A 115343-nucleotide genomic window follows, 5' to 3' on the forward strand; every position below is an offset into this window, starting at 1 on the left:
GGTGCAGACGTAATTAAAGTTGAGCGGCCGCATATTGGTGACGAAACTCGTCACTGGGCGCCTCCTGCATTTAGTGATGAAACCTCAGCATACTATGCGACCATCAACCGTAATAAAAAATCATTAACTGTCGATATTACTACTACAGAAGGCCAAGCTATCATCAAGCAGCTTGCTGCTGATAGTGACATTGTGGTTGAAAATTTTAAAGTCGGTGGCCTCAAAAAATATGGCTTAGATTATGACAGTCTAAAACAAGATAATCCCCGTCTGATTTATGCGTCTTTAACGGGCTTTGGTCAGACAGGGCCTGATGCTGAGCGTCCAGGTTATGATTATATTATTCAAGGCTTATCGGGGCTAATGAGCATCACTGGCCCTAGTGATGGTGAACCGCACAAAGTAGGCGTGGCGGTGGTCGATTTGTTCGCAGGGTTGCAGCTTACCATAGGTATTCAAGCAGCATTACTGGCACGCCAACAGTCGGGACGTGGACAGCAAGTGGATGTGGCGTTATTTGATAGCGCGCTTGCACTGCTGGCGAATGTTGGAATGAATCATCTGGCATCAGGCAACGTGCCGCCAAGATTGGGTAATCAACATCCAAACATTGTTCCTTATCAAGTATTTGAAGCTGAAGGTGAGCAGCACTTTATTTTAGCCTGCGGTAACGATCAGCAGTTTACTAAGCTTTGCCAAGTATTAGCAGTTGATTGGCAGCAGGACAGCCGCTTTGCAACCAATCCTGCACGTGTTGAAAATCGTGAACTATTATCAACATGGCTGTCAGAAAAGTTTGTACAGCAACCGCGTGCTCATTGGCTTACAGCCTTGCATAATGTTGGGGTACCCTGCGGTGCCATTCATGATATTGCCGAGGCGCTTGCCATGCCGCAAACACAGGCACGCGCGATGATTGTCGACTTTGCCGCGCAAGGTAGCCCTGTGCGAGCATTGGGTAATCCAATCAAGCTATCTGCCTCACCGGTTACTTATCGCTCGCCACCGCCACGCCTAAGCGAGCATACTGACGCCACTCTAGCAACGTTAGGCTATGATAGTGACATGATTACCAAATTAAAAGCTGACGGTATTGTCTAACTGGCTATTGTTGAAGCACTACTGTTTAAAACAGTAGTGCTCAAAGTACTTTATTTCCCATCGTTTGAACCACAAACTGCTAACTTAAGAATTGCCTAAACTTTACACTGAACGCGAGGTGTTAAAGCCCAAACATTTCTCCATTTGCTCAGCAAGCTCGATAAGTACGGCACTGACTTCTTCGCGCTTAGACTCGTATTCTGCTTGTAAAAAGCTGACTGCCATACCTGTGATGGCATTACCTGAGGCGTTACGAACATAGGTGCCCAAACAATACATACCATCACGTAGCTGTCCATCATCAAGCGAGATACGGCTACTATGAATAGTGGTAAGCTCATCGGACAAGGTGGCAAAGTTGTTTACACCATTAGGGGTTAGGGGTGTCGGAAATACCCCCTCATATAACGATTCGATAGTGTGCATAGATAAGGTAGATAGCATGGCCTTACCCGTTGCTGAAAATACCGCAGGTACACGGACACCAGCGCGGAAGGTAAAGCCAAGTGGAGCAGGAGCTTCATGACAGGCCAAAAATACTACTTCGCCTAAGTCCATTTTAGATAAGGTGACGGTATGTTGTAGTAGCACAGGGTATCGAACAATCAAATCTTTAAATAACTGAATAACCCCTTGCTGCTGCTCGTACTTACCTGCCCAATAAAGCAGATATGAGCCCAAATGAAAGCGGTTATCAGAATCTTTATAGATGACGTGTTTACTAAGTAGGCTTTGCAAAATATTATGGGTTGAGCTACGCGCGAGCTCTAGCTCCTTGGCAATATGAGCAGCGGTGAGGGGCTGCGAGCTATCCGTGATTAAGTCTAAAATCTGAAAGGTTTTGTCTAAGGCGGGAACAGCAGTAGTGCTCATAAATAACCTATAAGTAGGGAAGAAAGTGAATAATTGTGTGTAATAAAGCTAAAGATTACGATAAAAGGTGTAATAAGGGTTGCAATGTGACTCGTATCATTCTTATAATGGTGTCCCATATATAGAATCATTGTTCAGTATATTGAACAATTAGTTGGTTATCAATCATTATATAAGTTACATGACCTATTTTTTATAAAAATTAATCTTCTGATAGCCGTTTTATTCATAACTATAAATAAGCAATAAGCTTAACAACAAGGAGCGTTACTATGCTAAAAAATACGCTAAATCTAGCAAATCCAGATTTATTCAAACAGCAATGCCTTATTAAAGATGGCTGGCATGTCGCCAGTGATGCTGTCACCATTGAGGTGAGTAATCCGTTTAGCGGCGACGTCATCGGTACCATCCCAAGCTTGACCAAGCAAGATGTTAATGACGCTGTTGCTCACTCTCATGAAGTACAAGTATCTTGGGCTGCCAAAACTGCTCAAGAGCGCTCAGTGCTACTACAGAAATGGGCAGATCTTATTGATGCCAATAAAGAAGACTTAGCGATTATCATGACTGCTGAGCAAGGCAAGCCTTTAGGCGAGTCTCGCGGTGAGATTGGCTATGCTAATAGCTTTATCCGTTGGTTTGCAGAAGAGGGCAAACGCGTTTACGGTGATGTTATTCCTGCCACTCAGTCGCAGCTGCGTTATGTAATCTTAAAGCAACCGGTTGGCGTTTGCGCCGCGATTACTCCTTGGAACTTTCCTGCTGCAATGATCACTCGCAAAGCTGCGCCTGCGCTTGCGGCTGGTTGTACGATCATTATTAAGCCTGCCACTGAAACTCCTTTTTCTGCTCTGGCACTAGGTGCATTGGCTGAGCAAGCGGGTATTCCCCCTGGTGTCATCCAAGTGGTCACTGGTAAATCTTCGGTCATCGGCGATATCTTGACTGGCGATGCTCGTATCCAAAAACTATCATTCACTGGATCTACTGAGGTCGGACGTACCTTAATGGCGCAGTGTGCACCTACTATTAAGAAGCTGTCACTAGAGCTTGGTGGTAATGCCCCTTTTATCGTCTTTGATGATGCGGATTTAGAAAAAGCAGCTGAAGGCCTAATTGCCTCAAAATACCGTAATGCGGGCCAAACCTGTGTTTGTGCCAATCGTGTCTACGTTCAGGACAGCATTAAAGATGAATTCTTAGATATTTTCATCAAAAAAGTTGCTGAACTTAAGGTCGGTAATGGCATGGAAGAAGGGGTTAATGTCGGTCCTTTGATTAATGAAAAGGCTCTACAGAAAGTCCAAGCGTTACTAAAAGATGCCCTCGATAAAGGCGCCACCCTGATTACTGGTGGTAGTACTAATAATGCCTCTCCATTAGCTTATAACCCGACGGTTATTAGCGACATTAGTGATGACATGGACATTGCCAGTGAAGAGATATTTGGCCCTATTGCACCGATATTCACTTTTGAGAGCGAAGAAGAAGTGATTCATGCTGCTAATGACACCATTTATGGACTGGCAGCTTATTTTTATAGTGGTGATTTTGCGCGTGCATGGCGGGTTACCGAAGGACTTGAATACGGTATGGTTGGTCACAATACTGGCATGATTTCCACTGAGGTTGCGCCATTTGGCGGCGTGAAGCAGTCAGGCTTTGGTCGTGAAGGCTCAAAATATGGCATCGAAGAATATGTCGTAACCAAATACTGGTGCAGTGACATCAGCTAGTTCTACCCACTTAGCATGGTAATTAATTCAAATTAAATAGGCTAAATGATATAAGTTCCCTAGCATTTAGCATTCATTATGTAAACAGCGGCTCTCTAAATAGACATTTAATTGAGCCGCTGTTAAGTTGAAAATAAAAAAGAGGACATTCTTATGACTACTACTAATAAAGCTACCAATCAATCTTTACTTGAGCGCCGTAAAGCCGTCCTACCGACTGGACTTGGTGTGGCTTTTCCTGTTTTTGCTGCCAAAGCGAAAAACTCAGAGATTTGGGATGTTGAAGGCAAGCGTTACATTGATTTTGTCGGTGGTATTTCAGTACTGAACACTGGCCATAGCCATCCTAAAATTACTCAGCGCGTACATGAGCAACTGGATAAGTTCACCCATACTGCTGCACAAATGATTAATTATGAATGCTATGTTGAGCTCGCTGAAAAGCTATGTGACAAAGCACCGATTAGCGGTGCTAAAAAAGCTTTCTTTTTAACCACTGGTGCTGAAGCAGTAGAAAACTGTGTAAAAATTGCCCGTGCTAAAACTGGTCGTCCAGGTGTTATATCTTTCGTTGGTGGCTGGCATGGTCGCACTTTAATGTGCATGAGCCTAACTGGTAAAGTACTGCCGTATAAAAAGAACTTTGGCCCAATGCCAGGTCCTGTATTTCACGCCTTGTTCCCTGCTGAAGAGCTTAACGTCACTGAGGCACAAGCTTTGCATAGCCTTGAGATGATCTTTCAGGCTGATATTGATCCTAGTGAAGTGGCGGCAATGATTATTGAGCCGGTACAAGGTGAAGGCGGTTTCCATCAAGTTACGCCGTCATTTGCTAAAGCTTTGCGTGATATCTGTGATGAGCACGGTATCGTCTTGATTTTTGATGAAGTGCAATGTGGTTTTGCTAGAACTGGTACCTTGTTTGCCGCTGAGCAACTAGGTGTTGAGCCTGATCTTATGACTAGCGCTAAGAGCTTGGCTGGTGGTTATCCAATATCTGCTGTCATTGGTCGCGCTGATATCATGAATGCACCGCAGGTTGGTGGTTTAGGGGGTACTTATGCGGGTAACCCATTAGCTTGCGTCGCAGCCTTAGCCGTAATAGAGGTAATCGAAGAAGAAAATCTACTCGAGCGTAGCATTGAGATTGGCGATAAAATCGAGTCATTCTTAAAAGAATTAAATCTTAGCAGTATCGGTCACATTCGTCATAAAGGCGCAATGCTGGCTTTTGAATTGATCGATAGTGAGGGCAAGCCAGATAGCGATGCCACTGCTAATTTAAAACAGAAATGTTTTGAGCAAGGTCTACTGTTAGCTTCTTGTGGTATGCACGGCAACGCGATTCGCGTCATGGTGCCACTCACTGTTGAAGACGAAGTGCTGCAAGAGGGTCTAGATATTATTGGCGGCATTCTAACTGCTTAATTCATACTGTATGCTTATTTGCTGTACTCATGTATAGCTTTTAATTAACTATTTAATTTTAGTTAACAGCTTATATTGTTACTATAACAGCAAGGTTGCTCTTAGAGCACTCGCTCTGAGTACAGGCTTTACAACGGCGCCTTGCACGACAAGACGCCGTTTTTGTTCTCGCCATTTGGATTTTAGTGCTTAATTTTCCAGTGGTTAGAAACTCATGATCTAAAATATGAGTCAGTAAAACGCTGTAAACAAGCCTATAAGTTCGACCTATAAATTAAAAAGTACCGAAAAATCAAGTATGGACAATGAGATATGGAAAGATAATGATGATGGGCTATGCCCGGATAAATGAGTCCTAAGCTAACGTAAATAGTTAGCTAAATAAAAGCCAACTTAACCATAAAGGGTTAACACGGATGACACTTAGACAAGGAGTAAGTTATGTCTGGATTAAAAAAATCGCTGGGTACATTTGATATTATTGCCCTAGCGTTTGGCGCTATGGTTGGTTGGGGTTGGGTGGTTTTAGCAGGTGGCTGGATCGTCGCTGCCGGTACATGGGGGGCAATGTTAGCGTTCTTCATTGGTGGTTTGGCAGTCATTATGATCGGCGTCAATTATGCTGAGCTGGCCGCATCGATGCCGGTCACAGGTGGTGAGCACACTTATACCCACCGAGCGTTAGGAGTCAATGTCTCGTTTATCTGCTCGTGGAGTATCCTATTTGGTTACTTCTCGGTAGTTGCTTTTGAGGCGGTTGCACTACCAACGGTGGTTGAATACTTTATTCCCAATTATAACCAAGGTTACTTATGGACGATCGCTGGCTGGGATGTTTATGCCACTTGGGTTGGTGTGGGTATGCTGGGCTCGGTGATTGTGACGTGGCTCAATATTCGCGGTATGGAAGTTAGTGCTTGGTTCCAAAAGACCGCCGTATTAGGCGTTTTATTTGTTGGTATCTTACTGTTTATTGGTGCTGCATTATATAATCCTGCTACATCGACTGCCGTACAAGCGCCTGCATTTATTAATGGTACAGCCGGTATAATGGCAGTCATTGTCATGGTACCGTTTATGTTTGTAGGATTTGACGTGATTCCACAAGCAGCAGAAGAGATTGATTTAACCCGTCCTAATATTGGTAAGTTTTTGATTGTCTCAATTATTATTGCGGTGCTTTGGTATATTGCGGTTGCTTGGAGTGTAGGCACTACCTTACCACTAATACAAGCACAAGGTTCGACTTTGGCCACAGCCGATGCGATGACCAATGCATGGCATGGTAAATGGGCCGGTATTTTACTGGTTATTGGCGGGGTACTTGGTATCTTGTCTAGCTGGAATGCGTTCTTGATTGGTGGCAGTCGTTTACTATATGCTATGTCTAAAGCCCATATGTTACCGGCGTTTTTGGGTAAATTGCATCCAAAATACAACACACCTGCTAATGCCATTTTATTGATTGGTGGCCTGGCAACCCTAGCGCCATTATTTGGTCGTAAAATGCTAGTATGGATTGTTGATGCAGGTGGCTTTGGTATCGTCATTGCTTATACTTGTGTTGCTATTTCTTTCTTGGTATTGCGCTACCGCGAGCCTGATATGGTACGTCCATTTAGAGTACCAGCCGGTAAATTGGTTGGCGTACTAACCATTGCTTTAGGTTTGGGTCTACTTGCATTATATATGCCAGGTATGCCTTCAGCTCTTATCGCTATTGAATGGTGGATCTTTTTTGGCTGGACAGTACTGGGTCTTGCATTATATGGTTATGCAAGGGTTAAGTATCCTGGTATAAGTGAAGCTATTATGGCGGAAGAGCTACGCGAATTAAAAATTGTTAATCAGTTGTGGTTAAAAGACAATCCGCCTAAAAAGAAAAAATAGTAAATAAGTTTATAGTGTTGATTAAAAAAGCCTAGCGTTAAACGCTAGGCTTTTTCCTTTTTTAAAACTAATGTGATTTGTCTATCAATTAGATTTATTACGAATTAGCTTATAGTTTAGGAACTCAGTGATGCCAAGCGTACCCAACTCACGACCAAAGCCTGAACGTTTAACGCCGCCAAATGGGGTATTGGCTTCAGTACCAGAAGGGGCGTTAATAGTCACCATGCCCACTTCCAATTTGCTAGCAATATCTTCAGCCAATGCTGGATCTTGTGTTTGGACAGAAGCACCAAGACCAAATGGGACATCGTTGGCTATTTGAATGGCATGTTCGACATCACGGGCTTTGTATATGACAGCAACAGGACCGAATAACTCTTGACGATAGACATCCATTGAGTCATCGACATCAGTGAGTACTGCTGGCGCAAACCAAGCACCTGGCTTGTCTTTTAACATACCGCCTTCGACCAATACCGTAGCGCCAGCCTGTATTGCACCATCTAACTGCTTTTGCAGGTTAACGGCAGCGCTCTTTGATGACATCGGTCCAATAAAAGTATCTTTATCTAATGGATCAGATAAAGTCATAGCGCGGACCACATCGGTAAAGCCTTGTACAAACTTATCATAGACAGCTTCAACCACAATTAAGCGTTTAGCTGCGTTACAAGCTTGTCCTGTATTACCAAAGCGACCTGTGATGGCATCTGCTACTGCCTTCTCGATATCAGCATCTGCTGCGACAATAAAGGCATCTGAGCCGCCAAGTTCCAGTACAACTTTTTTGAGGGCGCTACCTGCTTCTTTGGCGACTGCTGCACCTGCCCGTTCAGAACCTGTTAATGAGATTCCCTGTACCCTATCATCTTGAATAATAGTAGCGGCTTGCTCATTAGTTGCAAAGATATTGTTGTATACACCATCAGGGATGCCGGCGTCTTTAAGAATATCGACAATAACTTCTGCGGTCTTAGGACACTGCGGGGCATGCTTTAAAATAATAGTATTGCCTGCCATAAAGTTTGGTGCCGCAAAGCGCGCGACTTGATAATGCGGATAATTCCACGGCATAATCCCTAGCAATGCGCCCACTGGAAGCTTCTCTACAGAGGCTGATCCTTCGTCCACGTTGATTTGGTTAGGTGCCAGTAGCTGCTCTGCATTGTCTGCATAGTAGCGATAGATCTCAGCAACCAAACCAAGCTCTCCTTTACCTTGGGCGACAGGTTTGCCCATTTCTATAGCGATCATATCTGCCAGCTCATCTTGACGCTCAGTATAAATATCGGCAATTTTATGTAGTAGTGCACTGCGCTCGCCGAGGGACACTTTACGCCAGTCTTGATACGCATCATCCGCTTTTTTTATCGCCTGCTGGATATCTTTTTCATTCGCAGTAGGGTAAGTGGCTTCAACTTCGCCAGTGGCTGGGTTGGTTACTTGATATTCGCTCATAAAAATTCCTTGGGTTCAAAATCCGTTTTTGGTTATGTTTGAAGAAGATAATTATAGAACACATAAATCTCGTTATTATGCGTTGACCGCAGGCTGCTGCTGGGTAATACAGTGAATATTGCCGCCGCCAAATACGATCTCTTTAGTACGTACGCCAACTACCTGATGCTTAGGAAAGATTTTTTCAAGTTGCTGAATGGCTAAGTCATCATTTATATCATCGTATTGCGGCACAATAATACCGTCGTTACAGATTAAAAAATTGGCATAAGAGGCGATACAAACATCACCCATATGACGGCTTTTGGCGTGGTCGGACTGCGTCACTTGGTAATTATAAGGCAAAGTCACAGGATGCTTGGTACAGCAAAGTTTATGAACTTTCAACGTTCTGCCCTTAGCATCGGTCATAGCAGAGAGCTGACGATAGGCTTTTTGAGTTGCCGCATAAAAAGGGTGGTCAAGGTCTTCTGTAAATAAGCAAACCACTTCTCCAGGACGGGCAAAGCAAGCAAGGTCATCAATGTGGCCGGTAGTTTCATCGGGATCAATACCATCATCAATCCATAGAACTTTTTTGGCATTTAGATACGTTTTGAGGGTGTTGGCAATTTGGTTTTCATTCAAATGAGGATTGCGGCCGTTGCTTAATAAACACATGCGCGTGGTCAGTACCGTACCCTCACCATCGACATGAAAAGCGCCGCCTTCCATAACGAAGCCCTCAGTACGGTAGCGTTTGATATCTAAATAATCGCACAGTCGTTCGGCAAGTTTATCATCATCATCCCAAGGCGAGTATAGTCCATCATAAGTTCCGCCCCATGCGTTAAAAGTCCAGTCACAGCCGCGCAGCTCTCCGTCATCATTAATCAAGAAAGTAGGAACGATATCGCGCGCCCATGCATCATTGCTTGGCATCGATATTACTTCAATGTCATCAGGAAGATAATCGCGGCACGTTTCAAAATCATTGGGATTGACCAGTACGGCCACATCACAAAAGCGCTTAATAGTGGTAGCAACTGCTGCGTAAGCGATTTTAGCGGGCTTGGCCTGTTGCCGCCAGTTATCCGCACGATACGGCCATATCATCCAGACTTTCTCGATGGGTGCAAATTCCGCCGGCATAAAAAAGCCATTCTGTTTTGGCGTTGAGCCTGTGAGTAGTCCTTTAGATAGTAATGACATAACAATTGCCTTATTTCACTATAATGCTTACGACGTTATATGTAGAGGTTATTCTGTATGAGCCTTACCCATGGGTGAGCAACGTGTCATACATAGAAGGACGTCTATCTCGGAAAACTCCCCATTGGTGGCGCTCACGGGCCAGTTGATCCAAATCAAAGGTGGCGCTAATTACTTCGCTATTATCTGCTGACGCTTCTTGTAAGATTTCGCCTCGACCGTCGGTAATAAAGGAAGATCCGTAGAACTGTAGCGTGCTTTCGTCTCCATCCTGTATTATGGTTTCCACCCCAATACGATTAGAAGCTACCACCGGCATAAGGTTGGCGGCTGAATGACCTTGCATACAGCGCTGCCAATGTAATTTTGAGTCAATATTCAATGTTGGCTCATTGCCAATGGCAGTAGGATATAAGAGAATCTCAGCACCCATGAGCGCCATACTGCGCGCACATTCAGGAAACCATTGATCCCAGCAGATTCCCACGCCGATTTTGGCATATTTAGTTTGCCAAACTTTAAATCCAGTATCTCCTGGGGTAAAGTAGAATTTTTCAGCGTAGGGGATACCATCTGGTATATGAGTTTTGCGATAAGTTCCCAATACTTCTCCATCAGCATCAATCACAGCAACACTATTAAAGAAGCTATTGCCTGATTTTTCATAAAAGCTAATTGGCAATACGACCTCAAGTGATTTTGCCAGTTGTTTGAAATGCTGAATGGTAGAATTGTTTGATACTTCAGTTGCAAGCTCAAAGTAATCAAAGTTATGAACTTGGCAAAAATAAGGGGTCTCGAACAATTCTTGCAGTAAGATAATATTGGCACCAGCCTTAGCCGCTTTGATTACTAGATCGGTTGCCAAATCGATATTTTTTTGCTTATCCCAGCTGCAAACCATTTGGGTAGTAGCGACGGTAACTGAGCGCATGGTTTAGCTCCTTATTTCAATATTTAAGTCATCATAGTGATGTGACATAGGATTAATCTACGGTCAAGCCATCATATAACCTAACCCTAAGAAAGTGACAACGGATAAGACTGCACCAAGTATCGCATAGGGAAACTGAGTGAAAGCATGTTGCATCGGTGAACAACCAGCGCCTTGTGCTGCTAGTAATGATGAGTCACTAAAGAAGCAAGCATGGCTACCGAATGAAGAGGCTGACAGCAATGCGCCGATCATTAAAGGAGTGCTAACGCCAAGCGCTAATGATATTGGAAACACAATCGGCATAGCAAGGACATATAGACCCCAGCTTGATGACGTCGCAAAGGTTAAGAAGGCCATGACTCCAAAGATGACTGCAGGAAAAGTCATGATAGTCATGTAAGGTGTGATGCTATCGATAACAAATGTAGTCATGCCCAGATCATCATTAATGGCTTTAAGAAAGAAGCCACCAATTACTGTTGAGAGTGGGTATAACATTACTTTGAAACCCTTAAAGATGGCTTCAACTTGAGTCTCAAAGCTTAATATACCCTGTGCCCAGTATAAAAAGACGGTGACAAAACAAGTTAGTAAAGCGCCTCTTAATAGATCAATTTCAAAGTAAACAGTTGAGATAATCAATAATATCATGGGGAAAGCAAAGTTAGCGATGTTGGCTTTAAATGATAACTTGCGTTTAGCTTGGACATTCGAAACTAGCTCTTCTTCTTTAAAAGCCTCTGGAACAGGGTTGCCAGCCTTTGCGCGTTGCTCCGCTTTTTTCATTGGTCCCCAGTCCCCTAATATGCCATAGGCAACCAAAAATACGATAATTAAGGCAAACCAAGCATAAGCCATAAATGGGATGGCACTAATATAAAGGGTAAGGCCACCACCGTCTTTTGCAACACCGTTCTCTTCTAAGAGTCCAGCGAAATATACGGCCCAGGTAGAGATAGGAACAATCACGCACATCGGTGCCGCTGTTGAATCGACAATATAGGCGAGCTTTTCACGCGATACATGGTAAACATCGGTTAGTTTTTTGACAGAAGTAGAGACAGCCAGACAGTTTAGATAGTCATCAATAAAGACCACCACTCCTAAAGCAAAAGTTGCCAGTAATGACTGACGACGCGATTTAATTACTTTTTGTAGCCACTCGCTAAAGCCGTCCAGACAGCCGCTGATCTCTAACAGCTGAATAAGACCGCCCATCAGCCCACAAACCAATATAATCCAGATAATAGTTTCATTACCCAGTACTGCCGAGATATTATTAGCAAAGGGAGATACGAGATTAAAAGGATTGAGCATTACTAGACCAGCTACACAGCCTGCAATCATTGACTCAAATGGACGTCTGGAAACAATAGCGGTTACTAACACTAATAGCGTGGGCAGTAGGGATAGTATGCCCCAAGATTCTGACGCATCGCGGCTGGTTGATAACCAGATAAAGGCAAGGTATATGACTATCGCCACGACTACCGTTAGAAAAACTCGCTTGTTGTGATACTGTCGCTCAACGGCATCATTGAGTTTCATGTTCATGTTTACGCTCCTTGTATAACATTATGGCTTATCTAGAAAAGATCCTGTTTTTAAGGTGATGATCGATAGGAAGTAGCGAATAGACTTCCTATCGAGATAGTAATAACAATCCGTTGCTGTGATGGCATCATTACAACGCGCATCCTCAAAGCCAAAATGCTTACTTACAAGCCAGTACTGTCTTTTAGGGCGTACCACCATGATCCCATTACCGAATAAGGGACTCTAAGTGCTCGGCCACCGGGGAAGGGTATCCACGGAATTTTTGCAAAGGCATCAAACTCGGCCGTTCTGCCATTAATGGCATTGGCTAATATCTGCCCAAATAGATGCGAGCCTGTGACACCGTGACCGCTATAACCATGTGCAAAATAAACCCGATCATGTAGCTTGCCCAACTGCGGCACGCGAGAGAAAGATAGTGCGAAGTTACCACTCCATGCATAATCGATTTTGACGTCTTTTAGTTGGGGAAATATTTTATTCATATTAGGTCTAATTTTGTCAGCAATATCAGCCGGATCCTGACCGCCATAGACAGTACCGCCGCCAAATAGCATACGTTTGTCAGCTGATAGCCGGTAATAATCAAGGATATAGCGCACATCCTCAACACAGACGTCTGATGGAATCAGCTCATCGGCCAAAGCACCCAAAGGCTCGGTGGCGATAATTTGAGTGGATACTGGCATGACACGATCGGTCAGTTTTGGAATGACTTTATTCAAGTAAGCGTTGCCACAAAGAACCGCTTGCTTACAAGTCACCGTACCAAATTCGGTAATAATCTTGATTGCATCGTCAGCATACTCAACATCGACGACCAGTGTGTTTTCATAGATGGTGCCGCCGCCTTGCTCAACAGCTGCGGCTTCACCCAATGCCAGATTTAGCGGATGAATATGACCACCAGAATGATCAATTACCCCGCCAACATAAGCCTCGGTATTGATATACTTTTGAATGCCTTGTTTATCTAACATCTCGCGATCATGCATGCCATGGCTTTCCCAAAGCGTATGCGTGTCTTGTAAGTCTTTTAACTGACTGTCATTCAAGGCTGCAAATATATTCTTCTCTTTTAGATCGCATTTAATATCATAGTCAGCGATAAAACGGCGCATGATTTTGCCACCGCGAGTGACCAGTTGACCGACAAAATCTGCATTTTGTTGACCATATGATTTTCTGATTTTTTGTAGACTGGCGTTAAGGCCATTAACAATTTGACCGCCGTTACGACCTGACGCGCCCCAGCCAATCTGTGCGCCTTCAAGGACGACGACTTCGTGGTCTGACTCAACAAGGTGTAGTGCTGTGGACAGTCCGCTGAAGCCGCCGCCAACCACACAAATCTCAACCTGAATATCATTTTTTAGCGTTGGTCTATCAGGCTTGGCATTACGACTGGCCGCATAATAGCTGTCTGGGTATTTTCCCTCTTCTGAGTAGTGAGGGATATTACGGCTGTTATTATTGGACAAGTTGTTATTTGACATATTAGACATCCTGTAAATAAGTGAGGTATTCAAGATTGGTCACTTGCTGAGCAAAACGCTTAGCTTCCTGTTTTTTTACTGCAATTAGCAGCTCAATCATCTCACTTGGAAATAGCGAACCGACCAAATCACTGTTCTCAAACTCACGAATTGCAGATAGCCAGTCTAAAGGTAAGGTTTTTAAATCAACGTCATCATAAGTAATACTATTGATCGGCTCTGGCGCTTCAAGCTTGTTCTCAATGCCATAGAGCATTCCTGCAAGTACCGCACTACAGACCAGATAAGGGTTAGCATCAGCACCAGATACTCGATGCTCTATGCGACGTGCTTTGGTATCGCCACCAGGAATTCGTACTGCCGCCGTTCGGTTTTCATAACCCCACGAGATATTATTGGGCGCAAGTGTTCCTGGGGTAAACCTGCGATAGGAATTGACATGGGGTGCAAATAGCAAAGTGCAGTCCGACATGGTAGCTAGTAGTCCCGCTACTGCATGGCGCAGTATGTCTGAGCCTTCTTCTGTATCATTGTCAAAAACATTATTACCGTCTTTATCAAGTAAGCTACAGTGCACATGGAAGCCGTTACCAGACTGCTTACCAAACGGCTTTGCCATAAATGTTGCGGTTAGTTTTCGGCGCGCTGCTACAGACTTGATGACCTGCTTGAATAAAATGGCATCATCTGCCGCCTTTAGAGGATCATCGACATGCAATAGATTAATCTCAAATTGGCCACAGCCATTTTCAGCTAAGGCAGCGTCTACAGGAATATCAAGTTTGCGGCACTGAGCATAAACTTCATCTAAAAACTCATCAAATTGTAGTAAATCATTGATGCTCAAAATAGAGGTTTTGTTCAGTCTGAGACCACTTTTTGGACGAATAGGCGGTTTTGGCGTTTCACCCTCGGTATAGTCAACCAAATAAAATTCAAGTTCGGTTGCCATGACTGGGGTGAGCCCAAGCGCTTTAAATTGTTGACTAATATGATTTAAAACGTGTCTGGCATCACCATAATAAGGCTCATTGCTCTCGTGATAGAGCCAAACTGGAAGTAACGACGATGGCGTACTAGTATTGATAAGCGAAGCTGGTGCGCGTCCTGTCGGTTTGGCAATAGCATCAATGTCGCCATTACACTGAGAGGACTCAATAACATCGGCACCCCAAATATCTACCCCTAAAATCGATAAAGGCAAGCGAATACCTTCATTTGTCACTTTATCCAATTGATTAGAAGGTATGCGCTTACCTCTAAGTAAGCCATTAATATCACTTGCTGCAATATATACATATTCGATATCGTTTGAAGGTTCGACCATTCCATTGGCTGTTGTCATGTCTTTCATTCCTATTGGCTTTCTGGGGTTTGTTTTACTACTCTTTTGAGATCTACTATTCAAAAATAATTGTAAAATCTATAAATAATTCTAAGTGAAACAGTCACTACAAATGAAATGGCCGATAAAAATTATTTGCGGTCTACAACGTCATCTAAGAGGCTATGTGACTGGTTTTTGGCCATAAAATAAAGTACTTAGAGTGGGTCAGTAACGGTTTTTATTCGTAAATCTAATGCCGCGCTCGTTTCTTTTGTCTTAACAGATGTCCTTCAATATATGGGTGAAACTTATATATGTCAATTATTATTTATAAGTATTAAAAAGAAACTTATAAAATTCATTATGATGAATTTATCATGATAATGAAATTTATAGTTTACATTCACTTGTTGAGTATGCTAAATTTTAGATCAATAAATACTTACATAGTCTGGACTTTCAGTTCAGATATCAAATTCAAGGAAGCATAATATGCATACTTTTAGACCCATTATTGCTATCGTTTCGTGTCATAAAATGGTGGACGGTCAGCCTGCACAAGCGGTATATGAAAAATACATTGATGCGATCCATCATTATGGGGGTAATCCTTTATTACTACCTTATACGGCCGCCGATAGCGTAAACTTTGAAGCACTCATGGCAGTCGTAGACGGTATCTTATTAACAGGAAGTTATAGCAACGTTGCACCAACGCGTTATGGCGCATCGCATGTTGAAGAACAACAGGATCTAAATCGTGATGAGCTTAGCTTTAAATTGTTGGCCCATGCAGATGAATGTGGCATCCCGTTATTAGCAGTTTGCCGAGGTTTACAAGAGATGAATGTTTATTTTGATGGGACATTGCACCGCGATTGGCGTGAAGTAGAAGGGTTTTATGAGCCACATTTAGAAGACAAAACTGCGCCTCTTGAAGTGCAATATCAGCCTGTACATGACGTTATTATTCAGTCGGGTGGGAGATTGGCGACATTCGGTACAAAGTGGCGGGTTAACTCTCTGCACAAACAAGCCATAAAAGAAATTGGCGAACAGTTGTTTGTCGAGGCGCGTGCGCCCGATGGATTAGTAGAAGCTATAAGCTTAGTAAAACATCCGTTTATGATTGGTGTACAATGGCATCCTGAGTTGAATTATGCGCAAGATGCCTTGTCCAAATTTTTGTTCACGGAATTTATTAACTATGCCAGCCAAAGACTTTCTTAATAACGATACTGATACTGATGATAACGATATCAGTATCGATAATAAACTGACATCTAGTGAGCCACAGACGCCGCTTGAAAAAGTTGAAAAAATAGAAGAAGATATCGGTCAAAAGATCAATCAATTGCGGCTTGCTAAAGGATTTTCGCAGCGTAAACTGGCGAGGTTAGCAGGGCTCACTAATACTTCAATCAGTGCTATTGAACGTAATAAAGTTAGCCCGGCAGTAAACACGCTGAAAGCTATTCTTCTGGTGTTAGATTCTGACCTAAATACTTTTTTTAGTGATGAGTGGAAGGAGCGTAAAGCAAGAGTTGTAGTCACACCGAAGGATCTGATAGAACTTAGCGAACCGAGCAGTCGAGTCTCTATCAAACAGGTTTATAACTACAGCCCAACAAAGAATTTAGGTTTTTTGATTGAGGTTTATCAGCCTAACAGTTCGACTGAAGACAGAATTTCTCATGAAGGTGAGGAGATTGGTACTGTCATTGAAGGTAAAATATTAATTCGTATTGATGATAATACATATTTATTAAATGAAGGCGACAGCTACGTTATTAATACCAATCGCCCCCATACTTTCATAAATCCTAATAACGCTATAACACGTATTGTTAGTGCGCACACACCAGCGACCTATTGAGTTAAAGTCAGATCAATAGCTATTATTATTTTAGATTGACAATCTCAAAATAGAAACCAGATAATTTTCGATATTATAACCTATCTTTATTAACTGGCTTTGAGGTACTGACTGACGTAGAGGTTTTCTTTTCAGAAGAAATAGAGACATCTATAGTTGTTTTATCCTTATCTTTATCCTTAGAAGGCTGATTTATCGCCGCACTATGAGAAGGCTTTGCTACAGGCTTAAGATGCTTTTTAATTCTCCGTACTGAGTAGGCATCTGACAGCGCCTGCTCTTCTGCAAGCGATTCAGTATGCAACCCTTTATAAACAGCCAAGGTTTCTTTAATCATCTCACGCATGGTAAATTTATCGGTCATCTCAGGTCGGGTAACACTTTCTAATTGGTTTCTTACTGCTTTACATAAGGCTTGGGCGTTGTATTTTTTGACCAAACCTTGTGGATACAGCGGCTGTAGAATCTCACTGAATGCTGCCTGATCCCAGCCAATCACTGGCGTACCCAAATGAATGGCTTGGAGCGCATTGATACCAATAGATTCGGGCTGATTAGCAAGTGCCATAACGATATTCGCTGCTGATAACCATTCGCGCATATCATTACGTCTACTGCCGACATAGGTAATGCGCTCATTAAGATTAAGAGCCGTGGTACGCTGGCGAAAGTCTTCGTGAGCCACGTCGCCATCTCTGTGGTCTTCATCCATAATAATGATATGAATATTAGGGAATTGCCCTTGTAAATTACCTAAGATATCAATCAGCCACTCTTGCCCATATTCGTTACCGATGATGGTTGGAAATACCAGCCATTTTTTATGTTCCAGCTCAGGATATTCAGCAAAGGTATGCATTAGCCAATACACTGATGGATTATGTCGATAAGGATAACGGCGCGTATCGATACCACGGTAGATACGCTTGATGACTTTTGGTCCAGCATTCTCGCGACGCAACCCTTTTTTTAGGTAATTGGTCACGCTATCAGATACGGTAATAATGGTATCGACATCGAGCAGCGCTTGTGAGTATTTATTAATCGGATAAAATCCGTACATGGTCGATACTAGTTTTGGTGGGCGTTTGACCCGTGCACGGCGCAGTGCTAAGTGCAATATCCATGATGGTGTTCGAGAATGCATATGAATGACATCAGGGTTATATTGTTCAATGAGGTGACGCAGCGGCGCGATTTGTAATAAAGATAGCCAAGACTTTTTATTCATATATAGTTGATGATATAGATTACCATCACGCTCTAGACGTTTGACCAGCTCGTTATCATCATCGGCACTGGAGATTATAATCGAAGTATGGCCATTTTTGACCAATGCGCGCCCCAAATGAAAGATACCGCGTTCGGATTCATCATGTTTTAAAGACGATAGTAAGCGCATAACTTTCATAATAGGGGTCAGTACTCGTTGGTAATATCAAGCTGCTATTGTCAGGTAAAAGCAGCTAAAACTCAACCTTGAAGGTTGATTGGGTGTTATAAATAAAGATTACTGATAAAGGAATTTAACGACGTTTTTGTAAGTGTTCAGCATTAGGTAGCCCTTGTTTTTCGCTTAAATACTTCCAATAGCGCTGCGGTAAATATTGCTTATGTAGCCGTAGGTTTTTACGCTCTTTAATATTGACGATGGTAAAGTAACCTTGCCAGAACTGCTGATAGCGCTGCTCGTCAGTACTATGAATACTGGCAGGATTGCGCAGCACGGTATCATCGAGATCGGTGATGGTTTGTAATTGGGCAGGGTGAGAGGAGGTACTCTTACTCTTATCATAATAAATACCATAGCTGCGGCTAATATCATAAATCGCCCAGTGTTGATCTTGATAACGTTGACGGAAGTGCTGACCAATCAGTGGCAGGACATTAAAGTCAGGTGCCACTCTGGCAAAATAAATATCGTCGGTGGTATGCTCAAAGCGTACAAAGGCTTCCATACGGTGTTTTTCGCGGCCCACAGACTTAACAGTTTGTGCCAGCTCAAGCACCTCTAAATGTCCTAAGTCTTCCATAATTGGCCGACCAGGATAATCAATCGCATATTTGACCACTCGAAATAAGATGGTGCCAATATTCTCCTTTTCGGACAAAAACCCCCATAAGAGTTGCCGCATACCTGAGCGCCCAATAAGGGTATTTATTTTGCTCAGCACCCGCTGGGCTTTATCTTTCTCAGTAGGAACCCTTATCGCCTGATCTATTAGTGATGGCACATAACAGTCGTATGACGTCAGCTTTAACGAGAAATTATGTTGTAGCTTATGCATATACACATAAAATACCGCACTGAGCCAACCCTCAAAGCTGGGCTCATAAAGCACGATACTGGGGGTTACCTGACTAACAGAGTAAGGCATGTTTTGTGGCTGTTGTAACATTGATTGTCCTACGTGGCATTATTCACTTAGACTGGATTCATTTAAAATAGCTGAAATTAAATGTAGCGTGTTATTTATTAACTGGTAATCAATAAAATAGATATAACGCCTAAACTCGTAAGGCTGGTAAAATTTTCTTGCTTGCTGTGCGGTTGCACCACCCTAGAGATTACGAAAATTTTCCTCAGCCATGCTTACTATAACGGTTTCAAGGTCGACTAACTGCAGTAACGTAGCCTATTGATTATTAATTGGTTAAGGATTAAAACAAGGCCAGTTGACCACTGCGTTGGTCTTTAAACTTGGTCTGCGTCTGTGCAAGTACATATTGGCGGAAGTTATCGCGGGTAAGATGGGCAAGATGTTCGTTTTTACCAGTAGTAGCAATGAAGTATTTGGCACGATTGACCGCAGCACCCATTTTTTTGAGATGGTATAAAGTCAGCTGATTAAACTGACGAGCTTTCAATATTTTTTTTGCGGTTTTAGTACCGATGCCTGGTATACGCACAATCATCTCATAAGAGGCAGTCTGAATATTGACTGGGAAATGCTCGCGATGACGTATCGCCCAAGCCAGCTTTGGGTCACAGTCTAAGTCCAAAAATGGCGACTCGGGCTCAACGATTTCATCGGCACCAAAGCCATAAAAGCGCATTAACCAGTCAGCTTGATAAAGGCGGTTCTCGCGCACCATCGGAACTGGTGTGCCAATAGCTGGCAGGCGGCTATCGGACAACATTGGCACATAGCCTGAATAATAAACTCGTTTGAGGGCATATTGTTTATAAAAGTGACTGGACAGCTGAATAACCTGTAAATCGGTTTCATTGCTTGCACCGACAATCATCTGACTGGTCTGGCCTGCTGGTACAAATTTGGGTGCTTTTTTATGATTTTTACGGCTGTCTTTGATGACAATGATTTGTTCTTTAATGGTTTCCATCGGTGCTTTTAATTGCGCATGTGATTTTTCTGGTGCAAGAAGTGCCAAACCAGACTTAGTGGGAATCTCAATATTAGCGCTCAGACGATCGGCGTATAGTCCGGCCTCTAACAATAACTCTTTTGAGGCACCTGGAATGGTCTTAAGATGAATATAGCCATTAAAACGCTCGCGAGTACGCAGGAGCTTGGCGACCTCGACCAGTCTTTCCATAGTATAATCGCCATTTTTAAAGATACCCGAGCTTAAAAACAGCCCTTCGATATAATTACGGCGGTAAAACTGCATGGTTAACTCGATTACTTCTTCTACGCTAAATGCAGCGCGCGGGGTATCGTTACTGCGTCGCGAAGTACAATAAGCGCAGTCATAAATACAGTGATTGGTTAGTAATATTTTAAGAAGACTCACACAGCGTCCGTCTTCGGTATAGCTGTGGCAAATGCCGGATTTTGCCGCATCGCCTAAGCTGCTGCCTTGATTTTTTCGGGTGCTGCCAGAGGATGAGCAAGAGACATCATACTTGGCTGCATCAGCTAAAATATTGAGCTTGCCTTGTAGTCTTTCATAATTGATGGTGGCCATGAATGGGAGTTTACCAATTAATTGATGAATAACCAGTTTAGCAAAAATACAGGTAAGTCACTGTAATGGTAGGAGAATTAAGAAAATAAAACGACAATCAGTGTCGTAGAGGTGGATACAAAAATGCCTTAGATAAGTTAAGTTGACACTTACTCTGTCTAAGGCATAATTATTTATGGTTTAACTGTTTAATCAAAAAATTCTAAGTTATACAACAAGTAGTTACCAAACAATCTTATCCGTAAATCACTTCCATAATCTCGTATTCGACTAAGCCTCTTGGGGTTTCAATGCGGGCTTCATCGCCTTTATATTTACCAATCAAACCACGAGCGATAGGCGAATTAACAGAGATTTTACCGCCTTTAAAGTCGGCCTCGTCATCACCTACGATTTGATAGCGCTTTTCTTCTTCAGTATCCATATTTTCAATGACCACCGTCACGCCAAATACTATCCGACCTTCTTTTGGTAAGGTGGCGATATCTATCACTTGGGCGCCGCCAAGTTTGGCTTCAATGTCGCGGATACGCGCTTCACAAAACCCTTGCTGCTCACGGGCGGCATGATATTCAGCATTTTCTTTGAGATCGCCGTGTTCACGCGCTTCAGCGATAGAGGCGGTGATACGAGGGCGGTCGATAGTTTTTAATTGTTTTAACTCGGCTTCTAAAGCCGCATGTCCTTGCGGAGTCATGGGATAACGTTGCATGTTTTTTCCTTAAACCAATAACATCACACCACCTCATGATGAGATGGTGTTGGTATTATTGCAATGGGTTGGAAATATAAAAAAGGTGGCATTAAGCGTACGTGCTAAAAAGCATAGTCGCAGGTAAGCCACTATGCTTTTTAAATTTATTGCTTTTTAAACTTATGACTACTATCTTAAAACGACTAACAAATCTTGGGTAAGTTTTTCAGCAAGCCTTACGGTTATGCTTAATTTACTGAATTTATTCAGCCACGTCAACTGTCTTTGCTTGCTCATGCAAATCTTGCAATTTATATACCTCAAAAGGCAAGTCGATAGCATAAGATTTACAAACGGCGTCTGCTGCCCCTAAAGTAGTGACATAGAACACTTTACCTTGCAGCGCGCTACGGCGGATAGAGAATGAATCCTCTTGCGCTTGCTTGCCTTCAGTGGTATTAATAATCAAATCAATTTTGCCATTTTTTAAGGCATCAACGATATGAGGACGCCCTTCGGTAACTTTATTGATTTTTTTACATTCAATGCCATTTTCAGCCAGTACTTTTTGGGTACCGGTAGTGGCAACAATGTTAAAACCAAAATCTATTAGCTGACGAGCGATAGGAGATATTTGCGCTTTATCACTGTCACGTACGGAGATAAAGACGGTTTTGATTTCACCTTTAGTCGGCAAACCAGGTAAGCGCTCATTACTACCGATAACGGCTTTATAGAACGCTTCGCCAAAGGTTTTGCCTACGCCCATCACTTCGCCGGTTGATTTCATCTCAGGGCTCAAGATAGGATCGACACCGGGGAACTTAGCAAAGGGAAATACTGCTTCTTTGACCGCAAAGAATGTTGGTTTAATCTCTTTAGTAAAGCCTTGGTCTTTTAGTGACGTGCCTGCCATACAGCGTGCGGCAACTTTTGCCAAAGAGGCGCCAATACATTTAGAGACGAAAGGCACTGTACGCGCGGCACGTGGATTCACTTCTAAGATATAAACGGTTTCACCTTTGACGGCAAACTGGACGTTCATCAAGCCAATCACGCCAAGCTCTTTCGCCATGGCAACGGTTTGCGCGCGCATCACATCACATAATTCATCTGATAATGAGTAGGGCGGTAATGAACACGCTGAGTCACCAGAATGGACGCCAGCCTGTTCGATATGCTGCATGATACCGCCAATCACCACATCGGTACCGTCGCAGATACAATCAACATCAACTTCGATAGCATCATCTAAGAAACGGTCAAGCAATACCGGTGCTTCGTTAGAAGCTTGTACTGCGGTACGTAGGTAATGTCTTAACTCGTCTTCGTTATAAACGATTTCCATGGCGCGACCACCGAGGACATATGACGGGCGAACAACCAATGGATAACCAACATCTTTGGCTTTCACTAAGCCATCCTCTAAACTAGTGGCGAGGGCATTGGTCGGCTGAATAAGATTCAACTGTTGAATCATATGTTGGAAGCGTTCACGGTCTTCAGCACGGTCAATCGCATCAGGACTAGTACCAATGATTTTGACGCCAGCAGCTTCAAGGGCGCGGGCAAGTTTTAGTGGTGTTTGTCCACCGAACTGCACGATAACGCCATCAGGTTGCTCAATCCGTACAATCTCTAGCACATCTTCAAGCGTAATTGGCTCAAAGTATAGACGGTCTGAAATATCATAATCAGTTGAAACCGTTTCAGGATTACAGTTGACCATGATGGTCTCATAGCCATCTTCACGCATTGCTAGCGCGGCATGGACACAGCAATAGTCAAACTCGATACCTTGGCCGATACGGTTCGGACCGCTACCGATAACCATAATTTTTTTCTTGTTAGTCGGATTGGCTTCACACTCACTGTCATAAGTAGAATACATATAAGCGGTACTGGTTTCAAATTCTGCCGCACAAGTATCGACGCGCTTATAGACCGGATGAACGCCCAAATCCCAACGCTTGGTACGCAGTTGCTTTTGTGAGATACCCAGCAGTTTGGCCAAACGCAAGTCTGATAAACCTTTACGCTTAAAGCCGCGCAAGTTTTTCTCAGTGAGACCGCCAAAACCTAGCGCTTTAACGGTCGCTTCAGTCTTAACAATGTCTTCAATTTGTACTAAGAACCAAGGGTCAATTTTGGTGAAGCTAAACACTTCATCGACCGTCATACCAATACGAAAAGCATCCGCTACATAATAGATACGCTCAGGTGTTGGAATGGTCAAACGATTGGTAATCTCAGAACGTGCCTTATCAGCGCTCAGCGTGCCTTCTTTTATAGCAGCAAAGTCAATTTGCTCATCAAAACCGTCTGAGCCGGTTTCCATACCACGTAAGGCTTTTTGCATAGATTCTTGGAAGTTACGGCCGATAGCCATCACTTCACCAACCGACTTCATTTGCGTCGATAACGTATTATCGGCTTGGGGGAATTTTTCAAAGTTAAAGCGTGGAATTTTGGTGACCACATAATCAAGCGCCGGCTCAAAGCTGGCTGGTGTTTTGCCACCGGTAATATCATTTTGCAATTCATCTAGCGTATAACCGACGGCTAATTTTGCTGCGATTTTGGCAATTGGAAAGCCTGTTGCTTTTGAGGCCAATGCTGATGAACGCGACACCCGTGGATTCATCTCGATGACGACCATACGACCAGTTTCAGGGTCAATACCGAACTGGACGTTGGAGCCGCCAGTCTCTACCCCAATCTCGCGCAGTACTGCCAACGAGGCATTACGCATGATTTGGTATTCTTTATCGGTCAAGGTTTGTGCTGGCGCGACGGTGATAGAATCGCCAGTATGCACGCCCATAGGGTCAAAGTTTTCAATCGCGCAGATGATGATACAGTTGTCGTTTTTGTCACGAACCACTTCCATCTCGTACTCTTTCCAACCAATCAACGACTCATCGATGAGCAACTGATGGTTCGGAGACAAGTCAAAGCCGCGCTCACAAATCTCGATAAATTCATCACGGTTATACGCAATACCGCCACCGGAGCCGCCCATGGTGAATGACGGACGAATGATACACGGATAGCCCATTTTTTCTTGGGTGATAAAGGCTTCTTCCATAGTTTCGGCGGTTTCAGCGCGTGGACATTCAAGGCCAATACGTTTCATGGCTTTATCAAATAAGTTGCGGTCTTCTGCCATCTCAATCGAATCTTTAGTCGCGCCAATTAGCTCGCAATTATACTTGGTCAATACGCCGTGCTTGTCCAATTCTAAGGCACAGTTCAGCGCGGTTTGTCCGCCCATGGTTGGCAAGATGGCATCAGGACGTTCTTTGGCAATGATTTGTTCAACGGTTTGCCATGTAATCGGCTCAATATAAGTAGCATCAGCCATCGCTGGATCAGTCATGATGGTCGCCGGGTTTGAGTTGACCAAGATGACGCGGTAGCCTTCTTCTTTCAGCGCTTTACACGCTTGTGCGCCTGAGTAGTCAAACTCGCACGCTTGACCGATGACGATAGGGCCTGCGCCAATGATAAGAATGCTTTTTATGTCGGTACGTTTTGGCATAATTAGGGCTACCTTCGTTTAAGTAATATTTTAATTGAGGGGTACTTTGAATTTTTATTTGTTGCGACTATAGGCGCACTGATTGCTCTGAGCGCCTTATGTGTTATTAATTGCTGTCATCGTTAATTATTGAGGATATTTGTTTTAATTTCTTAAGCCGACGCTGTTTTAGCTGCTTCCATCATATCAACAAACTTATCAAATAGTGGCGCGCAATCATGCGGCCCTGGACTGGCCTCAGGGTGGCCTTGGAAGCTAAATACGGGCTTGTTGGTCAGCTCTATACCTTGATTTGAGCCGTCAAATAATGAGCGATGGGTAACTTTTATATTAGCAGGTAAGGTGTCTTCGTCAACCGCAAAACCATGGTTTTGGCTGGTAATCATGACCGTACCGGACGCTAAATCTTGTACGGGATGGTTCGCACCGTGATGACCGAATTTCATCTTGATGGTATTAGCGCCGCTGGCAAGACCAATCAGCTGATGACCCAAGCAGATACCAAAGGTTGGAATGTCGGTTTGCTCAATAATATGACGGACGCTATCAATAGCGTAATCACAAGCAGCTGGATCACCAGGACCATTCGATAAGAAAATACCATCTGGATTCATTGCCAGTACGTCTGCAATAGGGGTTTGTGCTGGCACAACGGTGACGTGACAACCACGGTCAACGAGCATACGTAGGATGTTGGTTTTGCTACCAAAATCATAGGCGACTACGTTATATTTTGAATCAATATGAGTGCCAAGCTGTTTAAAGAAGCCGCCGGTGCCACTGTCATGACTGCCAGCTCTATCACGATTGAGTAAGGTGTCAGATAATTCCCAGGTGCCCGCTGTCCATTCAAAACCGTCAGGATTACAGCATTCTTTTGCCAAGTCCATGCCGACCAATCCAGCGAATTCTTGTGCCAATTTGATCGCTTGTTGCTCGTCATCCTTACTAATAGTGTCACCGTTGGATGCGGTCATGATACAGCCGTGCTGCGCGCCTTTTTCACGTAGTAAGCGCGTAAGCTGGCGAGTATCAATCTCAGCGATGGCGACCGTATCGTTACGCTGTAAATAATCGGTCAATGATTCAGAATTACGGAAGCTTGAAGTAACCATAGTAGAATCACGAATAATTAGGCCTTCTGCCCATATTTGGTGACTATTACCGGATTCAGTATCTTCAGAATTAGTGCCAGTATTACCGATATGCGGATAGGTTAGGGTGACCAGTTGACGTGCGTAGCTTGGGTCCGTGAGGATTTCTTGATACCCTGTCATGGCTGTGTTAAATACCACCTCACCGACACGATGACCTGCACTACCGATACTCACACCGCGAAAAATCGTACCGTCTGCTAGTGCCAAAATTGCTTGTATTTCTGCCGATGAATTCAAGGGTTGCCTCCACTGTGTTTGATGAGTGCCATGATGTTTTGCTGGTTAAAGTAGTCGCCTATAATTATTATTGATATCCTTATAACTGCTGTTAAATAACAATAAAAAAAGAGGTAGACGCAAAAATTTTCCACAAAAAAGCGAGAAGACATTATCAATGAGAACTACAAAACCCACTAGATAGTGAATAAGTAAATCGCATCATGTCCGCTCGCTTAGGCACAGATTTTGCGCATTATATACAATATACGCTAGGATAGCCAGCCGATTTTGTAGAGTAATGGCAACGCACTGAATAATAATGATAAGTATTTATCTAAATATTTAAAAGGATGAATTCAGTAAATAGCCTGAAGCAAAGCCTATTAGCTATAGTCAGCCCAAAATAAAACAGGGTTGTTTCTATCAACGTGCTACGGGTATAAATTTTTCTTGCTTGCTGTTCACACGTGTGACAGAGGCTGCAAAAAATTCAGTCCAGTAGCCCATTAGCATGGTATCGTTTTTAAATTGGATCGACTATATAATAAATATTAGTTAATAATCTAAGCAAGAATAATTTTTTAGAGAATATCTATGACTGATATAACTATAAATCTACTACCAAAACGGCTGGATTTTAGCCAGAAGCTTTGCCACAATAGACAGCATCATTCATTAAGTAACATTATTGGCTATTAATCCTGCTTTAAGTGACCCTTCAATTTATAATGATGATTAAGCAAAATAGCTATTATAACTATAATTAAGATGACAATTAATGTAATCAGGACTCGTTATGATTTATCAATATTTAGACAAAGTACCTGAGTTTGCGATGCCCTTTAATGGCTGGGTTGCAGATTCAGCGCGCGTTATAGGCGATGTTTATTTAGGTCATCAAGCCAATGTTTGGTTTGGCGCTGTGCTTCGCGGTGACAATGAGCGTATCCATATCGGCGACTACAGCAACGTACAAGAAAATAGCGTCATTCATACCGATGAAGGTATCGAGGTCAAAATTGGCAACTATGTCACCATTGGTCATTTAGCCATGCTGCATGGTTGCGTCGTCGGTGATAATAGCCTGATTGGTATCGGAGCGGTGATACTTAATAATGCCAAAATCGGCAAAAATTGTATCATCGGCGCTAAGGCCTTAGTTACGGAAGGCAAAGAGATTCCGGATAACTCTTTGGTTATGGGTGCGCCGGGCAAAGTAGTCAAAACCTTAACCGATGAGCAAGCTGCTATGCTCAAAGAATCTGCTTTGCATTATGCTGCGCGTTGCCAAAAGTTTAAAAATGGCTTAAAAGAAATTGAGCAGCCAAAATAAGCCTTTCTTAGCTATCACAAGTTTTATCATTCATTATTAACGAGATTTGCCATATGAGTACGTCTGTCCTCAATACCAATATTGACCCACAATCTGCGCCGCGTATCTTGGCACTATTTGACTTAGACCATACCTTACTCGACGTCGACAGTGATTATCTATGGGGCGAGTATATCGTCAACCACGGGCTGGTCGATGAAGCAGAGTATCGGACGGCCAACCAAGCGTTTTATGAGCAATATATCGAAGGGTCGCTTGATGCCACCGAATATAATGAATTTGTGGCGCAGTTTTTGACCACGCTGCCGTTAGATCGCTTGCATGAGTTGCGAGAAGATTACATTAAGATTGAGATTGAGCCGCATATGCGTCCAAAGGCCTTGACAGTGCTGCGTGAGCATTTAGACTTAGGTCATGATGTGGTAATTATTTCTGCGACCAACGACTTTGTCGTATCCGCCATTGCTGCGCGTTTCGGGGTAGAAGAAGCCAATGTATTGGCAACGCCGCTAGAGATTAAAGACCAGCGCTATACCGGTAAATTAACCGATAAGCCCAACTTTCAAGCTGGTAAAATTTATCATTTGGATAAGTGGCTTGATAAGCAGCAGGTAGCGGGTATTAGCTTTGAGAAAACTTATGCCTATTCGGATTCTAAGAATGATATTCCGCTACTTGAATGGGCGGATGTAGCGATTTGTGTGTCGCCCGATGATGCGCTGCATGCTCATGCGTTGGCGCATCGCTGGGCAGTAGAAGATTGGTCCATTTAGTGGCACATTTTGCTTTAATCTCACATAAATAATAACGTATTTATTTGATTTACTATTGATAGTAAGCAATACCTTTTATTAACCGAGGAAAATTTATGGAAATTAACCCGTACCAAGAAAAAATTAAAGACCTCGCTGAGCGTGGACAGGACCTGCGGAGGTATCTTTGACTTTGATGGCAAGCAAGAACGCTTAGAAGAAGTCAATCTAGAGCTCGAGAATCCTGAACTATGGAATGATCCAGAGCGCGCGACCAAAATCAATAAAGAAAAAAGCCATCTTGATAGTGTCATTGATGTGGTCGTGTCACTTGAGACCATATTAGAAGATGCGGCAGCTATGCTGGAGTTAGCGGTAGAGGCTGATGACGAGTCGTTACTTGCCGATGTGCAGGCTGATCTAGATAACGCTGAGAAGCGAGTGGCTGATTTAGAGTTTCGTCGGATGTTTAGCGGTGAGATGGACCCGAATAATTGCTACCTAGATGTGCAATCGGGTAGTGGTGGTACTGAAGCCCAAGACTGGGCTGAGATGCTGTTGCGTATGTATATGCGTTGGGCGGAAGCACACGACTTTAAGGTTGATGTGATTGAAATATCATCGGGTGGCGTGGCTGGTATTAAGTCCGCAACTATTGCCATTAAAGGGGATTACGCCTTTGGTTGGCTACGTACCGAAATTGGTGTGCATCGCTTAGTGCGTAAGTCACCGTTTGATAGTAATAATGGTCGTCATACCTCATTCGCCGCTATCTTTGTGTCGCCCGAGATTGATGATGATATCGATATCGATATCAACCCAGCAGACCTACGTATTGACACCTATCGCTCAAGTGGCGCAGGCGGTCAGCATGTGAATACGACGGACTCAGCTGTTCGTATTACCCATGAACCTACTGGCGTTGTGGTGACTTGTCAAAACGAGCGTAGCCAGCATGGCAACAAGGCAACGGCTATGAAAATGCTGCGTGCTAAGCTGTACGAGTTAGAGATGCAAAAGCGCATGGAAAAGCAGCAAGTGGTTGAGGATAGTAAGTCCGACGTGGGTTGGGGCAGTCAAATCCGTTCCTATGTGCTTGATGACTCACGCATTAAAGATTTGCGTACCGGCGTTGAGACCTTTAATACTGGGGCAGTGCTCGATGGTGACCTTGACCAGTTTATTGAAGCGAGCTTAAAAGCAGGACTATAAATATTCAATCATTTTAAAAATGATAGTATTAATCCCTTTTAAAACGAATACCGTGTGACTGGGAGAAATTTTTGAAGTCTCTAGAGTGACGTAGTCGCACAGCAAGCGAGAAAAATTTTTACTAGACGCGCGCAATTATGACTCTACTTTGGTCAGCATTGACCACATTCAATGAAATCTATTTAGGAAAAATTATGCTAAGTGTTAACAATTATTTTGATGATAAAGTAACGTCTATTGCCTTTCAAACGGCAACTAAGCCTGCAACTGTAGGCGTTATGTCAATTGGTGAGTATGAGTTTGGCACCAGTGAATTTGAAACTATGAGTGTGGTCAGTGGTGAATTGACGGTTAAGTTGCCAGAAAGTGAAGAGTGGCAAACTTTTGAAGCGGGTCAACAATTTACTGTTGAAGCCAATAAAAAATTCAACGTCAAAGTTACCGTCGAAACGGCTTATTTATGTGTTTATGGTAAATAGTTTTTACGATGAATAACATTTTAAGTTAAGATATCATCTTTTAAATTCAACTAACGTATTTAATATTAACGCCAAACGTTCTGCGCTTGGCGTTTTTTTATGGCTGCTATATATTTAATTCAGCATAGAATTATTTTAAATTATAAGTTCTTCCGGTATTGCACCATATCGGTCTTGGTTGCTAGTGTGTCATAAAGTATGCGAGCTGGTGCATTACTTTCTTGAGTCGTCCAATAGACACGATTGCACCCTTTTTTAGTGGCAAAGTCATACACATGCTCAATCAATGTCCGACCTATACCTTGGCCACGAACGCATTCATTAACGTACAAGTCCTCCAAGTAACAACACTCAGTAAAATTCCACGTATTAGGATGTAGCATCACATGGGTAATACCCACTAAAGTATCGTCTTTCCACGCGCCAAATCCATAGATAGGTACACTACTATCCAGTAAATTGCGCCACGTTTTTTCTGTAGTACTCGGTGGTAAGGAGGTCTCATAAAACGTCAAATAGCTTTTCCACAGACTCAACCAAGCTTCATAATCGGCGTTGGAGAGTGGGGCTATTTGCACAGCAGTATTATTAGTCATGTTTTATACAGTTTTATAATTAATAGACTCTAGATTATGCATTAAAAAGGTATGGCTTATAACCCCTTTATAAGTTCAATGTTATTAAGCTGGCTTTTACATAGGATTACATTTTATAAGTGGCAAACGAACAGTAAAAATAGCGTTGTTTATTTATGATAAGACAGAGATACCGTTTCCACGACAATTATTATATAAAGGCGCATTATTTTATGACTAAAATAACTGAACAAACAACCAAAGAAGATTTGCGCCATGATTATGAGTACTTAGCTCGCCGTGCCAATCTACGCTACGTTAGTGACGACGAGCCCGGTTATACGCGAAGTCGTTGGGGGCGCGGTTTTACTTATCGTGATGCCACTGGCAAGACAGTAAAAGACAAATTTTTGCGTCAGCGTTTTGATGCACTAGTCATTCCGCCTATGTGGTCAGAGGTGTGGATTTGCATCGATGATAACGGTCATTTGCAATCTACTGGCCGTGATGAGAAGGTGCGTAAGCAGTATTTATATCATCCGCAGTGGGATACGGTACGTGATCAAGCTAAGTTTGATGCCATGATAGGCTTTGCAGAGGCATTACCAGCGCTGCGCAGGCAGGTTGAGCAGGACTTAGATACTATCCCATTGTCACGCGCTAATGTACTTGCTGCAGTGGTTAAATTGCTTGAAACTACTTTAATTCGCGTCGGTAATAGTCGCTATGCTAAGCTTAACAAAAGCTATGGTTTGAGTACGTTGCGTAGTAAGCATGTTAGTGAAATTGATAATGGGCTTGCTTTTGACTTTGTCGGTAAAAGCGCGAAAACCCACCATATCGAGCTGCAAGATGAGCGTTTAATTGATGTTGTACAGGCATGCTCTGAGTTGCCTGGCTATCAGGTTTTTAAGTATTTAGATGAGCATGGTGCTAAACAAGTCGTGGATAGCACTGATATCAATGACTATCTACGTGCTCATACTTGTGGTGATAGCGATAGACTCTACAGTGCTAAAGACTTTCGTACGTGGATGGCAAGTGTACTCGCAGCCAGTTATTTATATGACGAGCTGCAAGGGCCAGCAGGGGATGAAATATTAGCAAGCGAACCGGACAGTCGCGCACGTCAAACATTAGTCACAGAAATGGTCAAAAACGTCGCAGCAGAACTAGGAAATACCCCTAGCGTTTGCCGTTCCTCTTATATTCATCCTATTATTATTGAACAGTTCTTAGCAGGACAATTCTTTGAGACTTATAAACAGGCACGTCGCGGCCGTACCAAAAAACACCAAGGCTGCGAAGAAAAAGCCTTACTTGGATTTTTAAGTAAGCAATGAAAATCGCTGTAGTTTAGTAACGATTATTTTAATATCAATTACTTTACTAAGCATAGAATCCATAAAAATGATACGATATGTATTGAAATAAATAGAAAAATGCGTTATTAATAGGTACGCTTACATATAATGAGATTGAACGGTATATAGGATATCGCCGTTTTAATAATTGATCTATCTTATTTTGCCCGTTAACTTTTATTGCTAAAGGATTAGCTTATGTCTATCACCTCTAATCACGCTGCAAACTTAGCAGCATCGCCCTCGAGCTCAAACTCTACCCAAGCTTTAGCTACTGAGCATGTAGAATCCACATTACCAAGCTATGCCGATTATTATAATAACTTCGATATGGCATCGTTATTAGAAGAAATTTTTGGCGCAAATCCTGACGATCGCCTGAATGCTTATATGGCCTGTTGTGGTCGTCATGTGCGTGACGGACGCGCAGATAATATTGCCCTAGTTCATGAAAATACTGCCGGTGAGATAACGCGCCTAAGTTTTGGTGAGCTGGATAGTGCTAGTGCGCAAGTGGCCAATCTACTGCAGTCTTATGGTGTGCAAGCTGGGGATCAAGTAGCGACTATGTTACCGCGTACTCCGGAGCTGTTAGTGATTGTTTTAGCAGCATGGCGTCTTGGGGCGATATATCAGCCATTATTTACCGCTTTTGGTTATGATTCCATCGAGTACCGAATGGAAAAAGCAAAAACTAAAGTGGTATTTACCAATCAAGAAAATCGTAGCAAGTTTAAAGATTTAGCTGAACAAACCAAGATGGTACTGGTTGGTAATCAAGCCGACAGCCAAACTTGGGGTGATGACAACTATACTGAGATGATGGATAAGCAGTCGGAAACGATCGCGCCAGTGCTCTTAGATACTGATGGGCAATTTTTACAGATGTTTACATCAGGTACGGTTGGTAAATCGAAAGGGGTAAGCGTGCCATTAGCTGCACTGCCAGCGTTCTATTTATACATGCGTTATGCCATTGATTTGCGTGATACCGATAACTATTGGAATATGGCGGATCCAGGCTGGGCGTATGGTCTCTATTACGCTATTACTGGCCCATTATTATTAGGTGTGACCACTTACTTTAATGAAGCAGGCTTCGATGCAACCAATACCCGTGATTTTATGATGCGCCATAAAATTACCAATCTTGCCTCCTCACCAACTGCCTTTCGAATGATGAAATCAAGTGGCGTCTTTAAAGAACTCGCAGAAGACGACACTGAAAAACTATCCTTACGCTGTGCCAATTCGGCAGGCGAGACTTTGAATACTGAAGTCGTTAGCTGGGTTGAGAGTCATTTAGGCTGCAAAATCTGTGATCAATATGGTCAGACAGAGACTGGCATGATTTGCTGTGAGCATCATGGATTGGCACATAAGTGTCCAGTAGGCTCTATGGGAATGGCGCTACCGGGGCATACATTGGTAGTGTTAGACGATGATACGCAAGTGTTGTCAGACGGAGAGCAAGGACAACTGGCTGTGGTAGTCAGTCAGTCACCCGCGTTTTATTTCCGTGGTTATAGCTGGAATGAAAAACAAGCCTTTATCGATGATTATTATCTGACCGGAGATGTGGTTGAGCGTCATCATGATGGTACTTACTGGTTCTCAGGACGCGATGATGACATTATTACGACTGCCGGTTACCGTGTTGGACCTACCGATGTCGAAAATACAGTATTAGAACATGAAGCGGTTGCAGAGTCCGCTGCCGTAGGCGTACCTGATGAGGTACGCGGGCATACCATTAAATCTTATGTGGTGCTCAAAGACGGTATTGAGGGTAGTGAAGAAATCGCTCAGCAAATCAAAAACTTGGTACGTGAGCGTTTATCAACGCATGCTTATCCACGTGAAGTTGAGTTCGTTGAGGCGCTACCAAAGACGCCTAGTGGCAAGATACAGCGCTTCCTACTGCGCAGTTTATCTGCTGACTAAGTATGCTTTGTAGACAGTGACAGGCCTTGAAGTATTCTTTTAAAAGAATGCTTTAAGGTAAATAACCAATGAAAATATTAAAAATCAAACGATAAGTCGTTAAGGAATACCCATGCAAATACAGACAAACAGCTTTTTAGTAACTGGCGGCGCATCAGGATTGGGTGAAGCGGTTGTTCGCGCTATCGTTAGCCAAGGTGGCAACGTAGTGATTGCTGATTTAAACGATACAACAGGACAAGCATTGGTAGACGAGCTCGGAGATAATGCTCGCTTTATACGCTGTGATATTACCAGTGGCGATGAGGTACAAGCTGCCGTCGATCTAGCAGAGCAAGCATTTGGCGGTCTGCAAGGATCAATTAATTGTGCTGGTATTGTTGTGGTACAAAAACTCCTAGATCGTGAGAATAATCCGGCCGATCTTGATGCGTTTAGTCGTGGCATTAATGTTAATTTGGTTGGCTCTTTCAATGTGGCGCGCTTAGTCGCCGCCAGTATTGCACGCCGTGTTGCTGCAGCAAGTAGCGATCACAGTACTGAAAAAAACGCAGATCAAGGGGTAATCATTAATACTGCCTCTATCGCTGCTTTTGATGGTCAAGTTGGGCAGGCCAGTTATGCTTCTTCTAAAGCTGGCGTAGTAGGTCTGACATTGCCACTAGCGCGTGAGCTAGCACGTCATGGTATTCGGGTCATGACCATTGCACCGGGTGTCTTTGCGACCCCAATGATGGAAAGTATTCCTGAAAAAGCCCGCGAGCAGTTAGAAGCAGCAGTACCGTATCCTAAACGTTTAGGGGCGCCAAATGAGTTTGCCAAACTAGTGATGCATATTATTGATAATGCCTATTTAAATGGTGAAGTTATTCGCTTAGATGGTGCTATTCGAATGATCTGATCATCACCAAACTCTATTGATGAAATTTGTACAAAGGTCTATATTTTGTTTTGGTATATTATGATTAACCCATATAACATCAATTACAAGAACTAAGACCTATGTCATTTTTTCGTACGAATTTTGCTAAAAGTCCTAAATGGCTACTCATTACTATTGGACTCGGTATTATCGCTATGGTTAGTACCAGTGCAATAGCCTATGCAAAAATATTACCCTTCACTATAAAAAATGCCTCTAATAATGCGCAAACTATTCCTAACACGGTAATTATTGATAAAGTCTTTGTCGATAAGTCGGAGCGTAGCTTGCAATTATTGAGTGATGATAAGGTGATCAAATCTTATCGCATCGCCCTAGGTGATAGCCCGGTAGGTCATAAGCAACAGCAAGGTGACGAGCGCACACCAGTAGGAACTTATACTCTAGATTATAAGAATGAAAAATCTAAATTCTATCGCTCTATTCATATCAGTTATCCTAATGCAGCAGATAAGGCGCAAGCTAAAGCGCTTGGCGTTAGTCCAGGTGGTGATATTATGATTCATGGACAGAAGAATGGCTTTAGTGGGCTGGCATTGGTTAACCAACAACGCGACTGGACTGATGGCTGCATCGCGGTTACTAACGATGAGATGAATGAGATTATGGCAGCAGTAAAGCTTGGTATACCGATTGAAATCGTTGAGTGAAGTATAGATAGAACGTGTAGGCAGGTAGGTATCCTTCCTACTTTATTATCACTAGTAAATAACATTTATAAAACGCTAGCCATGAACTAGGGCACCCTATTTCTCATTCCATACATATAGTTAAATCTATATAGATCCGCTACAACCTAAAGCTCATGTTTTCTTATCGAACTCATCTAAGCATTGCGCTAATCTAAGCATCGCACTCACCTAACTTCGACTATCCATCTTTTTTTCTTTTAAAATATTTCTCTAAGATACACATTAATACGTTATGATTAATAACATTGTTAATGATAAGGTATTGCTTATCGAGCAGTAGATTATCTACATTTTTCTGCTCATACTAATAAGTCATTATCTGTTATTGACACTATATACTAGTACGTTGAAATAACACTCAACATACCATGTATTGATAATATCAAACGGTAAGCGGCACAGTATAAGTTCGCTGCCTAATATATTAATTTATACTAATTATAAAAGGATGCAATGATGAGATTCGAAAAATTTACCCAAAAACTGCAAACCGCTATTCAAGAAGCGCAAAGTCTAGCATTAGGGCGGGATCATACGGGTATCGATCCGGTACATTTACTGGCGGTCTTGCTTCAAGATGAGGCTAACTTGTCGATCTGTCAGCAAGCAGGTGCGTCTATACCGGCACTAAAAAATGGTGTTGCAAAAGCTCTTGATAACCAAGCGACCATTGCTGAACCCACTGGAGACGTTAATTTAAACCCAAACTCGGTAAAAATTCTTAACCTTGCCGATCGTCAGGCACAGAAAGAAGGTGATGACTTTATTGCCACTGAGTGGGTCATTTTAGCACTTGCTGAGCAAGGCGAAACCAAAAAAATATTTGAAAGTGCTGGCGTGACGGCAGCTAAGCTAAAAGCAGTCATCGAGCAGCTGCGTGGTAATGAGACGGTCGATAATCAAAATGCCGAAGATCAGCGCGATGCCTTAAATAAATATACGATTAATCTTACTGAACAGGCAGAACTTGGCAAACTTGACCCAGTTATTGGTCGTGATGAGGAGATTCGCCGTACTATTCAGGTGCTGTCACGTCGTACCAAAAATAACCCAGTGCTCATTGGTGAACCGGGAGTTGGTAAGACTGCTATCGTTGAAGGCCTCGCGCAAAAAATTATTAATGGTGATGTGCCAGAAGGTTTACGTCGTAAAGAAGTGCTGTCCTTAGATTTAGGCTCACTGATTGCAGGGGCCAAGTTTCGTGGTGAGTTTGAGGAGCGCCTCAAAAGCGTGCTCAGTGATTTATCGAAGCAAGAAGGTAATGTCATCTTATTTATTGATGAGCTGCATACTTTAGTTGGCGCAGGTAAAGCAGATGGTGCGATGGATGCCGGTAATATGCTAAAACCAGCCCTTGCTCGCGGTGAGCTACATTGCGTCGGTGCAACCACCTTAGATGAGTATCGTCGATATATTGAAAAAGATGCCGCTCTTGAACGCCGCTTCCAAAAGGTACTGGTTGATGAGCCCACAGTTGAAGATACCATTGCGATTTTACGTGGTCTGAAAGAGCGCTATGAGCTGCATCATGGGGTCGATATTCAAGATAGTGCCATCATTGCGGCGGCGCGTATGAGTCATCGCTATATTACTGACCGCAAATTACCGGATAAAGCCATTGATTTAATCGATGAAGCCGCCAGCCGTCTACGGATGGAAATGGACAGTAAACCTGAATCTTTAGGTAAGCTTGATAGCCGTCTGATTCAATTAAAAATGCAGCGTGAAGTGCTAAAAAACGAAGAAGACGCTGGTGCGCAGGCTGAGCTCAAAGCGTTAAATCAACAAATTGAAGAGTTAGAAAAAGAATATGCAGATCTTAATGAGATCTGGCAAGCAGAAAAGGCATTGGTTAAAGGCAGTCAGCAGCTCAAAGATGAGCTAGATAAAGCGCGCACTGCTTATGATAAGTCTAGTCGTGAAGGCGACTATGAAGCAATGTCCAAGTTGCAATATGAGACTATTCCGCAGCTTGAGCGCCGTATTCATGAGTCGGATCTTGCCGAGCAAAAAGAGCAAGCTGATGCGCCGAATATCAAGTTACTGCGTAACAAAGTCACGGATAACGAGATTGCTGAAGTGGTTAGCGCTGCAACGGGCATTCCTGTTAACAAGATGATGCAAGGTGAGCGTGATAAGCTGATAGCAATGGAAGAAAAACTCCATGAACGTGTCATCGGCCAAGATGAAGCCGTAGAAGCGGTTGCCAATGCCGTACGCCGCAGTCGGGCAGGTTTGTCTGATCCTAATCGTCCATCAGGATCATTTTTATTCCTTGGGCCAACAGGGGTAGGTAAAACTGAGCTGACTAAATCTTTGGCAAATTTCTTGTTTGATAGTGAAGATGCATTGGTACGTATTGACATGAGTGAATACATGGAAAAGCATAGCGTCAGTCGTTTAGTGGGCGCACCTCCAGGTTATGTTGGCTACGAAGAGGGTGGCGCATTGACCGAAGCGGTACGCCGTAAGCCTTATAGTGTGGTGCTATTTGATGAAGTTGAAAAAGCGCATCCTGATGTGTTTAATATTTTATTACAAGTATTGGATGATGGTCGTTTGACTGATTCACAAGGTCGGGTGGTAGATTTCAAAAATACGGTCATTATCATGACCAGTAACTTAGGTTCGCACAAAATTCAAGAGATGGTTGGCGAGAGCTATGATGATATCAAAGCGGAAGTTATGGAGTCAGTCGGCGAGCATTTCCGTCCCGAGTTCGTTAACCGTATTGATGAGATTGTGGTATTCCATGCGCTCGGCCAAGAGCAGATGGCGGGTATTGCTGATATCCAAATGAATCGTTTGCGTAGCCGTTTGCAAGAGCGTGAGCTGGATATTGCCCTGTCCGATGCGGCGATGAATCAATTGGTCGCGGTCGGCTACGACCCTGTATATGGTGCACGCCCGCTAAAACGTGCCATTCAACAAGAGATCGAAAACCCATTATCATTGAAGTTACTTGTCGGTGAGTTTGTAGCTGGCGATATCATTAAAGTTGATGTCGGTACTGATGATAAACTTACCTTTAATAAGCTTAGAATGAGTTAAGAACAAGTCTTTTTTGACAGTTTTTTAGTGGTAAGAATAACCCCTTATTTGCAATAGCAGATAAGGGGTTTTATTTTTTTACCCTTCAGGCGTTTCCGTTATGTTATAAATATATTGAGCTGTAACACATTTTATGATGAAAACTGATGCAAGTAACTAACTGATATTGGACAATTAACTGATGTGAGTAACTAAAGTTATGATAACGAATGCTAAGTATATAAGCGCGCCTTTAACCGTAATAGCACTACTATTTAGCGCCTCTGCCTGCTCTGACCCATCAACGATGAGTACAGACACAGCAAAAGTGGAAGTGGCTGATAGTAAACAAGCCAATAACATTCAAACATCTGATAGTTCTATACCTGATGAGCAAGTAAGCACCAATAAACCTGCCTTTACCACCAAGATTATCGCTAGCTTTGATGAGCCGTGGGCGATGACAGCACTACCCAAAAGTAGTGCTGAGTCGCTCAAGTTGCTAGTAACTCAAAAAACAGGTGAGTTATTCGTTGTTGATGCTAGGACAGGGGTCAAGGCAAGAGTGAGCGGTGTGCCCAAAGTTGCTTATGGTGGGCAGGGAGGATTGGGCGATGTTATTCTTGCGCCAGATTTTGCGACTACTAATATAGTATATCTAAGCTATATAGAGGCCGGCAAGGGTTCTGAGGATAATACGTTTGGGGCTAAAGTTATTAAAGCCAAACTGTCGGGATTAGACACCACGGTACCAACCTTGCAAGCGATTGTCCCCATTTGGCAGCAGCGCCCAAAAGTTAAAGGGCAAGGACACTATAGCCATCGTTTGCTATTCTCTCCTGATGGGCGTTATTTATATATCAGCTCAGGTGAACGCCAAGCAAAAGATCCTGCGCAAGACATGAGCGTTAATTTGGGTAAAATAGTACGGCTAAATCCTGATGGGACGGTACCAATAGACAATCCATTTGTTCATAACTCTAATGTAGATACAGAGGCAGATATCAAGGCTAATGCTAATGACATAACTAAGCAACTGTGGACGCTGGGACATCGTAATGTGCTAGGTATGGCCTTTGATAAATCAGGCAGACTTTGGGCACATGAGATGGGTCCAAGAGGTGGCGATGAGCTCAATCTGATTGAAAAAGGTAGCAATTATGGTTGGCCTATAGTCTCTAACGGGCGTAATTATTCAGGTATTGATATCCCTGACCATGATACTCGTCCTGATTTTATAGCGCCCAAAATTACATGGACACCTGTCATATCACCGTCATCTATGAGCTTATATTACTCCGGTTCTTATAACGACTTTCCAGCGTGGCAGGGAAATGCACTTATTAGTGGCTTATCATCCAAAGCGTTAATAGTGGTTGATTTGGGTGCAAGCAATGCCGCTGCTCCTTACGAGCGTTATCGATATGACATGGGTCAACGTATCCGCAGTGTGCTGGCGGTAGATGGAGAAGTATGGTTGTTAGAGGATGGCAGTAGCGGTAAGTTGCTGCGATTGTTGCCTAAATAAGCAAGATATTTAGACTGATAGTGAGATTTAAACTGACAATCTAACAAATTATCTAACAATCAAACCCAGTATCTACTTTAACAACTGCAAAGTTTTTTGAGCATTATCACTTTTCTTCAGAATACTATCCTACTAAATTATTGAGTAGAATAAGAATTTTCAACTAGATAGTTTTTGTGGTAACTCTTTTCTATCATACCAATCAATAGACTTAGAGCCAACACTGTGAAACTAAGTCGATTATTTTTATCAAGTTTTATTTTGTAATAAATTGATAATTAGAAGTCAGTTTGTTAAGGTGACGTTCCTTAGATTGTGAGATTAAAGCATGGACGGAGTAAAAGTAGGCCGATTGGGTCCTTTTCCACGGGTGAGTAAACCTGTGTTTATTATATCTACGTTATTAATCGTAGGATTTATCATTTTTGGGACTTTCTTTACCGAAACCGCGGGTATAGTATTTAGCTTTTTACAAAATTTTATTACGAACAAGTTTGGCTGGCTTTTTATTGTTTTAGTCAACACGGCGTTGGTACTTTGTATCTACTTAGCAATGAGTCGCTACGGTGACATTCGGCTAGGCAATCAAACTGAGCGACCGCAATACAATCTGTTTTCATGGATTGGGATGTTGTTTTCGGCAGGTATTGGTATTGGTCTAGTCTACTGGGGTACGGCAGAACCGCTGTACCATTTTATGGCGCCACCAATGGGTGAGGCTGAAACAGTTGCTGCAGCAAAGCAAGCCATGAATATCTCATTTCTACATTGGGGTCTACATGCTTGGGCGATTTATACTATTGTGGCGCTGTCTTTAGCTTATTTTCATTTTCGTCGCGGGCTACCCTTATCGATTCGCTCGACCTTATATCCAATATTGGGTAAAAAGATTTATGGCCCATGGGGTCATACCGTTGATATCTTAGCGGTATTTGGTACTATGTTCGGGGTGGTCACCTCGCTCGGTCTTGGTGTGATGCAGATCAATTCTGGACTCGAGAAGCTGTTTGGTATTCCCAATAGTTTAACCGTACAATTTGCTTTAATTGCCTTCATTACAGCGCTTGCAGCAATTTCCGTTATGATGGGGCTAGATAAAGGTATTAAGCGACTTAGCGATATTAATATTGGGTTCACCGTTGTCTTACTTTCGTTCATGGTAATTTTAGGACCAACCCTCTTTATCTTTGATAGCTTTATCGAAAATATCGGAAACTATATCGTAGCGATTGTCCCTCTAGGAACGTGGGGTGAGTCTTATAGCGGCACAGATTGGCAAAGCGCTTGGACGATATTTTATTGGGCATGGTGGGTCAGTTGGGCGCCATTCGTTGGTATATTTATTGCCCGGATCAGTCGTGGTCGTACCATCCGTGAATTTACACTTGGGGTGTTGCTCATTCCAATGCTGATTTTATTCTTTTGGTTTACTACTTTTGGCGGTGTTGCTATTCACATGGAGCTTGCCTCTGCTGTGACTGGAATTAGTCCAGGATTGGTTGAAGCAGTGCAAGCAGATACTGGTAGTGCGATTTTTAAATTGGTTGAATACTATCCCCTAGCCAAGCCGATTACCTTGCTGATTGTAATAATGATTGTGCTATGGTTTGTGACCTCATCAGACTCGGCAAGTTTTGTCATTGATATGCTGACTGCTGGCGGTGATACCAATCCACCGAAAATTCAGCGTTTATTTTGGGCGACTACCGAAGGTGTTATTGCTGCTATATTGCTTGCAGCCGGCGGATTATCAGCATTAAAAGCCGCTGCTATCGTTGCAGGGCTGCCATTTGTACTAGTAATATTCGTGATAATGTATGCGCTCTTGCGTGGTCTTAGTCGTGATCGTCTGATTTTATATCGGGCTCAGCAGCGCTTTATTACTGATGAATCGGCAGATCACAACTCGGCCAATGAGTTCGTTGACGAGCACTTGCTAAAAGGGCCACCTAAGATTATTAAAGGTGACTAAACAGGGTAACTGAAAAAAGGTGTTAGAGGCCGTTTACGAACATCTTATTAAGTACAGCATTGATTGTTTTACTGGTCAATGCTTGGTGATTAACCAAGTAGGTTCTGTTTAAATTGTGCTTATTAATGGGTTTTTTATCAAGAGATAACGTCTAAAATTATTGTAATAATAATCCTTAAGGCAGCAGGTTGCCTTGAGGATTTTTTTGTTTTCAACACTGGAAGGTATCTAATAAAATTTGATAGTTACTAAATATCTTGTTAAGGTGAGCGTCCTAAAAAATTGAGATTAGTAAATGGACCATGTGAAAGTTGGCCGATTGGGCCCTTTTCCGCGGGTAAGTAAACCTGTATTTTTATCCTCAGCAATTTTAATTGTCGCGTTTATTATCTTTGGCGCCTTTTTTAATGAGCTGGCGAATGAAGTATTCGGTCAGATGAAGTCGTTTATTTCTCATCGTTTTGGCTGGTTTTTTATTGTGGTGGTCAATTTAGCCTTGGTTATGAGTATTTACTTAATATTCAGTCGCTACGGTGATATCAGGCTTGGGCATCAAACAGAGAAGCCAGAATATAATCTAATTTCTTGGATTGGGATGCTATTCTCAGCCGGTATTGGTATTGGCTTGCTCTATTGGGGTACCGCTGAGCCGCTGCAACATTTTATGGCACCGCCACTCGGTGAGCCTGAAACCATTGCGGCTGCTAAGCAAGCGATGAATATCTCATTCTTACATTATGGTCTGCATGTGTGGGCCATCTATGGCATGGTGGCATTGGCATTGGCCTATTTTCACTATCGCCGTGGTCTGCCTTTGGCTATTCGCTCGACGTTATATCCCTTGATTGGTAAAAAGATATACGGCCCATGGGGTCATACGGTCGATACCTTAGCGGTATTTGGTACTATGTTTGGAGTGGTGACCACCTTAGGTCTTGGGGTACTACAGATTAACTCTGGCCTTGAGAGCTTATTTGGTATTCCCAATAATATTAGTGTGCAAATTATTCTGATTGCTTTTATCACCATGTTAGCAGGACTATCACTACTGATGGGGCTTGATAAAGGTATCAAACGCTTAAGTGATATCAATATTTTCTTTACTATCGTATTGTTAAGCTTTGTGATTATTTTAGGGCCAACGCAGTTTATCTTTAATAGCTTTGTGGAAAATATCGGTAATTATCTGCACCAGGTTATTCCATTAGGTCTCTGGACTGAGTCTTATGAAGGTAAAGACAATTGGCAGTCATCATGGACGATTTTTTATTGGGCATGGTGGATCAGCTGGTCACCTTTTGTCGGAGTATTCATCGCCCGTATTTCGCGTGGCCGTACCATTCGCGAGTTTATATTAGGTGTATTACTAATCCCTATTACCATTTTGTTTTTATGGTTTACGGCTTTTGGCGGTGCGGCGGTACATATGGAGTTGTTGGCGGCGGTTGATCCTAGTATGGCCAGCCCTGGTCTTGTCGAAGCGGTACAAGCGGACTATGGCAGTGCCATCTTCAAGTTAATGGAATTCTATCCTTTTGCTAAGCCCATAACTTTATTGATTATTGTGATGATTGTACTGTGGTTTGTGACCTCATCAGATTCAGCCAGCTTTGTAATCGACATGTTGACTTCAGGTGGTGATACCAATCCGCCAAAGATTCAACGTCTATTCTGGGCAGGTACTGAAGGTGTTATTGCTGCTGTGTTATTAGCAGCAGGTGGCTTAGGGGCGTTGCAAGCAGCATCTATTGTCTCAGGTTTTCCGTTTGCTATTGTGATAGTAGTGATGCTGTATTCCCTGCTGCGCGGCTTAAGTCGAGATCGCTTGATTCTATATCGCAACCAGCAATGGTTTATCACTGAAGAATCTGCAGAGCATAATTCAGCTAATGAGTTCCGTGATGAGCATCTATTGAAAGGCCCGCCGAAGCTTGACAAGCCTAATGAGTAAACCGGCTAATATTGGCTAGAAAACCGTTAATAATAACAACCCCATTCTATAATTAGGCTGGGGTTTTTTATGCAGGGTCAGCTATGTAATATATCTTACCCCGCCAATATGATAATAATCGAATTGAGTTAACACATTATACGGCTATTACAGGCAGTTTATGGGCATTGCCCTTTAACATAACCGACTGCCACAGTGGTGCCACACGCTGAGCAAGCGTTACCCGCAGTGCGGTAGCTGATTATTGAGTCAGTCTTCACTTTGACACAAACAGGGTCATATTGTGCCGTGCACATGGTTTGTTCAGGGTTATAAGGGGGGCATTTAGTAAAAGGATTATCGCTGGATACTTGGTAGTCAGTTGAGGGAGTATGAATAGGAGAGGTGTCGGGTGCGGCGATGTTCGGCATATTATTGCAGCCGGCCATTATCATTGTCAATGATAACCCGAGTAATGACAGGTACGACCGCCATGATGTCGATGAATTATTAATAAACATAAGATGTCCTTATTTATGAAAGTCATAACGTCCTGTTAGAATCACATGTAAACTCTAATCATACCGCATTTTTAGAGTTATAAAAGACAATAAAAGTAAGGCAGTCATTTTTCAATCACAAAAAAATAGCCTATCAATTAGATAGGCTATCAAGTAAACGGGCTCTCAATGCTTGAACTGTTATTGCTCAACGTAACTACTAGACATCAAAATAGTATGAAGAGTCGTTGATCGTTACGATGCCGACTAAGGCCGCTATTATAAAAACTAAGATTCTTTACTAATATTAATATACTTGTCAAAATTTTGTGCATAGTCAGCCAGGTTGTCGCTGAGCATTTGACGGTATTGCTTAACATAAAATTCAACAATGTCATCTTTTTCTTTAGCAAAGTCGTCACCTTTTACAAAGCCAATGGAGGCGACTGAGGCGCTATAACGTGCCGCTGCATAGAGTAGTGATGCGCCCACTTGACCTGAATGCGCCTCCTCACCCAACTGACTGTTGGCGACACCAATAATAGCATCAGCGCGTTGATAAAATGACTGCATTTCAGGAGTGATTTCAACGTTAGCATTAGTGGCTGTATCAGCGTTGTCGTTGAGGTTTAAGTTATTATCTTGCACGTTGGCTTGCGTATTATCTTGAGACATGAGCGACTCCTATTAAGGGTGTATAAATATCGGATTATAAAATTATTGCTGTTGTGGTAAATCGGTAATGGAGACTAACATTATAAGTGATGATATGAAAATTATGACTTAAAGTGACCAAGCGAAAAATTAAAGCCAGATTCCTATTCGAGCATTATATTGCTATGAAATCTGGCTTTAATACTTTCTTTATTACTAGCGACGATGAGCCGCTATAACCCAGCATCCGCTTTTAAAATTTCAGCTTTATCTGTTTTTTCCCATGTAAAGGCAGTCTCAGAACCTGGGCGACCAAAATGCCCAAAGGACGCAGTTTGCTGATACATAGGTTGTAATAGATTGAGCATGCGGGTGATGCCATAAGGACGCAGGTCAAAGTGAGTACGAATCAGACGAATAATTTCTCCATGGCTGATTTTGCTGGTACCAAAGGTATTGACCGAGATTGACGTCGGTTCAGCCACGCCAATGGCATAGCTAATCTGTACTTCACAGCGCTCAGCAATACCTGCTGCGACTAAATTTTTAGCCACATAACGTACAGCATAGGCAGCGCTACGGTCAACTTTAGAAGGGTCTTTACCACTAAAAGCACCGCCGCCATGACGTGCCATGCCGCCGTAAGTATCAACGATAATTTTACGTCCGGTAAGTCCAGCATCTCCAACTGGGCCTCCGATAACAAACTTACCGGTTGGATTAATATGATAGCGCGTGCCGGCGTGTAGTAGATCGGCAGGCAGTACATGCTTGATAATAGATTCCATTATCGCTTCTTGCAAATCAGTTTGGGAAATACTAGGGTCATGCTGTGTTGAGAGTACTACGGCATCAATGGCTACTGGACGGTTACCGTCATATTTTAGTGTTACTTGCGCTTTAGCATCGGGACGTAACCAAGGCAGCTCACCGGCACGGCGCAGCTCAGATTGACGTTCCATTAGGCGATGGGCAAACTCGATGGGCGCTGGCATTAATACCTCAGTTTCATTACTGGCATAGCCAAACATCAGACCTTGATCACCAGCGCCTTGTTCTTCAGGATTTTCACGATCGACACCTTGAGCAATTTCAGGGGATTGCTTACCAAGCATGTTAATAACCGCACAAGTTTCACCGTCAAAACCTAGGTCTGAATGGTGGTAGCCAATACCATTGACCGTATCACGGACGATACGTTCGATATCTATATTGGCCGTGGTTGATATTTCACCTGCGAGTACTACCGCGCCAGTTTTGACTAGGGTTTCACACGCCACGCGGGCCTGTAAGTCTTCACGTAAAATAGCATCAAGGACGGCATCTGAGATTTGGTCAGCCATTTTATCGGGATGACCTTCGCTTACGGATTCTGAAGTAAATAAGTTGTATTCACGCATAGTGGGATCGCTTAATTGAATCAATAAAGATAGGGAAAGCATGGCGGCTGGGCGCGGCTTTAATTAGTATTGGCCTTACGATTATTCGCTTGGCAGTTAACTGGTTTGACTTAAGTAATTGGTTTCATTTAATAATCGATACTGATAAAAAGTACGGCATTGAGTCTTGGCAGTTTTAGCATAAAACCATTAAGATAAAACTAATGCTCAGCTCCTACCCTTTATACGATTATAACCTTGTTATTGCCATGGTAATAACAAGGCAACATCAATATGAAAATGGTCTTATTCTACCCTGAAACGCCATAAAACTCTAGTGAGCAGAGCTTATGCTGCTATAAGTAATACTCAACAAAACGTTTGTTATTGTTAAACACCTATAAATTCGTTATAACCGTTAGCGTGCGACAAATGCAGCTTTGTCTTTAAACATACATTCTTCATAGACTGGACAAGCACCGCATTTAGGGGTGCGCGCTTGACAAGTATAGCGCCCATGTAAAATTAAATAATGGTGAGCATCCAGCATAAAATCTTCTGGAATACGTTCAAGCAGCTTTTGTTCGACGATCAAGACGTTTTTGCCTGTCGCCAGTCCTGTACGATTGCCCACCCGAAAGATATGGGTATCTACTGCCATTGTTGGCTGTCTAAAAGCTGTATTTAGTACTACATTGGCGGTCTTACGTCCAACGCCCGCGAGGGACTCTAAGTCTTGGCGATTATCAGGGACTTTACTATTAAACTTATCGATCAAATCGCGGCAAGTTTTAATAACGTTTTTAGCTTTGGCATTATATAAGCCGATATTTTTAATATACGGTTTCAATCCGTCTTCGTCCAATGCCCAAATAGCCTCAGGGGTATTGGCGACTGGATATAGCTGCTGAGTAGCAATATTAACACTCACATCAGTTGCTTGGGCGGAGAGTATTACTGCGATGAGTAGCTCAAAGTTACTGTGATACTGCAATTCAGTGACCGGCTCATCGATAGTAGCGGCCAGCTTTTCAAAAAATGGGCGTACGTCACGATTGGGTAGGCGGCGTGATGGCGGGGTATCGGCAGTTTTATGCTTAACAGTTTTACTCATGGCTTTAGGCTATCGTTGTTAACTATTGTTTTAAGGGGTTTTTAAGTGGTTTTCATTTTAAATAAGTGAGTTTTAACAGATTATAGTTCGTTTAAAATAAAAGAGAGTCGCTTATAACCATATGCTACTGGTATAAATTTTTCTGGCTTGCTGTTCACAAATGTGACAGAGGCTGCAAAAAATCCATCCCAGTAACACTGTATCTTTTCCAAACTGGTTTAACTTTATATTTGCGTAAGCTCTGCTTGCAGTGTTTCAAGTTCAGCTCGTTTTAATGCATTTTCACGCACGCTTAGTTGTTTTTCTAACTTTTTAATTTTACTGCGTAGTTTGGCGGCGGCAATGGTGTTTTTTGCTTGTTCGGCACTGATATCAAGCGTCTGGCTGGCAGCGTTATTGAGCTTGGCCTCGACCATACTGACCACTGGTCTTGCATTGCTACTGTCTGCAAGCTGGTCGCTGACCCGTTTAAGATGCGTATGATAACGCTGACGTAAATCGTTTTGTTCTTGTACGCGCTCAGGCAGCGATAGTTCACGCTCAATAGGTACCAGATCGATACAATCAACCGGGCAGGGTGCGATACACAGCTCACAGCCAGTGCATAAGTCGGTAAAAATAGTGTGCATATGCTTGCCAGTACCGACAATGGCATCGACTGGACAGGCCGGAATGCATTTCGTACAACCGATACAATCATCCTCACGAATAACGGCACGTACCTCATGGGGACGCTCAGTTATAGGGTCTAGCGGCCACTTTGAAGGCACCGTGATAAGTGGTGTCTTATGATCCTCTAAAGAGACAGTGTCTGAGCCAATGATAAGCGCAATTGCATCCGTAACCGGCTGACCACCGGGCACGCATTTATTATAGGGCTCATTATCCATAACAATGGCAGTAGCATAAGGTAAGCAGCCATCTGGATGCTCACAAAGACCGCACTGCGTTTGCGGCAAGCAGGCATCAATACGTGCAATTCGCTCTTGTGCGTCAGCGGGTAAGGTCTCTAGAGTCAACGTATCAAATAGTATCGGCAGATTCGTTAAACGGGCGTGGGCGTTACTGAGCATTTAATTAATGGCCTTAGAACTGGCGTAAAAAAGTGATAATAAATAAGAATACTTGTTAAGAGTATCTAGGATAAAAGCTAAGACAATAAAAATTAGAGTGACATGCCTTGTTCATTCATAATCTGGGCGATGAGATCATAAGCAATACTGCCTTTAAAAGGTATCTTTGGCAAGTTTGAGATATCAAAGAAGTCAGCATGCGACAGCTCATCTTCTTGTATTACAATCTCGCCGCCGGCATAAGACGCTCGAAAGCCCAGCATCAAATTAGAGGGAAATGGCCATGGCTGGCTGCTCACATAACGAATATTGGTTAAGCTGATACCTACTTCCTCGCCGACTTCACGTACCACGGCATGCTCCAAGCTTTCGCCCACTTCTACAAAGCCTGCAATCAACCCGTATTGTAACGGTAGACTTTGCTGTCCATAGCGATGATGATGGGCTAATAAAATCTGCATCTCACCTGTTTGTGGATTGGGACGGGTGATAGCTGTAATGACACAAGGCTGTACACGTGGATACTGACGCAAACGACAAACCTGACAGACCATCGCGCGCTCACCACATTTAGCAGTGCTAACAGGAGCACTACAGCGACTACAAAACTGCGTATCTGCCTGCCAGCGTAGCAGCTGAATGGCTTGGCTAATCTGAGCGGCAAGGGCAACGGGCAGTTGGGTAATCAGCTGCCGATAAGAAATAAAAGCAATATTAACTGCCTCATTAGAGAGAGTCGATAAGGTAGCCGTTATCTCACAGTCATCCGTTATCGTAGGTAGAGCAATGTGATTGTTTCTGGCGTAGTGATAAGTAATAGCACTGGTTGCTGGCAGGTTATTATTTTCTACAGTTGGCTCAGTCGCCACGTTATCTTCAGGGTACCAGTTGTTGGGTGCTAAGCTTGCCAGTAGCTCCACACGGCCTATCTGATAGATATCAGCTTCTGCTGTGCTATTTAACTTAATATCTGGAATGACAACTTGCAATGGCTGCCAGCCTTCTAATGTCTGGTGGCATAGGATAGTCTCGTTATTAAGTACAAAAGCGGTGGTCATAAATAGCTATCCAAAGCAGGTATTAGTTTGCTTAAAAGTGGTCAGTATTAAGCGGATCAAGTCACAATGCTTAGTAATAAGGGGCTAAACCATTAAGCGGCGCGCAGTTGGCTTAAGCTACGCTGAGCAATATCAAGTAACTGCTTACTCACAGGACGATTGTTCTCAAACCCATCCAAACGATAATCTACCGCCATCATCACATCAGCGATACAGGCGAGGGTATGATCATCAATACGCTGGTTAACTGCAAAGCGCGCTTGTATGTTAGTAGCCAGTTGGCCAAGTATGCTGGCAGCTGTGTGTAGCTGTAAAAAGCGTAACGCTCCAGCAACTTGACGCAGCATCTCTGGCATATTCTGACTATTTAGCAAATCTCGATCGCCCTCAGATAAATAGTCATTAATGGCTTTCTCCGCATCGGCAATCACGATACGACTTTCTTGTACTAAAGCGTCACGTGCCGTATTAAGCTGATGCCGTGAGATACGAGGGTTATTGGGAGGTAAGGAGACCGTACCTGGCGTGTGCATTTCTGCCATCGCAATTGAAGCGTTCTCCGCACTCATTAGTGCTAATAGCAGGTGATCAAAGTCATCAGGCGTTGGTGTTTGCCATTTTGCTACTGCATCAGCAGCAGTTTTGAGTGAAATAGCCGTATCTTTTAAGCCCAACAACTGTAATGTTAAGCTGAGTTCTGTAAGGTCAGCGGCTATCGAAGTTACTTGGATGACAATAGGATGAAGCATGTCACTTTGGGTATAACTATCCACTTTTTCTTTAATAGTGTTGATTTGATTTTGAATGATATTATTCAGAGTATCAGTAATGGCCCGATTTGGACCAAATAAAAAGCGCTTCATCTGTTCAAGCTGTGGCGACTTCATTTGATTAAGCGCATATTGTGCCCGTAGCTTTTGTGCTTGCTGATTGTCACGCTGGCAACCAAAACTGACTAAGTCAGCAAAACGTCTGTCCATTACTGGCAAGTAGTTATGAAATTGCTGCTCTAAGTAGATGAGACCATGTTTTTGACTGAGACTGAGTGGCAAAACCATTTTGATATCTGTAACGGCGGCCGCTGCCGCTTGCCAAAATAGGCTACTGGTATGCGCGGCGATTAATGCACAGGCAGCGCTCATGCCATCAAGTTTTTGCTGCGCCTCTGTTGTTAATAAATCGTCATTTTTAGTCAGCACTACCCCAAGACCACTGCGATAGGCCTTGGTCAATAATTCACTATCGAGATTAAGCTCACTAAGTGGCTGAAAGTTCTGTTCAGGATTGGCGATAATCACGCTGCTGCTACCAAAATCAGAAAAGTAATTAGCGTCGATAGCTTCTTGCTCGTTGTGGGTGTGCAATTTGTTGATAATAGGCAGTAGTAATGACGGCTCTACGGTTTCAGTTAACAGGACAAATGACACATAGCGATCAAGGGTCATAATGGCTTCTGATAAATCCATAATCAGCGCCGTATCCTTGTTATTACCGCTATTATAAAGATGTTGTAGACTATGAGCGATAGCAGTACTCAAAACCTGCCCCCCAGCTAACGCAACCAGCTTAAAAATACAAGACAGTTGATTAAGGACGCTAATAGAGTCCAATAATAGAGGCGCTTGAGCGCTGTTATCATTAAATTCGCTCAGATGACTCTCAGTCTCTTTGAGAGTCATTATAATCTCATTATGCAATAAATGTAGAGAAGGCAGATTAAAGTTAGTGACGCTAAGCGTTGGGACCGTTAAAATAGTGTGCTCAGACTGGCTCATAGTTATTTTCCCATGGCATACTGCTAACAATAATTGATCAATTTGACCATTGCGACATTTTAACTTGTATCTCAGGATACTCCTCTGCCAACGTCGCAAACCAGCTATGATTAGCAGTATTATCCTGTTTTGACTCTAATAATGAAGAAGCTAAATTGGCAAAAGTTGTGTGAGTAGCATGACCGCTATCAGTCTGACTGTCTTCTTCAATCGCTAACGCAACTTGACCGCCTGTCATGGTTAAATAGACTTCCGCTAAAATCTCAGAATCTAGTAAGGCTCCATGAAAAGTACGGTCTTGCTTACCAACATCTAAACGCCGTACTAGTGCATCAAGGGTGTTTTTTTGTCCCGGATATTGCTGCTTAGCCATTGCTAGCGAGTCCGTTACTTGTACCCGCTGGGCAAAGTCTGTCAGGCCTATTTTGCTGAACTCCATGGATAAAAAACTCATATCAAATGACGCATTATGAGCGATAATTTCTGCCCCATCCATAAAATCATACAGGGGTTGGGCGATTTGATCAAAGGTTGGCTTATCTGCCAAAAATGCCTCAGAGATACCGTGAATACGGATAACCACCTCGTCCATACCACGCTGCGGATTGATATATACATGCAGCTTCTCACCGGTAAATTTGCGGCCAATCATCTCAACGATACCGACTTCTATGATACGGTCACCTTTAAGTGCATCCAATCCTGTAGTCTCAGTATCCATGATCAGCTGTCGATTGGCTTCGTGACGATGAATGGGCTTTGGCAGTAACGGCCGAAAATGTGGATTGGCACGGCTGGTATCACCATCGAATTTTGGTATGTCCGTTGGCGCACTGCTGTTAGCTGTCAGGCTATGCGTTGTCGTAGCGTCTTGTGTCATGGTATCAGTACTCATTAGCGTTGTTACATCATGCTGATTGTTGTTTGTTTTAACAGAGTTTTGCTCAATAGTATTTGATTTAGCGTCATTTGGTTCAATCGCGCTTTGCTTAGTAGATAAGCAAGCTACGTTGACATCATCAACAGCCACATTAACAGTAATCGCCTCTAGTAAGGGCTCATCCCATTCATCATCCATCATATTCAAACCCAGTGGATCGTTTTTTAGCCAATCATCATCCGCTAATGTTAGAGCGTTGCTAGCCTTTATGGGCACTTTTTTTTTAGCGTTATCCGCATCAATAGATGCGGGTATCTGTTTACTGCTGGAGGTGACGCCAAGATTGGCCAATTCATCGGCCTTTTCATTACCGGGATGTCCAGCATGACCTTTAACCCAGTGCCAGTCAACGTCGCGTGCTTGGCGCAACCCATCAAGCTGCTGCCATAAATCTTGATTGGCAACTGGTTTTTTACTGGCGGTTTTCCAGCCACGTTTCTTCCAGTTGGCAATCCATTCGGTGATACCGTTTTTAACGTAGCTTGAGTCGGTCCATATTTCAATTTTTAACTCGCGTGGGCTGTGCTGTAATGCTTGAATGGCACCCATCAGCTCCATACGGTTATTGGTGGTTTCGGTATCACCGCCATACACATCCTGTGTGTGTCCATCGCTAAATATCAGATGCGCTCCCCAACCACCAGCGCCTGGATTGCCTTTACAAGCACCATCAGTATAAGCAACAGTGGCATCTGTCTTAGCTGCCATGGGATTAATAGCATTGTTCTTGGCTGCGAGTTGTGATGGCGTATAATTACTACAGTGACTATAATTATTAGAGTTATCTGACATAAAAGCTCATTGGACTAGTAGTTGACCTAATAAACGGCCTAATAAGGGATAAATATATGATAACACTGAGGGAATCATAAACGCTATTTAAGCGCTGACAATGCCTCGCATCAACGGTGTTTGATTATAGCAAATCTGCTATGAACATGGGCAATCGTGAGGTATAAAATAGCAAAACGACATATCAAGACAGAAACGGTTTAAATTTCTGTTAAAATAAATTTGCTAGGAAAGGCGATCCCTAGTTTAGACAAATTGATATGGGTATAAAATTGCTAACGATAACCTTTTTAGCCTAATGTTTTTGTTTATAATACCCTGAACCTACCCTTTTAACGCATTAACGCAGGATAACACTATCATGCTCTTACGCTCAGACGTTATTTGCAAAAAACTAACTTTATTGACGGTCTGTATCACTGCAAGCAGTGCGCTGTTTTTGGCAGGCTGTAATGATAGCAGTACCCAAGCGGTAGATAACAAGGCGACCAATACTGAGCCGGATTTATCTGTATTTGAAGGGTGCTATACGGTTAGTAGTGATGAGCCTGCCCAAATAAAAGTCAGTCAGCAAGAGGGGGCTTGGGTGATGCAAATGAAAGAGCCTGCTAGCGCCAATCGCGTTTGGGACACTCCTGAACCGTTAGAGGTGCTTGATAAAGCGCAAATCCCCAATTTTTTCTCTATTGACCCAGATAACGTTGATGCCTTGATTGCGCGTCCTGACCGTGTATTGGTCATGGCTCATGTCAAAACTGCCTATGCCAATATTGATCCACTACTGGATAGTGAGTATTTATCTTATATTTATAAGGGCGCGAATACGATTTATCGAGTAGATTGCGATGATATCAATACTGATATTTTAGCCAATCCACATGCCAATATTATTATTGATAATGTCGGCCCCAGTAGTTAGTCTAACTGTGACACAGAGTAGTTAGTATTTAATAACCCGTTATTCAGTAAATAAATGGTCAGACAATATGAATTTTTTAAGTTATGTGGTGTTAGGCGGATTCTCTTATGCAGCCGGTTGGGCGATACGCACCCGTGTGCTCGATAAACAACCAGCGCCAGAGCAGCCCTATAATTTAAAGCATCCCGCAATCTTGGGCTATTTGGCGGGTTTTTTTATTATTATGCTGATCATCTCATGGCTAATGGGGCGCTATTTGCTTGGGCACGTCGCCATTGATTTGCCATTTATTATTATCAATAGCATAGTAGCTACTTTTGTCTATTCCTTTGGCCTCAACCCAGAAAAAGCAAGTTACGATGTACCAGATTAAAAAGGTATGTATCAGTCAGTAAATAAAATATGTTAATACCCGCTAATATCCGCGTCATACGAGCAACGACCACTGATTAAAACCCTTGGTCGTTGCTTTTTTACTTATTTTTTTACCTATTACTGCTTTATACATAACAGGTTATTAGGCACTAATTATTCAGACATGGGTTTTTAAAGGCGTCTGGCTCTCTTTCCACACTTGATACTTTTTTAAGTCTTTTTCGACCATTTTCAAACAAAATGCAATAACTAAAGCGTCGTCAATATAGCCAACCACGGGGATGAAGTCTGGAATCATATCAATAGGATTTAGGATATAGACTAAACCGACGACCACCGCTGAAATAGTTTTATAGGGAATATTACGGTAATTGCCTTGATAGTAGTCTTTGACCAAACTTACGAGCAGCACGATGTCGGTAGTAAAGCGTTCAAGATGGGTACTTTCCTTTAGTTTTTCTTTGAGCTTTTCTTCCCCTTCAGTAATATATTCAAGGTCAGCATCCAGCATTTTTTTGTTAGGTTTGTTATCTTCCATTACTATTTTTCCTTATCCATGGTTAGTTAAGCAGCTCTTACTATAGCAAGGGCAGCTCTCGGTACCAAATGTTGTTATTTAGCAATTTGTTGTGCGCTGGTAGTTGAAATTAAGTAGGTAGTCATATTCTGACTTATAATCATGATTATTAAAACGATGATTATTAAAACGATGGCTATTGGTAGTTATTTTCAAAAGTAGACAGTGTAGATAGGATTTTAAGTTTAAATAATGGTATTAAGCTTTAGGTTTAATATCATTAAAATAAATTAAGGTAACGGCACCATATGCGCTCAATATCATTTACGTCACAGCAAACCCCATCAGATAAAAAACCAGCTAAAAATTTAAATAGAAACCTGAATAATGGTCTCGATCGTCGGCAGTTTTTGCGCCGAGTAGGGGCTAGTGCAGGCCTGGGTTTGCTTGCTACCCAAAGTATCGCCCATACATTGACGGGAGCTGACCCTAGCAATCATGATACCAATCGCGCGCAGTTGACTAAAGATGATTTTCCGATGTCATCAATTAAGGACGGACAGCTAGCACCAGCCATGTCATCTCAAGCAAACTGTATAGCTCCTAGTATTAAAACCTGTTTATTTGCCAGCTCTAATGTAGGCAATAATGATACGCGTAATCAATTGGCATTACAGCGCTTAGCCTGTGCCGGATTTAAAGTGGCTAATCCAGATATTACCAATCGTCAATATCTACGCTTTGCGGGTACCGATTGGCAGCGGGCGAGTGATCTACAGAATATAGCCACTGGCGCGATAGCAGCCCCTAAACTGCTGCTGGGCGTACGCGGTGGCTATGGTGCAATGCGTCTGCTGCCCATGATTAATTGGCAGACATTGGGGCGCATCATGCAAGAGCGCGGTACCATACTGGCTGGCTTTAGCGATGTCACTGCCATTCAGTGTGCGTTACTGGCCCAAGGCGGCATGAGCTCGCTTGCTGCACCGATGCTTTATAGCGAGTTTGGCAAAACCAAACCAGATAAGGTTAGCTGCCGTCAGTTTGCGAAAGCGCTCAGCAATCCTAATCTAAACATTGAAGTCCAAAGTGCAGATTTAACCAGCAAGCAGTTGCCCATGATTCTGGCCACTGATGATACTCAGACAATAACAGGCACTATTTGGGGTGGTAATTTAAGCGTGGTATCGGCGCTGGCAGGTAGTAAGTACCTGCCAAGTATTGACGGTGGAATCGTATTCTTAGAAGATGTTGGCGAGCAGCCTTATCGAATTGAGCGTATGTTGTATGATTTATATTTAGCAGGCGTGTTTAAAGGACAGCAAGCTATTGTGTTTGGGGCGTTATCTGGCACAGGTGAGGATGGCTACGATGCGCGTTATGATGTGGCAACGGTCATCCGTCAGTTGTATAAGCTGACAGGATTACCCATCTATAATGGTATGAGCTTCGGTCATATTGGTCAAAAACATAGCTTTCCACTGGGGGCGCGTTGTCAGATTAGCCCAAGCTTAAATATAAGTGCGTCCGATGGTTATCAATTAACCTTTGCGGATTATCCCACTATTGACGCAGATAGTATTAATGTCGAAGGATTGTGGCAAATGGCTTAACTTTATGTTGAATCAAAAATAAAGGTCTTGTAATGCTTTTTGGTTGGGCAGATTTTATTTACATTTTGCCTTACCAAGTACTAGCCATTTACCGTCATTAGCTATTTTCGCTATATTCATTATATATTTAATGCGCGTCCAGCTATGTCAAAGTTATGAGGTCAATACGTGACAGGCATATTCGGCAAAACTATCACCGCTTGAGCCCTGCCATTTTTTCAATATCTTAGTCAGACTCTATGATAAATAGGAACGCCTGTTCTGTCCTTTTCTTAAAAATATTCATTTCACTAGCACGTTGAAATATTATATTCAGCTGTATAAATATACATATATTATAGCTATAATATGTTTGTAGAATATATATTTGTAAATATAAATATAAATATACATCCTACTTCTATTAAATATAATGAGGTTAAAGTATGAGTTATGTCCCATCATTAAAAATAAAAAGTAATCTACCTACAGATGCAGCCCAAGAGATTTACGAATTAGCAATTTCATATAGAGAAGAAACAGAAAGCTCTAGAAAACTCGCTTCCTCTGTTGTTGAACGGCTCTCAGACCTCAAGCTATTTAGAATGGGATTACCAAAATTTTTAGGGGGATGGGAAGATAATCCTGTAGAAACCTTAAAAGTTTATGAACTATTGGCCAGTGCAGAAGCTTCTGTTGCTTGGATTGTTTGGAACAATCACTTCACTTGTACTTTTGGTCGTTATTTGGACGAGGCTAGTATGAAGGAGGTATATAGTAATCCATCTCATATTTATGCTAACTCAGCACGTCCCGAAGGTATCGCTAAGGTCGTTCCTGGAGGTTATATGGTGTCTGGTCAATGGACTTTGGTATCTGGCTCTGAGTTAGCTGATTGGTTTGTTCTACGCTGTTTAATTATATCAGAAGGCTCGCCTACAACACTGGGTCCAGGAGCAGATTTAAAATTACTTTTCATTCCAAAGAAAGATGTCAGAGTAGTTGATACCTGGAATGTGGGTGGATTAAACGGTACCGGCAGTCATGATATAGTAATAGAAGATGCTTTTGTAAAAGAGCAGTATGCTGTGAACTTTGATGGCCCAGTAGCCATTGATAATGCTTATAGTCGTTTACCTATTGGTTGTTTAAATGCCGCTGGTTGTGCGGCGATGGCGTTAGGTGTTTTAAAAGCGGCTACGGACGATTTACTTAAGATGTGTTTGGACAGAGTCACACCTGGAAAAAACCCGGATTTACGCGATCGAGCAACAGTGCAAGCTGCCATTGTCAAAAGTAAGACATTGTTAGCTTCTAGACGCTCACAATTACATAGTAGTGTTGCCACACTATGGGAAGAATCACAGAATAAAAACAGCTTTACAGATGAACAACTTGCTGATGTATGGGCCGCATCCTGTGAAGCTGCCAGAGAAGCAAGAGCTATGGTTTCTGAGATTTATGCGGTTGCAGGCACCTCTTCTTTATACAAAAAATATAAAATTGAGAGAACGCACAGAGATATTCATGCTATTTTACAACATGGAATTATTCAGCCACATTGGATGAATCAAGCAGGCATGGCTTATGTCGGACTAACACCAACTGCTCCAATGTTTAGAACATAAAAAGTGTATTCTCATAGTGGCTAAGCTATTGCTAAATAGACTTTCAACGTCTGATATATGCTCATAATATATGCTGAAAAAACTGTAGAAATAAGATTGGTGAATTAAAGCGTGTTGAACATTCCTAATTTTAGCCAAAGATAAGCGCAAGCAAGAGCAACCGTATTTTCATCATTTTGCTTGAGCTTATCGTACCTAATAGCCACCACCCTGAACTGTTTTAACTCAACAAAATCATTATCATCTAAGTGTTGTGCTTTGTACAAATGCCAGTTCATATGGTTGTTGGTTGACGTTGTATTCTGCTTTCGCAGGATATTATTATAGGCATCTGCATGTTTAATATGTGCTCGCAGCGCATCAGGGTCTTAACCTTTATCCGCAAATAAAATGCTCATCATTTTCGAATTCATCTCACCAACTAAGCTTGGTGCGACCTTAGTCTTACCCAGCTCTAATCAATGAGCGTTGTGCGAAACTTAGCGAACAGTATCTTTTTTGTATGAGGCCTTAAAGACAACTGCTTCGCTCTTTTTTTGCCGCTGTTTTATCACTAATATTTAACACGCCTTACTAAATATCAAAAGAGCCGACTAAGTCAGCTCTTTTTTTATGCTTTAACGGTGGGTAATCTCCGTCAGTCAAAATAGCATCGGATGATGTAAAAAAATGTGGAGCTTACTATGAGGAGAAATACTCTCAATCAAGCATAAGAAGCTAGTCATGGACAACCTAGATACAACGCAGCCTACGACCAAACAATATAATTACATTCCTCAGCTATAGTTAATACTAAATAAAGTAGATACGCTAACAGTTACGTGCAGCGGGTAAATTTTTTTGGCTTGCTGTGCGGCTATGCCACTCCAGAGGCTGCAAAAATTGCTACCAGCCATACTGTATCCGTTTTAAAGTGAATCGGCTATATTAAGTCTTAAAAATGCCATTCACTATACTGGGCTTAGCTGTCCGACCATTTACGAGATTATTAATGAGAACTCTAAACGCGATAATCCGAACTTTCTTAAGAAACAGTACTCTTTATAGCCATTATTAAATAGGCAGCTCAGATATAATTAGAGCATTTTATCCCGACTTAAGCGATAGCGCTGACCCGAGGGATGAGCGCTGTTATCAAAAACAACATAGATGACTATACCCTACAAGTTGTTATATCTATTTTCGGGCTAATTGTGCGGTATAAGCCCCTTTTTTTATTTTTTATTGGATTTTATGAAACACACTCTCGAGGCGGATTCAGATTCTCGCCGAACTCAATATTTTCGAGTTATCCTTATGGGCATCAGTGCATTCGTGGTGAATACCACAGAATTTGTTCCTGTGGCCTTGTTAAGTGATATTGCCCAAGATTTTTCAATCACCACGGCTGAAACGGGTTGGATGTTAACGCTTTATGCCTGGATCGTCGCGGCCATGTCATTACCGCTAATGCTGCTGACCGGTAAATTGGAGCGTAAGCGGTTGCTGCTGGCTTTGTTCGTGGTATTCATTGCCAGCCATGTATTGTCAGTTTTTGCGTGGAGTTTTCAAGTACTACTGATCAGTCGAGTTGGGATTGCTTTATCACATTCAATATTCTGGTCAATTACGGCTGCGATAATATTGCGCGTTGCCCCTGAAGGTAAAAAGGCGCTAGCGCTTAGTGTCCTTGCTACGGGTACATCATTAGCGATGGTGCTGGGTGTCCCAATAGGGCGATTGATTGGCCAATGGTTTGGCTGGCGAGCTACTTTTGGCAGTATTGGGGTAATTGCCTTTGTAGTGTTTATTCTACAAGCTAAGATGCTGCCAACCTTACCAAGTATGTTTGATGGGTCGGTCAAAAAAGTTCCAGAACTACTCAAAAACCCACTATTGGTCTGTCTGTATTTGTTCTGCTTTGTGGTTTTTACAGCACACTACGCTGCTTACTCTTATATCGAACCATACATGCGGCAGGTCGGCTCAATTAGTGAAAACTTGGCCACATTAGTGCTACTACTATTCGGCGCCGCCGGGCTGATTGGTAGTGTGATATTCAGTCGTTGGGGAGATAAATCCAACACGATGTTGATGTTGGTATCTACGATATTAATGTTGCTGTCTATGGTCACCTTGTTGTTGACAGTTAAATCAATATGGTTGCTTAGTATAAATGCATTGCTCTGGGGAGCAGCGCTGATGCTGCTTGTGATCTGCACCCAAGCCAAGGTCATTATGATTGATGACAAGGCCCAAGACGTAGTGATGTCGATGTTCTCTGGCATTATTAACTTAGGCATTGGCACCGGTGCCTTGCTCGGTGGCTATGCTGTCACCCATATCTCACTATCAAGCGTAGGATTTGTTGGTGCCGCCGTTGCTGGTGTGGCACTGCTACTCATGATATTTATGATCCAACGCTTTCCTGCCTTACGTTAAACGTTATGGTTGAATTTTTATCGTCAAATATCGATGTTAAATACGGATATGAGATGTAAGTACTCAAAGATATCAGCCGTGTAAGTAGGCTGGCATTTTTATTTTTTAAGGGACTGACCTATGCTGTTAAATCCATAGATCTCAACTTGGAATATTCTAACTGTTATTTAGTTGCGCAGCCTGATAGTAATAATTAAACCATATTTTTTTGGCTATTTCATGACCAAACCCTTTGGAATTCTAGTTTGGTTATACCCACAACAATTAAGTGCTCTATCTAGAATTATTGTATTCTGCATAATAAATAATACATCATCAATTTTATATATAATTATAAAACCATCTCCATGCTTATGATTTCAAGTTCTATTACAACATTATTATTAAAATACAGTAATCTATAATTCTTTTTACCTTGATAATCTTGTTTTATTTTTCTATATTATCTTGAAGTCTGATAGCTGCTGAAAATACAATTAATAATTTATTTTTGAAGGGTTATACCGTCATACCTAAACAGAAGATAATAAAAAATCCAGTGTTAGACATTTAGTTTAAACGTTTAACACTGGATCAATAGCACTATTTAGTTAAATTGATAATTAGCTTTCTAGTTGGTCTATCATGCCTTGGTACTTGTCTTTTTTATCAGCAATCTTGTTGCGTTCTGCTTCTGCATTAGCTACCAATTCTTTAGAGTCTTCTACTTTCTTATCAAAGGCTTCTAGTTCAGCGTCTATACCGTTTAAAAGCTTATTAAGTATCATTGCAGCCGCTTTTTCAGACACTTCATGCGTCATATCAGATGCTTCAGACTTAAACTCATCTTTAAGCTTAGCAGCCCATTGATAGATATTACCTATAGCCACACCATATCTATCTTCTTTGCCAGACTTATCTTCTTTGCCAGATTTATCTTCTTTGCCAGATTTATCTTCTTTACCAGATTTATCTTCTTTACCAGACTTATCTTCTTTACCAGATTTGTCTTCTTTGCCAGATTTGTCTTCTTTACCAGACTTATCTTCTTTGCCAGACTTATCTTCTTCAGACTTTACAGAATCACTTTTTAGAACTTCTACAGACGTTACAGCGTTGTTCTTAGTAGATTCTACTGAATCGTTTTCTATATGATTGTTATTAAAAGACTTATTTGACATGGTTTATAGCCCTCTTTATATTATTGTTTAGAATATGTTGACACTTAATACTAAGCCAGTACCATTTTTAATTCAGTATATTAATGTAAAGATATACCTAAAAATATTATTTTATCAAAATTCATATCTGATAGATCAAATTTAAAAAGCAACAATAATCACTTAAATGAGTTTTTATATCACTATCGCTATCTTTTCGAAAGCGCATTTTCTCGATTTAAGTGTTTCAAAGGTACGGCAACTCACTACGATAAGCTTAGAGCAAGCTATAAAACAGCTAAGATTTTAGCTTTCGTCTTTATCTGTTTGTCGCTAGCAATTTGTCACTGATTCATTAGTTTCCTCACTACCTCTAACCTCTGATATGTCAGTAGCTCCTGTTACATCTCCAGTAGTCGCTCTATCATTTGCTTCGCCAGCCGAATAAGCACTGTTTATCGTTATTGAAACCGTTCCTTTAGATTCCATATCTTAGGATTCAAGGCCGCTTTTATCAGCAAGATCTGTAGCGCCGTTGCCGCAATTTACTTCCATGACCTCATCTGATTTTGCATCAGTCTCTACTTTTTCACTACTACAAGTACTTACACCACACCAATAAGGGTAACTAAGAGTGCTGCCCATAACCCGGTTCATAATTGCTTATTTAGTACTATTTTTTTAACTCAACATTCTTAATGAAATTGATGTAAAAGCGTTATAGCGCTTTTTTTAGCGTCAAATTAGAATAGCACATACTTAATTTAAAGCATTACAGTTAGTAGGGTCTTTTTGTGTGTTTTTATTAACTACTCATTAAGGCTAACATAGGTAAAGGTATGGGGTACTATGAAGAATAGAGTAATCGTTAAAGAAATAAGCGACACTTTGTAGTTGTGTGCTTGCCAACAAAGAAGAAAGAGATTACTTAGGGCTCATACTCTGTTCAATGATGAACAATGGCTCAAGTTGTATCCCACGTTGCGACCAATCAATATATATGACAAGCCCCGTTTAAATGAGTCTATTAAAGAAATATCACTTCCTTATCGCTCTAAAATACTCATGGTTTTCGTGTCATACTTACCTACAAAGAACTGCTGCAAAAGCTGCTCAAAAATTGAGCCTTTATTGGCTGCTAAGGCAAATAAGGTTAGCGAAGAGTGCAACTTTAAGTTATCCGGTGTACCAAAAATATCTAAGGCACTTTTATCAGCGTGCTGCAAAAGTAACTCAGCACACTCTAATAATCGTAGACCAAGCACATCATGCTGCAAATATTCCTGTGCTTGCGCTAAGCTTTGTAGGGCAAAACGTCGGGCCATGACACTGTGTCCTAGCCCTTCAATCTGCGGGAAAATAAACCATATCCAGTGCGTTCGCTTTTTGCCCTGGGTCAGCTCTTTAATAACCAGTGGATAAATAGTACTTTGAGCTTGGATAAAACCTTTAAAAAAAGCTTCACTCATAATGCTCACCTTTTGCCACTTGCTGTTGCGCTGTAAAATACGTATTTAATGTGCCTATTTAGTTTCTTTTGTTCGTGTAAAATTTGCATTACCTGATGAGATAGGAGAATAACCATACCCTTATTTAACTCTATTGACCTTACCTTGACTATTCAATGGCCTTGACTACCACCTCCAGCCTTTAAGTCTAGATCAGTCCATTTCACATGCCTTATCCGTAAATGCAGCCCGTTCAAAATAGCTATATTCATAGGCACTTGACATAGAAGAGATAAAGACTAAAAGAGAGATAAAGACTAAAAGAGAGATAAATAAACTAATAGATAGCTTCGTAAATATCTTTAAATTTTCTACTTAAAGGATTTTTTAGAGTATATATGGCTATTAATCAACACACAAAAAAATACCGCTAACAATAAATCGTTAACGGTATTTTCTATACTACTATAATGGTACCCGGAGCCGGACTTGAACCGGCACGCTATTGCTAGCGAGGGATTTTAAATCCCTTGTGTCTACCAATTTCACCACCCGGGCAAAACTTGTATTATCTGTTCAGTAAACTATCAATTGATGATAGCTACTTACTGGATAACTGGTCGCTATTATAAGCAATTACGCTGATAATGCAAGCCAAAATTAACGTAATGTTAATAAATAATTGGAGGCTGGGGTCGGAATCGAACCGGCGTTAACGGAGTTGCAGTCCGCTGCATGACCACTCTGCCACCCAGCCAATCAAGGATGACCATATTAGCAAAAATATCTTAAATTACAAGTCATTTCTTCGCCAAAAACACTTAAAGTTACTTTATTTAGTATTATCATCGCATTTATGTCCTTATTGCCAGACGATTGGCTTAATACTCGCCATTTTATTAACCTGCTAGCTCTATATATCACGAACATACTAGATATCTTGATTGATGTTATTACCTAAAAATCATCACCAAGGCCTTGCTTGGTAATGTTGTGATGCTAGTAATAAGAGTTATCAAATAAATACCGAAGGCATTAAAAACGCTAAACGATGTCTTTATTATCACGCCGAGCTTTTTTAATATCGCGATAGGTCGCGGTGCAAATTAGTATCAACACCCCAAGCGTAATCGCTGGCCATACTAAAATATAAAACCCGTAGATAAAAATATTGTCCATATAAGCTCCTTATAGTTTTTGTTCGTTAGCTAGCTGTTATCAGTGCACTTAAACATCTGGTGTCGGTTGCGCATCAACTTTAGACTTATCGTAACTACCAACCCGTTGTTTGATTAAGTCGAAATCGAAGTGCTCATCACCCATGAGGCTGACAATCACACAAACGATGGTACTGACACCATAAGCCGTTAGCGAGGCCACCAGCACCATATATTGACGTAAGAACCCAGTGGCGAATATCAACATAAACAGCAGCGCAATGGCAGCCGCTAACAGTCCCATTTTGCGACCTAAGAAGCCAAAGACCATAAGTCCAATGACAACTGCGCCACCAACACTGGCCATAATCTCAAAGAATAGCGCCGTTATACCGACGATCGGAATCAACTCAAAGCGGGCGATACAAAAGAATAACAGCCCCACGATAACTGCTGCGGTAAAGGCGGTATTGGTCACCCGATTCCAGTACACACTGGCAATAACCGGAAAGACGATGGAGCCCCATAATGCACCAACAAATACCAGCATTACTAGAATATCAAGTTTAAAGCTGGCAAAAACAAGACCGGCAGCAGTGGCGATAATCATCGTTCCACGACCGACTAGCATCATAGTTTTTGGCTTTACCTTACCTTTTTTGGCAATATTTTTGCCATAGACATCGGCCATCATAATGGTTGATAGCGCCGATAAATCTGAGTCAGCGGTTGATGACAAGGAACCGATAACCAAAATAAAGAATAGGGCGATAAATACGGGATGTAGATACGTACTAACCATCTGTGGAATCAGGTTGTTCATATTGCCATCAAGCGGCTCAACACCAATCGTTAATGCCATGAGACCTATCATACCCAGACCGATAACAATACCAGCATAGCCAACTGTGGCCGTGATAAAGGTGGCTTTGATTTTAGTTTTATCAATCGCAAATAAGCGTTGAGTGATGGTCTGATTACCAATGGCATAAGCCAAAACGGCGACAAAGAAAGGCGCACCTTGCTGGAAGAAGGCTTCAGATGAAAAGAAATCTTGCTGCTCAAAAGTTAAGTTTGATAGTCCGCTAACCATAACCGAAGGGCCACCCATCGAGAATAGCACTGCTGGAATAATAACGATACCAATCGCCATCAAGGCGACCAATTGAGCAAAATCGGTAAACACCGAGGCGCGAAAGCCGGAAGTCAAGGTATAGCTAAGCACCCCGACACCCGCAATAATCACACCCGTCTGAAATGATAGCGGCGACAATACGGATACCAGTGCACCAGCAGCGGTAAAATTGACCATCAAGCTAATTAAGCTGCCCATAATATTGGATATGGCTAAAATTAATTGGCTTGATGAGCCATGGCGGGCATGAATCAGCTCACCTAAAGTGTGACCATTAGGTGCCAGTTCACGAAAGCGCATGCCAAAGGGATAGATGAATAAAATCATCAATGCGCCCCAAAAGCCATAATGTATCGGTCCTGATACCCCATATTTATAGCCAGAAGTGGCTGCCGCATAAAACGATGCTGCCCAAATCCAAGTCGCGGTCATACTTGCCGCGCCCATACCAAAGCCGACGCTGTGACCTGCCACCATAAAACCAGAGGTCGTTTCTTTGTCTTTTTTAATCAATAAAGACAGTAGGTAGGTACCGCCATAAAACGCGACCAATAGTGCAATGATAGTCAGCGCCGAAAATTGAAACAATGACTCAGTTTTCAAATTCATACCTCGCAATTGTTTTAGATGAAAAAAAGTTGGTACTATAATATATAGCCCCAACTATTAAGAATTTATTAAGCCGCACAACGCAATACAACACAATTGATATATATCGCTGTTGTTTTGTCACCAGCTATTTATTACAACGCGCTATCTACCAAGTATTAAACGTTTAATATTGGCACACAAACAAACACAGCGTCATAACGAATAACCCATGCTAAATACAGACAGTTAAAGTCAGAGCTTATAGTCAGTCTTGAAGACGCTGTATAAGCAATACTTGGTTGAAGTACGTGAGGTCTATAACCTGAGTACTAATCAGCTGTGATGGGCAAATTGGTAAAGTAAATAGGTAACCAATTGCAGGTGATGCATAAGAAGCAGCATATCTAATGACTAATATAACGCTATTTTAAAGCGCGCACATCTGTTGCCATTGATGAATAAAACTACAACTATGTTAAATATATGTAACATTTATGCCCTACAAGGGTAACACTATTATGCATTTAATCCCAAACTTATCAGTCATTTATAGAGAGGAACGAGCAGAATAATGAGTTTTAATCGCTACAGATTATCCTTAAATTTTAAAAAAATAATCAATAGAATTGCCAGGATAAAAATAAGGTTTTGTCCTATATCGTGCTAACAGCTAGGTTTTCGCTAGTGAGGCAGGTACAATACCACTCTTAATTTAGCGCTTATTAAATGAGCCTATAGCAGCTTTAGTAAAGGCGTTTATTAAATAAAGGCTGACTTTTATTGTCACTAGCTGTTATGGGCGCAAATAGGGTAGGCTCGAAGGGCCTACCGGTGCTGTCTTTGTTTTTTATTGCTCAATCGATGGAGTTACTATGTCTGCCATGTCACCTGCTTCGACAAATGCTACGACAACGTCTGACCATGAGTCTGCAACCTTACTTGACGGTAAAGGACTTGCTGGACAAATAGAAATAGCACTGCGTACGCGTGTGGATGCTATCAAGGCTAAATCTGGTCGCATCCCAATCTTAGCGACGATACTAGTCGGAGATGACCCTGCCTCAGCCACCTATGTACGTATGAAGAGTAATGCTTGTAAGCGGGTTGGCATGGATTCCATTAAGGTAGAGATGCCGAGTGTCACTACCACTGAACAGCTAATCGCTAAAATAACTGAGCTTAATAATAATCAAGACGTTCACGGCATCCTGCTTCAGCATCCAGTACCTAACCATGTCGATGAGCGTGCTTGTTTTGAAAAAATTGCCCTAAGAAAAGATGTTGATGGCGTGACTTGTTTGGGTTTTGGCCGGATGAGTATGCAAGAGTCAGCCTTTGGGTCCTGTACCCCGCAAGGTATCATGCATCTGTTGCGCCATCATAATATTGAGCTTGCTGGTAAGGAGGCGGTGGTAGTCGGTCGTAGCGCTATTTTGGGCAAGCCCATGGCGATGATGCTCCTCAACTCTAACTGTACGGTGACTATTTGCCATTCAAAGACTCAAGATTTGGCCGCTCATGTTAAACGTGCTGATATTATTGTAGGGGCAGTAGGCGTACCTGAGCTGATTAAAGCGGAGTGGATCAAAGAAGGCGCAGTAGTGATTGATGCTGGTTTTCATCCAACTGAAAATGGTGGCGTGGGTGATATTGAAATGCGCGGCGTCAAAAACATTGCCAGCGCTTATACCCCAGTACCAGGCGGCGTAGGGCCGATGACGATTAATACCCTTATTCGTCAAACAGTGACCGCCGCTGAAAAATCAGCAGGCTTAGATGTCAGTATGATCAGTTAGTACTTAAACAGCCTATAAAAAACGTTTGAAAATAAAAAAGGGCCAATCATTGGCCCTTTTTTATGGTTAAGTTTATGTTATCTCTGTTTATTTTTTCTATTTATTAAATGATGTCAATAAATTTATGCTTATAACCAACCCAGTCGTTTGAAATTGTAGTATAAATAACCACATAATGAGCCGATAAATACCATAATAGCTAAGTATGAATACTTCCAATGTAGCTCAGGCATAAAGTCGAAGTTCATCCCATAAATACCAGCCAACGCTGTCGGTACGGCTAAAATACCGGCCCAAGCAGCAAGCTTACGCACCACCTCGTTCTGTCCCATATTGACCATAGCCAAGTAGGTATTCATAACCACACTAAGCATTTCATTAAGACCGTTGATCGCATCTAAAGAGTGTAGTAGATGGTCATTGACGTCACGGAAATAAGGTCTGGCCGCTTGAGAAAACGCAGAAACCAGATCACTTTTTTTGTGATTAATAAAAAAACTACAAATGTCTTGTACTGGTAAAATCACCGCGCGCATATGGACCAGTTGCGACTTTAATTCATATAAATTTTTGAGCGTACTCTTATTGAATTCATAGGTAAAAATATGGCGTTCTTGCTCGCGTAAATAGCTGCCTAAGCGATCGGTGACCGGCATATAGTTATCAACAATAAAGTCAAGAATAGCATGCAAGACAAAAATAGGTCCCATACGTAGCTTTTCAGGGCGACGATTACAGTGCTCACGTACCGGTGCATAAGAATTAGAGGGACCATTACGAATAGTAATCAAGTAATTCTTGCCCATAAATATCGCGGTGGTACCGTAGCGAATAACATTATCTTCAAGCTTGGCAGTACGTATCACCACAAATATCGTATCGTTATCATAGTTTTCGACTTTAGCGCGCTGGTGATCAGCGAACGCATCTTCAATTGCCAGTTCGTGCAAATCAAATGCGTTTTGTACTTTAGCGATCGTTTGTAGACTGGGATCATATAGTCCAAGCCAGATAAATTGTCCATTATTGGTCAGGGCCTTGCTAACATCACTCAGCGCCACTTGTTCTAGTTGTTCACCAGTTTTGCGAGAATAGGCATGGCAGTTGACGATCTCATCGGCGCTTGATACGTCAATATCTTCATAGCGCTCAGAGTCGGGATCATAAACGGTCATGGTCTCGATGGTATCTTCGGGCGACGCATCGGCATCACCGTAGATATAGCTGTCATAATCAAGATATGAGCGGTCATCTTCCATATCAGAGTAGGTGTGGCTGACATTAGAGTCAGGTGTGATACGAGTGGTCGTCTTGACCAGTTGGTCGTCATCGTTGTTCATACACCCTCCTTTAGCCTAATCATAAATAATAATTGCAAATAACACTCATAAAACCCAGTGACAACAATAAAGTCATCAATAAAAAGAGCCAAGTGCTATTTAAATGGACGTCTAAACGTTAGTCTAACTATAAACTGTAATAAAAATAATTTCTTAAAGAAACGGTTAGTCGCAAATTATTTTATAGTAAAAGCTGTTTTGAAACGTTAGCGACGACTTACAGGGCGTAGCGTTTTAAAGTTTCAATATCGACCAGTGTTAATAAGCTTTCATGGCAACCTTCTAGCTTGAGTTGTGGCGCGATGTCAAAGTCTAGTGCCTCAACCCAGCGCAGTGCACAGATACACCAATAATCACCAGGCTTGAGCCCAGCAAAGTTATACTCAGGTAATGGGGTGATCAAATCATTGCCGCGGCTTGATGAGAAGTTTAGAAATTCACTGGTCATTTTGGCACAAACGGTATGCTGACCCACATCATGATTACCCGTATGACAAAAGCCGTTACGATAGTAGCCAGTAATAGGATCAAAACAGCAGCTGGCAAGGGCGGTGCCCAAGACGTTGGTCTGATTGATAGCTGGATTGGGATGATTGTCAGATGACATAAGACCTCCGAGATACGTAATGTTGATAAGAGTCTTGCAGAGAGTATGAAAGGCTATTTACTCTAAATAAGGATATTTTTAACGATAAAGCTATTAATAATGGAACTATCAGTAATGAAACAAGTGGTAAGAAACCAGCCAATAAATAGCTGCCATCTCTGTTTTATATGATAAAAATATGCGCTAGTGTACCATGAGTTTAGAAGGATGTCGTAACCCAAATAGTACCGAAAACCTCATCTGTAGCAGTGATCATAGCTTGTTTTCATGACCGTTTATTATTGCTAGATAATTTTGCCAAAATGAGCATTGAGTTATGTCTAACCAGATAAATCGAATAGAAATTGGCCGCAATTGTGACTAGGCGAACCTTGGCTGCTATGCTAAACTTAAGCACAAAGAGCCTTGATTATTTATCATATCACTGTAGCCGTTTTATCATCCTAACGGATACTTATAGCTCACCCTTTAAGGGTTGCCCAATTGGTTTATGATAATTAGGCCAATAGTTTTGTGCGCGTAAAATACAAAGTGCTTAGCATCGACTTTATTGTAAATATAACCTTATCATGCCGCGTTATTTGGTAAACGATATGCCAAACAAGGATTTATTGTGTCTGTCAGTTCTGATCTTGCTAACTCCGCCCCGCTAAGCTCGACAAACAAAAACGCGTCTGCTACGCCTATTGGCCAGTCGACTCCTAGTACAGAGGGCCATAATAATGCTAAGTCTAATAGTGATTCTGCATCCGATTCTCTTCCTTATTTAAGCAATTTTCATCTAAGTAACCTTGCTGCTGAAGTGGCCAATAGCTGGCTATTACCTGATGGCGTGGCTGATGTGTTATTTGAAGATGCACAAAAACAGGAAGTGCTGCGCTATCAACTCACTCAGCAGCTTATTACTCACGGCTATCAATTGGTTTGCCCGCCAATGATCGAATATACCGAATCCTTGCTTAGTGAGGCATCAGAAGACTTAAAACGTCAAACCTTTAAGATTATCGATCAGCTTACTGGCCGTCTGATGGGGGTGCGTGCCAATATCACGCCGCAAATTTTGCGCATTGATGCACATCATGGTGGCGAAGGTATCGCACGCTATTGTTATGCAGGCGATGTCATTCATACCTTGCCATCAGGTTTATTTGGCTCGCGTACGCCATTGCAATTGGGCGCGGAGATTTTCGGTTGTACAGCACTCAGCGCCGATATTGAGCTAATAGATATGCTATTTGCGATGATTAATAGCCTAGATATGAGTGCCGTGCTGCATGTCGATTTAGGTCATGTCGCAATATTTAAACGTTTGTCTGTTTTAGCGCAGCTGTCTGTTAATGACACCGATCAATTGATGCATTTATATGCCAATAAGAATTTACCGGAACTAAAGCGTGTCTGCCAAGCCTTGCCAATGGGTGATGACTTTTATGCTTTAGCGCGCTTTGGTCATGATATGGCTCAGTTATTAATAAAGCTATCAGACGTCGCCCAACAAGATACGCATATTGCTGAAGCTATCGATGAGCTGCAACGTCTAAAAAACCATCTGCAAGATCAATGGCAGTGCCAAGTAAGTATCGATGTTACAGAGCTATCAGGCTATCACTATCATACCGGTATTGTGTTCAATGGTTATATCAATAGTGAGACTCAGCCACTGGTACGTGGCGGGCGCTTTGATAGTATGCAAAGCCATAGCAGACAGCCTCGTGCCGCGACGGGCTTTAGTATGGACGTTAGTCGTCTATTACCCCATATTCAGCTGGATGCACCGATTATAGTCGTGGTGGATTTCACTGCACTGGACAACGCCAATAGTGCACAAACACAGGCGCTACAGCAGCAAGTTGATATGTTACGCCAGCAAGGGTATCGCATCACTATGCCGCTAGATGCCCACGACTGTCCGACTGGCGTCACGCATCGCTTAAGCTTAATTGATAGCCAGTGGCAACTCATGCCAGTAACGTCAGCTTAATGAAAAGAAAGTATGAGTTTTAACTCAATTTTAGTCGCTATTTCTATACTTAATTAGTTTTAACACTCAAATTATTATCGTATAGTCAATCCACAATAATAGGAATACAAGGAAACCGAGCGCAAGTTGTACACTGAGTACAGCAAGCGAGGTTGACAATGTAGCCATGTTGTTGTGGACTGACGACACACCTCAATACATTATTGTAAGGATCAATCATGGGTAAGAATGTCGTAGTTTTAGGTAGCCAGTGGGGCGATGAAGGTAAAGGTAAAATCGTTGATTTGCTCACCGAAAAGGCCTCAGCGGTCGCGCGTTTTCAAGGCGGGCATAATGCTGGGCATACGCTGGTTGTCGATGGCAAAACCACCGTCTTGCACTTGATTCCATCGGGTATCTTACGTGAAGGCGTCACTTGTTTTATCGGTAATGGGGTGGTGTTAGCGCCTGATGCCTTGCTCAAAGAGATGAAAGAATTAGAAGATAACCATGTCCCTGTTCGTGATCGTCTGCGCATTTCACCAAACTGTCCGCTTATCATGCCTTATCATGTAGCGCTTGATCAAGCCCGTGAAGCCAAGCGTGGCACTGGTAAAATCGGTACCACCGGTCGCGGTATTGGTCCGGCTTATGAAGATAAAGTGGCACGCCGTGCGATTAAGCTTGCGGACTTGTTTCGTGATGACTTAGAAGAAAAGCTACGTAACTTGATCGAATATCATAACTTCCAATTGACTCAGTATTATAAAGTTGACGGTGTTGATTTCGACCATACTTATCAGCTGTGCCAAGAATGGAAAGAACAAATCAGAGGCATGGTTACTGACGTGACCGAAGAGCTCAATCAATTACGCCTAGCCGGTAAAAACCTGATGTTTGAAGGGGCGCAAGGGACATTACTTGATATCGACCACGGTACCTATCCGTTTGTGACCAGCTCAAGCGTGACTGCTGGTGGTGTATCAACCGGTACCGGTATTGGTCCCTTATATTTAGATTATGTACTGGGTATCACTAAAGCTTATACCACCCGTGTGGGTAGCGGTCCGTTCCCAACAGAATTATTTGATGATGTGGGTGCCCATTTGGCAAAAGTAGGCCATGAATTTGGTGCCACTACTGGACGTGCGCGTCGCTGCGGTTGGTTTGATGCCGAGGCTTTACGTCGTGCGGTCGTATTAAACTCGCTATCAGGTATTTGCTTAACCAAGCTTGATGTATTAGATGGTTTAGAAGAGTTGTTAATTGGTGTGGGCTATGAGGTACCAGAGACTGAGTTTGCAGGCGCGCATGATGCAGAATTTTATGAGTCAGTAACGCCAAAATACGAAACGCTGGCGGGCTGGAGCGAATCAACAGTTGGTATTACTAACTATGATGACTTGCCTGAAAATGCTAAAAAATACATCAAACGTATTGAAGCCTTGATTGATTGCCCTGTTGATATCATCTCTACCGGCCCTGACCGCGAAGAGACTATCGTTTTGCGCGATCCGTATGACGTGTAAATAAGATAAGCAGTCATTATTAGACTGTAAGTGTTTGATGATAAAGTAAAACCCCAGTGCATTGTACTGGGGTTTTACTTTGAGGGTTTCCTGATAAAATCCTAGCAACTATTATTGAGTTCCCAATAGCATAAAATCAGGACAAACTGATCTAAAATAGATTAAGATTGGGTTTAATGGCATCATTTTTGCTCGAGAAAATTTAACGTGGTGAAAAGGAATTTTAATAACAACCAAACGATAAGAGGGAAATAGTATGTCAAAAAATATCATCAAGCACTCTATTCGCAACACCTCTCTGGTATTGCTGACTTCCGCCGCCTTTATGTTCCCTATGCTGTCTTGGGGTGCCCAAAACTGTGATAAACCTATCAATGATTTTGATGGGCTATATTGCTTAACTAAAGTCTATTTAGAGGCAGACAAAGAGCTTAACAGCTCTTATGAAAAGCTAGCTAAGCGTTTAAATACCAAACAAAAAGCCACGTTAAAGCGTGGGCAACTTGCTTGGATGCGCGAGCGTAACGATCGCTGCAGTTATAATGATGAAGACGGTTTTTATGTCAACATGGGCTGTGCTACTCGCACTACTACCGAACGCGTGAACTTCTTAAATGAGCGTGTGCGTGAATGTGCCGCTGGAAGTTGCCGAGACAGTCGCTTAGGGGAGTAACAGGAGAATGGTTAAACTGTTGATTTGGGTGAAGTAATAGCTTGCAGTTAATTGATGACTCGTAATTTTTATAATAAGACTTCAAGTTATATGGCTGCGTACTAAAAATTGCTTATTTAATAATAAAACCCCAGTGCTGAGCATTGGGGTTTTTGTTTTTGGTAGCGTTTATGAAGAGTTTTTTGGTAGGTTTTATGGGAATAACAGAAGAGATTATTAATAATTAATGAATGTTAAATTTACGTTTAAGTAAGCTATGATTATAAATTGCCCCTATCATTTATGGCTCCAATCATTATAATAGGCAGCAATCGCGCGCTGATGGTTATGTGTCCACATTGGGACATATAAGCTCACCAAAAAAGTAGCGTAGTGATCAAAGAACATGTAAATCATTTATTATTTTATTTTTCGTCTAACTTATTATTCATTAGGAGTTTTTCATGGCTAACGAACGTACTTTATCTATCATCAAACCTGACGCAGTTGCTGGCAACCACATTGGCGCTATCTATGACCGTTTTGAACAAGCCGGTCTAAAAATTGTGGCGGCAAAAATGCAACAACTAGACGACGAAAAAGCAGGCGGTTTTTATGCTGAGCATTCTGAGCGTCCCTTTTATAATGATCTAAAATCTTTTATGACCTCAGGTCCCGTATTGGTATCAGTACTAGAAGGCGAAAACGCTATCGCTAAACATCGCGAAATCATGGGCGCTACTAACCCAAAAGACGCTGATAAAGGCACTATCCGTGCTGACTTTGCGAGCAGCATCGATGAAAACGCGGTTCATGGTTCAGATTCAGTTGAATCAGCTAAACGTGAAATCAGCTACTTCTTTAATGATGATGAAGTGTGTGCTCGTACGCGTTAATAGTCAGATTAATTGACAGCTGTCATTGTTAATATATAGGCATTAACAGAGATTGCTATTAATGATTATGGATTAACAGTATCGAAAAACGGCTTATATCCAGTAGGGTATAAGCCGTTTGACCTATTATTTATTGCTTCAATATATTGATTTTTTATTGAAATTTACCGTCATGCCCTTCATGATAAGTAAGTAGTATATTTTCTTATCAATTAATCAGCGTTATCAATCCCTTATCAGCATCTTTTCTTATTAAGTGTTTTTTCTAAAATGTTCCATAAGACTGTTCCTAAACGTAGAATTTATAAAATCTGCGCTGATAACGGATTGCTGATGCATCACTACATTGCCTATTTTATTTTATGCTAACAAGTCTTACGCCACAGGCCACTTATTATGTCAACTATCAGCACAAATATTGCTACTCCCACTCAGCCAGTACAAGCGCATACCCCAGCCAAACGTAACAATAGCATTAAGCTATTGGATGAAGCGCATGCAAAAACCAATCTACTAGGTATGACGCAAGCGCAACTTGCTGATTACTTTAAAAGTATTGGCGAAAAACCGTTTCGTGCGACCCAAGTGATTAAGTGGATTTATCAGCAAGGCGTCACTGACTTTGAGCAGATGACTAATTTGAGTAAAGGCTTGCGAGACAAGTTGTCAGCCAATGCTTGCGTGACCCCGCCAAAAGTGATTCATCGTCAATATAGCGATGATGGCACTCGTAAATGGGTATTTGAAGTCACTGGCGGCTCACTGGTTGAGACGGTTTTGATTCCGGCTGATGATAGCAAAATAAACGGTCGTAAGACCTTATGTGTTTCATCGCAAGTGGGCTGCGCACTGGACTGTAGCTTTTGTAGTACCGGTAAGCAGGGCTTTGAGCGCGATTTGAGTGCTGCTGAGATTCTCGGACAATTATGGGTTGCCAATGCCTCTTATATGACTGATGAGCAAGACAGTCTAGAGGGTGTTGACCACAGCTTATGGGAAAATAACGTGACCAACGTGGTGATGATGGGTATGGGCGAGCCGCTACTCAATTACCGTCCGGTGGTCAGTTCGATGGAACTGATGTTAAGCGATCATGCGTATGGTCTATCCAAGCGCCGCGTGACTCTATCGACGTCAGGTGTGGTGCCTAAAATGTATAAGCTGGCACAAGATATCGATGTGGCGCTGGCCATATCTTTGCATGCGCCCAATGATGAGCTACGTAACGAGCTAGTGCCTATTAATAAAAAATATCCTTTAGCAGAGCTGATTGCTGCCGCTAAAAACTATGTTCATGACGTCAATCCACGCCATAAAAAACATGTGACCATTGAATATGTCATGCTTGACGGCATTAATGATCATGATGAGCATGCTCATCAGTTGGTGACTTTGTTAGAAGGTTTGCCCAGTAAGATTAACCTCATTCCGTTTAATCCTTTCCCGCATTCGGGGTATGATAAGTCAAGCAATAACCGTATCCATGCCTTTAGTAATATTCTTAGTGAAGCGGGATTTGTCTGTACTATTCGCCAAACTCGCGGTGATGATATTGATGCCGCTTGTGGTCAATTGGTCGGGCAAGTGGCTGACCGTACCAGACGTTCCGCCGCCTGGCAGCAAAGTATTAAAGATCGTAGTACTAGTGAGCCTGTATAGAGATATTGCTATAGTCGAACTTATATAAATTCGCTACAGCTTTAACCTCGCTAGACGTATTTGCTTTGATGAGCTAGCTACTGTCTGCTCCTAGTTTTTATATTAAAATCATTTAGATTTAACTGTATACAACACACTTAACCAGTGTGTTGCTCATGTGATTTAACGGTTTTGATGTCTTCCATCCATCTTGATAGTAATAAAAATGTAGTCATAGCAACTAATAGCAACTAAACTGTACTTAATGGGGTCAAATCTATTAAACTGAGGCTTCGTTGAAACTCAGTGCTAAATGACAGTACTGAACCACAGTTTTATGATGGCGGCTATGATGACTTCTAAATACTCTTGTCAGATCAAAACCCAGCGCGACCTCTCTACAACAATACAGACGTTTTCTCAGTTAGGTACAGCGCACAGCATATTTGATAAGCAAAGAAGAATCGTTGACAGACAGAAAAATCAGTCAACGATTATTATCATAACAAGTGCTGTAATAGCTCTGCTGTTGACAGGGTGTCAAAGTACGCCAACCAATGCTTTGACAGGCAGTACTACCTATCAAACGTCAACGCAGCCAAGTAGCAATCGTAACTTAGACAAGCAAGAAATTGCCCGTGTTCGTACCTCACTGGCAGCGCAATATATTCGTAAAAATGAGCTTGATACCGCGCAGCGCCAACTTGAAAAAGCTTTTGCTGCCAATAACCGATACGCGCCCGCCTATGATATGATGGGCGTTTTATTGCAGCAAGAAGGCAGCCGCCTTAATCTTGAAAAAGCCGATCAATATTTTAAAAAAGCGATTACCTTAGATCCAGATTTTGAGCAAGCACGTAATAATTATGGCGTGTATTTATCGCAGATGAAGCGTTATGCTGAGGCCGTAGAGCAGTTTGAGATTGCAGGAGCAGCACTTGGCTATGAAGGTCGTATCGGCGCCCTCGAAAATTTAGGCCGTACTTATCTACAGCTCAACAACCATCCGGCAGCAGCAAAAGCATTTTTGCGGGCACTAGATGGCAATCGCAATAGCTTAATTGCTCATATTGAGCTGGTTGACTTATTGCTTGAACAGCAGCGTGTTCAGCAAGCACAGCGACTGTATGATGAGACTTTGATACTAGTACAAGGCCAAGGTACCAGCCCGCGTCTGCTGTTACAAGGTGTTAAGCTTGCTGCCGCTCAAAATGATAAAAACGCGCGTCAGCAGTTAGCGCAGCAACTCTTATCTGCCTATCCATTAAGCGATGAAGCCAAACAAATTAAGACTTGGCTTAATAGTCCAGAGGCATCATGGAAATGACCGATCCTTCACCAGACCCTCACTCTAACGCTCAGGGATCATTTGGTACTATGCTGCAGCATGCCCGTAAATCTAAGCAAATTAGCTTAGATGAGGTGGCAAGTGAGCTATTTATTCTAAAGCGCCATTTGCAAGCGCTAGAAAGTGAAAAATTTGATGAATTACCGCAAGTGGCTTTTGCTCGTGGTTTTGCGATTAATTATGCTAAGTTTTTAGGTTTAGATTCGTTACAGGTAGCGACCAGTTTTGACGCCGCTTATCCTGATGAGCTTAAATCGAATGCGATGACTAATGCTAAATCTTTGCTACAGCCGATGGGTACCTTACAGCGTGATAGTCGTAGTCGTTTGCGCTTTAACCCGTTATTAATTATTGCGGTGATTGCGCTGATAATTTTGGCCATATTTTTATTCCGCATGGTCAGTAACGCCAGTAAAGACAGTCAAGTGTTAAACCCAGTGACGGAAGATCTAACAGCCGCAGAACAAACGCAGGGCGCGGCTATGAATAATCAAGATAATGAGATTGGCGCGTCTGGTTCTGCACTTAATTTAAGTAATAGTGAAAATATGAGCACTGCCTCCCTAGAGGTCAAACTGACCGATACGGCTGTTATTAATATCATAGATGCGTCTGGTAATAGCCTTATGAATGGTAGTCAGACTCAGGGTGATTATAAGCTAGTAGGTATACCACCATTTAATGTTCAGATTAATAATGTTGATAGGGTTAGCTTATTATTAAACCAAGAGTCAGTTGCGTTAGATCAATACGCATCCGACGAACAGGCACGTTTTGAATTGACACCTTAATTTATTTAGGCAGCCATTTTATGTTTAAGCGGCTATTTTCATTTTTCATTTGTTTTGCTCTGATTAAAGGATTCGTATATGTCAACGTCATCGCCTATTAACCGTCGCCTTACTAAGAAAATATACGTCGGTGATGTCGCGATTGGCGGCGATGCACCCATTAGTGTGCAAAGCATGACCAATACCGACACCTGTGATGTGGCAGCAACCGTCGCACAAATTGAGCGCTGTGTTGAGGCAGGTGCAGATTTTATGCGAGTGTCCACCCCAACAATGGATACCGTTGAGGCTTTTGGCAAGATTCGTAAATTGGTCAGCGTCCCATTAGTAGCAGACGTGCATTTTGACCATAAAATTGCCCTTGCCGTTGCTGAAGCGGGTGCTGATTGTCTACGTATTAACCCAGGTAACATTGGTAGTGATGCTAAAGTACGTGAAGTGGTTGCTTGTGCTAAATATCACAATATCCCTATCCGTATTGGTGTAAATGCTGGCTCGTTAGAGAAGGACATTCAACGTAAATACAGTGAGCCGACAGGCGAGGCGATGCTAGAGTCAGCAATGCGTCATATTGATATTTTAGAACGTTTGAATTTTGATCAATATAAAGTATCGGTTAAAGCCAGTAACGTATTTTTGACCTTAGATGCTTATCGCTTAATATCAGCGCAAATTGATAATCCGCTACATTTGGGCGTGACAGAAGCCGGTGTGTATCGTACGGGTGCGGTCAAGTCTGCCATTGCATTAGGTGGATTGTTACTTGATGGTATTGGCGATACCATCCGTATCTCCCTAGCTGCGGAACCAGAAGAAGAAATTAAAATTGGTTTTGATATCTTAAAGTCGCTCAATATTCGTTCTAATGGGGTAAACTTTATTGCTTGTCCGAGCTGCTCACGACAAGAGTTTGATGTGATTAGAGTGATGACCGCTTTAGAGGCACGTTTAGAAGATATTCGTGAACCGATGAATTTATCGGTAATTGGTTGTAAAGTAAACGGTCCTGGTGAAGCTAAAATGGCTGACATTGGTATTGTTGGTGCAGCGCCAAAATCGCTGGTATACCGGATGGGCGAAAAAAGCCATCTTATTGACACCACTAATCTGGTCGATGAAATAGAAAGTATGGTACGCGCTCATGCAGATGATTTGGCAAAATTACGTGAAAATGAGATAATTCGAGTAAAATAGTATTTAGCCTCAATATTTATGTTGATGCTTTAAGTTTTAAAGCCGCTTAAGATGTATATAAATACTCAATAAGAGTGCCTTCTTAAAGATGAAGTTTTGAAAGACAGCTTTTCTAGTAATGAAAAATTAGCAATTCATAGAAGAATAATAAAGATAACGTTTGAGGATATGACTGCATCATGATTAAAGCTATTAAAGGGTTTAACGATATTTTGCCAGAACAGTCTGCACAATGGCTGCACTTAGAAGCGGTATTAGCAAATGTATTGGCCAGATATGGTTATGAGCATATCCGCTTACCGATCGTTGAGCAGACCGATCTATTTGCCCGTGCCATTGGCGGTGCTACTGATATTGTCGAAAAAGAGATGTATAGCTTTACGGATAAATCTGAGCCACCAACGCCGCTCGCTTTACGTCCTGAAGGGACAGCTGGGGCGGTACGCGCAGTCATTGAACACAATCTACTGCGTGGCGATACCCCAAAATTATGGTATATCGGCCCAATGTTTCGCTATGAGCGCCCGCAAAAAGGCCGCTATCGTCAATTTCATCAATTGGGTGTAGAAAGCTTCGGTAGTCCCCTACCGGATGCGGATGCCGAATTAATTGCGATGACTCATTTGATGTGGCAAGAGTTGGGTCTTAAAGATGAGATGCGCCTGCAGCTGAATAGTTTGGGCGAGCTTGATGAGCGTCATGCGTATCGCGAGGCGCTGGTTGCTTATTTGACCGATAAGCAAGATCAGCTAGATGATGATAGTAAACGTCGCTTGACGACCAATCCGCTACGTATTCTAGACAGTAAAGAAGCGACTACGCAGGCGTTATTGGTTGATGCGCCAAAGCTAGCTGACTTTTTGGGTGCAGATAGCCTGGCGCATTTTGAGCAAGTTCAGGCCTATTTAACTGCGCTTGGTATCGATTATGAGCTCAATCCGCATTTGGTGCGCGGTCTTGATTATTATAATAAAACCGTCTTTGAATGGGTGACAGATAAGCTAGGTAGCCAAGCGACTGTTTGTGCTGGTGGTCGTTATGATGGTCTGGTTGGACAATTGAAGTCTATCGGCGTACGTGATGACGCTCGTGATAAAAAACCCATTAAATCGGAGCCTGCTGTTGGCTTTGCAATGGGACTTGAGCGCTTATTATTACTTATTGAAGCCGTTGCTCCATTTGCAACTACCTCAGCTTGTGATGTGTTTGTGGTTGCTCATCCGGAAGTATATAGCGCTGGCATTAATTATGCGCAAAACTTACGTTATGATCGTCCGGATTTGCGTATCAAAATGGCGAGCGCCACTAGCCTAAAAGCGCAAATGAAAAAGGCGGATAAGTCTGGTGCGGCATTGACCGTTATCTTGGCGCAGCAAGAGCTTGAAGACAATACTATTAGCGTTAAAAATATGCAGACTGGTGAGCAAACGACTGCCGCACAAGATTGGTTGTCGAGTGTAGAAAACTTTTCATGCGATCAGTCATGAGCGCCGCTCTATAATCAAGCTTAGCTTTAACACAAACGTTTTTAATATGAATGCTTGTGTATAGACTTACTTTTAGTCACTAGATTTTATCAGGTAAATAAACATGGCTCTGACCCCTAATTCGCCAAATGCAGACAACTCGATGCAAGCGCTTAAACAATATGGTAGCTATATCACCACAGCTATTCTATTGGCGCTAGCTGGCTACTTTGGCTGGACGTATTGGCAAGACAATCATGCCCGGGTAGATACCGTTGCCGCTGATCATTATGCAGATATTCAGCGATTGAACGAAGAGGTGAGTCTGGCGGCACAAAATCCGGACCTAGAAACTGAAGCACTGGCGGCACTCGCAGATAGCCGTAAGCAGCTCAATAAAGATATTGATGCATTGGTTAGCACTCATGGCGATTCTGTTTACGCGTGGCAAGCGCTAATGATTAAAGCGCGCCAACAAGTCGATAGTGATGACTTTACTGGCGCTAGTGACACCCTAAAAAAAGCACTGGCTATCGATTTGGGTGATGCCGGTTTAAGCGCTATTACACGCCTGCGTTATGCAGAGAGCCTACTAGCAGCAGGCGATGTGGATGCGGCGTTGTCGCAAGCTAATAACGATATGCCAAGCTCGTTTGAAGGCAGCCAGCAAGAGCTGTTGGGTGATATCTACTTAGCAAAAAATGATAAAGACGCCGCTATCAAATCTTATAGCAATGCTTGGGAGTTGTTGCGCAGTCGTCAAGAGACACGCGCTGTATTGGCTTTAAAGATGGAAAGCCTTGGTATCGTTCCTGAGCCTATCAGCGAACAAGTCAGTCTTATTCAAGCGTCTGCAATACCTGAGCCGTCAGCAATCAAAAATACTGTTAATAATAATGCAGATGATAGTAGCACTTCTAATGTCCCTAATATTCCAAACCAAGCAGCGCAATAAACCAGTAGGACCATTACTAATAAGTAGTACTGATTCATAGCGCAATTTACTTTTTTATTGTTAGTTAATTTATTCGTAGTGAGAACATACAATGACCCCTTCTATTCGCTCTGGTAAGACTATAAAAGCGACTGTCATGAACGTGGCAGTATTGGCGCTGATGACGACTGCTGTCGTTGGGTGTAACCGCGGCATCAAGCCGGTGGTTAATGATCCTGTGAAATTGATGCAAATTGCACAGCCAATTAGCGTGCTACAACCGGTCTTTAACGTTGATGTCGGTAATAAAAAGGCCAGCAAAAAAGATCCATTGGCCCTACAAGTGGGCTATGATAATGCCCAAATCGTTACCGCCTCACGTGGTGGCGACTTGATGGGCTTTGATAATGCCGGTCAGCGTTTATGGTCACTCAATGTTAGTGATCAAATAACTGGTGGGGTGGCATTAGATTCTCTCAGCCAAACTGCGGTCATTAGTACTCGCGGTGGCAAAGTGATGGCATTTGATAGTAGTACTGGTGCCAAACGTTGGGAGCAGCAACTATCAGGTTCGGTCTTGGCGCCTGCTTTGATTGCTAATAATCGAGTGATTTTATCGGCTAATGATGGGTTCTTGCATGGGTTGTCGCTGCAAACGGGACAACCGGTTTGGCAGTTTGCCACTCAAGTACCTGCAATCAGTATCCGCGGTGCGGCGGCGCCAACCTTATTAGATGACAAAACAGCATTGCTTGCTACTGCTGATGGACGTCTGCACGCCATTACCACCGATAGTGGTCTACCGCAGTGGTCACGCCGCATTGGTGTGGGTATGGGCAGCAGTGAAGTTGAGCGCATGAGCGATGTTGACGGTATGCCTATAGTTGATAACAATCAGCTGTTTGCTATCAGCTATAGCGGTCAGTTAATTGGGATTGACTTAGCCTCGCGTCAGGTCATGTTTGTCAATGAGCTTGCTAGTCTCAAGGCAGTAGCAGTAAATAACCAACAAGTTATCGGTACTAGCTTAGACGGCAAAGTTGTCGCTTATAACCGCAGTAATGGTCAGATCTTATGGGAAAGTAATGTACTCGCTTATCGCGAATTAACCAATCCGGTAATGATTGGCAACTATATTGCGATTGGTGACCTCGATGGGGTGGTGCATTTGTTTGATCCTGCGACTGGTAATATTGTGAGCCGGGTGCAAACCAAAGGGGCGCTTACTAATCTACAAGTACAAGGCAGTCGCTTGATGACCCAAAGTACATCTGGGCAAGTAGCAATTTGGCAATTGGCACGCTAAGCGTTTTACTAGCAGAGCCTAGCTTGTACTTAAATTCATATTATTTTGAATTGACTGTACACATTAATCGTATTATTTAACGGTCTAGATTGGCAGTATGTCTTTGCAACAGACGTATAAGATATAAACGCTGCTTAGTCAGCGTTTAATGCCTTGTGTAAATATCGCATTTCGCGTAATCTATGCGCCCTTGGTCAATTTGCCAGGTATTAGATGATCACTAATCAATTAGTATTAAATTAAATTGATATACTAATCAATCGTTTAATAGCTGCCAGCTATCTATTTTAATTAAGATCCTTTTATCATTATCATTCATTTAAGTTTGCGGTAATAGACAGCACATTCGCTGTCAGCATTGTCCGTCACTGAGAGTAACGCATGAGTATTAAGCCAGTGGTCGCCTTAATTGGCCGTCCAAATGTCGGTAAATCCACCTTATTCAATCAGTTCACTAAAAGTCGGCAGGCATTGGTTGCCGATCTTTCAGGCCTGACGCGTGATCGCCAGTACGGTGATGCCGAGTATGAAGGTAAGTCTTTTATCGTTGTGGATACCGGCGGTATTGGTGAAGCCGATGACGGCCATGGTAATATTGATGACTATATGTCTGAGCAATCTTATACCGCGATTCATGAAGCTGATATCATTGTATTTGTGGTCGATGCGCGTGCAGGTATGATTGGTGCTGATGCTGAAATTGGTAAATTTTTACACACATTAGGCAAACCGGTATATGTGGTTGCTAACAAAGCCGATGGCGTCCATGAGTCTGCACCTGCTGAATTTTATGCATTAGGCTTAGGCGAACCCTATCCGATGGCGGCCAGCCATGGTCGCGGTGTTGGTAATTTGCTCGAAATTTTAACGGCTGAGATGCCTGAGCAAGACACCTTAATGGAGCCTGAAGGCTTAAAACTGGCTATTATTGGTCGTCCCAATGTCGGCAAATCAACCTTGGTCAACCGCTTGTTGGGTGAAGATCGAGTGGTAGTGTTCGATATGCCGGGCACGACCCGCGACAGTATTTATATTCCTTATAAGCGCGATGGCAAAAACTATGTACTGATTGATACTGCAGGTGTGCGCCGCCGCGGAAAAATCGATGAAAAAGTAGAAAAATTCTCTGTTATCAAAACCCTGCAAGCGATTGAAGACTCGAATGTGACGGTCATTGTCATTGATGCCCAAGAAGGTATTGTTGATCAAGATTTGCATATGATAGGTTATGCGCTTGATGCTGGTCGTGCCTTAGTGGTCGCGATTAACAAGTGGGATGGCCTAAGTTCTGATCAAAAAGATTTTATTAAGTTAGAAATGGATCGCCGTTTTAACTTTATATCTTATGTTAAAGTGCATCTGATTTCTGCATTGCACGGTACCAACGTGGGCAATCTATATCCGTCAATCTTGCGTGCTTATCAGTCTTCTATGTTTGAAGTGTCAACCAATCGTTTGACTCAAATCTTGCAAGATGCGGTCGCCGCCAGTCCACCGCCAACGGTCGCTGGTCGCCGGATCAAACTGCGTTTCGCGCATATTGGTGGTCACAATCCACCAGTGATTGTCATTCATGGTAATCAAACTGGCTCGCTACCTAAGAGCTATCAGCGTTATCTTGAGAACCAATTCCGCCAAGTATTCAAGCTGGAAGGCACGCCGCTTAATGTGGTCTTTAAGCTTAATGAAAACCCATACGCTAATAAAAGCGATACGCCAACCAAAGCGAAAGTCCAACAGCTGCGTCAGCGTGAGCGTAATCGAGTGCAAAAGTTTACAACGCGTGATAAAAAGAGCGACAAAAGACGTTAAAAAAGACAGATTAATTGGTCTGCTTATCCGTTTTTATACGATTCGTTCTCAGAATATTTTATCTACACTTTATAATGATGGTTACTTCCGCCATCATTATAAATTATCACTAAACAAACATGATTGTTCTTATTATCATGTACTATAAGCCTAAGCTGTCCTTAAGTTATCAAACTACATGCGCACACATTCTGCTAGAACCATTCCTACCCTTATCCGGCGCTCGGTCTGGCAAGCCATTAGCTTGGCTGTTCTGATAGGATTTCTGTTATCCTTTATATATGGCTTTGTCTATCATTATCAACAAAAGCGCCTTTATGTTCAGCAATTGACCGAATTGCTTGCTAGTAGTGGCTCAACTGCAAACGGGGCTAATCTAGTTGCTAGGCAAGTGAGTACGCTGTTGAATAGCGATTCTACTTTACAAAATATTGTATTTTATTCAACCAATTATCCTATTAATGCGCTTAATCAAGAAACTATGGGTGATGTAAGTAGTGATTGGTATAACGCCTTGTTTGCTGATACTGTCAATTTTAATCATACGGTAACCAGTCACTATCTTAGAGGGAATAGTATTCAACGCGCCAATGCCAGTCAGCCCATTTCTGACCCCTTGTCTATGAGTAATATAGAAACAAAGTCATCAGGGTCTAAGCCTATCTCTAGTAACACCTTAGTCGGTTATATCAACATTACATTAGATGTAAATAAGATGCGTTGGAACTGGGTACGTATCAATTTATTATCTTGGCTTGCTACTGTTATTGTGGGTATCTTTGGCGTTTGGTTTATCTTACGGAAACTCAACTGGCCGACCAGAGATGTTATCGAACTTGCCAATGTATGTGACATGGCGGTCAACAATGCGCAGCTTGAAAAGTTACCGGCTATCCAACAGCATTTCGACTTTCAAGAATTGGTACGTCTTAAAAAAGCTTTTATTATCTTATTTAATCGACTAAAGATTGTAAAACAAGACTATCAGGCGCTGGCAGATTTTGAACAGCAGCTGCATAATAAGGATTTGTCTCTTGATATGCAGCGTCATAACTTTCAGAGTATGATTACCCATGAGCTCAAAACCTCACTCAATGCCATCTCCGGTGGTTTGCAGCTATTAGACAATCAATACCTCAATGAGGAACAAAAAGATATTCTGGCTATAATCCACAAAGGCAGCCAACAGTTAGAATTGACACTTGAGCAGATTATTCAGCTCAGTAAGATAGAACAAGGCCAAATTGGTATTAGCTTAAGTGAATTTAATCCACTGCAAATGATTACCGATTTACTAGAAGAGTTCGAGCCTGCCGCTAAGCAAAAAAATCTGGCGCTTATTAGTCGGGTCCAACATGTTGATTATGCCCTTGAGGGAGATGCTAGTAAAATTAAGCAAGTCCTCGCTACCTTAATTGATAATGCTATTAAGTTCACCAATAACGGCCAAGTAATCATCGAATCCCAGCTGATGCATTTTAACGAAAGTACTCGCTGGCAGATCAAGGTAATCGATACGGGTATTGGTATTGACCCTATCTATATAGAAGATGTTTTTACCCCATTCTTCCAAGTGGACTCCTCGCAAACACGAGCCCATGAAGGATTGGGAATAGGGTTGTCAGTTATTAAGCAAATCGTGCAGTTGATGGGCGCCTCTATTGAATTAACCAGCAAGCTTGGCGCCGGTAGTCAATTCACTATTTTGATACCGCTACGTCATAGGTATCAAAAAAAGCACCAATATTTGCTACAGGATGTTGATATCTTGTATTACCACTACGATGATACTGATTCTATGGTTGAGGAGCTGCAACGCCTTGGTGCTGATGTTACTTGTCAGCAGGATGAACAATCCCTGCTAGATCAAATAGCAAATACCAACGTCAATGTAGTGATGTTTGCAGAAGAGGTGTTGCCGGAGCATGTCAAACAGTTGGCACTGTGTATTCGTGCGCAGGAAACCACGTCGCGCTCGTTATTAATTTATTGGTATCCACCGTATAAAGCACGTTATGTAGATAGCTTTGAATATGGCCTAAAAGCAGCAGGAGTGGACTACTGTCATAGTGCTACAAGTGATTCTAAAATACTAGCGAGTCTGCTAAGAAAATGGCTAGTAACCTGATAAATGATGGAATGTCCTATCTATAAAAAAATCATTCTAGCAATAAAAAAGACGCCTTATTTTAAGCGTCTTTTTTATTGCTAAATTTCTATGGGTATTAACTGCTTAGCTATTAGAATATGTTCTGTGCCCAGCGTACGACATGTTGCCACATACGGCTCATCAAGCCTGATTGTTCAACATCAATAGTAGCGATAATAGGTACTGATGCCACGGTTTTGCCATCAATCACTGCCATCATCTTACCGATTTTCTGACCTTTTTTGATTGGCGCTTCTAGGCTTTCAGGGACATCTATTACGGTAGTGATTTTATTCTTATCAGTTTTGGTGGTTAGAACTTGTAAATTATCGCCAGTTATTAGCTCTATCTCGTTCGCTTTTCCAAACCATACTGGTAGCTTGCTGACAAACTGTCCTGCTGGTGCTTTAGTAACGGTAGTGAAGTGACCATAGCCCCAGTTAAGTAGCTCACGCGACTGATCGGCACGTGCTTGCTGACTTTTTGTACCCATAATGACCGAAATTAAACGCATATCATCGCGATTGCTTGAGGCTACCAAACAATATCCGGCTGCATCAGTATGTCCCGTTTTTAGACCATCAACCGTTGGGTCAGTAGCAAGTAAAGCATTGCGATTACCTTGGGTGATGCCATTGTAGGTAAATTCTTTTTCTGCGTAGATATTATAGTAGTCGCCACTGTTCTTGATAATGGCACGCGCCAGCTTTGCCAAATCTAAAGCTGAGGCTTCGTGACCTTCATCAGGCATGCCAGTGGCGTTTACAAAATGGGTATGCTTCATACCAAGTTTCTGTGCTTGTTCATTCATCAAGGTTGCAAATGCGCTCTCACTGCCAGCAATATGCTCAGCCATAGCTATTGAGGCATCATTACCCGATTGAATAATGATACCGCGCAACATATCGATGACGCTTGCCGTTTTATTCACTGGTACATACATACACGACTGGCTGCTACTACCACGGCACCAAGCATTCTCGCTCATCAGTACTTGTTCATCTTCTTTTAAGTCACCTGATGCCAAACGCTGCTCAATGATATAACTGGTCATCATTTTAGTCAGTGATGCCGGTGGTAGGGGTTGATTGGCGTTTTTTTGCGCTATTATTTCCCCAGTATTATAATCCATTAATACATAAGCACTATTGTCCATTTCAGGGGCTGCAATAGCGGCATTGGCCATTATTGTACCCATAGACAGGCTGACACCGACGACCAGCTGTACCAAATGTTGTTTTACATATTTTACTGTCATAAATTGCTACACCATGTCATAAAACCAAATGTGTCTATCGTCAACAATACCGTGCACTGACAAAGGCGGCTACAATAGACGATGGACATAAAATTAACGCCTTATCTTAGCAAAATGCTCATCTAAGGAGAGTAAGTAGACACGATAAGATAAGAGGTTGATAAGGAAGGAGAGAATAATCTAAAAATCAATTTGCAGCAATAGGCAGCTAAGTAATCGTTCAAATTTAATGAATAATGATATAAAAGCACTCATGATTTTATTACCACAAAAATCTTGAATATGAAGTGTCTGCTATAAACAATGTTTACTATAAAAAGGCATGGCACAAAAAAGCTTGCTGTGCCACTCAATATGATGAGCTGGTCGACAACAAGCTGTTTCTACATTTTAAATATTATAGAACGTGGTTAAAAAAATTTTTCTATAATATTACTGTTTAAAAAGTTACTGTTTAAAAAGTGGCCAGTTATAACTACTTTATTTACAAGAGGCCATTATTATTGTTATTGCCTTCTAGTTTTATAAAGTACTTATATTATAAGACGCTATTTTAATATTGTTAGCAATATCGTAAAAGTACTGATTGGCTTACGCTTAATACTCTGCATTTGCTAAATCTTCACATAACGCTTTATTCTCTGGCTTAGAGAAACCAAGCGTCCAGCTCCGAATACTTTGTAGTATTTGGCGATAATCTTGCTGGGTTGATAAGTACTGAATGGCGGCTTTTGGGTCTTCTAAGGTTGGCATCAGCTCATGCAGCTGTACATTATAAGACTTATAAAAACGCTGCTTTTGATTGCGGTTGAGCATCGGTGGGCAAATTTCAGACAATACCTGCATAACTGCGATTTCGTGTTTGGTAATATTCATGCCAGACATATCGAGTGGAATAGTGGTGGCTGCGTTACTGGCTGCGCTTACTGATTGAGATAGCAAGGCAACAGACATAACCACACCTGCAATACCAACTTTTGACGCTGTTTTTGAGACCATTCTAGTGGTCATATAAACTATAGAGAATATCGATTGATTTTTCATTCGGTATCACACTCGCTCTGCATTATTTAATGGTCTTATGGTAATCGGAAACAAAATAAAAGTCACATAATATATTGATTTATGTGTAGATATATTGTGTTTTAGAAGCAATTCACAGTAACATATCCGTAGCATCCTGCTGTAAGTTACCTCAATATTAATGCATAAGCTAACATTGTTAGACGTTGTTGCTCAATGTAACGTAGATCGCAACATTAATATCAAAAAGTCAAACACTGCCTTGTATTGATTGGGCCACAAAGCAATAGCCATCGCAACTAATAATAACTATAGCGATTGATAAGAGGCAACAAGATATTTAAATTAACTATACTGACTTAGTTTATGACTGCTCCCTATTAGGGTATAATCGCTTTTAATATTATGGCACGGTCATGCAGAGAAAGACTGGTGGTCAATTAAATGGGTGCCAACAAGTTAGTAATGGCCGTCGAGTTGGTCGTTATACTTTTACACAACCTCGTTATAATTTGACGTGTCATCTTTCACCTTTAATATTTGCAGTTAATTGTGACCATCTATCTTGCGACAAATTATTTATTCAGGTACAGCGTGATTAAAGGCCTTTGATATTTACTGCCTATGGAAAACGCTATGCTAATAATAAACAGCACAAAAGCCATGTTTTATTATAGCAAATTTTTTCAACAGTTTTATAATAACGAAGTGTCCAAGCAGTCAGATATGAGTATATTGAGCAAACATGAAGTTTTTAATTAGTAATGATGATGGCGTACATGCACCAGGACTATTGGCCTTGTATCAAGCACTCTCTACTATCGGAGAGGTGATGGTAGTCGCTCCAGATGCGGAAAAAAGTGGTAGCGCTAGTGCATTACATATCTCTCAGCCATTATATACCCATAAGCTAGAATCAGGATTTGTGGCCGTTAACGGGTCGCCCGCTGATGGTGTCTATTTGGCACTGCATCAGCTGTATCGTAATATCCGCTTTGATTGTGTGATTACCGGTATCAATTCGGGTGCCAATCTGGGACAAGATGTTCTTTTTTCGGGTACTTTTGGGGCGGCATTAACAGCGCAGCTTTTTGGAGTGCCGGCTATTGCCACTTCCTTAGTTGGCGGCACTATTAAAGGCGATGGGCATGACAAAACGAGCCATTATCAAATGGCCGCGAATGAAATCGTTAAACTCTTGAGAGAAACCTCTATATTAGAAGAACTCAAAAGTTTGCCCTATCATGTGTTAAACGTTAATATTCCTGATGTAAAAAGTGCTAAGGATACTGAAGGTCGCAAGATCACATCGTTAGGGCATAGTCGCATAGCACGTCCTGTACATCATGTGGTTGATCCCCGCAGGCGAGATGCATATTGGTTGTCCTTGCAAAAATGCCAGTATGAATCGAGAGCCGCGACGTTAAGTGGGCCATCTCAGTCGCTTGTGCAATTAGATAAATCGACCACATCAATTGAACCTGTAAATCATACATTAGTAACGCAATGTGCCAATACGTCATCTATCCATACTGATAATCAAGCAGTAGCGGCAGGCTACATAGCCTATCGCCGGTGAGACTACATCATACGCCAACGACCACGCTTGATAGGCTGTCGGCACTAGCACTATAAATAGTTTTATATATATAACAGATGCTTTATGATCTCATATATGAGCTTATAAAGCATATACGGAATAATACAACGCTTATCAGTAACATAAAGAATAGGAAATTTTGTATGAAAAAGCTTATTACTGGATCGCAACTAGCGACTGTAGCCTTGGTTGGCGTTATGACGGTAGTGATGGCTGGCTGTGCGACCAAACCCAGCTATCAGACCGCCGCGCAACGGAGTCCTAAGATCATTAACAATGCTCAAGGTGTGCCTAATTATCACCTTGTAAAGCGCGGTGATACGGTCAGTCAAATTGCTTCACGCTATAAACTGAACTATCGTCAAATCGGTGCGCTCAATGGCTTAGACAGCAAGTACACTATTTATAGTGGACAGTTTCTCAAGCTATGGCAAGGTGGGGCGGAAACTCCTGCACGCAATAACACTGCCAGTACGCCAGTGCCAGCTCGTCCAACGTATACTCCACCGACGTCAAATGCCCCTTTAACACCGCGCCCAACGTATGAAGTGACCGCAAACTCTACGGCAGGCTATGACTATCCCAGTCGCAACCAAGTGATCCGCAACTTTGATGCGTCAGCTGGTAATATGGGTATGTGGTTCGCCGGTAAAGAGGGTGATCCCGTATTGGCAAGCCAAGATGGAACGGTACTGTATTCAGGTAACGGTTTACCGGAATATGGCAACTTGATTATGATTCGTCATAGTGACAATTACATCACCGCTTATGCACATAACAGTCAGTTACTGGTCAAAGAGGGCGATCAAGTACAGCGCGCTCAGCGTATTGCTAGTATGGGTAGCAGTGGCCAAACCAATCAAGTGGCTTTAGAGTTTCAAGTGCGTTTGAATGGCAATCCTATCGACCCTCGTGCAGTATTGGGTCGTTAAGGCGCTAGCTAAAATTTCACCTCTGGTATTTAACGATACTAGATAAATATAAGCTAAAGCAGATTTTAAAAATTCCAAAGCCTGTCGCTGTTTTTTATATGACTTGGACGTTATATAAAAAGTAGCGATAGGTTTTTGCGCATAGGGGTAATGGTTGTTCGTTTAAGTGACTTATCTCGTCTATAAATGCACCTTATACTTTATAAAAAGCGCGCGATCACTTGATAACTATGAGCAAAAAAGAGTTATAAGTATGGAAAATCAGTCAGTTATAATAGAAAGTATAATGTCATTATCAGTTAAGTCAGCCGGTAAGAAATTCCCAAATAATGTGTCAATAACACTAAGTTAAAGAATGATACTAAAGGCAATATTTAATAATGAATACTACGATTTTTGATACGCGCCACTACCAATATCCGCAAAACTTCATCGAGATTAAGCCCAAGATTCAGCGTTTAGAGCAAGCCATTAAAAAGCTAGAAGCGAACTTAATTGATGCCGATGCCGAAGTACTTAGCCAACGGCTTAGTAATGATTTAGGGTTGAGAGTAGACTATGCGCATGAGCTAAACCCCAATCAGCTCTTAGCCGCAACCACTATTGATGGCAAAGTATTAGTCATTGCTGGTGCGGGCTCTGGTAAGACTAAAACCTTAACCTATCGCACCAGTTATTTGATAGAAAATAGGGTGCCGCCCAGTCAAATTTTATTGCTGACCTTTACTCGTAAAGCCGCTAATGAAATAAAAAACCGTGCCAAAAATTTGCTGGCAAGTTCTTTGTCTAATAGCAGTTCGACTCACAGCATTCTATCTGACAGTCATTTATCAAGTAGCCCTTTATCAAACAATCATTTACCTGATAACCAGTCGCTCAATGATATCACCAGCGGTACTTTTCATTCATTTTGTAATAGGCTGTTGCGCCAGTATTCAGGGCTACTCGGTATCAACTCTCGTTTTACTATCTTAGATACTGGCGATGCCGAAGACGCTATTGACCTTATTAATAAAGAAAAAAAGTATCCCACCCAAACCAATATCCAAGCCTTTCCGCGTAAAAAAACCTTACAAAACATCATCTCAACGTCTAGAAATCGGCGCATCTATATCCGTGATTTAATTGAAAATAACTATCCCGATATTGCCGTACATATTCCTATTATTGAACAATTAGCAATGGATTTTCATGAGTATAAACGTGCCAATCATCTATATGACTTTGACGATATTATTAGCCAAGTGGTACGCTATCTAAAAACCAATGACAAATTTCGCCAGCTGATACAACAGACTTATCGCTATATTATGGTCGATGAATATCAAGATACCAACATTCCACAAAAGCAGCTGATTGACCTTATTTGTAAGCCTGAGTCAGTATCGCTGATGGTAGTTGGTGATGACAATCAAAGCATTTATGCTTTTCGCGGGGCCAACTATGAGAATATCTTATTGTTTGGTGAAACCTATCCTCAGGCCAAACTGATTAAGCTTGAGCAAAACTATCGCAGTACGCCAGCGGTTCTTGATTACATTAATGCCCTATCAGAACAAATTACTTTAGGCTATCAAAAACAGCTATATTCTGGGGCAAGGTTAAATGGTCACAAGCCTATATTCTGTCGGTTGAGTGACGAAACCAAAGAAGCCAAGTATATTGCCGATAAGATTATAGAGTTAAAACCAGACTATGATTATAACGACTTTGCGATACTGTGTCGTACCTCCTTCCAATCCAACTACGTACAGCTGGAATTCATGGAGCGCCACATTCCTTTTATCGTCGTTGGCGGTATCAAGTTCATTGAAAGACGACATATCAAAGACGTATTGGCGTTCGTTAAAATATTATATAACCCCAATGACACCATTTCATGGCATCGTATTTTAACCTTATTCAAAGGGGTAGGAGCAGTAACCGCGACTAAGCTTACGCAAGCAATTAACGCGGATAACCACTCTTTTGAGCCGTTATTGGCGGCACCATTCGCTAAAAAGAGCGAACAGCTTAAACCGTTATATACGGTCCTTAGCAAAGCCAGTCAAGCAGAATCTGTTAAACAGATTATTGAGGATATTCTAGAGTTTTATATCCCTATTCTAAAAATTATTGAAGACAATTGGCGTGAGCGTTCGGAGGACTTTCGGGTACTTAAAAACTTAGCACAAGAACATACTAGCCTTGATAGCTTCTTAGAAAATCTAGCGCTTGATCCGCCTAATGATTCAGTTGCTGCCTTGGGAAAGTCTGAGAGTACCGATAATAGTAGCGACAATGATAAAGTCACTATCTCGACCATTCATAGTGCCAAAGGCCTAGAGTGGCCGATAGTGTTTGTGAATTCTTTAGTAGATGGCCTAACGCCACATTACCGTTCTTTAAGCGATTTTGAGGAGTTGGAAGAAGAGCGTAAGCTGTTTTATGTGGCTTGTAGCCGCGCTAAGAGCAGCTTGTATCTAACTGCGCCTGATTATTTTGCCAGTTATTCAGGTTACTTTGACAAGCCGTCACGGTTCATCGCTGAGTTACCGGTCGATAAAGTGGCGGTAGAGACGGTAACAAAGCCTATAGTAGAGAGTGATGAGCCGCTGTGGTGGTGACTGATTGCCTTAATACGCTAATACTTAATACTCAATAAGCCCATGCTTAATGCGCCAGCGTTTGTGAAAAGTGTTACGGTTACAAGTTTATGTTACTACAGCTGATATTATTCAGCGCTAGATGAATATATTGTATCGATTGTACCTTTACTGATATGGAATAAGAAAATATTGTTATGAAAACTGACACCAATAATCCCCTTGCTTTTAGAAGGTATCCTTCGACGACCGCTTTACAATGCTTTGAGACTGCCGCGCGGCATTTAAGTTTTACCAACGCCGCACAAGAGATGCATATGACTCAAAGTGCTATTAGTAAGCAAGTGGCACAGCTAGAGGAGATGTTAAATATCTCCCTTTTTTATCGTACTCCGCATCGAATATCATTGACGCCTGCTGGCAAGACTTATTATCTTGAGGTTTTAGACATTCTTAAGCATATTGAAGTGGCGACCACCAACTTGATGTCGCATAGCAGTAATACAGAAGTACTCAGGATGGTCTCGCATCCTACCTTTTGTTCGCGTTGGCTGATGCCGGCGTTGAGCGGCTTTAGCCAAGCTTATCCGTTAATTAATTTGGATATTAAGGAGCAGGTTGGGCCGTTTTTTTCTGAAGACCAAAACGTCGATATTGCCTTTCTTTATGGCGATGGTATTTGGGGCGGGATGGAAGCTATTAAGCTATTTGATGAGTATTGTGTCGCCGTTTGTAAGCCTGAATATCTTCATAATAAAACCCTCTGTGCTGATACCTTGAGCGACTGTATATTGCTACAATTAAGCTCGCGTCCTAGTGCCTGGTATGAATATTTTAAGCAGCAGAATATCAGTGTTGATAGTACCTTTGTAGGCCCGCGCTTTGATACTTTTCATGCTTGCATTGCAGCGGCTTTACTCGGATATGGTATCGCGCTGGTACCCTTGCGTTTGGTAGCACCTGAGCTCCAGTCAGGTACGCTGGTAACGGTATGGGATTATGCCGCAAAAGGCAGAGGTGCTTACTATATGACGTATCCGTTATCTTTGGGTAGATCGCATAAGGTCAAAGTCGTTTTAGAATGGGTCTCCGCATATCTTGATACTCCTGATCAGCGTGAAGATACGCTAGGGTTTGTTGTTTAGCCTGCTCTATTTTAAATGGTCTTTTTGAGGGTAATGACAAAAAGGAATGAAGGCACAACTATTATTCGTTTGCTGAGACCGTAGGATTTTGTTGAAATGAGGGTCTAACTCAAGGAAGAGAAGAGACAGTCATGGATAAGCTGTATAACGTTACTGATGCTTTTACGATGGTGCATCCAGTAACGCTTACCAGAGGAGTCAATGCCAAAGTTTGGGACAGTAATGACCACTGCTACATCGACTTTGTTGGTGGTATCGGAGTCTTGAATTTTGGTCACTGTCACCCTCACATCGTCACCGCCATTATTAATCAAACCCAGTCCCTCATTCATTATGCCTATAATGCGGCCGCTCATACGCCGTATCAAACTCTTATGCCGCGGTTATGTGGCCTGATTCCTATTGAGGGTGAGCTGGCAGGTATGCTCACTAACTGCGGTGCTGAAGCGACAGAAAATGCGATAAAAATTGCTCGTCTTAATACCAATCGTGTTGGGGTCATTGCCTTTGATGGCGGTTTTCACGGGCGCACGCTTGCAGCTGTTAATCTCAATGGCAAAGTTGCCCCTTATAAACGCGGGCTAGGGCCTTTAGCCAGCTGTGTCTATCATATCCCTTTTCCCAGTCCAGACAATGAGGTCAGCGATCAGCAGGCCATCAATGCGCTAGAGCGTTTGTTTGAAGTAGAGACTGATATCAATAATATCGGCGCTATTATCGCAGAGCCGGTACAAGGCGAAGGTGGGTTTCAACTGATGTCGCCGTCGTTCGCTAAGTATCTGCGTAATTTCTGTGATGACCACGGCATTTTACTTATTATGGATGAGATTCAGTCCGGCTATGGTCGTACTGGGTCGCCTTTTGCTTTTACCCATTTAGGTATTGAACCGGACATGATATTACTGGGTAAGAGCATCGCAGGTGGGCTGCCTTTGGGCGCTGTGATAGGCAAAGCCAGCATTATGAATGGCTTATCTAAAGGTAGTTTAGGCGGTACTTATTCGGGTAATCCGGTCGCCTGTGCTGCGGCAAATGCCACTATAGATATCATGCAAGAGGATGAGGTATGGCACACTGCCAAGCATTATGCCCAAACGATTGAAACGACCGTAGCGCAGTGGCAACAGGAAGATATCTCGCCTTGGCTTTATGGTCTCACAGGCATTGGCGCTATGCGTGGTATTGAGCTGCGGCACCCTGAATATGGGACTCATTCAAGTGTGATGGCACGCGTCTTAACTCAAGCGCGAGAGCGCGGCTTGCTACTTATGCCAAGTGGTAAATATCGTCATATTATTCGGCTACTACCGCCACTGACTATCGAGCCTGAAACGCTACAAGCTGGTCTCGATATTTTAAAAGAGGTGCTGAGTGCCATTCCTGATGAAGCGCCCATGACATAGTCATCAATCTTAAATAAAACGACTGCATAAGACCGTTTTATTACCAGTTTTTATTATCAATTTAATACGTTAAATAAATGAAAGAGGATACCCATCTGTGAATAATAAATTTATGAGTAGCGATGATATTCGCCATAAGTTCTCTGTGGCGATGTCAGCAATGTACCAAGACGAAGTCCCATTATACGGCGATCTTATCGGTTTAGTCACGGAGGTGAATACAGAAGTGCTCGCTTCTCAGCCTGATATTAAAGCTCAGCTCGAGCATACCGGAGAAATTGATAGGCTGAGTATGGAACGTCATGGAGCAATTAGATTGGGTACGGCAGCAGAGCTCAGCATGATGCGCCGCCTTTTTGCAGTGATGGGTATGTACCCTGTTGGCTACTATGATTTAGCCCCTGCTGGCGTGCCGGTGCATTCGACGGCATTTCGAGCTATTGACGCGCACTCCCTACATAAAAGCCCATTTCGAGTATTTACCTCGTTATTGCGCCTAGATTTAATAGGTAATGATACTCTCAAGCAAGAAGCGCTTACTGCCTTAGCCAACCGTCATATTTTTACTGATAAGGCCATCAAACTCATTGAGCACTTTGAGGCGCAAGGTGGCTTAACCGCAGCAGAGGGTAAAGATTTTGTCGTTGAGGCCTTAGAGACTTTTCGCTGGCATGATAAGACACCAATCTCAAAAGAGTTGTATGAGCGATTGTCCAATCAGCATCGTCTTATCGCTGACGTGGTTGGCTTTAAAGGCCCCCATATTAATCATCTGACCCCTAGAACGTTAGATATCGATGCTGTCCAACAAGGTATGCAGGCAAAAGGGATACCGCCAAAAGCCATTATTGAAGGGCCGCCAAGACGAACCTGTCCGATTCTATTAAGACAAACCAGCTTTAAGGCACTAAAAGAGAGGGTCAGTTTTAAGCGTGAGCAAGTCAGCTCTGCAATAAATAGCTCTGAAATAAACAGCTTTGAACAAGGGCAGCATACGGCGCGGTTTGGCGAGATTGAACAGCGCGGTGTGGCGTTAACACCTAAAGGTAGGGCGCTGTATGATAAATTACTCAGTGACGCTCGCCACCAACTCGGTGCGACACCAAATGAAGACAATGCCTCTGAGTACTATCAAATTTTAGAGAAAGCGTTCGAGGCATTCCCTGATGATTATCGGTCTTTGCATGCTGCAGAGCTGGCTTATTTTTATTATCAGGCTGATTCTCAATCAGTTGGGCAAAACATCGATAATCTGTCTGTCGTAGATAGCAAGGTGACTAATTTGAAAACGACCAATATACAAAAAGCCCGTTTAAAAACTGTCGCCTCGAAACCAGCAATAGTGGCGCTGATTAACCAAGGCGCTATCCGTATTGAACCTATTGTTTATGAAGATTTCTTACCGGTGAGTGCGGCAGGTATCTTCCAGTCTAATCTTCAGCAGGATAAACAAAGCAATTATGAAGGTCACTCAAATAAACATGAATTTGAGCGGGCGTTAGGCGCAAAGGTCTATGATGAACTCGCTTTATATGAAGATATGCAGGCGCAAAGCCTCGACAAATGCCTTATTTCGTTAGAATATTGAGGGTAAGGAATAAAGATAGATAGCCAACCCGTTTAAACCCCATTCCAAAACGGAATGACAGCAAGAAATTTATTATTTTGCAACTTGACGTCTTGCAAGGTAGCTTTGAAGGCTATTAAGGACGTTATAAATTTATATACAAAGGATTGATTATGATTAAGCAATATATGTCTGCCATGGGCGTCAAAGAAGAACAATACAAAAATGGCGATTTTGAGGTCAATACCCCCATAGATGGTGCAGTTATCGGTAAAGTTACCTTAGATACTGTGGATTCTGTAAACAGTAAAATACAAAATGCCAAAGTAGCTTTCCAGGAGTGGCGTACCGTTCCTGCACCCAAGCGTGGCGAATTAATTCGTCTGCTGGGTGAGGAGCTCCGCGCGCATAAAGAAGATTTGGGTGCTTTAGTGTCATTTGAGGCGGGCAAGATTAAGGAAGAAGGTCTTGGTGAAGTACAAGAGATGATCGACATCTGTGAATTTGCAGTCGGTGTTTCACGTCAATTGTATGGCTTGACTATTGCCTCAGAGCGCCCCGGTCACCATATGCGCGAATCATGGCATCCTCTTGGTGTGATAGGCGTAATATCCGCTTTTAACTTTCCAGTCGCCGTTTGGTCTTGGAACACCTCCTTAGCTATTGTTTGTGGTAACCCCGTTATCTGGAAACCTTCAGAAAAAGCCCCTTTGGTTGCTTTAGCTTGTCAGGCCTTGTTCGAAAAAGCATTGGCAAAGTTCGGTGACGCGCCAAAAAACTTGTCTCAAATACTATTAGGCAAAACGGACATTGGCAACGCTTTAGTCGAAAATAAAGATGTCGCTCTAATCAGCGCGACCGGCAGTACCCGTATGGGCAGAACGGTTGGGCCTAAAGTTGCTGAGCGTTTTGGCCGGTCTCTACTTGAGTTAGGTGGTAACAACGCCATGATCTTGGCGCCAACTGCTGATTTGGATCTTGCATTACGCGGCATTTTATTCTCAGCAGTTGGTACCGCTGGCCAACGTTGCACTTCATTGCGCCGCTTATTCGTTCACGAATCGGTCAAAGATGACATTTTACCACGGGTAAAATCAGCTTATTCGACAGTGAGTATTGGGCATCCACTAGAAGGTAATTTGGTAGGGCCACTCATTGATGAAGAGAGCTTCAATAACATGCAAGCCGCTCTAGAAAAAGCTAGAAAGATAGGCGGCAAAGTTACTGGCGGCGAACGGGTGTTAATGGACAAGTATCCTAATGCTTATTATGTAACGCCTGCCATTGTCGAGTTTGATGAGCAAAACGACGTTGCTAGAACTGAGACCTTTGCGCCAATCTTATATGTCATGACTTATAAAGATTTTGATGACGCGCTTGCGATGCAAAATGACGTTCCTCAAGGATTGTCGTCATGCGTCTTTACCAATGATTTGCGTGAAGCTGAAATATTTCTGAGCGATCGCGGAAGTGATTGTGGTATCGCTAACGTCAATATTGGGACTAGTGGCGCTGAAATTGGCGGTGCGTTCGGCGGTGAAAAAGAAACCGGCGGTGGCCGTGAGTCTGGATCGGATGCATGGAAGAATTACATGCGCCGTCAGACCAATACCGTCAACTATTCAACTGAGCTACCACTCGCTCAGGGTATTAATTTCGGTTAATACAAAGCGAATTAACGTTCTATTTAAATTTGATTAATGTACAGAGTGCTAAGTATGCCCCGCGTATGCTTAGCATCCCAAAAGTTATTGTACAGTAAGTGAATGAGTAAAAATTTAGTTACGTTTTTCTAGGCTTTGCATCATGCAAATAATAAATATTACTGATGTTTAATCGCAAAATTTTTACTCATCTTTACTCATTATAAGCAACTAAGGATTGGTTGCTAAAATTATTAATAACTATTGTTGGTTATAGCATGGTTGGCTATAGTTATTGATTGCTACTACTAAGGAAGGTAGGTGTATTATGATTGACGACAAACCGCACGATCCTGCTATAGATGGCTATGGCCCATCTTCTAGTTTTTTACTCGATATTGCCCCTCTAGTTTTGACTGCCATGATTCTAATGGTTCAGTTCTTCATATTTAAAGATTTTACCCCTCATATACCACTCGCTTGCGGCATCTTGATCACTGGCTTATTTATGAAGATGCGTGGCCGTGGCTGGCAAGGTATGGAAGAACGTTTTTTGAAAGTAATCAAAATTGGTCTGCCAGCGATGATTATTCTAATGGGTGTCGGTATGCTCATTGGCGCATGGATTATTGCAGGGACAGTCCCGACCATTCTATATTATGGCTTTAGTATATTTTCTCCTTCCACCTTTTTAGTTTCTGTTTGTGCGATCTGTGCCATCATTTCTGTCGCCACTGGTACTTCGTGGGGCACTGTCGGTACGGTCGGATTGGCGATGATGGGAATTGGCTTGGGGCTTGGTATCCCAGCACACTTTACAGGCGGCGCTATCGTTTCTGGTGCTTTTTTTGGGGACAAAATGTCGCCGCTATCAGACACCACTAACTTGACTCCTGCGGCAGCGGGTGTTGAGCTTTGGGACCATATCAAAGGCATGTTGCCGACAACAATCCCAGCGATGATCACCGCGTTAGCTATCTATGCTTGGATTGGCATGGGTTATGGTGATGCCAATATTGATTTGTCTGCTATCCAAGCGTTACAAGCCAACTTAGCTGCTAACTACAACCTAAGTATTATTACCTTATTACCTGCTGTGGTCGTTGTCATTGCGGCTGTTATGAAAATGCCTGCGATACCAACGGTGTTAAGTGGCGTGTTTGTGGGATCAGTGATTGCAGTCTTTATGCAAGGCGTTGGTGTTAGTGATGTTTTTAATGTTTTACAAAATGGCTTTGTCAGTGAGACTGGTTTTGCGGTTGTTGATCAGCTACTGTCAAAAGGTGGCGTTATGTCGATGACTTGGGTTATCAGCTTGACTATCTTCGCCTTGGGTTTTATCGGCGCACTTGAACACTACGGTACGCTTAAAGCGATCATGGCAAAGATCAATCGCTTCGTAAAGTCACGTTTAGGTTTGATTTTTACTACTTATGTTAGTGCGCTCAGCGTGGGTACGCTCATCGGTGATGTTTATACCACTTGTGTTCTACCAGGGCGTTTACTGCAAGACAAGTATAAAGAAATGGGCTACAACCGTACCACCTTGACTCGCTCTATAGAAGACGCTGGTACACTTTTATCACCGCTTATCCCTTGGAACATGGGTGGTAGCTTTGTAGCCGCAACTCTCGGGATAGCAACCTTGACCTATGCCCCTTTTGCCTTTTTCTGCTGGTTATCACCCTTGTTTGGCTTGTTATGGGCGTTCCTCAACAAGTTTATACCGCGTGAAGAGCCTTCTGCTAATACGCTTGATAAGGCATCTTCTATAGGAAATGCGTGATATAAAGAGAGGTTAAAATGTTACAAGAGAAATGCTTATGGAGCGTTACTGCACCTACAATTGATCATTATGATGAGCTTACTAGCGATACAGAGACCAGCGTTTGTATCATTGGCGGTGGCTTTACGGGTCTATCTGCTGCGATACATTTGGCTGAAAAAGGGGTCGCTGTTGTATTATTGGAAAGCCAAACTATTGGCAGTGGCGGCTCAGGGAAAAGTGTCGGTCTCGTCAATTCAGGTACTTGGGCGCGGCCAGATGATTTGAATGTTGCTTTAGGAGAGACAGACGGAGAGCGCTTAACTGAGGCGCTGGGACAGGCCCCAGACTTAGTGTTTGATTTGATCAAACGTTATGGTATCGATGCGCATGCGACGCAGAATGGTAACATTCATATGGCTCATAACGCCAAAGGAGAAGCGGATGTTGATATCAGATATGAGCAACTGCGCCGCCGCGGGGTCAATGTTGAAGTATTAACGGGCAGTCGTTGTCATGAGTATTGCGGGACAACCAGCATTAATAAGGCGCTGTTAGACCTTCGTACCGGCACCTTAAATCCTCTCGCTTATGTCAATGGTCTTGCTGAGGTGGCCGTTAAGCTTGGGGTGATTATTTATGAGCATTCAGCGGTTGATACTTTAGAAAAATCGGATGGGCAGTGGTATGTAAAAACACCCAAGGCCAATGTAAAAGCTGAGCGCGTCATTATTGCCACTAACGCTTATACCGAAGGTGAGTGGACAGAAGTGACTAAGACCTTTTATCCGGTATCCTATTATCAGATAGCCTCTGAGCCCTTAAGTGGTGAGCTGGCAGATCGTATCTTACCTCATAGGAATGGCGCTTGGGATACCCGTTTGGCCCTGTCTAGTTTTCGCCGCGATAAAGATGACCGTTTGTTACTCGGTACTGTGGGCGGTAAAGCTTGTAAACCGAAAGCATTTTATCAGTCATGGGCTAATTATGTCCAAAAGAGCTACTTTCCTTATTTACCCAAGTGTAACTGGCAATACGAGTGGTATGGAAACTTTGGCTTTACCCAAGATCATATCTTTCGGGTGTTGGAACCCGACGAAGGCATATTGACCGCAACTGCTTATAATGGCCGTGGTATCACTACTGGCACGTTAATGGGGAAGTGCTTTGCTGACTATATTCTGACTGGAAATAGAGACAGTATTCCCTTACCATTTAAAACATTAGAGGAATCGAAAGTTGCTTTACCAGGGATGAAATCTGGATTTACCGAGCTGGGACTTACCTTATATCATATGGGTCAATGTTTAAGAATTATTAGATAATGGAGAGTAACAAAGAATTAAAAGTGGATTAAAGTCTTAAATATTTGATTGGTATTTGTTGCATTAATTAATATTGAGGTAGCTAGTATCCAGTCTACTAATAATAATAAATATACATTTTTATCATCGATATTGAGGTAGTACTCTAAGCTGAGAAGGCAAAAAGAGATTGATTTCAAAAGCACAGCTATCGCTGGCATGATATAGAGGATACGACCTTAGATAGTGGTTTATTATTTATCATAATGGCGTTACTATTAGGCCTTAATATTCAAGGTTTAGATCTGAATATTCAAAATTCTATATACTCATCATAAAAAGGATGCGCTATGCGCTATGAAGTTATTGTTATTGGTGCGGGTATGGTCGGCACATCGGTTGCTTGGCATCTACAAAAGAATAACTCTAAAGTTTTATTATTAGACAGAAAGCTGCCGGGACTCGAGACCTCGTATGGTAATGCAGGACTGATACAACGAGAAGCGATTCATACCCACCCCTTTCCTCGACAGCTGACAGAACTGGTCAGAGTCATGCCCAACCGAGGCACTGATATTCGCTATCGCCTACCAGCTATTCTACGTTATCATCAGGCGCTACTACAGTATTGGAAGTATTCTACGCCAGCCTCTGTCAAAAAAATCGAAGAAGAGTGGCAGACTCTGATTGCGCATTGTACCAGCGAGCATCAGACCATGATTACGGCGTCCGGCGCTGATGATTTAATTAAACGTGATGGCTGGCTGCAGTTACATCGTTCTGAAGAGACCTTCAAAACAGCTATTGCGGTCGCTATTAGTGATCGTGCGCAAGGCGTCGAGCATAAAGTGTTAACCGTTGAAGAATTAAAAGAGCTTGAACCTAATGCTAATTTTGATGGTTTTGTCGGTGCGATTCATTGGCTAAACTCATGGCAGGTTTCAAACCCAAGCGCCCTAGTAAAAGCTTATGCAAAAAACTTTCAAGAGATGCAAGGTGAAATAAAAGAAAGTAATGTAAAAGAAATTATTCCTGATGGCGAGGGTTGGAAGGTAATCACTGATAATGATACCTTTTATAGCGACCAGTTGGTAATCGCTGCGGGGCCATGGTCTAACGAATTAATTAAACCATTAGGATATAATTTACCTTTATTTCCGATGCGCGGCTATCATCAGCATTTTAAAATAACTGGTAAAAATACTATCAACCACAGTATGTTTGATATGGATAAAGGCTTTGTCATGGGGCCAATGCAGCAAGGTATTCGCATTACTACCGGTGCTGAGATGACCACCATGGATGCGCCAAAGAACTTCGGACAGTTAAAAACAGTACTGAAGCTCGCTAGAAAAATATTGCCATTAGATGAAGCCGTAGAATCTGAAGCCTGGGCAGGTTCAAGACCTTGTATGCCAGATATGAAGCCCGTCATTGGCCCTGCGCATAAGCATGAGAAATTATGGTTTGCCTTTGGTCATAGTCATCAAGGCTTTACCTTAGGGCCTATGACAGGACGCATCGTTGAAGAATTGATTCATAATAAGCCCGTTGTGGTCGATGTTGAGCCTTTCAATGCGCAGCGTTTTTCTAAATAAACAGCCATTCATTCGAAATTTTAATACATAAATGTTAATACAGTAAGGATAAACCATCATGCAAAAACTGCATAGCAATCAACGTATGAGCAAAATTGTCATTCATAACCAAACCGTTTATTTGTCAGGTCAAGTGGGTAATGCTGAAGACGATATTGCTGCTCAGACTCTAACCTGCCTAGAAAAAGTTGAGGGTTTGTTAAAAGAAGTGGGTAGTGATAAATCAAAGATGCTATCAGCGACCGTATGGGTAAAAAGCATGTCGGACTTCGCGGCGATGAATGCAGTATGGGATAAATGGTTTGAAGGTACGCAGCCGCCCGCTCGGGCTTGCGGTGAGTCGGCTCTCGCGCGTCCTGAGCTGTTAGTAGAAATCATGGTAATCGCTGCTGAGTAGTAGCTTGAGCGTAATGTTTGCATAAAAATAAAAAGGACACGGTATTTAATATCGTGTCCTTTTTTTAGGAAGGTAGAGGCGGATCTGAATTATCAGCATGCTATGCAGACCATGCTATCATTGAGGTAATAGAATGGATGGTTAACTTTAACTACTAGAAGAAAGATAGCGTCACAAAGGCTTCAGTGCAGTGGTGCAGTTTATCGGTTATAAAAAGTAGCAGATAGTTGTAAGAATATTTAAAATAGCCAAGTTTATAATATTGGCTATGAAACCAGAAATTGGCACTTAACTCTTATATTGGACAGTCTATATCTATTGAGCATAAATAGACTTTACTTTGAGTAATGCTTTAAGAAGAGTACTGCCAAAAGGGCGGTGCAATAAATTTTGACAAGGATGGGACAGATCCATTTCTAACTGAGTAGAAAAAAGAATGGTTATGAGAATGCCATTATGAGAACACGGTCATGAAAATACTAGAAACAATCACTGTTGGCGGCGTAATCTTCAAAAACCGCATTATGTTTCCACCGATGACCACGGGTTATGAAGCCCGCGACGGTAGTATCAGCTCGCAAAGCTGCGCATTTTATACTCGACTTGCACAAGGGGGCGTGGGCTATATCGTTCTAGGCGATGTCGCCCCTATCCGTAGCTTTGCTCCGACGCCTAAATTGTTTGATGACAGCCAAATCGATAGTTTCCGTCTGCTCGCTGACAGCGTCCATGCATACGGTGCCAAACTTGGCGTACAAATTTTTCACCCAGAGTATGACTGCGACGTCCTTAACGCCCTGTTTGCCGCTGGCGAAATGGGTAAGGTTCGCGCTCAACTGAATTACGATATGCCATTTTTCGTCAACGAAGTGTCAGAAAAGACCTTGATGGAGATTATTGAAAAGATGTGCGACTGTGCTGTGCGTGCGCAAAAAGCAGGTGTGGACGTCATTCAAGTCCACGGTGATAGATTAGTGGGCGCGCTGTGTAGTACGAAAATGAATAGCCGTACTGACAAGTTCGGCGGTTCTCTTGAAAATCGCACACGTTTTGCTTTATTGCTACTGCAGGCACTGAAAAAAGCAGTGCCAGATATGATTATTGATTATAAATTACCTATTGTTACTCCTACGCGTGGTAAAGGCGGTATTGATGAGATAGACGCGCCGGAGTTCGCAAAGTGGCTTCAGGATGCGGGCGTAGATATGCTGCACGTGGCACAGGCTAATCACACCGGCAACATGGCTGACACCATTCCGCCGATGGGGGTTCAGCCTTATTGTTTCTTTGCTGATATCGCAGGCACAATCAAACAGGTTGTCTCCATTCCTGTCAGTACTTCGGGGCGTATCATTGATCCCGATATGGCCGAAAACATGCTCCAGAGTGATAAGGCTGACATAATCGGGATTGGCCGTGCGCTTCTGGCTGACCCCGACTGGGCTAATAAGGCTGCCACAGGAAAAACCCGAGACATTCGCCGATGTATCTCATGCAATGAGGGCTGCGTCGATAATGTGTTAAATCGCTCGTTCATCGCTTGTGTGGTCAACGCGGAGAATGGCTTTGAAGAAACACGGTTTATTATGTCCGCTACTACCAAAAAAAAAGTGGTGGTCGTCGGAGGCGGTCTTGCAGGACTTGAAGCCGCCCGTGTGGCTGCAAAAAAAGGCCATAGCGTGACACTATTTGAAAAAGAAGCTCGCCTTGGTGGGCAACTGAACCTCGCTGAGGTGCCACCACGCAAAATAGAAATACGCCGTGCCGTCGAAGATCTTGCGCATGCGGTACGTTCCGAGGGCGTGACACTACGGCTAGGGCAAACAGCGACTACTCAAAATGTCCTTGAGCTGAAGCCTGATGCAGTGATTGTGGCGGTAGGTGCGACAAGCTTCACGCCTCCGATTCCGGGTATTAGTGGATCAAATGTATGTGATGCTTGGAAAGTGCTGGCAGGTAAGCAACAAGTATCTGGTCGTGTAACTGTAATCGGCGGCGGCGTGGTTGGCTGTGAAACTGCAGAATATCTCGCTCAGCAAGGCTGCAAAGTGTCGCTGGTAGAGATGAAAGACAAAATAGCTGATGACCTAAGCACTACTATTCTACCTACTATGCTTGAGAACTATAGAATTTACGGCGTGCAGCAGCACACTGGGCACAAGGTAATAAGCATCGACACGGATAGATTGAATTGTGAAGACAACAACAGTAATTCTATGCAAATACTGTGCGACTATGTGGTTATCGCCAGCGGCGCGTGTCCTGTCATATTCGACACGGCGGCGCTGATAGGTCAGGATATTGAGGTCGTCAAAGTGGGCGACTGCTGCCAAGCGGCAGATATTTCACATGCCACTAAAACCGCATATGACGCGGCTAACAGCCTTTAAGCTTGAATCTAAGCATACAATAAAAGTGTCTGAAGTATCTATCGAATAAGATAGTGAGCAAACCATGAGCTACACCATTCATTTCGAGTTCTATTCAGGCAGTCGTAACAACTGGCTGCGAGCTGCGATTTTAGGCGCAAATGAGAATCTGATTTCGACTGCTCGTTTATTAGTAGGGCTCTCAGAAACAACGCCCTAGCAGTCAAACGTTTCTATTAACAGGGCTGGTAGCGTTGACTGCTGACTCTCTATTAATCTCATTTTAAACCTCACAATCTGATTGATGACACCCTTTGGTATTTATTTTTAATTGATATAAATTTTTGAGATTCTTTATTTCCTCTAGTGCTTAGAATGCTTCTTATCACTCTCCCTCTTACGTGTAAATATTTAATACTATATAAGTATATATATTCTAATAAGTGAAATATTGTGGATATTATCTACAAAATAACATATTATATTTTAATATATAGTTTTTTATATTAGTAAACTTTATATCAGTGATTATTATATCAATGACTTTTATACCAAGCGTTTCTTTGATAGTTCGTTTCTTCTGGTATTAAAAATAGAACGCTCAAATATCTCAATCATAAAGCCGTCACTTAAATTGTGATGACCTACCTGCTCCATTCTAAGGAATTATTATGAAAACGTCGCATGACTTGGTAAGCGCTGCAAAAGCCCAAATTACTGAAGTATCGGTAGCTCAGGCAGAGGCTGCTTGCCATAAAGCCGATATCATTATTGATGTACGAGAGCCTGCTGAATATGCGGCAGGTCATATCAAAGGGGCAATATTAGTACCGCGCGGGTTGTTGGAATTCAAAATTGCTGACCTGCCAGCTGCCAATAGTGCCGATACTGACATCCTATTGTATTGTAAAACCAGTGGACGTGCGGCATTGGCTGCTCAGTCATTAGCAGCCCTTGGCTATACGCAGGTGGTCTCTATTGCCGGTGGTTATAATGCATGGACGGAAGCGGGCATGCCAACCGTCATGCCAAATGACAGTATTGATTTCGACTAGCGTCTTGTTTTAATTGTTAAAGAGAGTTTTTATTTTGATGGTAATTAGTGTCACAAGAGACAGATGCACGGAATCTGATATAACTATTAGCCTATAGGAAAATATCATGAAACGACCTTTAAGATATCCGCCCGATATATCAAACCAAGAGGTTACTGCCTCCCACATTAATACCTCTAATATTAAGCCTTCTCATAACACTAGCGCTGATAATGCTCTAATGCTCAATGACTCAAAACAATTAAACCGCCGTCAATTTATTGGTGCGGGTGTGGCGACTGGGGCAGTCATGGGCAGCATGGCACTGACCGGCTGTGCATCTTTACCCAAACACCAAGAAAAAGCCAATATTATTATTGTGGGTGCCGGCATTGCAGGGTTGGCGGTTGCCAATCGACTGAGCCGCCAACTGCCCAATGCTAAGCTGACTATTCTAGACAGTCGAAAGGCGCATTACTACCAACCCGGTTATACGCTTTTAGCGACAGGGGTTTGGGATAATATTGACAAAGTCACTGATAGCAATGCTAGCTTATTACCGGTGGGCATCAACTGGGTACAAGAAAATGCCCATGAATTTTTACCTGATAGTAATCAAGTGATAACCGACAGTGGTAAAAAGCTCAATTATGATTATCTAGTCATAGCAACTGGACTAAGATTGGGCTTTGAGCAGATTGAGGGTTTGAGTTTTGAAGATTTAGGCACTGACGGTATTGGTAGTGTCTATCCTAGCCCAGAAATCGCCCTAAAAACCTGGCACCAAATAGATGCATTGCGCCAAAAAGGCGGTCGTGCTGTGATGACGCTAGCCCATACCGATATGAAGTGTGCCGGTGCCCCATTAAAAATGACTTTTATGTTGCACGATAGACTCATACAAGCCGGCACTCGAAAAGATAGCGATATTCAGTTCTTTAGTCCGCATAAGACGGTGTTTAGTGTTCCTGCTGTCAATGAGAATATATTGTCACGTTGGTCTTCTTACGATCCACCGATTGGAGCGAATTTTGAGCAACGCTTAGCAGCACTCGATAAAAGTGCCAAAGTGGCTTATTTTACGAATGAGCAGGGCATCCAAAGCCGCCAAGATTATGATTTTATCCACGTCGTACCGCCCATGTTCGCGGTAGATAGTGTGCTAAATAGTCCACTGGCAAACGAAAAAGGCTGGTTAGATGTTGATAAATATACCTTACAGCATAAGCGTTATGACAATATTTTTGGTGCTGGCGATATCAATGGCACGCCAAAAGGTAAAACGGCGGCAACCATCAAAATTTCTGCCCCGATAGTGACGGCCAACCTTATTGACGTCATACAGGGTAAAGCGCCACGCCAAAAATTTAATGGCTATACTTCTTGTCCGCTGTTGATAGAAGAAGGTAAAGCGATGCTGGTTGAGTTCGATTATGAAAATAATTTAATACCGAGCGTTCCTTTAGTTGACCCTTTAAAAGAAAGCTATTTTGCCTGGTTCTTAGAAGAGATGATGCTAAAACCTGCCTATATGGCGGTTGCCAAAGGTCGAGTTTAGACCAGCATTAAACGTTAGTATTATTTAAACCTACGTTTCATGTTTTCTCAAACTAAAATTGCTTACAATAAGATGGGTAAAGGAGTGGCCATGTTACTTTTAAATCAAGCATTTATGATGTTATGGGAAGCAATACTAGAGAATGCCACGTTGGTCAGTGCATTATTTCTGGTATTAATTGCTGCATGGATTTACTGGGCCGTTGTAGGTAGATATAAAAAATTGGCGTATGGTCTTGCTGGTATGCTGGCAGGTGTGATTGCAGTTATTGGCTTTTTTACTTTACCACTATTTTTTAATGCCAGCTTAGGAGACCTCACCTATTGGGTAGATTGGGCGTTCCATATGGTTACGGTAGTAGCATTGTTGGCTTATGCCTATATAGTAATGTTACCACTGGTCACAAGTATGACTGGTTCGACCAAACGTAGGGCCTAATTTATCATCATCAGCTATCTTATGATAGTAATGTATGAGCAAGGACGTCAACGTTAATCAATCATATTGTTAATGATTGCTAAATCATCCTAGTCTATAACTTTTAATCTTAATGTTCAGCTGACAGCTTAAAATCCTAACTCTTGATCCTTGTCAGCTGGACGCAACTTCTCTTGATAACGCTTATAATAAAAACTACGATAAGAATCTGAAGCATCTGAACTGGAGAAATTCATTGCGTGCTGTCCGCTATAAAACTGTGGTTTATGTGGCTATTGGCATACTGCTGATGCTGGCAGCTGGTTTTGCTGTATTTCGTTGGTGGCAGGGACCGCTGTTACCGAGCTATACCGTGAGGTCAATGCCATTGGTACAAACGGTGGTTGCGACTGGGCGAGTGGTCACGGTGTCGCGCACTGAAGTGGGTAGTGAAGTCACCGGTGTGGTGCTTAAGCGCTTGATCCAAGAAGGGGATCAAGTGGCAAAAGGCGATCTGTTGTTGGTACTGAGGTCGGATGAGGTTGCTGCCCAAGTGCGGCAAGCGGAGGCTGCGCTGAGCGAACTTGCGACCAGCACACGTCCACAAGCAGCAGCGGATTTAGCCAATGCTAAAGTACAGTTAGCACAAGCTCGCGGTAACGTTGAGCGTAGACGCGAGTTGGCTTCGATTTCGGCAATTTCGGCTGAAGAGATGGCGCAAGCAGAGCAGGCTCAAAGTCAGGCGCTGAATAACCTTGAGTCCGCACGTTTAAAAGTGGTGGCGTTGGCTGTTGGTGGGGTTGAGGAGATTCTACTGCGCGAGCGTTTAACGGCGCTACAGGCTCAGCTCGCCAAAACTGAAGTACGCAGCGAAGTGACAGGGACAGTGTTAACCCGCAATGTGGAAACCGGCGATCTGGTACAGCCGGGTCGGACGCTGTTCACCATTGCGCTAGAGGGTAGTACGGAAATTCGAGTGCCGCTCGATGAGCGTAACTTATCACGGCTGGCGTTACAGCAAAACGCGGTCGCTATTGCTGATGCCTACCCAGATAGTCCTTTTCCTGCCCGTATCAATTTTATTGCACCCAGTATTGATCCACAGCGTGGTACGGTAGAAGTTAGGCTAACCGTTGATCCCGTGCCTAATTTTTTGCGTCAAGATATGACCGTGTCAGTGAATATTGAAACGGATCGACGCGCGCAGGCACTAGTACTCCCAAATGATGCTATAGGTAATGTGCAAGGAGATAAGGCGGTAGTGGTGTCGCTGCGTGATGGCAAAATACAACGCCAGAAGGTAACGCTTGGTTTACGGGGCTTGGCAATGTCTGAAGTAATTGCGGGCTTAAGCCTTGATGATCAGGTATTGGCCGATGCCGCATCCTCATTAGCGGATGGTACGCGGGTGCGTATTAAGTCACAACCGCTTCCATTTATGGAGAATGTCGACGCGATAGGTCTCAGTAATGAACTACCGGAGAAAACCAATTGACTGGCTTTTTCGGGCGACTATGGATTGAGTCAACCATTGCGCTGAGCTTTTTGCGCGAGGGGCGCATGCAATCGATCATGATTACTGTGGGCGTAGCAGTAGGCGTGGCAGTTATTATTTTTATTACCGCTTTAGTTCAGGGACTACAGTCTAACCTTATCGACAATACTTTAGGTACTCAGGCCCATATTCGTTTATTACCACCGGATGAAGTTAATCTAGTACTACCGCCTGTAGCGGGTACTGTACAGTTGCTACAGGAAGACAAACGGCCACAGCGGCTACGATCAATTAACAACTGGCAGCAGATTACCGCTACTTTGGATCAATTACCATTATTAACGGCCGTATCGCCAACGGTGTCAGGACCCGCCTTTGTAAGGCGTGGTGAGGCATTAGCGTCGGTGGCGTTAGTGGGTACGGACCTTGAACGTTATCAGAAGATCATACCGCTTGAGGAGTATTTGGTCAGCGGCCAACTGCGAGTAGGCGCTGACGATGTATTGATTGGCAGCCAGTTAGCTAAAGATCTTGGGGTACAAGTGGGTAATAAGCTGCGCCTAGAAACTGGGCAGCAGAATAGTGCAGTGGTGAATATTGCCGGTATATTTGAGCTGGGCGTGCGCGAGCTAGATGCACGCTATGTATATTTAGACTTAAAGCAGGCGCAATCGCTGCTTGGTCTCCCAGGCGGTGTCACGGTGATCGATCTAACCGTAGCAGATATCTTTGAGGCAGAAAACATCGCAGCGCAGGTAGGGCGCTTGACATCATTACAAGCAGAAAGCTGGATTGTGACTAATGTGCAATTGATGAATGCGCTTTCAGCACAGAGCTTGTCTACTAATATGATAATTGTGTTTGTGGCTATTTCGGTGGCCTTTGGTATTGCTAGTGTGCTGTCAGTCAGTGTGGTACAGCGAACCCGAGAAATTGGTATTTTGCGGGCAACTGGCGCGACAAGGCAGCAGATTTTACGTATTTTTTTGATTCAGGGCGCCGTATTTGGTCTGTTGGGTTCGGTTGTGGGTAGTGCTGCCAGTTACGCGCTAGTGTGGGTATTCAATACTTTTGGCCCGGGGTTATTTTATATTCCAATCTCTGTAAAGCTGGTTATAGTGGCCATGTTGCTGGCGACGCTCACAGGCGTACTGGCTGCTGCTATACCATCGCGACGGGCAGCAGCACTGGATCCGGTAGTGGCTATTCGCTATGTTTGATAGCATCCCTCACAATGAGTCTAACAATATTTCCAATAATGAGCTTAATAATATGTCTGATAAGTCTCATGAAGTTCTGCGTTTAGAGGCATTGCGCAAGTCTTATAATGTTGGCCAGCCCAATGAGATTGAAGTGCTACATGGTATTGATTTGTGCATTGGCAATAATGATTTTGCGGCACTGATTGGTCCCTCTGGCTCTGGCAAAAGTACCTTATTGAATATATTAGGCTTGCTAGATAAGCCCAGTAGCGGTGAGCTTTATCTACTAGGTCAGCCCACCAGCGCTATGGATGACGCCGGACGAACTGCGCTGCGCGGCAATAGTATCGGTTTTGTTTTTCAGTTTCACCATCTGATCCAAGCATTTACGGCGTTAGATAATGTGTTGATGCCATTGATGCTAGCACAGGGTAAACCAGATAAATTTGCACTACAGCAAGCTCGTGAACTGCTTGCCGCTGTTGGCCTGGAGAAATTTGCCAACAGTAAGCCGAATGAGCTTTCGGGCGGTCAGCAACAGCGAGTGGCCATTGCCAGAGCCCTCATAACTAAGCCTGCGTTACTATTAGCCGACGAACCTACCGGCAATCTTGATACCGTTACGGCTGCTGAAGTATTTGAGTTATTTCGTAAAGTTAATAGCGAGCGTGATTGTGCGGTACTGTTGGTAACTCACGATCCACGGTTGTCAGCATCCTGTGATCGCACTATCAACCTAGTTGATGGTCGTATTGAAAGTGATTCGCTAAATAAGCTAAATAAATAACCCCACCACTTATAAAGTAGCAGGGCTATTTTTATTTGTTTACTTTACTGGCGTATTTCATCTCGACATCAATTATCGACAGAGCAGTAAAGTCTATTACAGGGTTTTTTTACTGAAATACCAATCAGTATACTCATAGCCTTCGTCAGCACGGCTTTCCGCTTCTTTAGCGGTACGTGGTGGTGGCACAATAACTGGTTCACCTACTTTCCAGTTCTCTGGGGTAGCGACTTTGTTTTCATCGCTAGTTTGTAGGGCATCAAGTAGACGTAAGAATTCATCCACAGAACGACCGTTACTTATTGGATAATAGACCATCGCCCGTAAAACACCTTCTGGGTCAATGATAAATGTTGCTCGTACTGCTGAGGTATCACTGGCACCAGGCTGAATCATGCCATAAGCTTTGGCAACCTGCATCGATAAATCAGCAATGATAGGAAAGGTGATTTCTACACCAAAGTT

At 42.6% G+C, this 115343-nt stretch carries 88 protein-coding genes, 2 tRNA genes and 1 pseudogene (2 of these 91 only partly in view); 56 read left to right on the forward strand and 35 right to left on the reverse strand.

Going from position 1 to position 115343, the window contains the following annotated elements; translation table 11 throughout:
* On the forward strand, nt 1-1101 hold the 3' portion of the coding sequence (locus AAEY88_RS07065; RefSeq protein ID WP_350560863.1) for a CaiB/BaiF CoA-transferase family protein. It extends 177 nt beyond the left edge of the window; 1101 of the gene's 1278 nt are visible here — the last part of the coding sequence; the start codon falls outside the window, past its left edge; its stop codon occupies nt 1099-1101.
* Nucleotides 1102-1203: 102 nt separating this feature from the next.
* Here AAEY88_RS07065 and AAEY88_RS07070 read toward each other — a convergent pair whose 3' ends face one another.
* Nucleotides 1204-1974: an IclR family transcriptional regulator gene (locus AAEY88_RS07070; RefSeq protein ID WP_350560865.1), complete on the reverse strand. Its 771-nt coding sequence runs from the start codon at nt 1972-1974 to the stop codon at nt 1204-1206.
* A gap of 272 nt (nt 1975-2246) precedes the next feature.
* On the opposite strand from AAEY88_RS07070, the gene AAEY88_RS07075 reads away from it, so the two are divergent.
* The 3 genes from AAEY88_RS07075 (at nt 2247) to AAEY88_RS07085 (ending at nt 7031) form a co-directional block, all read left to right on the forward strand.
* Nucleotides 2247-3713 carry an NAD-dependent succinate-semialdehyde dehydrogenase gene (locus tag AAEY88_RS07075; protein WP_350560867.1) on the forward strand — a complete coding sequence of 489 codons (1467 nt, stop codon included), beginning with the start codon at nt 2247-2249 and terminating at the stop codon, nt 3711-3713.
* 153 nt (nt 3714-3866) lie between these two features.
* Nucleotides 3867-5141 carry a 4-aminobutyrate--2-oxoglutarate transaminase gene (gene gabT / locus AAEY88_RS07080; protein WP_350560869.1) on the forward strand — a complete coding sequence of 425 codons (1275 nt, stop codon included), beginning with the start codon at nt 3867-3869 and terminating at the stop codon, nt 5139-5141.
* A 441-nt stretch (nt 5142-5582) separates the two neighbouring features.
* A complete protein-coding gene (locus AAEY88_RS07085; RefSeq protein ID WP_350560871.1) occupies nt 5583-7031 on the forward strand; it encodes an APC family permease in 1449 nt (482 codons plus the stop codon).
* An 84-nt stretch (nt 7032-7115) separates the two neighbouring features.
* On the opposite strand, the gene AAEY88_RS07090 is transcribed toward AAEY88_RS07085, so the two are convergent.
* From AAEY88_RS07090 to AAEY88_RS07115, 6 genes are all read right to left on the reverse strand, one after another.
* The gene (locus AAEY88_RS07090; protein ID WP_350560873.1) at nt 7116-8492 is read right to left on the reverse strand and encodes an NAD-dependent succinate-semialdehyde dehydrogenase; all 1377 of its coding nucleotides are present in this window, start codon (nt 8490-8492) and stop codon (nt 7116-7118) included.
* A 75-nt stretch (nt 8493-8567) separates the two neighbouring features.
* A complete protein-coding gene (gene aguA / locus AAEY88_RS07095) occupies nt 8568-9683 on the reverse strand; it encodes an agmatine deiminase (protein WP_350560875.1) in 1116 nt (371 codons plus the stop codon).
* Nucleotides 9684-9747: 64 nt separating this feature from the next.
* Nucleotides 9748-10617, reverse strand: a complete 870-nt coding sequence (aguB, locus tag AAEY88_RS07100; RefSeq protein WP_350560877.1) for an N-carbamoylputrescine amidase — start codon at nt 10615-10617, stop codon at nt 9748-9750.
* A 63-nt stretch (nt 10618-10680) separates the two neighbouring features.
* Nucleotides 10681-12174: a Na+/H+ antiporter NhaC family protein gene (locus tag AAEY88_RS07105; RefSeq protein WP_350560879.1), complete on the reverse strand. Its 1494-nt coding sequence runs from the start codon at nt 12172-12174 to the stop codon at nt 10681-10683.
* A 164-nt stretch (nt 12175-12338) separates the two neighbouring features.
* Nucleotides 12339-13673, reverse strand: a complete 1335-nt coding sequence (locus tag AAEY88_RS07110) for an FAD-binding oxidoreductase (RefSeq protein WP_350560881.1) — start codon at nt 13671-13673, stop codon at nt 12339-12341.
* Between the two features lies 1 nt (nt 13674).
* Nucleotides 13675-15018 (reverse strand): glutamine synthetase family protein, encoded by a 1344-nt coding sequence (locus AAEY88_RS07115; protein ID WP_350560883.1) that lies wholly within the window; start codon nt 15016-15018, stop codon nt 13675-13677.
* A gap of 474 nt (nt 15019-15492) precedes the next feature.
* Here AAEY88_RS07115 and AAEY88_RS07120 point away from each other — a divergent pair, with 474 nt between their 5' ends.
* Complete coding sequence (locus tag AAEY88_RS07120; RefSeq protein WP_350560885.1) at nt 15493-16230, forward strand: gamma-glutamyl-gamma-aminobutyrate hydrolase family protein; 738 nt, start codon at nt 15493-15495, stop codon at nt 16228-16230.
* Nucleotides 16208-16876 (forward strand): cupin domain-containing protein, encoded by a 669-nt coding sequence (locus AAEY88_RS07125; RefSeq protein WP_350560887.1) that lies wholly within the window; start codon nt 16208-16210, stop codon nt 16874-16876. Before AAEY88_RS07120 ends, AAEY88_RS07125 begins: the two co-directional genes overlap by 23 nt.
* Before the next feature lie 73 nt (nt 16877-16949).
* Here the strand turns inward: AAEY88_RS07125 and AAEY88_RS07130 are convergent, their stop codons facing one another.
* From AAEY88_RS07130 to carA, 6 genes are all read right to left on the reverse strand, one after another.
* Nucleotides 16950-18287: a glycosyltransferase gene (locus tag AAEY88_RS07130; RefSeq protein WP_350560889.1), complete on the reverse strand. Its 1338-nt coding sequence runs from the start codon at nt 18285-18287 to the stop codon at nt 16950-16952.
* 115 nt (nt 18288-18402) lie between these two features.
* Entirely contained in the window at nt 18403-19275 is an 873-nt protein-coding gene (locus AAEY88_RS07135) for a TIGR03915 family putative DNA repair protein (RefSeq protein ID WP_350560891.1), read from the reverse strand.
* A 262-nt stretch (nt 19276-19537) separates the two neighbouring features.
* Nucleotides 19538-20806, reverse strand: a complete 1269-nt coding sequence (locus tag AAEY88_RS07140; protein WP_350560893.1) for a putative DNA modification/repair radical SAM protein — start codon at nt 20804-20806, stop codon at nt 19538-19540.
* Between the two features lie 235 nt (nt 20807-21041).
* On the reverse strand, nt 21042-21518 hold the full coding sequence (greA, locus tag AAEY88_RS07145) for a transcription elongation factor GreA (protein WP_350560895.1): 477 nt from the start codon (nt 21516-21518) through the stop codon (nt 21042-21044).
* Nucleotides 21519-21762: 244 nt separating this feature from the next.
* A complete protein-coding gene (gene carB / locus AAEY88_RS07150) occupies nt 21763-25041 on the reverse strand; it encodes a carbamoyl-phosphate synthase large subunit (RefSeq protein ID WP_350560897.1) in 3279 nt (1092 codons plus the stop codon).
* A 152-nt stretch (nt 25042-25193) separates the two neighbouring features.
* Entirely contained in the window at nt 25194-26435 is a 1242-nt protein-coding gene (carA, locus tag AAEY88_RS07155) for a glutamine-hydrolyzing carbamoyl-phosphate synthase small subunit (protein ID WP_350560899.1), read from the reverse strand.
* A 778-nt stretch (nt 26436-27213) separates the two neighbouring features.
* Here carA and AAEY88_RS07160 point away from each other — a divergent pair.
* The 4 genes from AAEY88_RS07160 to AAEY88_RS07175 all read left to right on the forward strand — a co-directional run bounded on the left by AAEY88_RS07160 (nt 27214) and on the right by AAEY88_RS07175 (nt 30193).
* The gene (locus tag AAEY88_RS07160; protein WP_350560901.1) at nt 27214-27750 is read left to right on the forward strand and encodes a gamma carbonic anhydrase family protein; all 537 of its coding nucleotides are present in this window, start codon (nt 27214-27216) and stop codon (nt 27748-27750) included.
* A gap of 53 nt (nt 27751-27803) precedes the next feature.
* Complete coding sequence (locus AAEY88_RS07165; protein WP_350560903.1) at nt 27804-28523, forward strand: HAD family hydrolase; 720 nt, start codon at nt 27804-27806, stop codon at nt 28521-28523.
* Nucleotides 28524-28618: 95 nt separating this feature from the next.
* Nucleotides 28619-29714 (forward strand): peptide chain release factor 2 gene (gene prfB, locus AAEY88_RS07170; protein WP_350560905.1). Its coding sequence is split into 2 segments (ribosomal slippage): nt 28619-28690 and nt 28692-29714, totalling 1095 coding nucleotides; the frame shifts between segments, so codons are not numbered across the junction.
* Between the two features lie 194 nt (nt 29715-29908).
* The gene (locus AAEY88_RS07175; protein ID WP_350560907.1) at nt 29909-30193 is read left to right on the forward strand and encodes a pyrimidine/purine nucleoside phosphorylase; all 285 of its coding nucleotides are present in this window, start codon (nt 29909-29911) and stop codon (nt 30191-30193) included.
* Between the two features lie 140 nt (nt 30194-30333).
* On the opposite strand, the gene AAEY88_RS07180 is transcribed toward AAEY88_RS07175, so the two are convergent.
* Nucleotides 30334-30789, reverse strand: coding sequence for a GNAT family N-acetyltransferase (locus AAEY88_RS07180; protein WP_350560909.1), 456 nt, complete (start codon nt 30787-30789; stop codon nt 30334-30336).
* Nucleotides 30790-31001: 212 nt separating this feature from the next.
* Here AAEY88_RS07180 and AAEY88_RS07185 point away from each other — a divergent pair, with 212 nt between their 5' ends.
* From AAEY88_RS07185 to AAEY88_RS07220, 8 genes are all read left to right on the forward strand, one after another.
* Nucleotides 31002-32111, forward strand: a complete 1110-nt coding sequence (locus AAEY88_RS07185) for a DNA topoisomerase IB (RefSeq protein ID WP_350560911.1) — start codon at nt 31002-31004, stop codon at nt 32109-32111.
* Nucleotides 32112-32330: 219 nt separating this feature from the next.
* The gene (locus AAEY88_RS07190; protein WP_407074431.1) at nt 32331-34076 is read left to right on the forward strand and encodes an AMP-binding protein; all 1746 of its coding nucleotides are present in this window, start codon (nt 32331-32333) and stop codon (nt 34074-34076) included.
* A gap of 112 nt (nt 34077-34188) precedes the next feature.
* Complete coding sequence (locus tag AAEY88_RS07195) at nt 34189-34977, forward strand: SDR family NAD(P)-dependent oxidoreductase (protein ID WP_350560913.1); 789 nt, start codon at nt 34189-34191, stop codon at nt 34975-34977.
* 101 nt (nt 34978-35078) lie between these two features.
* Nucleotides 35079-35669: a L,D-transpeptidase family protein gene (locus tag AAEY88_RS07200; protein WP_350560915.1), complete on the forward strand. Its 591-nt coding sequence runs from the start codon at nt 35079-35081 to the stop codon at nt 35667-35669.
* A gap of 498 nt (nt 35670-36167) precedes the next feature.
* Nucleotides 36168-38762, forward strand: coding sequence for an ATP-dependent chaperone ClpB (gene clpB, locus AAEY88_RS07205; RefSeq protein WP_350560917.1), 2595 nt, complete (start codon nt 36168-36170; stop codon nt 38760-38762).
* A 199-nt stretch (nt 38763-38961) separates the two neighbouring features.
* Entirely contained in the window at nt 38962-40269 is a 1308-nt protein-coding gene (locus tag AAEY88_RS07210; protein ID WP_407074432.1) for a PQQ-dependent sugar dehydrogenase, read from the forward strand.
* A gap of 328 nt (nt 40270-40597) precedes the next feature.
* Nucleotides 40598-42241 (forward strand): BCCT family transporter, encoded by a 1644-nt coding sequence (locus tag AAEY88_RS07215; protein WP_350560921.1) that lies wholly within the window; start codon nt 40598-40600, stop codon nt 42239-42241.
* A 295-nt stretch (nt 42242-42536) separates the two neighbouring features.
* A complete protein-coding gene (locus AAEY88_RS07220) occupies nt 42537-44192 on the forward strand; it encodes a BCCT family transporter (RefSeq protein WP_350560923.1) in 1656 nt (551 codons plus the stop codon).
* A 158-nt stretch (nt 44193-44350) separates the two neighbouring features.
* Here the strand turns inward: AAEY88_RS07220 and AAEY88_RS07225 are convergent, their stop codons facing one another.
* From AAEY88_RS07225 to dnaQ, 8 genes are all read right to left on the reverse strand, one after another.
* Nucleotides 44351-44692 (reverse strand): hypothetical protein, encoded by a 342-nt coding sequence (locus tag AAEY88_RS07225; protein WP_350560925.1) that lies wholly within the window; start codon nt 44690-44692, stop codon nt 44351-44353.
* Between the two features lie 267 nt (nt 44693-44959).
* Nucleotides 44960-45346: a DUF3144 domain-containing protein gene (locus tag AAEY88_RS07230; RefSeq protein WP_407074433.1), complete on the reverse strand. Its 387-nt coding sequence runs from the start codon at nt 45344-45346 to the stop codon at nt 44960-44962.
* 212 nt (nt 45347-45558) lie between these two features.
* A complete protein-coding gene (gene metK, locus AAEY88_RS07235; protein ID WP_350560927.1) occupies nt 45559-46725 on the reverse strand; it encodes a methionine adenosyltransferase in 1167 nt (388 codons plus the stop codon).
* A gap of 397 nt (nt 46726-47122) precedes the next feature.
* Nucleotides 47123-47818, reverse strand: a complete 696-nt coding sequence (nth, locus tag AAEY88_RS07240; RefSeq protein WP_350560929.1) for an endonuclease III — start codon at nt 47816-47818, stop codon at nt 47123-47125.
* Between the two features lie 224 nt (nt 47819-48042).
* A complete protein-coding gene (locus tag AAEY88_RS07245) occupies nt 48043-48891 on the reverse strand; it encodes an RnfABCDGE type electron transport complex subunit B (RefSeq protein ID WP_350560931.1) in 849 nt (282 codons plus the stop codon).
* A 92-nt stretch (nt 48892-48983) separates the two neighbouring features.
* Nucleotides 48984-49949 (reverse strand): NAD(+) diphosphatase, encoded by a 966-nt coding sequence (nudC, locus tag AAEY88_RS07250; RefSeq protein WP_350560933.1) that lies wholly within the window; start codon nt 49947-49949, stop codon nt 48984-48986.
* A gap of 92 nt (nt 49950-50041) precedes the next feature.
* On the reverse strand, nt 50042-51724 hold the full coding sequence (locus AAEY88_RS07255) for a hypothetical protein (RefSeq protein WP_350560935.1): 1683 nt from the start codon (nt 51722-51724) through the stop codon (nt 50042-50044).
* A gap of 37 nt (nt 51725-51761) precedes the next feature.
* Nucleotides 51762-53372 (reverse strand): DNA polymerase III subunit epsilon, encoded by a 1611-nt coding sequence (dnaQ, locus tag AAEY88_RS07260; protein ID WP_350561101.1) that lies wholly within the window; start codon nt 53370-53372, stop codon nt 51762-51764.
* A 445-nt stretch (nt 53373-53817) separates the two neighbouring features.
* Here dnaQ and AAEY88_RS07265 point away from each other — a divergent pair, with 445 nt between their 5' ends.
* Both AAEY88_RS07265 and AAEY88_RS07270 read left to right on the forward strand, forming a co-directional pair.
* Complete coding sequence (locus AAEY88_RS07265) at nt 53818-54375, forward strand: hypothetical protein (RefSeq protein WP_350560937.1); 558 nt, start codon at nt 53818-53820, stop codon at nt 54373-54375.
* A 67-nt stretch (nt 54376-54442) separates the two neighbouring features.
* Nucleotides 54443-54748, forward strand: coding sequence for a hypothetical protein (locus AAEY88_RS07270; protein ID WP_350560939.1), 306 nt, complete (start codon nt 54443-54445; stop codon nt 54746-54748).
* Between the two features lie 159 nt (nt 54749-54907).
* Here AAEY88_RS07270 and AAEY88_RS15835 read toward each other — a convergent pair whose 3' ends face one another.
* A complete protein-coding gene (locus AAEY88_RS15835) occupies nt 54908-55288 on the reverse strand; it encodes a YkvA family protein (protein WP_407074434.1) in 381 nt (126 codons plus the stop codon).
* Nucleotides 55289-55575: 287 nt separating this feature from the next.
* On the opposite strand from AAEY88_RS15835, the gene AAEY88_RS07280 reads away from it, so the two are divergent.
* Nucleotides 55576-56880 carry an LD-carboxypeptidase gene (locus AAEY88_RS07280; protein WP_350560941.1) on the forward strand — a complete coding sequence of 435 codons (1305 nt, stop codon included), beginning with the start codon at nt 55576-55578 and terminating at the stop codon, nt 56878-56880.
* Between the two features lie 425 nt (nt 56881-57305).
* A complete protein-coding gene (locus AAEY88_RS07285; RefSeq protein WP_350560943.1) occupies nt 57306-58487 on the forward strand; it encodes a hypothetical protein in 1182 nt (393 codons plus the stop codon).
* 104 nt (nt 58488-58591) lie between these two features.
* On the opposite strand, the pseudogene AAEY88_RS07290 reads toward AAEY88_RS07285, so the two are convergent.
* A pseudogene (locus AAEY88_RS07290) lies at nt 58592-58927 on the reverse strand (IS5/IS1182 family transposase); the annotation flags it as partial.
* Between the two features lie 793 nt (nt 58928-59720).
* Between AAEY88_RS07290 and AAEY88_RS07295 the strand changes: the two are divergent.
* Complete coding sequence (locus tag AAEY88_RS07295; RefSeq protein WP_350560945.1) at nt 59721-60908, forward strand: sugar transporter; 1188 nt, start codon at nt 59721-59723, stop codon at nt 60906-60908.
* Between the two features lie 602 nt (nt 60909-61510).
* On the opposite strand, the gene AAEY88_RS07300 is transcribed toward AAEY88_RS07295, so the two are convergent.
* The 6 genes from AAEY88_RS07300 to AAEY88_RS07325 all read right to left on the reverse strand — a co-directional run bounded on the left by AAEY88_RS07300 (nt 61511) and on the right by AAEY88_RS07325 (nt 66375).
* Nucleotides 61511-62068 (reverse strand): hypothetical protein, encoded by a 558-nt coding sequence (locus AAEY88_RS07300; RefSeq protein WP_350560947.1) that lies wholly within the window; start codon nt 62066-62068, stop codon nt 61511-61513.
* A gap of 1025 nt (nt 62069-63093) precedes the next feature.
* A complete protein-coding gene (locus AAEY88_RS07305; protein WP_350560949.1) occupies nt 63094-63516 on the reverse strand; it encodes a DUF1810 domain-containing protein in 423 nt (140 codons plus the stop codon).
* A 450-nt stretch (nt 63517-63966) separates the two neighbouring features.
* Nucleotides 63967-64053, reverse strand: a tRNA-Leu gene (locus tag AAEY88_RS07310).
* Between the two features lie 125 nt (nt 64054-64178).
* Nucleotides 64179-64252 (reverse strand) — tRNA-Cys (locus AAEY88_RS07315).
* Between the two features lie 287 nt (nt 64253-64539).
* Nucleotides 64540-64674, reverse strand: coding sequence for a putative transporter small subunit (locus AAEY88_RS07320; RefSeq protein WP_350560951.1), 135 nt, complete (start codon nt 64672-64674; stop codon nt 64540-64542).
* Between the two features lie 48 nt (nt 64675-64722).
* Complete coding sequence (locus AAEY88_RS07325; protein WP_350561103.1) at nt 64723-66375, reverse strand: sodium:solute symporter family protein; 1653 nt, start codon at nt 66373-66375, stop codon at nt 64723-64725.
* An 884-nt stretch (nt 66376-67259) separates the two neighbouring features.
* Between AAEY88_RS07325 and folD the strand changes: the two genes are divergently transcribed.
* Entirely contained in the window at nt 67260-68174 is a 915-nt protein-coding gene (gene folD / locus AAEY88_RS07330) for a bifunctional methylenetetrahydrofolate dehydrogenase/methenyltetrahydrofolate cyclohydrolase FolD (RefSeq protein WP_350561105.1), read from the forward strand.
* Between the two features lie 128 nt (nt 68175-68302).
* Here folD and corA read toward each other — a convergent pair whose 3' ends face one another.
* Nucleotides 68303-69514 carry a magnesium/cobalt transporter CorA gene (corA, locus tag AAEY88_RS07335; protein WP_350560953.1) on the reverse strand — a complete coding sequence of 404 codons (1212 nt, stop codon included), beginning with the start codon at nt 69512-69514 and terminating at the stop codon, nt 68303-68305.
* A gap of 217 nt (nt 69515-69731) precedes the next feature.
* Nucleotides 69732-70121: a DUF2237 domain-containing protein gene (locus tag AAEY88_RS07340; protein WP_350560955.1), complete on the reverse strand. Its 390-nt coding sequence runs from the start codon at nt 70119-70121 to the stop codon at nt 69732-69734.
* A gap of 613 nt (nt 70122-70734) precedes the next feature.
* On the opposite strand from AAEY88_RS07340, the gene AAEY88_RS07345 reads away from it, so the two are divergent.
* The 13 genes from AAEY88_RS07345 to AAEY88_RS07405 all read left to right on the forward strand — a co-directional run bounded on the left by AAEY88_RS07345 (nt 70735) and on the right by AAEY88_RS07405 (nt 87775).
* Nucleotides 70735-72102, forward strand: coding sequence for an ATP phosphoribosyltransferase regulatory subunit (locus AAEY88_RS07345; RefSeq protein WP_350560957.1), 1368 nt, complete (start codon nt 70735-70737; stop codon nt 72100-72102).
* A gap of 218 nt (nt 72103-72320) precedes the next feature.
* Nucleotides 72321-73610: an adenylosuccinate synthase gene (locus tag AAEY88_RS07350; RefSeq protein WP_350560959.1), complete on the forward strand. Its 1290-nt coding sequence runs from the start codon at nt 72321-72323 to the stop codon at nt 73608-73610.
* Between the two features lie 256 nt (nt 73611-73866).
* Nucleotides 73867-74283, forward strand: a complete 417-nt coding sequence (locus tag AAEY88_RS07355; RefSeq protein WP_350560961.1) for a lysozyme inhibitor LprI family protein — start codon at nt 73867-73869, stop codon at nt 74281-74283.
* Nucleotides 74284-74726: 443 nt separating this feature from the next.
* Nucleotides 74727-75158 (forward strand): nucleoside-diphosphate kinase, encoded by a 432-nt coding sequence (gene ndk, locus AAEY88_RS07360; RefSeq protein WP_350560963.1) that lies wholly within the window; start codon nt 74727-74729, stop codon nt 75156-75158.
* Between the two features lie 396 nt (nt 75159-75554).
* The gene (rlmN, locus tag AAEY88_RS07365; RefSeq protein WP_350560965.1) at nt 75555-76817 is read left to right on the forward strand and encodes a 23S rRNA (adenine(2503)-C(2))-methyltransferase RlmN; all 1263 of its coding nucleotides are present in this window, start codon (nt 75555-75557) and stop codon (nt 76815-76817) included.
* 328 nt (nt 76818-77145) lie between these two features.
* Nucleotides 77146-78123, forward strand: coding sequence for a type IV pilus biogenesis/stability protein PilW (pilW, locus tag AAEY88_RS07370; protein ID WP_350560967.1), 978 nt, complete (start codon nt 77146-77148; stop codon nt 78121-78123).
* Entirely contained in the window at nt 78120-78935 is an 816-nt protein-coding gene (locus AAEY88_RS07375) for a RodZ domain-containing protein (protein WP_350560969.1), read from the forward strand. Before pilW ends, AAEY88_RS07375 begins: the two co-directional genes overlap by 4 nt.
* A gap of 78 nt (nt 78936-79013) precedes the next feature.
* On the forward strand, nt 79014-80129 hold the full coding sequence (gene ispG / locus AAEY88_RS07380) for a flavodoxin-dependent (E)-4-hydroxy-3-methylbut-2-enyl-diphosphate synthase (RefSeq protein ID WP_350560971.1): 1116 nt from the start codon (nt 79014-79016) through the stop codon (nt 80127-80129).
* A 179-nt stretch (nt 80130-80308) separates the two neighbouring features.
* Nucleotides 80309-81616: a histidine--tRNA ligase gene (gene hisS, locus AAEY88_RS07385; protein WP_350560973.1), complete on the forward strand. Its 1308-nt coding sequence runs from the start codon at nt 80309-80311 to the stop codon at nt 81614-81616.
* A 103-nt stretch (nt 81617-81719) separates the two neighbouring features.
* Nucleotides 81720-82550 (forward strand): tetratricopeptide repeat protein, encoded by an 831-nt coding sequence (locus AAEY88_RS07390; RefSeq protein WP_350560975.1) that lies wholly within the window; start codon nt 81720-81722, stop codon nt 82548-82550.
* Between the two features lie 91 nt (nt 82551-82641).
* On the forward strand, nt 82642-83835 hold the full coding sequence (bamB, locus tag AAEY88_RS07395) for an outer membrane protein assembly factor BamB (protein WP_350560977.1): 1194 nt from the start codon (nt 82642-82644) through the stop codon (nt 83833-83835).
* Between the two features lie 381 nt (nt 83836-84216).
* Nucleotides 84217-85647 carry a ribosome biogenesis GTPase Der gene (gene der, locus AAEY88_RS07400; protein ID WP_350560979.1) on the forward strand — a complete coding sequence of 477 codons (1431 nt, stop codon included), beginning with the start codon at nt 84217-84219 and terminating at the stop codon, nt 85645-85647.
* A gap of 178 nt (nt 85648-85825) precedes the next feature.
* Entirely contained in the window at nt 85826-87775 is a 1950-nt protein-coding gene (locus AAEY88_RS07405; protein ID WP_350560981.1) for a HAMP domain-containing sensor histidine kinase, read from the forward strand.
* Nucleotides 87776-87887: 112 nt separating this feature from the next.
* Here the strand turns inward: AAEY88_RS07405 and AAEY88_RS07410 are convergent, their stop codons facing one another.
* Entirely contained in the window at nt 87888-88994 is a 1107-nt protein-coding gene (locus AAEY88_RS07410) for a D-alanyl-D-alanine carboxypeptidase family protein (RefSeq protein WP_407074437.1), read from the reverse strand.
* Nucleotides 88995-89651: 657 nt separating this feature from the next.
* Entirely contained in the window at nt 89652-90053 is a 402-nt protein-coding gene (locus AAEY88_RS07415) for an MCR_0457 family protein (protein ID WP_350560985.1), read from the reverse strand.
* Between the two features lie 769 nt (nt 90054-90822).
* On the opposite strand from AAEY88_RS07415, the gene surE reads away from it, so the two are divergent.
* The 19 genes from surE to AAEY88_RS07510 all read left to right on the forward strand — a co-directional run bounded on the left by surE (nt 90823) and on the right by AAEY88_RS07510 (nt 114878).
* Nucleotides 90823-91656, forward strand: coding sequence for a 5'/3'-nucleotidase SurE (surE, locus tag AAEY88_RS07420; protein WP_350560987.1), 834 nt, complete (start codon nt 90823-90825; stop codon nt 91654-91656).
* Between the two features lie 164 nt (nt 91657-91820).
* Nucleotides 91821-92609, forward strand: a complete 789-nt coding sequence (locus AAEY88_RS07425) for a peptidoglycan DD-metalloendopeptidase family protein (protein ID WP_350560989.1) — start codon at nt 91821-91823, stop codon at nt 92607-92609.
* Between the two features lie 380 nt (nt 92610-92989).
* Nucleotides 92990-95215, forward strand: coding sequence for a UvrD-helicase domain-containing protein (locus tag AAEY88_RS07430; RefSeq protein WP_350560991.1), 2226 nt, complete (start codon nt 92990-92992; stop codon nt 95213-95215).
* Between the two features lie 176 nt (nt 95216-95391).
* Nucleotides 95392-96339 carry a LysR substrate-binding domain-containing protein gene (locus AAEY88_RS07435; protein ID WP_350560993.1) on the forward strand — a complete coding sequence of 316 codons (948 nt, stop codon included), beginning with the start codon at nt 95392-95394 and terminating at the stop codon, nt 96337-96339.
* 131 nt (nt 96340-96470) lie between these two features.
* Entirely contained in the window at nt 96471-97742 is a 1272-nt protein-coding gene (locus tag AAEY88_RS07440) for an aspartate aminotransferase family protein (protein WP_350560995.1), read from the forward strand.
* Nucleotides 97743-97854: 112 nt separating this feature from the next.
* Nucleotides 97855-99330, forward strand: a complete 1476-nt coding sequence (locus tag AAEY88_RS07445; protein ID WP_350561107.1) for a VOC family protein — start codon at nt 97855-97857, stop codon at nt 99328-99330.
* A gap of 152 nt (nt 99331-99482) precedes the next feature.
* On the forward strand, nt 99483-100973 hold the full coding sequence (locus tag AAEY88_RS07450) for an aldehyde dehydrogenase family protein (protein ID WP_350560997.1): 1491 nt from the start codon (nt 99483-99485) through the stop codon (nt 100971-100973).
* A 307-nt stretch (nt 100974-101280) separates the two neighbouring features.
* On the forward strand, nt 101281-102738 hold the full coding sequence (nhaC, locus tag AAEY88_RS07455) for a Na+/H+ antiporter NhaC (RefSeq protein ID WP_350560999.1): 1458 nt from the start codon (nt 101281-101283) through the stop codon (nt 102736-102738).
* A 17-nt stretch (nt 102739-102755) separates the two neighbouring features.
* Entirely contained in the window at nt 102756-104042 is a 1287-nt protein-coding gene (locus AAEY88_RS07460; RefSeq protein ID WP_350561001.1) for an FAD-binding oxidoreductase, read from the forward strand.
* Nucleotides 104043-104371: 329 nt separating this feature from the next.
* On the forward strand, nt 104372-105619 hold the full coding sequence (locus tag AAEY88_RS07465) for an FAD-dependent oxidoreductase (protein WP_350561003.1): 1248 nt from the start codon (nt 104372-104374) through the stop codon (nt 105617-105619).
* Nucleotides 105620-105677: 58 nt separating this feature from the next.
* The gene (locus tag AAEY88_RS07470) at nt 105678-106016 is read left to right on the forward strand and encodes a RidA family protein (RefSeq protein ID WP_350561005.1); all 339 of its coding nucleotides are present in this window, start codon (nt 105678-105680) and stop codon (nt 106014-106016) included.
* A 470-nt stretch (nt 106017-106486) separates the two neighbouring features.
* Nucleotides 106487-108406, forward strand: a complete 1920-nt coding sequence (bilR, locus tag AAEY88_RS07475; RefSeq protein ID WP_350561007.1) for a bilirubin reductase, long form — start codon at nt 106487-106489, stop codon at nt 108404-108406.
* A gap of 64 nt (nt 108407-108470) precedes the next feature.
* On the forward strand, nt 108471-108605 hold the full coding sequence (locus AAEY88_RS07480) for a hypothetical protein (protein WP_350561009.1): 135 nt from the start codon (nt 108471-108473) through the stop codon (nt 108603-108605).
* Nucleotides 108606-109056: 451 nt separating this feature from the next.
* Nucleotides 109057-109440, forward strand: coding sequence for a rhodanese-like domain-containing protein (locus AAEY88_RS07485; RefSeq protein WP_350561011.1), 384 nt, complete (start codon nt 109057-109059; stop codon nt 109438-109440).
* A 106-nt stretch (nt 109441-109546) separates the two neighbouring features.
* On the forward strand, nt 109547-110977 hold the full coding sequence (locus AAEY88_RS07490) for an FAD/NAD(P)-binding oxidoreductase (protein WP_350561013.1): 1431 nt from the start codon (nt 109547-109549) through the stop codon (nt 110975-110977).
* A 90-nt stretch (nt 110978-111067) separates the two neighbouring features.
* On the forward strand, nt 111068-111415 hold the full coding sequence (locus AAEY88_RS07495) for a hypothetical protein (RefSeq protein ID WP_350561015.1): 348 nt from the start codon (nt 111068-111070) through the stop codon (nt 111413-111415).
* A gap of 235 nt (nt 111416-111650) precedes the next feature.
* The gene (locus AAEY88_RS07500; protein WP_350561017.1) at nt 111651-112889 is read left to right on the forward strand and encodes an efflux RND transporter periplasmic adaptor subunit; all 1239 of its coding nucleotides are present in this window, start codon (nt 111651-111653) and stop codon (nt 112887-112889) included.
* On the forward strand, nt 112886-114109 hold the full coding sequence (locus tag AAEY88_RS07505; RefSeq protein WP_350561019.1) for an FtsX-like permease family protein: 1224 nt from the start codon (nt 112886-112888) through the stop codon (nt 114107-114109). Before AAEY88_RS07500 ends, AAEY88_RS07505 begins: the two co-directional genes overlap by 4 nt.
* 52 nt (nt 114110-114161) lie before the next feature.
* Nucleotides 114162-114878 (forward strand): ABC transporter ATP-binding protein, encoded by a 717-nt coding sequence (locus tag AAEY88_RS07510; protein WP_350561021.1) that lies wholly within the window; start codon nt 114162-114164, stop codon nt 114876-114878.
* A gap of 96 nt (nt 114879-114974) precedes the next feature.
* Here the strand turns inward: AAEY88_RS07510 and AAEY88_RS07515 are convergent, their stop codons facing one another.
* Nucleotides 114975-115343: the 3' portion of a peroxiredoxin gene (locus tag AAEY88_RS07515; protein ID WP_350561023.1), read on the reverse strand. The gene runs 321 nt beyond the window's last position; 369 of the gene's 690 nt are visible here — the last part of the coding sequence; its start codon lies beyond the right edge, outside the window; it ends in the stop codon at nt 114975-114977.

The sequence above is a fragment of the Psychrobacter sp. CAL346-MNA-CIBAN-0220 genome (assembly GCF_040309805.1).
Taxonomy (GTDB): Bacteria; Pseudomonadota; Gammaproteobacteria; order Pseudomonadales; family Moraxellaceae; genus Psychrobacter.

Coding starts and splice junctions, on each gene's coding strand:
- AAEY88_RS07300 (WP_350560947.1), bottom strand. CDS start 62,068: ATGTCAAATAAGTCTTTTAATAACAATCATATAGAAAACGATTCAGTA.
- AAEY88_RS07190 (WP_407074431.1), top strand. CDS start 32,331: ATGTCTATCACCTCTAATCACGCTGCAAACTTAGCAGCATCGCCCTCG.
- AAEY88_RS07085 (WP_350560871.1), top strand. CDS start 5,583: ATGTCTGGATTAAAAAAATCGCTGGGTACATTTGATATTATTGCCCTA.
- bamB (WP_350560977.1), top strand. CDS start 82,642: ATGACCCCTTCTATTCGCTCTGGTAAGACTATAAAAGCGACTGTCATG.
- AAEY88_RS07405 (WP_350560981.1), top strand. CDS start 85,826: ATGCGCACACATTCTGCTAGAACCATTCCTACCCTTATCCGGCGCTCG.
- AAEY88_RS07470 (WP_350561005.1), top strand. CDS start 105,678: ATGCAAAAACTGCATAGCAATCAACGTATGAGCAAAATTGTCATTCAT.
- AAEY88_RS07350 (WP_350560959.1), top strand. CDS start 72,321: ATGGGTAAGAATGTCGTAGTTTTAGGTAGCCAGTGGGGCGATGAAGGT.
- AAEY88_RS07200 (WP_350560915.1), top strand. CDS start 35,079: ATGTCATTTTTTCGTACGAATTTTGCTAAAAGTCCTAAATGGCTACTC.
- AAEY88_RS07305 (WP_350560949.1), bottom strand. CDS start 63,516: ATGAGTGAAGCTTTTTTTAAAGGTTTTATCCAAGCTCAAAGTACTATT.
- AAEY88_RS07495 (WP_350561015.1), top strand. CDS start 111,068: ATGTTACTTTTAAATCAAGCATTTATGATGTTATGGGAAGCAATACTA.
- dnaQ (WP_350561101.1), bottom strand. CDS start 53,372: ATGGCAGCTAAGACAGATGCCACTGTTGCTTATACTGATGGTGCTTGT.
- AAEY88_RS07140 (WP_350560893.1), bottom strand. CDS start 20,806: ATGGCCACCATCAATTATGAAAGACTACAAGGCAAGCTCAATATTTTA.
- AAEY88_RS07185 (WP_350560911.1), top strand. CDS start 31,002: ATGACTAAAATAACTGAACAAACAACCAAAGAAGATTTGCGCCATGAT.
- greA (WP_350560895.1), bottom strand. CDS start 21,518: ATGCAACGTTATCCCATGACTCCGCAAGGACATGCGGCTTTAGAAGCC.
- aguB (WP_350560877.1), bottom strand. CDS start 10,617: ATGCGCTCAGTTACCGTCGCTACTACCCAAATGGTTTGCAGCTGGGAT.
- AAEY88_RS07215 (WP_350560921.1), top strand. CDS start 40,598: ATGGACGGAGTAAAAGTAGGCCGATTGGGTCCTTTTCCACGGGTGAGT.
- AAEY88_RS07265 (WP_350560937.1), top strand. CDS start 53,818: ATGCTCTTACGCTCAGACGTTATTTGCAAAAAACTAACTTTATTGACG.
- AAEY88_RS07120 (WP_350560885.1), top strand. CDS start 15,493: ATGCATACTTTTAGACCCATTATTGCTATCGTTTCGTGTCATAAAATG.
- carB (WP_350560897.1), bottom strand. CDS start 25,041: ATGCCAAAACGTACCGACATAAAAAGCATTCTTATCATTGGCGCAGGC.
- der (WP_350560979.1), top strand. CDS start 84,217: ATGAGTATTAAGCCAGTGGTCGCCTTAATTGGCCGTCCAAATGTCGGT.
- rlmN (WP_350560965.1), top strand. CDS start 75,555: ATGTCAACTATCAGCACAAATATTGCTACTCCCACTCAGCCAGTACAA.
- nhaC (WP_350560999.1), top strand. CDS start 101,281: ATGATTGACGACAAACCGCACGATCCTGCTATAGATGGCTATGGCCCA.
- AAEY88_RS07245 (WP_350560931.1), bottom strand. CDS start 48,891: ATGCTCAGTAACGCCCACGCCCGTTTAACGAATCTGCCGATACTATTT.
- AAEY88_RS07440 (WP_350560995.1), top strand. CDS start 96,471: ATGGATAAGCTGTATAACGTTACTGATGCTTTTACGATGGTGCATCCA.
- bilR (WP_350561007.1), top strand. CDS start 106,487: ATGAAAATACTAGAAACAATCACTGTTGGCGGCGTAATCTTCAAAAAC.
- ispG (WP_350560971.1), top strand. CDS start 79,014: ATGTCAACGTCATCGCCTATTAACCGTCGCCTTACTAAGAAAATATAC.
- AAEY88_RS07075 (WP_350560867.1), top strand. CDS start 2,247: ATGCTAAAAAATACGCTAAATCTAGCAAATCCAGATTTATTCAAACAG.
- AAEY88_RS07165 (WP_350560903.1), top strand. CDS start 27,804: ATGAGTACGTCTGTCCTCAATACCAATATTGACCCACAATCTGCGCCG.
- AAEY88_RS15835 (WP_407074434.1), bottom strand. CDS start 55,288: ATGGAAGATAACAAACCTAACAAAAAAATGCTGGATGCTGACCTTGAA.
- AAEY88_RS07125 (WP_350560887.1), top strand. CDS start 16,208: ATGCCAGCCAAAGACTTTCTTAATAACGATACTGATACTGATGATAAC.
- AAEY88_RS07090 (WP_350560873.1), bottom strand. CDS start 8,492: ATGAGCGAATATCAAGTAACCAACCCAGCCACTGGCGAAGTTGAAGCC.
- AAEY88_RS07115 (WP_350560883.1), bottom strand. CDS start 15,018: ATGACAACAGCCAATGGAATGGTCGAACCTTCAAACGATATCGAATAT.
- AAEY88_RS07435 (WP_350560993.1), top strand. CDS start 95,392: ATGAAAACTGACACCAATAATCCCCTTGCTTTTAGAAGGTATCCTTCG.
- AAEY88_RS07490 (WP_350561013.1), top strand. CDS start 109,547: ATGAAACGACCTTTAAGATATCCGCCCGATATATCAAACCAAGAGGTT.
- AAEY88_RS07430 (WP_350560991.1), top strand. CDS start 92,990: ATGAATACTACGATTTTTGATACGCGCCACTACCAATATCCGCAAAAC.
- aguA (WP_350560875.1), bottom strand. CDS start 9,683: ATGTCATTACTATCTAAAGGACTACTCACAGGCTCAACGCCAAAACAG.
- AAEY88_RS07175 (WP_350560907.1), top strand. CDS start 29,909: ATGCTAAGTGTTAACAATTATTTTGATGATAAAGTAACGTCTATTGCC.
- hisS (WP_350560973.1), top strand. CDS start 80,309: ATGATTAAAGCTATTAAAGGGTTTAACGATATTTTGCCAGAACAGTCT.
- AAEY88_RS07485 (WP_350561011.1), top strand. CDS start 109,057: ATGAAAACGTCGCATGACTTGGTAAGCGCTGCAAAAGCCCAAATTACT.
- AAEY88_RS07270 (WP_350560939.1), top strand. CDS start 54,443: ATGAATTTTTTAAGTTATGTGGTGTTAGGCGGATTCTCTTATGCAGCC.
- gabT (WP_350560869.1), top strand. CDS start 3,867: ATGACTACTACTAATAAAGCTACCAATCAATCTTTACTTGAGCGCCGT.
- AAEY88_RS07295 (WP_350560945.1), top strand. CDS start 59,721: ATGAAACACACTCTCGAGGCGGATTCAGATTCTCGCCGAACTCAATAT.
- AAEY88_RS07195 (WP_350560913.1), top strand. CDS start 34,189: ATGCAAATACAGACAAACAGCTTTTTAGTAACTGGCGGCGCATCAGGA.
- AAEY88_RS07465 (WP_350561003.1), top strand. CDS start 104,372: ATGCGCTATGAAGTTATTGTTATTGGTGCGGGTATGGTCGGCACATCG.
- AAEY88_RS07160 (WP_350560901.1), top strand. CDS start 27,214: ATGATTTATCAATATTTAGACAAAGTACCTGAGTTTGCGATGCCCTTT.
- AAEY88_RS07480 (WP_350561009.1), top strand. CDS start 108,471: ATGAGCTACACCATTCATTTCGAGTTCTATTCAGGCAGTCGTAACAAC.
- AAEY88_RS07510 (WP_350561021.1), top strand. CDS start 114,162: ATGTCTGATAAGTCTCATGAAGTTCTGCGTTTAGAGGCATTGCGCAAG.
- AAEY88_RS07410 (WP_407074437.1), bottom strand. CDS start 88,994: ATGGGTACAATAATGGCCAATGCCGCTATTGCAGCCCCTGAAATGGAC.
- nudC (WP_350560933.1), bottom strand. CDS start 49,949: ATGACCACCGCTTTTGTACTTAATAACGAGACTATCCTATGCCACCAG.
- AAEY88_RS07280 (WP_350560941.1), top strand. CDS start 55,576: ATGCGCTCAATATCATTTACGTCACAGCAAACCCCATCAGATAAAAAA.
- AAEY88_RS07450 (WP_350560997.1), top strand. CDS start 99,483: ATGATTAAGCAATATATGTCTGCCATGGGCGTCAAAGAAGAACAATAC.
- metK (WP_350560927.1), bottom strand. CDS start 46,725: ATGCGTGAATACAACTTATTTACTTCAGAATCCGTAAGCGAAGGTCAT.
- AAEY88_RS07425 (WP_350560989.1), top strand. CDS start 91,821: ATGAAAAAGCTTATTACTGGATCGCAACTAGCGACTGTAGCCTTGGTT.
- AAEY88_RS07415 (WP_350560985.1), bottom strand. CDS start 90,053: ATGGTCTCAAAAACAGCGTCAAAAGTTGGTATTGCAGGTGTGGTTATG.
- ndk (WP_350560963.1), top strand. CDS start 74,727: ATGGCTAACGAACGTACTTTATCTATCATCAAACCTGACGCAGTTGCT.
- AAEY88_RS07255 (WP_350560935.1), bottom strand. CDS start 51,724: ATGAGCCAGTCTGAGCACACTATTTTAACGGTCCCAACGCTTAGCGTC.
- AAEY88_RS07285 (WP_350560943.1), top strand. CDS start 57,306: ATGAGTTATGTCCCATCATTAAAAATAAAAAGTAATCTACCTACAGAT.
- AAEY88_RS07340 (WP_350560955.1), bottom strand. CDS start 70,121: ATGTCATCTGACAATCATCCCAATCCAGCTATCAATCAGACCAACGTC.
- AAEY88_RS07105 (WP_350560879.1), bottom strand. CDS start 12,174: ATGAACATGAAACTCAATGATGCCGTTGAGCGACAGTATCACAACAAG.
- AAEY88_RS07210 (WP_407074432.1), top strand. CDS start 38,962: ATGATAACGAATGCTAAGTATATAAGCGCGCCTTTAACCGTAATAGCA.
- AAEY88_RS07320 (WP_350560951.1), bottom strand. CDS start 64,674: ATGGACAATATTTTTATCTACGGGTTTTATATTTTAGTATGGCCAGCG.
- AAEY88_RS07135 (WP_350560891.1), bottom strand. CDS start 19,275: ATGTTACAACAGCCACAAAACATGCCTTACTCTGTTAGTCAGGTAACC.
- clpB (WP_350560917.1), top strand. CDS start 36,168: ATGAGATTCGAAAAATTTACCCAAAAACTGCAAACCGCTATTCAAGAA.
- AAEY88_RS07220 (WP_350560923.1), top strand. CDS start 42,537: ATGGACCATGTGAAAGTTGGCCGATTGGGCCCTTTTCCGCGGGTAAGT.
- nth (WP_350560929.1), bottom strand. CDS start 47,818: ATGAGTAAAACTGTTAAGCATAAAACTGCCGATACCCCGCCATCACGC.
- AAEY88_RS07355 (WP_350560961.1), top strand. CDS start 73,867: ATGTCAAAAAATATCATCAAGCACTCTATTCGCAACACCTCTCTGGTA.
- AAEY88_RS07445 (WP_350561107.1), top strand. CDS start 97,855: ATGAGTAGCGATGATATTCGCCATAAGTTCTCTGTGGCGATGTCAGCA.
- corA (WP_350560953.1), bottom strand. CDS start 69,514: ATGAACAACGATGACGACCAACTGGTCAAGACGACCACTCGTATCACA.
- AAEY88_RS07230 (WP_407074433.1), bottom strand. CDS start 45,346: ATGTCTCAAGATAATACGCAAGCCAACGTGCAAGATAATAACTTAAAC.
- AAEY88_RS07375 (WP_350560969.1), top strand. CDS start 78,120: ATGACCGATCCTTCACCAGACCCTCACTCTAACGCTCAGGGATCATTT.
- AAEY88_RS07225 (WP_350560925.1), bottom strand. CDS start 44,692: ATGTTTATTAATAATTCATCGACATCATGGCGGTCGTACCTGTCATTA.
- pilW (WP_350560967.1), top strand. CDS start 77,146: ATGATGACTTCTAAATACTCTTGTCAGATCAAAACCCAGCGCGACCTC.
- AAEY88_RS07390 (WP_350560975.1), top strand. CDS start 81,720: ATGGCTCTGACCCCTAATTCGCCAAATGCAGACAACTCGATGCAAGCG.
- AAEY88_RS07130 (WP_350560889.1), bottom strand. CDS start 18,287: ATGAAAGTTATGCGCTTACTATCGTCTTTAAAACATGATGAATCCGAA.
- surE (WP_350560987.1), top strand. CDS start 90,823: ATGAAGTTTTTAATTAGTAATGATGATGGCGTACATGCACCAGGACTA.
- AAEY88_RS07180 (WP_350560909.1), bottom strand. CDS start 30,789: ATGACTAATAATACTGCTGTGCAAATAGCCCCACTCTCCAACGCCGAT.
- folD (WP_350561105.1), top strand. CDS start 67,260: ATGTCACCTGCTTCGACAAATGCTACGACAACGTCTGACCATGAGTCT.
- AAEY88_RS07460 (WP_350561001.1), top strand. CDS start 102,756: ATGTTACAAGAGAAATGCTTATGGAGCGTTACTGCACCTACAATTGAT.
- AAEY88_RS07070 (WP_350560865.1), bottom strand. CDS start 1,974: ATGAGCACTACTGCTGTTCCCGCCTTAGACAAAACCTTTCAGATTTTA.
- AAEY88_RS07110 (WP_350560881.1), bottom strand. CDS start 13,673: ATGTCAAATAACAACTTGTCCAATAATAACAGCCGTAATATCCCTCAC.